Genomic DNA, 115,343 nt, shown 5'->3' on the forward strand with positions numbered 1-115,343 from the left:
ACGCTGCAGGTGACCAGCCAGAGCCAGGAAATTCGCCCTCTAGATATCGCTTTGCCGGCCGCAAGGCGAGCGGACATCCGCGTTCCCACCCAGCATGCCGAACCGGCTGCAGTCTCTGTTCTCGGCACCCCGCAAGGCTTGCACTACGCGGTGCGTAATGACTGGCTGGTGCTGGATAAAGGTGCCGAGGAGAAGCTGGTGGCCGGTCAACGTTTTGCACTGTTTCAGCGCGCGGCGCCGGGCGCGGACATTGCCACCGGCACCCTGATGACGGATTTGGCGGTTGGCAGTCTGGTGGTTGAGCAGGTGTACCCTCACTTGAGTCTGGCGCGGATAACCGCCAGCAGTCAGGTGATTGATAATAAAGTGGTACTGCGTGCGCTGGCTGACGACACCGACGCAGTGAGCGGGAGTGTGTTGAATGATTCACCATGAAGAGTGGAATGAGGAAGAGTTCAAAGCCTGGCTGGCCTTTGCTTGTGTGCCCGGCTTTGGTCTGCGTGCCGTGCAGCGTCTGGCGGCGCGTGATGCGCTCAGTGTTCAGCTGCGTGATATTCAAAAACGAGGGGTTGGTCCCGGCCTGAATGCCAGTCAGCTTGCTTATCTGCGCACTCAGGCCGCAAAGGATGTGGAGGCGTGCCTGCGCTGGCGTGGACAGTCATCGCAGCGCGCGATTATCACCGCCCGCTGCGCCACGTATCCGCCTTTGCTCAGTGAAATTGCGGCTGCGCCGCCGGTGCTGTTTGTCGAAGGTGATGCCGGTGTACTGCTGCAACCACAGATCGCCATTGTCGGCAGCCGTAATGCCAGCAGCAGCGGGCTGGAGATTGCGGCCCAGTTCGGTGCCCAACTGGCCGAGCAGGGGTTGGTGGTCACCAGCGGCCTGGCGCTCGGGATTGACGGCTATGCCCATGACGGCGCATTGAATGCCGGTGGCGACAGCGTGGCCGTACTGGGCTGCGGTTTAGAGCATATTTATCCGGCCCGCCATCGTCGCCTGGCCGGGCGAATTGCTGAACAAGGCGCCTTGGTCTCTGAGTTTCGGCCCTCTGCCCGGGCTCGGGCTGAACACTTTCCGCGTCGCAACCGGATTATCAGTGGTTTGTCGCTCGGGGTGCTGGTGGTGGAAGCGGCGGAAAAAAGCGGTTCCCTTATCACCGCGCGTTATGCCAGTGAGCAGAACCGCGATGTGTTTGTCATTCCCGGTTCAATTCACAACGCGCACAGTACCGGCAGTAATCAGTTGATTCGCCAGGGGGCTTGTCTGGTGCAGAATGTCGGGCAGATCCTCGATGAAGTCGCGAATTTGCTCGATTGGTCACTTAAGTCGCAGCAAACGGTGCAGTCTGAACTTTTTTCTCACCCAAATCAGCAAGAACAATTGCCATTTCCCGAGCTGTTAGCTAACGTAGGGGAAGAAGCTACACCAGTTGATATTCTTGCAAGCAGGACCCATATACCTGTCCAGGATGTCATGACGCAGCTCCTGGAGCTTGAACTTTCAGGGCATGTTGTTGCAGTTTCCGGTGGCTATATTCGAAAGGGGAGGGGCTAGCTATGATGATGGATATTTTGATGTATCTGTTTGAAACGTATATCCATAGCGATGCAGAGTTGCAAGTGGACCAAGACGAACTGGAAGAAGAACTGGTTCGGGCCGGATTTCACCAGAAAGACATCTATAAAGCCCTTCACTGGTTGGAAGAGCTGGCCGCGTTGCAACAGACTGATGCGCAATCGGCAATCGCAACCAGTTCGCCAACGTCGGTGCGTATTTATGCTGCGCAGGAGATGGAACGCCTCGATCGTGAATCACGCGGTTTTCTGATGTTTCTCGAGCAGCTTAAGGTGCTGACGCCTGAAACGCGCGAGATGGTGATTGATCGGGTCATGGGGCTGGAAACCAATGAGTTTGAGCTCGACGACCTTAAATGGATCATCCTCATGGTGCTGTTTAATGTACCGGGCAATGAGAATGCGTATACGCTGATGGAAGAGCTGCTGTACAGCAAAGAGCAGGGTATCCTGCATTAATCCACTCTGAACCCATCAGAGTTTCCACTGTAGCGCGGTTATGAGCAGTAAAATCGATCACCAGTTGTTCTCGGCCCATGAGCAGGCCCTGAATCAAGAACCTTGTCCTCAATGTGGCGGGGCGCTTGCGCTGCGCCATGGCAAACACGGCCCTTTTCTGGGCTGCAGCCAGTATCCGGCCTGCGACTATATCAAACCACTTCATCACAACGATGGTCACATCATCAAAGAGCTCGGTGTGCCTTGTCCGGAATGCGGGCATGAGCTGGTTTTACGCCAGGGACGCTACGGCATGTTTATCGGTTGCAGTCACTACCCGGCTTGTCACCATATTGAATCGCCGGATCAGCCGGCAGACGCCTCTCCGCAGCGGCAGGCTCTGGCTTGTCCTGAGTGTGCAACCGGACACCTGGTTGAACGCAAAACCCGATTTGGTAAAACCTTTTTTGCTTGTGATGCTTACCCTAAGTGTAAGTTTGCCGTTAACCAGCCACCGGTGGCCGGGCAGTGTGAAGTGTGTGGTTTTGGCTTGTTGATCGAGAAGAAGCTCGCCAGCGGTACCCGTTATCAGTGTGCGGACCGAAAATGCGGCCATACGCAGAGCAGTGATTCGTCACCGGCACAATAACCCGCAATCTGCACCATAAAAAACGGCGCCACAGGGCGCCGTTGCTGTTTGGGTTCAGCGGTAATTATTGTGGCTGAATCTGACGCGCCACTTCCTGCACGGCAGGGAAGGCATCGGCGTCGAGCACTGCGGCCAGTTCACACAGCTTGCGCTGCAGCTCACCGCTGTAGTCGGCCGTCACGTTGATATGGCCCATTTTACGGCCCGGACGTTTTTCTTTGCCGTACCAGTGAATATGGCAACCTTCCATCGCCAGCAATTGTGTTGGCAGAGTATCTTCACCCAGGATGTTGATCATGGCGGTTTCACGGATCAGTTTGGTGCTGCCCAAAGGCAGGCCGCATACCGCGCGCAGATGATTTTCAAACTGACAGGTTTCTGCACCCTGCTGGGTCCAGTGACCAGAGTTATGCACACGTGGTGCAATTTCATTGACCAGCAGTTCGCCCTGCACATCAAAGAACTCCAGTGCCAGTACGCCGACGTAATCCAGGCTGTCGGCCACCGCGCTGAACATCTGTTTCGCTTGTTCTTGCAATTGCGGCGCATCAATCGCGGTCGACAAGCTGAGTACGCCGTTAACATGGACGTTTTCGGCCAGCGGATACACCGCAATTTCGCCATTGCTGCCACGTGCACCTACCAGAGAAACCTCACGGTCAAACGGGACAAATTGCTCAGCGACTATCGCCTGGTTGTCTGACGCAGCGATACATTGTGCCATTTCAGTCCAGATTGCATCGGCATCAGCCGCTTGCTTAAGACGCCACTGGCCTTTGCCATCGTAACCACCCAGAGCACTTTTCAGTACCATAGGAATGCCGATTTTTTCGATCGCGGCATCAAAATCGGCCCGGCTGTTAATAACCGCGTATTTGGCGTTGCGGACACCGGCATTATCCAGCAGGGCTTTTTCTACCCGGCGATCGCCACCAGCTTTGATGGCTTGTGTGCTTGGCAGGAATTTCCCGCTGCGCTCGCATACGGCCAGTACGTCATGCGGAATATGTTCGAATTCTGCGGTGATCACATCCGCTTGTGCAATTGCCTGCTCCAGGCCGTGACCGACCACAGCCTGGGTGAGCGGATGCACCACATTACCGCTGGTTACATCAAAAGCGGTAATGGCAATATTGAGTGGCGCGCCTGCCAGCGACATCATGCGCGCCAGCTGGCCGGAACCTAATACCAGAAACGTGCATAGGATTACTCCTCAGCCGGATTCGGGTTAGCCAGAACCGTTTCGGTTTGCGCGGCACGGAACGCTTCCACCTTAGCCATGATGGTTTCATCATGAGTGCCGAGGATTTGCGCTGCCAGCAGACCGGCGTTCGCCGCACCGGCTTCACCGATGGCCAGTGTGCCTACTGCAACACCTTTTGGCATTTGTACGATAGAGTACAGTGAATCGATGCCCGACAGAGCACGCGACTGTACTGGTACGCCAAGGACCGGCAGGCTGGTAAAGGCTGCTGCCATACCTGGCAGGTGAGCCGCGCCGCCTGCGCCGGCAATAATGACTTTCAGGCCACGCTCTTTTGCGCTTGAGGCATAATCGGCCAGAAGTTGAGGGGTACGGTGCGCTGAAACCACTTTAGTTTCGTAAGGAACACCAAACTGATCCAGCATCTCTGCTGCTAGCTTCATGGTTGGCCAATCCGATTTTGATCCCATGATAATGCCGACTTTCATCTCAAACTCCTTCAAGCGTTTTAATTTGGGTGAGCGATCGTTGGCGCATTATACGAGGATTTTTCTCGCAAGCAAACGTTTGCGTCAACGGGGTGTTTCCCGACAGCTAAATTAGCAATAATTAGATTTAGCTGTCACGCCGGATAATTTGTACACTAAGCGGCAAATACAGAGCAGGTCAACAGAGCCTGGTAAGTACAAGTCAGCTAAATAGTAGGAATCTCAGGTGAATAATTTCGAACATACACTGCAGGCATTGCAGTCTGGTGAAGTGATTGCTTATCCGACCGAAGGCGTATTCGGGGTCGGTTGCGATCCGGATAACCCGCAGGCGATTGAAAAACTTTTGCAGCTTAAGCAGCGCCCGGTGGAAAAAGGTCTGATTCTGATTGCGGCTTCTTATCAGCAGCTGCTGCCTTATATTGACGAAGCGCAGCTGACCGCTGAACAGCTGAAGCGGGTTCAGTCAACCTGGCCTGGTCCGGTGACCTGGATCATGCCGGCCAGTGAGCGGGTCTCATCCTGGGTCAGCGGCCAGTTCGATACCATCGCGGTACGGGTGACCGATCATCCGCTGGTGCAGCAGCTGTGCCAGGCGTACGGTAAACCGCTGACGTCAACCAGTGCTAACTTGTCCGGGCTGCCACCATGTATGACGACGGCAGAAGTCGAGCAGCAACTTGGTGACAAGCTGGTGGCGATTCTGCACGGTGAAACCGGCGGACGTAACAAGCCAAGCGAAATTCGTGACGCGAAAACACTTCAGGTATTAAGACAGGGTTAACACAAGGACACCACCATGCCGAGTATAGATAAAGAAGCGGTCAAACAGTTCCTGCTCGAATTACAGGACTCTATCTGTCAGCAGCTGGAAGCCGTCGATGGCGCGGCCCGATTTGAAGAAGATGCCTGGCAGCGTGAGCCGGGTGAACGTCTGGGCGGTGGTGGCCGTACCCGGGTGATGCGCAATGGTCAGGTGTTTGAGCAGGGCGGCGTGAACTTTTCTCATGTTGCGGGTAAACAGATGCCGGCCTCTGCGACGGCGCATCGTCCTGAACTGGCCGGGCGTTGCTTTGAGGCCATGGGGGTGTCATTGGTGATGCATCCTAACAACCCTTATGTGCCGACTTCGCATGCTAATGTGCGTTTCTTTATCGCCGAGAAAGAGGGTGAAGCACCGATCTGGTGGTTTGGTGGTGGCTTTGACTTAACGCCGTTTTATCCGTTTGAACAAGACTGTCAGCACTGGCACCAGACGGCAAAGGATCTGTGTCAGCCATTTGGCCCGGATGTCTATCGTGAGCATAAAGCCTGGTGTGATGACTATTTCTACCTGCCGCACCGTGAAGAGACGCGTGGCATTGGCGGCCTGTTTTTTGATGATCTGAATCAGTGGAGTTTCGCGCAGTGCTTCGATTACATCAAAGCAGTGGGAGAAGGCTATACCCAGGCCTATCTGCCGATTGTTGAACGTCGTAAGCAGACACCTTACGGCGAGCGTGAGCGTGACTTCCAGCTCTATCGTCGCGGCCGTTACGTTGAATTCAATCTGGTCTTTGACCGCGGCACCTTGTTCGGCCTGCAGTCAGGTGGCCGTACTGAGTCGATTCTGATGTCGATGCCTCCCCTGGCTCGCTGGGAATATCGCTATCAGCCTCAAGAAGGCAGCGCCGAGGCACAACTGGGTGAGTTTTTAGTACCGCGCGAGTGGTGACAGAATTTCGTGTCGGTGGTAGGGTCGCATCAGCGACCCTATTTTCTATTCAGGATTCAGGCAAAAATACTTCAGGCATGGATATGGCTTTTCAAAACGATCATTATGCAGTGTTCGGCAACCCTATCGGGCACAGCAAATCCCCTTTTATACACACTCTGTTTGCCCGTCAGACCAATCAGTCAATGACGTACACGGCGCAGCTTGCACCGGTCGATGGTTTTGTTACGGCAGCCACACAGTTTTTCGCCACTGGCGGAAAAGGCTGTAATGTGACTGTCCCTTTTAAAGAAGAGGCATTTCAGTTTGCCACCCGGCTCACTGAGCGTGCCCGTCTGGCGGGCGCGGTCAATACGCTGAAAAAGCTCGACGACGGCATTATTCTCGGTGACAACACCGATGGTGAAGGTCTGGTTCAGGATCTGATGCTGCATCAGGTGGTCCTGCAGGGTGCCAACATTTTACTGATTGGTGCCGGCGGTGCCGCACGCGGGGTGATTAAACCTTTGCTGGATAAAAATCCTCGTTCTATTACTGTGACTAACCGGACGCTGAGTAAAGCTGAGCAGCTGGTGGCGAATTTTGCCGGTGATGAGCGGGTGCAGGCGGTAGCGATGGATCAGGTCGCCAGCGGTTACGATGTGGTCATCAACTCCACCTCGGCCAGTCTGGAAGGCAAACTGCCTGAGGTCAGTGGTGCGATCTTCGGTTCGCACAGCGTGGCGTATGACATGATGTATGGCAAAGGTCTGACCGTCTTTAACCAATGGGCGCTGGACAATAGTGCTGCTCATGTTTACGACGGGCTGGGTATGCTGGTTGGTCAGGCGGCGGAGAGCTTTATGTTGTGGCGCGGTTTACGTCCCGGCACAAAGCAAATTCTGCGCGAGTTACGTAACAACCTGGAAGCGTAAAATGAATCAGTCAATTTTATTTCCTGATATACAAAGTTGGGATGAAGCGCTGCAGGCGGTGGTTTTTCCGGCTCAGCAGTCCGGTGCCCTGATCCAATGTGTGGTGCCATTAACTGAACTGAGTCGTTTAAGCGGCCGGGTGGTCGAGGATAGCCAGCAAGCGCTGGATACTTTTGCCGAGTTGCGCTTTGATCTTGAAGAGAGTGCTGAGGCACTGATTGAAGATGAAGCCTTCAATCAGTACGGACAAATTGAAGTCGTCAGCTGACGACTTCGACTTCATTCATATAGTCATTTTTGTTCTGCACATAGTTTTGAGCAGATTTGACTAAAAAGGCTTTCTCTTTGTCGGTCAGTTTCGCGGGCTTGTTTAACCGGGCTGCCGACATACAAATAGCCACTTTGTAAGACTTTGCCTGGAGGGACAAGACTACCGGCCCCGATCATGACATCGCTTTCTACTACCACGCCGTCTAAGACAATCGCCCCCATGCCGACCAGTACCCGGTCGCCTATGGTGCAGCCGTGCAGCATCACTTTATGGCCGACAGTGACATCATCACCAATCAAAAGCGGATAGCCATCCGGGTTCTCCGCGTTTTTATGGGTCACATGCAATACGCTGCCGTCCTGAATATTGGATCGGGCGCCGATCTGTATATGGTTAACATCGCCGCGTGCTGCGACCAGTGGCCAGACACTGGCGTCGTCACCTAAGGTGATATCGCCGACAATGACGGCGCTGCTATCGACATAAACCCGCTCACCCAATTGGGGAATGATTCCTTTATAACTACGAATTGCGCTCATGACGCCTCCTTATTTAGGCTGTAAAGGCCAGTTTAGAAGTGAAAGAGTGTAAGAAATAGCCCTTTGTGAGCAAAAAAACGTCAAACGACAAAAAAAACGAAAAAAACGACAAAAAGCCCTTGCCAACGTGAACGCGATCTCTATAATGCCCCCTCGCTGACACGGCAAAGCTTCGAAAGAAACCAAGCGGTCAGTCAGGTTCATTTTAAAAGCTGAAAAGCTTGCGAAAATAAATTTAAAAAGTGTTTGACACGAAAATTTATCTCGCTAAAATGGCCGCCTCTTCCACGGTGACTCAGTCACTGCGGCCGGAAGAGAAGCTCTTTAACAATATAAACCTATCAATCTGTGTGGGCACTCGTTGATGATAATCGAAGATGATTCTAAAGAATCAACTTAGGTATCAATGAACTGAGTGACCAATCGATACTTCGGTATCGGCACAGTCAATTCATTATCGTTCTGTTGGAACGATAATAGCTTTGAATTACTAAGGTAATTTAAAGTCAGTATTCATTGAGCCGACAAAATCTTAAATTGAAGAGTTTGATCATGGCTCAGATTGAACGCTGGCGGCAGGCCTAACACATGCAAGTCGAGCGGCAGCGACTTAACTGAACCTTCGGGGAACGTTAAGGGCGGCGAGCGGCGGACGGGTGAGTAATGCCTGGGAAATTGCCCTGATGTGGGGGATAACCATTGGAAACGATGGCTAATACCGCATGATAGCTTCGGCTCAAAGAGGGGGACCTTCGGGCCTCTCGCGTCAGGATATGCCCAGGTGGGATTAGCTAGTTGGTGAGGTAAGGGCTCACCAAGGCGACGATCCCTAGCTGGTCTGAGAGGATGATCAGCCACACTGGAACTGAGACACGGTCCAGACTCCTACGGGAGGCAGCAGTGGGGAATATTGCACAATGGGCGCAAGCCTGATGCAGCCATGCCGCGTGTATGAAGAAGGCCTTCGGGTTGTAAAGTACTTTCAGCAGTGAGGAAGGCGGGTGTGTTAATAGCGCATTCGTTTGACGTTAGCTGCAGAAGAAGCACCGGCTAACTCCGTGCCAGCAGCCGCGGTAATACGGAGGGTGCGAGCGTTAATCGGAATTACTGGGCGTAAAGCGCATGCAGGTGGTTTGTTAAGTCAGATGTGAAAGCCCGGGGCTCAACCTCGGAATTGCATTTGAAACTGGCAGGCTAGAGTACTGTAGAGGGGGGTAGAATTTCAGGTGTAGCGGTGAAATGCGTAGAGATCTGAAGGAATACCGGTGGCGAAGGCGGCCCCCTGGACAGATACTGACACTCAGATGCGAAAGCGTGGGGAGCAAACAGGATTAGATACCCTGGTAGTCCACGCCGTCAACGATGTCTACTTGGAGGTTGTGGCCTTGAGCCGTGGCTTTCGGAGCTAACGCGTTAAGTAGACCGCCTGGGGAGTACGGTCGCAAGATTAAAACTCAAATGAATTGACGGGGGCCCGCACAAGCGGTGGAGCATGTGGTTTAATTCGATGCAACGCGAAGAACCTTACCTACTCTTGACATCCTCAGAAGAGACTGGAGACAGTCTTGTGCCTTCGGGAACTGAGAGACAGGTGCTGCATGGCTGTCGTCAGCTCGTGTTGTGAAATGTTGGGTTAAGTCCCGCAACGAGCGCAACCCTTATCCTTGTTTGCCAGCGAGTAATGTCGGGAACTCCAGGGAGACTGCCGGTGATAAACCGGAGGAAGGTGGGGACGACGTCAAGTCATCATGGCCCTTACGAGTAGGGCTACACACGTGCTACAATGGCGCATACAGAGGGCGGCCAACTTGCGAAAGTGAGCGAATCCCAAAAAGTGCGTCGTAGTCCGGATTGGAGTCTGCAACTCGACTCCATGAAGTCGGAATCGCTAGTAATCGTGGATCAGAATGCCACGGTGAATACGTTCCCGGGCCTTGTACACACCGCCCGTCACACCATGGGAGTGGGCTGCAAAAGAAGCAGGTAGTTTAACCTTCGGGAGGACGCTTGCCACTTTGTGGTTCATGACTGGGGTGAAGTCGTAACAAGGTAGCGCTAGGGGAACCTGGCGCTGGATCACCTCCTTATACGAATGATTATTGCGATGAGTGTTCACACAGATTGATACGGTTTAGATAAAGAAGAGTATCTTAGTGTCCCGTTCGTCTAGAGGCCTAGGACACCGCCCTTTCACGGCGGTAACAGGGGTTCGACTCCCCTACGGGATACCACGGGTCGTTAGCTCAGTTGGTAGAGCAGTTGACTTTTAATCAATTGGTCGCAGGTTCGAATCCTGCACGACCCACCATTCCTTCCATGGGAATTAAAATAAGATGGGCGATTAGCTCAGTTGGGAGAGCACCTGCCTTACAAGCAGGGGGTCACTGGTTCGAACCCGGTATCGCCCACCACTCTCTAAGTATTTTTGGATTTCAATTTCCAAACCACTTCAGTAAAACGTACGTGGTTCGGATTTCTGACGCTGAGAATCTTTAGAAAGTGCCAAACAGGTACTCTGTTTCGAAAGAAACAACGCTCTTTAACAATTTGGAAAGCTGACAAAATAATCTTTTAGATTATTTGTAAAGTTCTCAATGTATTCCTTAGTGGAATACACCAACAACACATTCAAGTGTGCTTGGTAGAAACTTGTTTACAAGTTTCAAAATTGAGTCCGGCAAAATCGAAATGTCTCTCGCTCATTCAAATAATGAGAGACAACTAAACCTTGGTTGTTTGCCATACGTAAAGACCCCTTCGGGTTGTATGGTTAAGTGACTAAGCGTACACGGTGGATGCCTTGGCAGTCAGAGGCGATGAAGGACGTACTAACTTGCGATAAGCCCAGATGAGACAGTAAGAGTCATTTGAGTCTGGGATTTCCGAATGGGGAAACCCACGTGCATAAGCACGTATCATTAACTGAATACATAGGTTAATGAAGCGAACCGGGGGAACTGAAACATCTAAGTACCCCGAGGAAAAGAAATCAATTGAGATTCCGAAAGTAGCGGCGAGCGAAATTGGATTAGCCCTTAAGCTTTATATGCGTCAGGTGAAGGTTCTGGAAAGGACCGCGAAACAGGGTGATAGCCCCGTAACCGGCAGCGTATGTTCAGTGAAATCGAGTAGGGCGGGACACGTGTTATCCTGTCTGAACATGGGGGGACCATCCTCCAAGGCTAAATACTCCTGACTGACCGATAGTGAACCAGTACCGTGAGGGAAAGGCGAAAAGAACCCCTGTGAGGGGAGTGAAATAGAACCTGAAACCGTGTACGTACAAGCAGTAGGAGCACCTTCGTGGTGTGACTGCGTACCTTTTGTATAATGGGTCAGCGACTTATATTCAGTGGCAAGGTTAACCATTTAGGGGAGCCGTAGGGAAACCGAGTCTTAACTGGGCGTTCAGTCTCTGGATATAGACCCGAAACCGGGTGATCTAGCCATGGGCAGGTTGAAGATTGAGTAACATCAATTGGAGGACCGAACCGACTAATGTTGAAAAATTAGCGGATGACTTGTGGCTAGGGGTGAAAGGCCAATCAAACTCGGAGATAGCTGGTTCTCCCCGAAAGCTATTTAGGTAGCGCCTCGGACGAATACTACTGGGGGTAGAGCACTGTTAAGGCTAGGGGGTCATCCCGACTTACCAACCCTTTGCAAACTCCGAATACCAGTAAGTACTATCCGGGAGACACACGGCGGGTGCTAACGTCCGTCGTGGAGAGGGAAACAACCCAGACCGCCAGCTAAGGTCCCAAATTACAGCTAAGTGGGAAACGATGTGGGAAGGCTCAGACAGCTAGGATGTTGGCTTAGAAGCAGCCATCATTTAAAGAAAGCGTAATAGCTCACTAGTCGAGTCGGCCTGCGCGGAAGATGTAACGGGGCTAAGCTGTAAACCGAAGCTGCGGCAATGCGATTTATCGCATTGGGTAGGGGAGCGTTCTGTAAGCCGTTGAAGGTGAACTGTAAGGTTTGCTGGAGGTATCAGAAGTGCGAATGCTGACATGAGTAACGATAAAGGGGGTGAAAAACCTCCTCGCCGGAAGACCAAGGGTTCCTGTCCAACGTTAATCGGGGCAGGGTAAGTCGACCCCTAAGGCGAGGCCGAAAGGCGTAGTCGATGGGAAACGGGTTAATATTCCCGTACTTCTTACAATTGCGATGGGGGGACGGAGAAGGCTAGGTGGGCCTGGCGACGGTTGTCCAGGTTCAAGTGCGTAGGCTTGAGAGTTAGGTAAATCCGGCTCTCTTTAAGGCTGAGACACGACGTCGAGTCACTACGGTGATGAAGTCATTGATGCCATGCTTCCAGGAAAAGCCTCTAAGCTTCAGATTGTAAGGAATCGTACCCCAAACCGACACAGGTGGTCGGGTAGAGAATACCAAGGCGCTTGAGAGAACTCGGGTGAAGGAACTAGGCAAAATGGTACCGTAACTTCGGGAGAAGGTACGCTCTTGACGGTGAAGTCCCTCGCGGATGGAGCTATTGAGAGTCGCAGATACCAGGTGGCTGCAACTGTTTATTAAAAACACAGCACTGTGCAAAATCGTAAGATGACGTATACGGTGTGACGCCTGCCCGGTGCCGGAAGGTTAATTGATGGGGTTAGACTTCGGTCGAAGCTCTTGATCGAAGCCCCGGTAAACGGCGGCCGTAACTATAACGGTCCTAAGGTAGCGAAATTCCTTGTCGGGTAAGTTCCGACCTGCACGAATGGCGTAATGATGGCCACGCTGTCTCCACCCGAGACTCAGTGAAATTGAAATCGCTGTGAAGATGCAGTGTACCCGCGGCTAGACGGAAAGACCCCGTGAACCTTTACTACAGCTTGGCACTGAACATTGAACCTACATGTGTAGGATAGGTGGGAGGCTTTGAAGACGTGACGCCAGTTGCGTTGGAGCCGTCCTTGAAATACCACCCTTGTATGTTTGATGTTCTAACTCTGGACCGTTATCCGGTTCGAGGACAGTGCCTGGTGGGTAGTTTGACTGGGGCGGTCTCCTCCCAAAGAGTAACGGAGGAGCACGAAGGTGGGCTAATCACGGTTGGACATCGTGAGGTTAGTGCAATGGCATAAGCCCGCTTGACTGCGAGAATGACAATTCGAGCAGGTGCGAAAGCAGGTCATAGTGATCCGGTGGTTCTGAATGGAAGGGCCATCGCTCAACGGATAAAAGGTACTCCGGGGATAACAGGCTGATACCGCCCAAGAGTTCATATCGACGGCGGTGTTTGGCACCTCGATGTCGGCTCATCACATCCTGGGGCTGAAGTCGGTCCCAAGGGTATGGCTGTTCGCCATTTAAAGTGGTACGCGAGCTGGGTTTAGAACGTCGTGAGACAGTTCGGTCCCTATCTGCCGTGGGCGTTGGAAGATTGAAGGGGGCTGCTCCTAGTACGAGAGGACCGGAGTGGACGAACCTCTGGTGTTCGGGTTGTGTCGCCAGACGCATTGCCCGGTAGCTAAGTTCGGAATCGATAACCGCTGAAAGCATCTAAGCGGGAAGCGAGCCCTGAGATGAGTCTTCCCTGACACTTTAAGTGTCCTAAAGGGTTGTTCGAGACTAGAACGTTGATAGGCAGGGTGTGTAAGCGTTGTGAGGCGTTGAGCTAACCTGTACTAATTGCCCGTGAGGCTTAACCATACAACACCCAAGGGGTTTTGATTGGACTCAATGCAAGTACATTGAATGTGTGTGAGAACTTAAACAGCTTTCCGAATTTTGGAATTGAATTTATTAACTACATCCCTGTAGTTAACCCTTCGGGCCGCACTAAAGTGCGTTAAATTTTGTTCCTGACAAAATTTTGCTTGGCGACCATAGCGTTTTGGACCCACCTGATTCCATTCCGAACTCAGAAGTGAAACGAAACAGCGTCGATGGTAGTGTGGGGCTTCCCCATGTGAGAGTAGAACATCGCCAGGCTTTAATATCGTTTCAGAACTCTCTTTTTTAAGAGAATACCCTGGAAACACAGCTAAATATCCAGCGTCGTAAGTGTAAGACTCGATTTTTAGTGACAATTTGCGGAGAGATGGCTGAGTGGTTGAAAGCACCGGTCTTGAAAACCGGCGTACGTTAATAGCGTACCTAGGGTTCAAATCCCTATCTCTCCGCCACTATTAAAGAAACCCGCTGAGCAATCAGCGGGTTTTTTGCGTTTGTAGGATCAAAGCGTAGAATTATAGACCCTAGACCCTAGACCCTAGACCCTAGACCCTAGACCCTAGACCCTAATCAACAATACTGCGTTTGGCCGATACTACGCGCCACAGCGCTCTGACCAGCGGATCATCCAGCTGCGAGCGTTTGCAACATACCCCGAGCTTGAACGGCTTAATCGGCGAGAAAGAGAGTCGTTGCACCTTTTCACGTACCGGACTGTTATTGATCACCACATCGGGAGCGATTCCCACCCCGCAGCCCAGCGCGACCATACTGACAATCGCCTCATGGCCGGCTATCTGAGCATAGATATTGGGTTTGATCTTCATACGTTTAAACCAGCTGTTGGCTCGGTCACGGGCCGTACCGACTTCCGGCACGATAAACGGGACCTGAGACCAGTCCGGATGTTCTTTCTGTACTTCTTCGACAAAGCTGCTGATCCCTATCGGTGCGATCACCGACAGCGGCAGTTCACTGATGGTGGTGAATTCCACCCGTGACGGCAGATGCTCCGGCATCGCGGAAATCGCAATGTCCGCTTCATCATTCAGTATTTTATCGATGGCCTGGGCCGGATCCCCGGTCAGCAGTTTAAATTCAATCGACGGGTGTTTAAGCCGGAATGCATTGAGCAGTTCCGGCAAATGACTGTAGCTGGCCGTGACCGAACAGAACAGACGAATTTCCCCTTTCAGCTCCGCTTCCTGCTCGTTGAGCTGGGTATGGAACTGGCGCCATTCACTGGTGATGCGCATGGCGACCGGCAACAGCTTACTGCCGGCCGGAGTCAGTTCGACACTGCGGTTGTCCCGCACGAACAGAGCATGACCGACTTCATCTTCCAGCTTTTGAATCTGCCGGCTCAATGCGGACGGACTGACATGCATTGCGGTCGCCGTTTTGCTGAAATTCATACTGTCGCAAAGATGGAGAAACAGTTGTAAGGTTTTAATGTTCATAAGCGGACTCTGTGTTGCATTAATTGCAATAACTAATTGTGAATATATCACTTTGAGCAACTGAATGTCTGTTTTAGTATGAATTCATTCGGTGCACAGCCACCGACCTGATGGAATAAATTAAAGGAGCACCCTGATGGCGAACTATTTCAATACCCTGAACCTGCGTGAGCAATTGGACCAACTAGGCCGCTGCCGTTTTATGGCACGTGAAGAATTTGCAACTGAAGCAGATTACCTGAAAGGCAAGAAAGTGGTCATCGTAGGTTGTGGTGCTCAAGGCCTGAACCAAGGTCTGAACATGCGTGATTCTGGTCTGGACGTATCTTACGCACTACGCCAGGCAGCGATTGACGAGAAGCGTCAGTCTTACAAAAACGCCAAAGACAACGGTTTTGTGGTAGGCAGCTACGAAGAGCTGATCCCACAAGCTGACCTGGTTGTTAACCTGACTCCGGATAAGCAGCACACTGACGTAGTTCAGACCGTAATGCCGCTGATGAAACAGGGTGCAGCTCTGGGTTACTCACACGGCTTCAACATTGTTGAAGAAGGCATGCAAATCCGTAAAGACCTGACGGTTGTTATGGTGGCACCTAAGTGTCCGGGTACTGAAGTACGTGAAGAGTACAAACGTGGCTTCGGTGTTCCGACTCTGATCGCTGTTCACCCAGAGAACGACCCGCAAGGCGACGGTCTGGAAATCGCCAAAGCATGGGCTGCGGCAACTGGTGGTCACCGTGCAGGTTGTCTTGAGTCTTCATTCGTTGCTGAAGTGAAATCTGACCTGATGGGCGAGCAGACTATCCTGTGTGGTATGCTGCAAGCGGGTTCTATCGTATGTTACGAGAAGATGATTGCTGACGGTATCGATGCGGGTTATGCAGGTAAACTGCTGCAGTTCGGTTGGGAAACCGTAACCGAAGCACTGAAATTCGGTGGCATCACCCATATGATGGATCGTCTGTCTAACCCGGCTAAAGTGAAAGCGTTTGAACTTTCTGAAGAGCTGAAAGATCTGATGCGTCCACTGTACAACAAGCACATGGATGACATCATCTCTGGTCACTTCTCAAGCACCATGATGGCTGACTGGGCGAACGACGACGTGAACCTGCTGGGTTGGCGTGCAGAGACTGCAGAAACTGCCTTTGAGAACTACCCAGAGTCAGATGTGAAGATTGCTGAGCAAGAGTACTTCGACAACGGTATCCTGATGATCGCTATGGTTCGCGCCGGGGTTGAACTGGCATTCGAAGCGATGACAGCATCAGGCATCATCGATGAGTCGGCTTACTACGAATCACTGCACGAAACTGCCACTGATCGCGAACACTATCGCACGTAAGCGCCTGTACGAAATGAACGTGGTTATCTCTGACACTGCAGAATACGGTAACTACCTGTTCGCAAACGTAGCGACTCCGCTACTGCGCGAGAAGTTCATGCCTAAAGTAGGTACTGACGTAATCGGTAAAGGCCTGGGCGAAACATCTAACCAGGTTGATAACGCAACTCTGATTGAAGTGAACAGCATCATCCGTAACCACCCGGTTGAGTTCATCGGTGAAGAGCTGCGTGGCTACATGAAAGACATGAAGCGCATCGCTGTAGGTGACTAATTAAGTCGGCTTAAAAAGCATAATAAAAGCAAACACAACACAACATAAAAACAAAAAGGGCTTAGTCGTAAGACTAAGCCCTTTATAATTGCTGCTGACCGGTGTTGCCTGCCAGTCCGGGGCACCCGGAGCAGGTTATTATTTGTCAGCCAGTTTGGCTTCCAGCTCAGCCAGCTTCTGTTCCATTTCAGTCAGCTTCTGACGTGTACGCAGCAGAACCTGAGTCTGCACATCAAACTCTTCACGGCTGACCACATCCAGCTTATTCAGCTGGCCCTGAATGACCTGACGAACTTTCTGTTCGACATCGGTACCCAGGTCTTTGACCGGTTGCGGCATGGATTCGTGAATCTGTTTCGCGATTTGCTCAAGTTTCTTTGGATCAAACATTGGTTATTCACTCCTGTATTTATGTCTTTCATTCTATGCAATTCAGTATCGAAAGTCGTTAATTGCGATGATAAAAAAGCGTGAAAGCATACTTTTGTCACTCAGATCAAAGGAGTAGCGAATCAGGCTCGTCACAGTAGCCGATGAACCTTGCCCCGGTTGTCTGCGCAGACTGAGCTGCGCTGATTGTCTGAGCGGATGATTTTTAGGTTCGTGCTCGCAGCGGAGTGGAAAGTGTCCGCTTGCGGCATTATCATGAGCGCCTTCAATACGCAGATCAGAGAGCACTATGAAGCTGAACCCAAGACAAGATGAAGCCGTGAAATACGTATCTGGCCCCTGCCTGGTACTGGCGGGTGCAGGCTCGGGCAAAACCCGGGTTATCACCAATAAGATTGCCTATTTGGTTCAGCAGTGCGGGTACAAAGCGCGTAATATCGCTGCCGTGACCTTTACCAATAAAGCCGCGCGTGAAATGAAGGAACGCGTAGGCCAGACCTTAGGTAAAGCCGAGTCCCGTGGTCTGATGGTATCGACCTTCCATACCCTCGGGCTGAATATTATTCGTCGTGAGTACAAGCAGCTCGGCCTCAAAGCAGGCTTCTCCCTGTTTGATGACCAGGATCAGCTCGCCCTGCTTAAAGAGCTGACCGAAAAGCAGCTCGACGGCGATAAAGATCTGCTGCGCCAGTTGATGAGCACTATCTCGAACTGGAAAAACGACATGTTGTCACCGGATCAGGCCAAAGCGCAGGCACAGGGTGAACAACAGCAGCTGTTTGCATTCTGCTACGAGATGTACCACACCCAGATGCGCGCCTATAACGCACTCGACTTTGATGACCTGATTCTGCTGCCGGTTCTGTTGTTACGTGGCCAGGAAGAGGTGCGACAGCGCTGGCAGAACCGGATTCGTTACCTGCTGGTCGATGAATATCAGGACACCAACTCAAGTCAGTATGAGCTGGTGAAATTGCTGGTTGGTGAACGCGGCCGTCTGACGGTGGTCGGTGACGATGACCAGTCGATCTACTCCTGGCGTGGCGCTAAACCACAAAACCTGGTGCTGCTGGGGCAGGATTTCCCCAATCTGCGCCTGATTAAGCTAGAGCAGAACTACCGCTCAACCAGTCGTATTCTGCGCGCGGCTAACATTTTGATTGCCAATAACCCGCACGTGTATGAGAAGTCGCTGTTTTCCGAGATCCCGGATGGTGAAAAACTCAAAGTGATCATGGCCAAGAATGACGACCATGAAGCTGAACGGGTGACAGCGGAAATCGTGGCGCATAAATTCCTTAACCGCACTCATTATCGTGATTATGCGATTCTGTATCGTGGTAACCATCAGTCGCGTCTGATTGAAAAATCCCTGATGCAGAACCGGGTGCCGTACAAAATTTCCGGGGGAACGTCATTTTTTGCCCGCGCGGAAATTAAAGACATCATGGCGTACCTGCGCGTGCTGGTGAACCCGGACGACGACAATGCGTTTCTGCGTATCGTTAACACGCCGAAACGGGAAATCGGCCCGGCGACCATGGAGAAACTGGGCAGTTACGCCAATATGCGTGGTAAGAGCCTGTTTGAGTCCAGTTTTGAGCTCGGGCTGGAACAGCATCTGTCCGGGCGTGGCCTGGAAAATCTGCGCCGTTTTACCCAGTGGCTGGTTGCGATTTCCGATAATGCCGAACGCGGCAACACCGTAGAAGCAGTGCGCTCTCTGGTTCGCGATATTCACTATGAAGACTGGCTGTACGAAACCTCATCCAGTGCGAAAGCGGCCGAGATGCGGATGAAGAACGTCTCTGAGCTCTATTCCTGGATTGTCTCTGACCTTGAGGGAGATAATTATGATCAGGAAGAGAAAACCCTCAAAGAGGTGGTACAGCGCCTGACGCTGCGAGACATGATGGAGCGTGGTGAAGATGAGGACGACAGTGATGCGGTGCAGCTGATGACGTTGCACGCATCTAAAGGCCTCGAGTTTCCCTACGTATACATGCTTGGTACGGAAGAGGGTATTCTGCCGCACCAGACCAGTATTGATGAAGACAATGTCGAAGAAGAGCGACGTCTGATGTATGTGGGGATTACCCGTGCCCAGCGTGAAATGACCTTTGTGATGTGCAAAGAGCGCCGTCAGTATGGTGAACTGCTCAAACCGACCCAGAGCCGTTTTCTGGATGAGCTACCTTACGATGATGTTGAATGGGAAGTAAAGAAGAAACCACTGTCGCAGGAAGAGCGAATGGCCAAAGGTCAGGCGCATATTGCCAACCTGAAGGCGATGTTTAAAAAATAGCGTGCGCGCTTGTACGCCTATTGCGACAGAGATGAAAAAGGCTTGGTTTATCCAAGCCTTTATTCTTATATTCGAATCTTAGGTTGCTTTATCAAAGCCTTGATTAAATTATCCAAGCTTTCACTGCATTCCGGGTCGATTACAGACCTTCTATCATATGCTCAATCGCGGCCATGATTTCATCGTCTGAACAGTCCATACAAGTACCACGTGGTGGCATCATATTCAGACCGTTAATAGCGTGCTGCTGCAGGACATCTTTACCCTGGGCAATGCGCGGAGCCCAATCAGCGGCATTGCCAATTTTGGGAGCGCCACTGACTCCGGATGCGTGACAAGCGATACAAAAGGTGCCGTAAACAGAGGCGCCATCACGCGGGCCGGTTGGTTCTGCAGCCACCGGTTCACTGCCTGCCAGATACACATTACCCACAGGTTTGATGCGTTCTGCAATGGCATCAGCATCGGCGGAACTGGTTGCGAAGGAGGCGGTAGAAAAGGTTAGTGCAGCGAACAATACGCTTAAGACTGATCGAGACATATCCATTTAACTCACTTTACATTCCAAAGGTAAGTGCTGCTTACCCAATTATTATTTAGCGTAGGGTGATTTATTGGCCGGACTGGCTGTTAAATCAATGTAAACTGTGGGTGATTATAGATCGATAACATGGTGCAATAAACAACAAGTTGCGATCTTCAGGGGGTGAGTCACATCCTTAAATAGGGTGAATTCGCCATATCTGATGAAAAAGGCACCAAACGAATAAAAAAAGTTGAAAAAGTACTAGACGACCCATGGCGATCTACGTATTATTCCCATCCGCCGATAGGGCATGCGCCCGTAGCTCAGCTGGATAGAGCGTTGGCCTCCGGAGCCAAAGGTCGAAGGTTCGAATCCTTTCGGGCGCGCCAATTCCCGGAAGCAATATCGGTAAAAATTTAGTGGTGGCTATAGCTCAGTTGGTAGAGTCCCGGATTGTGATTCCGGTTGTCGCGGGTTCGAATCCCGTTAGCCACCCCATTCGTCGGTGAATAGCGCAGTTTGGTAGCGCATCTGGTTTGGGACCAGAGGGTCGGGGGTTCGAATCCCTCTTCACCGACCACTTATTTAAGTGTCAGGCGTTAAGCGTGATACGAAGTAACGGCATACAAGCGGTTATTGCAAAATTCAGCGGTGGCTATAGCTCAGTTGGTAGAGTCCCGGATTGTGATTCCGGTTGTCGCGGGTTCGAATCCCGTTAGCCACCCCATTTGTCGGTGAATAGCGCAGTTTGGTAGCGCATCTGGTTTGGGACCAGAGGGTCGGGGGTTCGAATCCCTCTTCACCGACCACCATTCAAAGCCTCGTCAGCAATGACGGGGCTTTTTTACATCTGAATGATTGTGGAGGATGCTTCATAGCATCGCGGGTCGTGGGCTGGAGCGCCAGTCCGATCTAATCCCTCTTCACCGACCACCATTCAAAGCCTCGTCAGCAATGACGGGGCTTTTTTACATCTGAATGATTGTGGAGGATGCTTCATAGCATCGCGGGTCGTGGGCTGGAGCGCCAGTCCGATCTAATCCCTCTTCACCGACCACCATTCAAAGCCTCGTCAGCAATGACGGGGCTTTTTTACATCTGAATGATTGTGGAGGATGCTTCATAGCATCGCGGGTCGTGGGCTGGAGCGCCAGTCCGATCTAATCCCTCTTCACCGACCACCATTTGAAGCCTCGTCAGCAATGACGGGGCTTTTTTACATCTGAATGATTGTGGAGGATGCTTCATAGCATCGCGGGTCGTGGGCTGGAGCGCCAGTCCGATCGCATCCCTCTTCACCGACCACCATTTAAAGCCTCGTCAGCAATGACGGGGCTTTTTTACATCTGAATGATAGTGGAGGATGCTTCATAGCATCGCTGGTCGTGGGCTGGAGCGCCAGTCCGATCGAATCCCTCTTCACCGACCACCATTTAAAGCCTCGTCAGCAATGACGGGGCTTTTTTGCATCTGGATGATTGTTGGAGGATGCTTCATAGCATCGCTGGTCGTGGGCTGGAGCGCCAGTCCGATCGCATCCCTCTTCACCGACCACCATTTAAAGCCTCGTCAGCAATGACGGGGCTTTTTTGCATCTGGATGATTGTTGGAGGATGCTTCATAGCATCGCTGGTCGTGGGCTGGAGCGCCAGTCCGATCGCATCCCTCTTCACCGACCACCATTTAAAGCCTCGTCAGAAATGACGGGGCTTTTTTACGTTTGTAGGTTCTAGACCCTAGGACCCTAGGATCCTAGGGCTTGATTCTGTACCTGTTGTCTAAGACATTCTGCCAGAACCCAGAACCCAGAACCCAGAACCCAGAACCCAGAACCCAGAAGCTGTATTCCCTTTTCTCACCATTTGTGTGCGTACCATCACTTTTTTTATTTTTATGCGGATTGGTGGGCAATTCCTCTTCTAGTCTTTAAACAGACGTTTCGCACGCGAACCATTTATCTGCCCAGTGTCCGCTTGACGTTGAGTTGAGTCAGTTCACAAAAACGATAAGTTTAATATTCCACTTAATTTTACATTATTGGGTTTAATTTCTGGTTAATAGCTGAATGTCTGGTTTTTATGGTTTAGGTAATGGATTTCATGTGAGATTGTTTCTTTATTGTTAATATTTAGCTCGGCTTGACACTTGCTAAAATATTCATCTGCTCGTTTTTTACAATATCTGCAATATTTGCGCTATATCAGTGTTTAACGCTATGAATATGAGTTAATCTACCGAGTATGGCGAAACATCCGACCACGCTAATATCTAGTTTTAGTGCATATAAATTCGATTATGCTGCTTTAAAGTGGTGCATTATCGATTTTTTATCCTTTTAATGTTGCTTTTGTGTGAAGTTTTCGCCATATTGATGGCCTTATAAATTGCCAGAATATTATACTGGTTTGAATGGATTCACTTGGGCATGCGTTGGTCGACCGCTGATGGTATCGATCGCCGTGAGCCGCAGACAGGGCAGAAAACTGCCGCAGCAGTAGAGGTCTGGTTTAGATGTCACTTTTAGAAGTAAAAAACCTTCGTATTGAATATCCGTCACGCCACGGTGTGCATGCAGCGGTTAAATCGCTGTCTTTCAGCATTGAGCGCGGCGAGATTGTCGGCGTAGTCGGTGAGTCCGGTGCCGGTAAATCGACAGTGGGTAACGCGATTATTGATTTGCTGAGTCCTCCGGGCACTATAGCCGGCGGTGAAGTCTTCCTGGATGGCAAGAAGATCTCTGGCTTGTCTCCGGAAAAAATGCGTGCCGTGCGCGGGTCTAAAATTGGCTTTATCTTCCAGGACCCGATGACCTCACTCAATCCGCTGTTCACCGTAGAGCAGCAGTTGAAAGAAACCATCCATGCCAACATGAAGGTCAGTGATGATGAAGCCTACCAGCGTGCATTGTCACTGATGAAGCAGGTCGGTATCCCGCAACCGGAAAACCGCCTGAAACAGTATCCGCACCAGTTTCTCCGGTGGTATGCGTCAGCGTGTCGTGATTGCTATTGCTCTGGCGGGCGAACCGGATTTGATCATTGCCGATGAACCGACCACGGCACTGGATGTGTCCATTCAGGACCAGATCCTGAGTCTGATCCGCGAGCTGTGCATTAAAAACAATGTCGGCTGTATGCTGGTGACCCACGACATGGGCGTGGTTTCCAACGTGACGGATCGTGTCGCGGTGATGTACCGCGGCGATCTGGTTGAATTCGGTCCGACGGCGAAAGTGCTGGGTGACCCGGATCATCCGTATACCCGCAGCCTGATTTCCGCAGTACCGCGCTCCGACATCAAACTGGACCGCTTCCCGCTGGTCACTTATATCGAAGATGCCGCTGAGCACAAAACCCTGGATATCAAGAATCACTGGCTGGGTCAGAGTCAGGATCAGCGTGAGTACACCGGCCCGCTGCTTAACGTGGAAAACGTCAGCCTGCGCTTTGTGACCAAAGATTCACTGTTTGAAAGTCGCCGCGAGTACGTGCAGGCTTCCAATAATGTCAGTTTCGAGGTGCAGGAAGGAGAGACTTTCGGCCTGGTGGGCGAATCTGGTTCGGGTAAATCGACCATCGCACGCGTCATCGCTGGTTTGTACCAGCCGAATGAAGGCCGGGTGACGTTTGAAGGGCTCGATCTGACGGCGATGAAGTCAGAGAAAGAGCGCCGTCCGGTGCGTCGCCAGATGCAGATGGTGTTCCAGAACCCTTACACCTCAATGAACCCGCGGATGAAGGTCTTCGACATCATTGCTGAGCCGATTCGCTTTCATAAACTGACCAATGGTGAAGGGGAAACCCGCCAAATCGTCAACGACCTGCTCGATTATGTTGGCCTGGGTAAAATGGCCGGGGTGAAGTATCCGCATGAATTTTCCGGTGGTCAGCGTCAGCGTATTTCGATTGCGCGCGCGCTGGCAACCCGTCCGCGTCTGCTTATCTGTGATGAGCCGACTTCGGCGCTGGATGTCTCTGTTCAGGCGCAAATCCTTAACCTGCTTAAAGATCTGCAGGATGAATTAAGCCTGACCATGATGTTCATCAGTCATGATCTGCCGGTGATTCGTCAGATGTGTGACCGGGTCGGGGTCATGAAAATGGGTACCTTGCTGGAAGTGGCGCCGACAGAGCAACTGTTCACAGCGCCGCAGCATGAGTACAGCCAGCAACTGATTTCCTTGATGCCGGAGTTTACCGGCTTGAGAGACGGTGTAAGCGCGGCCTAGCCGCACAGATTGCCGGCCTTTCGGGGCCGGGTTTTGAAACAGAAGCAAATACAACAACTAGGGATTTGGATTCCCGCATAAGGAGTTATGCAATGAAAACCATGAAAAGCAAACTTGCAGTGGCTTTAATGGCAGCTGGCCTCAGCTTTGCCGCCAGCGCAGCTGATATTACTGTGGCTTACGACGCTGATCCGGTATCACTGGACCCGCATGAACAACTGTCAGGTGGTACGCTGCAACTGTCTCACATGGTGTTTGATCCGTTGGTTCGCTACACCCAGGATCTGGACTTTGAACCACGCCTGGCGAGCAGCTGGGAACGTCTGGATGACAAAACAGTCCGTTTCCACCTGCGTGAAGGCGTTAAGTTCCACTCTGGTAACATGATGACAGCAGACGATGTGGTCTGGACGTTTGACCGTCTGCAAAGCTCACCGGATTTCAAAGCGATTTTTGAACCATACGAGAAAATGGTCAAAGTCGACGACTACACGGTTGACCTGGTATCGAAGGGCGCTTACCCGCTGGTACTGCAAACCGCGACCTACATTTTCCCGATGGACAGCAAGTTCTATTCAGGCAAGACCGAAGACGGCAAAGATAAGAGTGAAGTAGTGAAACACGGTAACTCGTTTGCGTCTACCCACCTTTCCGGTACCGGTCCTTTTATCGTAACGCAACGTGAACAGGGCGTGAAAGTCGAATTCGAACGCTTCAAAGACTACTGGGACAAAGATTCGAAAGGTAATGTTGACCATCTGACTCTGGTGCCTATCAAAGAAGATGCGACCCGTGTTGCGGCTCTGCTGTCTGGTGACGTCGACATGATTGCACCGGTGGCGCCGAACGACCACAAACGTGTTGAAGAAGCTAAAGGTGTTGATCTGGTGACCCTGCCGGGTACCCGTATCATCTCTTTCCAGATGAACCAGTCGAGCAATGAAGCACTGAAAGATGTGCGCGTGCGTCAGGCGATTGTCTACGCGATCAATAACCAGGGTATCGTTGATAAAATCATGAAAGGTTTTGCAACGGCTGCCGGTCAGCAGAGCCCGAAAGGTTACGCGGGTTACAATCCTGAGCTGGTGCCGCGTTATGATCTGAAAAAAGCCAAAGAGCTAATGAAAGAAGCCGGTTATGAGAAGGGCTTTAACCTGACGATGATCGCACCGAACAACCGCTACGTTAACGATGCCAAAGTTGCCCAAGCTGCGGCGGCGATGTTGTCGAAGATCGGCATTAAAGTTGATCTGAAAACCATGCCAAAAGCGCAGTACTGGCCAGAGTTTGATAAATGTGCGGCAGACATGCTGATGATCGGCTGGCACTCAGATACAGAGGATTCAGCTAACTTCTCTGAATTCCTGACCATGACCCGCAATGAAGAAACCGGTAAAGGTCAGTACAACTGTGGTCACTACTCAAATCCGGAAGTGGATAAACTGGTGGAAGCGTCAAACGTCGAAACCGATCCGGCCAAACGTGCGCAAATGCTGCAGCAGGTCGAAGCAACATTGTACAACGATGCAGCGTTCGTTCCTCTGCACTGGCAGAACCTGGCCTGGGGCGCGAAATCAACTCTGGACATCAAACCAATCGTCAACCCGATGGAATTCCCATACTTCGGTGACCTGGTAGTCCAAGAGTAAGTTGCGCGTTAAATGGTAACAGGAGCCTCCGTAACCCGGTTGCGGGGGCTTTCTAACCTTAGGTCATTAATCTTGTTTCAGTCGGGTTAGTGGCTGTTTTAAAGGCTGAATAGGGTCCATCGCAGGGCATTAACCCGGATGGATTTAGCATGGAAAGTTAAGGGGCAAGGAATGTTTTCGTTTCTGGTCAAGCGCCTGTTTCAGGCACTGATAGTGATGTTTGTGATCAGTTTGGTGGCGTTTGCCATTCAGGATAACCTGGGCGACCCGCTGCGCGAGCTTGTCGGTCAGTCGGTTTCAGAGACGGAGCGCCAGGCGCTGCGTGATGAACTGGGCCTCAACGATCCCTTCGTAACTAAATACACCCGTTTTATCACTGCTGCGGTGCAGGGCGACCTGGGTTCCTCCTATTTCTTCAAGCGTCCTGCGGTTGAAGTGATTCTCGACAAGCTGGTCGCGACGCTGGAACTGGTGTTCGGTGCCTCGCTGATCATTATTGTCTGTTCAATTCCGCTTGGGGTGTATTCAGCGATACATCCGAAGAGTGTGTTTACTAAGCTGGTCATGGCCGGCAGTAGTATTGGTATTTCGATCCCGGTGTTTCTGACTGCGATTATGCTGATGTATGTGTTCTCGATAGAGCTCGGCTGGCTGCCATCCTATGGCCGCGGTGAAACCGCAAACTGGCTCGGCTGGGAGTCGGGGTTTCTTTACCCTTGATGGTCTCGCACACCTGATCCTGCCTTGTGTCTCGCTGGCCTCCATCATGCTGCCGCTGTTTATCCGCCTGGTCCGTGCCGAGATGCTTGAAGTGCTCAGCTCTGAATACATCAAGTTTGCCAAGGCGAAAGGCCTGGCGATGAACAAGATTTATTACCAGCATGCGCTGAAAAATACCATGCTGCCGGTGCTGACTGTCGGCGGTGTGCAAATCGGCACTATGGTGGCCTACACCATTTTGACGGAAACTGTGTTCCAGTGGCCGGGTACCGGCTTCCTGTTCCTTGAGGCGATTAACCGGGTGGATACGCCGCTTATCACGGCTTACGTGATTTTTGTCGGCCTGATTTTCGTGGTGACCAACACCATCGTGGACCTGATGTATGGTCTGATCAACCCAACCGTTAACCTGACCGGAAAAGGAGCATAATCATGAGCCAGGTAGTTGCAGCTCCTTCACGCTGGGAGCGTTTTAAGCAGTCGGATTTTCTTTACTATTTTCTGCGTGATAAAGTGGCGATGGTCAGCTTTGTCATCTTTATGGTGGTGCTGGTTACGTCTCTGGTGTCACCGTTGATTGCACCGACCAACCCGTACGATTTAACGTCAATCGATATTATGGATTCGGAATTACCGCCATCCTGGCTGGATGGCGGCGATGAGCGCTTCCTGCTCGGCACTGATAACCAGGGGCGCGATATTTTATCGACCATTTTATATGGCTCCCGTTTGTCACTGACGATTGGCTTTCTTGCCGTTGCTTTACAGCTGTTCTTCGGCATCGTGATCGGCTTGTCAGCCGGCTATTTCGGTGGCCGTATTGACAGCTTCCTGATGCGTTTTGCGGATGTACAGCTGTCGTTTTCGACCATGATGGTCGCGATCATTGTATCGGCCATCTTTAAAGCCAGTTTTGGCAGCGAGTTCTACAGTGAATACGCGGTCTTGATGCTGGTGGTGATCATCGGCGTGGCCGAGTGGCCGCAATATGCGCGTACCATTCGTGCCTCTGTGCTGGCTGAAAAGAAAAAAGAGTATGTTGAAGCGGCGCGGGTGATGGGCTTTAAATCACTGCGTATCATGTTTCGTCATATTCTGCCGAACTGTCTGTCGCCGATTCTGGTGATCTCAACTGTACAGGTGGCGAATGCCATCATGTCTGAGGCGGCACTTTCTTTCCTCGGTCTGGGTTTGCCGGTTGACCAGCCATCACTGGGTTCACTGATCAGTATCGGTTTTAACTACATCTTCTCCGGTTCGTGGTGGATTACCATTTTCCCTGGCCTGGTGCTGGTCACCCTGGTGTTGGTGATTAACCTGCTGGGCGACTGGTTACGCGATGTGTTTAACCCGAAAATCTACAAAGGTTGATCAGAGTCGATTGATTTTGTTCGAATAATGTACCTAAACTAAGAGCCGTAAGTGATTGCGGCTCTTTTTTTGCATCTGTAATCGAACGTTGAGCAGTAACCATTGTCACTATGAGTAGGATAACTATGGAGATGAGAGTGGTCGTGATGCCTAAAATCACCCATCGAGTTCTGTTAAGCCTGTCCTGCTGTGCTGTACCTTTGTTTTCTCTGCCGGTACATGCTCAGGAGTTTCTTTGTGATGCGACTCAGGCCGCCAGCAATCAGTTGCCGGTTCTGGATAAAGCGTGTCCGATAGGACAAGGCCTATGGGGTAACTCGGCCCCGAAAAGAAAGGATTCTGACTTCTGGATTCAGTGCGGCTTGTTGACCAAGCCTTTATCGTTGGCCCAGGCCCAGGGTTTGTATCAACATATCTCAACCCATGTCTGGATGAAACCGGAAGACAAAGGAACCCGTTGCCTGATCGGGCCTTACGATGATTTCGCCAAGGCGCGCAAAGATTTGCGTGGCGTGCGCACTGTGACCGGCTACAAGGAAGCTTTTATTCGTGAAGTCGCAAAAAGCACGGCGACGTCAGTGACAGCGGCTGCGCCGGTAAAGCGTGCTCCAGTCGCACCACAAGCTGCACCAAAGCCTGCTAAAGCTCAGACTCCAGCCTCGCAACCTAAACCTGCGGTGTCGCCTAAACCTGTTGTGGCAGCTGAGCCTGCGCAAGCCGCTGCGCTGACCGAAACCCGTGCTTTACCTGCGACTGTTGCGTCTCAGGGCGCCGATATCAGCTTTCGCCATCAGGCGTCACTCAACGGAGTGAGTTATGTTGTGCCTTACACTCTGGCCGACAATGTGCAGTTCTACATGGAGCACAACAAAGCCTGGAACCGGCTCAGCTATGACGGGGCGGAAAAAATGTGCCGCAGCCAGAATATGCGCTTGGCAACCGAGCAGGAGTGGAAGCAGTTACTTAATTCAAAAGTGATGGAACGTGAACAGTGGCCGGTGTACCTGCCGTACTGGGGTGAGGGGCGCAAAGGACTGTTTACCAATGGCAGAACGACCAACCTGAAAGGCACCTCACTGCTGAATGTACTGTGTGTGAAAGGATAGAAAATAACCCCGCATTGCGGGGTTATTGTTACCTAGCCTGATTTGACGTGTTATTAGTCGTTATTGCTCACGCCTGTCCATTGCATGTTGAACTTAACGGCTTCGACATAAGCGCCCTGGGATTCCTTCACCCGGCCGATAAAGCTGTACACGTTGCCAACGGTCAGTGACGGTAAATCAAAGTCGATATTGGCATGGATGATATTGTTTTCGGTATTGTTGTAACACTCGAAGTTATCGTCATAATTACCACCGGATGAGTATTCCCAGCTCAGATCGGCACCGGTAAACAGCATGTGACGGTACAGATTCTGCGCATCTTCACAGGTGAAATCCTCATCGGTGAATTCCAGTACCACGTTGGCATCCATGGCGCCCTCATCACCAATTGACGGCTCATCGTTGATTGACAGGCCAACCCGGCCGACCGCTTCACCACCGTTTCTGGGTTGGCAGAATCATCGGGAAGTAACGCGTGTCGCCATCATCATCGGATTTAAGCTGAATGCGCGCTTCTGCATCGTCGATATTCGAGAAGAAGGTGTAGCGTTCAGTCTCGGCTTCGCCATCTTCTTCCACTGTCCACAGCAAAGTCTGAGCTCCGCTTGAGATCGCACTGGCATCGCTGACACTTAAGGTGACTTCCACATTACCGCCTTCATCCGGATCATAGAAGGTCGCAACCAGGTTATCGCCGTCTACCACATAACTTGCACCACTGGCCAGTTGTGTAGCTTCACTACACTGGGTTAAATTATCCGAACTACGGACGTTTTCGTATATTAGGCCGTCTTCAAAGCGGAAGGTATCACACCATACACTGCTGTAGTTTTGCTCTGTTGAGCCATTCGATGAACCGTGCTCCAGGCGGTACCATGTTGTACCTTCCAGTGAGTGGGTTTCCACCTCAGTCTCTTGACCTTCTAGTACCTCCGGCAAGGTAAATTCGGCCGCTTGCGAGGCTGCACCGTCTTCATCGCGCGCGTTAATCTGGAATGTTACTCCAGCTGAGTAAGCCTGGGTTGGCGTACCAGAGATAGTGGCAATGGCCTGGCTCTGGTCGATAGTTAGGGTCAGGCCTTCGATATCAATTGAACCGGATTCATATTCAGTGATTTCGCCATCCACATCACTGAATAAGCTAGCCAGGCTCAGGGTTTGTTCAAACTGAGTACCTTGTTGTAATTGCCAGCCATCCACAATGGTTTGTAGGGTGGTTTGAGTGTCCGTCACTACAACTGGCGCTTGGTTGCTGGCGGTGATGGTCACCGTTAGAACGACAGACTTAGTACTGATAATATTTTTTTGACTATCAAGATCGCTGGCTTGCAGGGTAATGGTGAATTCACCGCTGTCAGCTACTGGGTTAACCGCACCCAGTACCAGGGTACCGCTTGAGGCCGTGAGCGTAATGCCACTGTCGCCCAGTTCCGTCTCGTTCACAGAAACGGTTGGCGAGGCATTATCTTCATCACTAAACAGGCTGCTGACATCCAGGCTCAATCCGGCAAAGTTATCGTCTTCGCTGATATTCAGGGCAGACAGCTGTTCTTGCAGGGCAGTGACCACTTCGCCATCGGCAGTCATTTGGTAGTTACTGGCGATGGTGGTTGTACCTTCGTCAATCGTCACGACTGGTACGTAATTGGTGGAAGCCAGTTCAGTCTCGTCCATGCTGTCGACAGTTGTTTTGGCTGCTTCGACAATGGTGTCTGCTAGTTCTTCATAGTCCTGGCTGGCGGCATCTGCAGCTGCTTTTGATTCGGTCAGCATCTGAGCCACTTTATGCAAACTGCTGTTCGCTTCGGCGCCAGAGACGAAGTCACTATAAACATCATCCACACTATCGCTCAGTCCCAGAGCTGCAGCGATGGCTGCTTTCGCTTCATCTTCGCTCAGGGTGCTGTCGCTGCTCATTTTGATCGCAACTAGGTCAGTTATTGGTGACACTACGGTAGAGGATGTTGGCGCGCGGAATACCACTTCGTGTGCCATTGCTTGACTTGGGCTGTCCATATCAATGGTGTATTTACCGGCATAAGTCTCGGCATCGTAATCGGCCAGAGCGCTTTGTGCGTTGCCGCCCGGAGTCAGTGTCTGTAGCGCCAGGGTGCCGGTTACGTCTTGAGTTAACTGGTATTGGCCGTTCGCGTCGGTCAGGCCAAATACGATGTCCGTTCCAACTGTCAGTACACCATCGTTGTTGACATCGTCAAACAACACGGCCTGTTTAAAGTAGCCATCAAAACCTGTGATAGTGGTACTTTGCGCGGTGGTTTGGCCGCTGCTATCTGAGCCGCCACCGCCGCCACAGCCAGTTAATGCCATAGCAACTGACACTGCTAGAAAAGTCATCTTTTTCATTATTATTTCCCTGTTGATTGCAAACGAGGACGTCGATGCCTCATTTTTTGCGCTGTTGCATGGTGTTAAGCGCAAAAATAAAAGTTAAAGCGTAAAAATATCGAATCTGAGCCACTTTCTACCTGCTGCAATACACGCTGGCAATATACGGAAAGCAGCATAAAACCCGTAAATTAATTTAATTTTTTTATCATTAGCGGCAGGAAACCAGTCATCATGCGGTTTATGGCGTGATGCTGGGATCGGGCTGGTGATAGATTAAATTGATTTTCAGAGTCTCCAGCCACTGGGTATATTCCGGACGCGGGCGCAGAATATAGGTATAAATTTCGCCTTCAAGCGGGATGTCATATTCGGAATACTCTAGGTCAGAAGAAAGGCTGACCGGCCGCTGATGGGAGTCAAATTCATAACAGGCCGGCGGATAGTTGCCATAATAATCGCCGGAAAATACCATCATGGTTTGCTGATACAGAGTCGGGCCGGTCAGAGAAGAAAAGGCAAAATAAGGCTCAAACTGACGACAGGAGAGATCGCCTTGATCGGATAAAATATTCAGGTCTGAGTCTGCCGGTTGATAATAATTGACGTTGTCGAAGCGGCGGTCGTAAATGTAGTTGCCCATACTGACCCAGTAATAGTTTCTGTTGCTCGTCCATCAGCAGATAATCAAAGGATCCCCCCTGATAGAGGTACTGGCCGGTATCACCGTTGAGGCGCGCTTCTGCTGCCTCGCGGGCATCGGACAGGGTGTCGGTTTGATATTCGTCGCCGTCATAGCTGGTGACTAGAAAATTGTTGCTGTTATAGATGCGTGACGGATAGCTTTGGCGAAAAATCCAGCTGTAGAACTGGTTGGAATCAAGACTGAAGTCGATTTGTTGCGTCTTGCGCTGATAGGTTCCGGCGCGTTGCAGCGCTGCGCTGTCGGGACAATCGAGGCGGGTTTGCCCCATAGCGTAATAGACCACCCCTTTACTGAGGTAGAATAGTTCACAATACAGCACATCATAATCATAGTGTTGGCCGTCCAGCTGGCGCGTGGTCTGGATACGGTATAGGTAGGTATCCTCCAGTTGCTGGGTATCCTGCTCGTTTTCAGTTGACTCGACTGGCAGGATAAAACTGGTGCTTGGCCAGGTCTCATCCGCATGGGCATCATCACTTGCTTCAATCAGCAGCGTCGGGGCGCCGCTATCCGGCTCCGGTGTGCCGCTTACAGTCAGCAGCTGAGCCAGGTTGAGTCGCAGGGCAGTACTGGTGACGGATACCCGGTAGGAGATCAGATCGCCTTCCGGGTCGGTGAACAGGTCACTGATATCGACCTGATAACGCACGGCATTCCCCGGGCTGAGTTGCCAGGTTGCAATTTCGTCACTGATGCGTTGATAGGCTTCGCTGTTCAGTTGCGGCGGCTGGTTATCTTCTTCGGCGCTGGCTGTATCACTCTCTGCCGTCGTGACGGTTTTCACCCCGGCGTCCGTGTTGTCAGGCGCTGTGTCCTCAGCGGGTTGTTCTGTCTCAGGTTCAAGCTCACTGTCACCGCTCTCAGCCTCATCTGTGGCGTCGGCTGGTGAGCGGCTTGCGTTGTTATCGGCGCTATGTGAGCCGGCAGAGAGGGGCTGTGCGGACGCGGCGGCGTGCAATGCGCTGTGACTGTCCGGCCACCAAGCATGGCCCGGTGTTAACCCGCGCTGGGCGGTTTCATCCGTAGCCAGTTGCTCGGTGCGTGAGTCGGCGGGCCACAGCAGCCAGGCACCTAACATGGCAGCACTGAGTGAAACAAAGACGCGCATCTTAACTCAGCCTCGACTGGAACCAGCACAAGGCGAATTTGAGATCTTTTTCGATTAGGCTGCGGCTGCACTCCAGCAATTCACTGATTTCGTCGACTTTCATGCCAATCAGGTATTTGAGCTTGAGTGCGTTGGACTGGCGCGGGTAGCGGGCACTGAAGGTATCCAGAGTTTTGTCCATGATGACGAGCTGTTCAAACGAGGCTGAAGAGTCACGATCGCCCTGTGTCAGCAGGGTGACCGGCTGACGTTTTTGTGCCTGCTTATGGCGGGCATGGTCGATCAGAATCTGGCGCATGATTTTGGCCGCTTTAAGATAAAAATCGCGCCGGTGCTGTACATCATCGAGATCCGTCTGCGACAAGCGCAGATACGCTTCATGCACCAGCGCGGTGGTGCTGTGAATGCTGTCATTGAGGATCGGGTTGCTGTCACCGTATTTACTTGCGTTGCGCGCCTGTTCCTGTTCGGCAAGGCGGCGCAGTTGGGCATAAGCAATATGATAAAGCTCACCTTCTGCAGATTTGTCACCCTGCTTCCAGTTGTGCAGCACTTGTGTAAAGGGTGAAGAGACCATTAGCTGTCCTTATGCTGTTTGGTAAATTCGTCGACATTCAGGGTTTGCATCGATTCCTGGCCATCCACCGCGCGCTGTTTGCGTTGCTGATAGCGATACAAAATCCCCTGATCCCAGTCGTGACCTGCCGGCAGATATTCCCAGCTGGTAAATTGCGGGCCGCGCTCCGGTTCAAACCAGGTCACGGTAATGTTGAGATCGCCCAGATTGACCGAATTGCCCGGTTTTTGCAGCCACCACATGTCGCGATACTGCGCCGTGACGTCCCGGGTGTAGTCTTGTGGTCCGGACGGACATTCACTGACAGATTCGGGGCCGAGCAGAACCTGGCTGGCGGTGATTCGCAGGCACTGATGCTGAATGCCTGAGGTGAGGTAGCGGGTGCGTAACCAGATGCCCTGCAACGGAATGTGGTCGCCCTTACCGTTCGGGTAGGTGAACCACATCATCTCACTGCGGTTGTTGTGGCTGACGCGGGCTTTATGGCCCAGTCCCTGCGATTTCTCCATGAACAGCTCGGTGAGCGGATCAAAATTCATTGCTATGGTGCGGTATTTCCAGTCGCCTTCGTCGTCAAAGTCCTCGACATAAAAGCCGTTGAGGTCGTTACGGGTACAGCCGTGCCGGGCGCAGCCAATCAGACCAGCCTCATGGGCAAACTGGCCCAGCGGATGCTCTACTGCCTCGGTTAGACCTTGCTCAGGTCTGAGCTGGCAGCCGTTAAAGTGATCTCCAATCGCCGGATACTCGGTCAGTGTTTCCGCTCCGACTGAAAAGCGCGTTTTACCTATCGGGGCAAAGTAATTGGGATGAGCGGCGCGATCGAGATTGTAAGCGCAGATTTTTCCCTGCCAGTCTTTTTTGGGGACCAGGCTGGTTTCGTACATCACACCTTTGGGCCGGTAAATAACCTCGTCGGAAACAAAATTCTGCTCAATATAGTGCTGGCTCTGATTGAGGTGTTCGACCGCTTGCTGAGTCGAGACCAGAGGCAGATTAAGTGCCGCAAGATGATCGTCAAGAAATGACAAGTCGAGCTGTTTAAGCTGCTGAATAAAATGCCGGTCAGTCAGTGCCTGGCTGAGCAGCGTGATCTCTTCGCGGTTTTGTGGGGTCGTATCGAGCGAAAGCAGTAAACGGGTCATGTTCACACTGCGGCTGACCTGAGTACTGGCCAGCGTCGGGGTCACCACTTCCTGACCGCTCAGGGTGGTGAGCAGATAGCCGTGTTCGTCCAGGCCGAGGTAAAAGCGGATCACATCGCCGGGATGATAGGAGAATTGCCCTTTTTGGGTCGTGCCGCTCAGCCCTGAACTGGTGCGATAAAACAAGCCGGTAACCGGCGCATCAATAAAATAGCCCTGCTGCGTATCGGGCGCAGCAGCCAGCGGGGTCGTTGCCAACAGGCTGGAGAGAAACAGGATCAGGTTAGTTTTGAGGTTCATGGTTACTTTGATGTCGCTGGCTGTGCTGTGGGTGAATTGTGCTGCTTTTGCGGCGTCGGGGTGAGCAGCGCCAGCAACATTTTCTGTTTGATGTGTTGCGGGATCTCGGGATTAGACAAAATCCGGCGCCGGGTGATCTCGAGCATGGCATCGATACTCAGAGGCTGATCGAGCGAGTTTTTACTGTGAAACAGTAACTGGGTCAGTTCGAACAGCATGTTGTCAGTGATCTTTTTTTCTGCCGACAGCTGGTGGTTTTTCTCGATCACTGCCGAGGTGAAACTGGCTCCGGATGCTAAGAGTAACGAGACTAATAAGCAGTAAAACGGCCGTCGTTGCACCAGGCGTTTGAGCAGGTAAAACGGCATATGCTGGCGCAGGGAGATAGGGCGCAGAGCCAGCAGGTGCTCTGAATCATGGCGCAAATCACCGACACTGAGGTAGCGCTGCTCGGTGTTGGTCTCGGTGGCCTTGCGGATGATATACGCCAGATCCGAATCTGCTTTCGGTGCCGGAAACAAGGTATGCAGGATTTTGCCCAGCGAATAGACGTCACTCTGCTGGGTGAGGTATTCGCCTTGCTTTTGCTCCGGACTGGCGTACTGGCTGCTGAATGCGAGCAGCGCTGAATCCTTGTCTCCGGCCGCGTGCTGTTTGAGCTTCTGGGTCAGGTTGAAATCGATCAGCTTGGGCTGGTTTCCCGTGGTGATAAGGATGTTAGCCGGTTTGAGATCAGCATGCAGAACCTGGTGATCATGGGCGTGCTCGACCGCCTGACAGATACGGATAAACAGCTGCAGTCTGTCCTGCCGGGTTAAATTCTGCTGCTGCAGATAGCTGTCCAGTGTCGGGCCGTGAATATATTCCATTACGATATAGACCTGATCGCGAAACAGGCCGCCGTCATACACTTTCGCGATTCCGGGATGGTTGAGGCGAGCGAGGATTTGCGCTTCGGTAAACAGTGCCCGCTGGCCAAGTTGCGCGATGATGTGTGGCTGGATGAGCTTGATGGCCAGTTGCTGTTCGTAAGTATTATCAGCGCGGGTGGCGGCAAAGACGACGCCGAGACCGCCGCGGCCGATTTCCTCATGCAGCTGATATTTGTCGATCAGTTGGTGTGAGTAATCCGCTTCGTCCTCGGCCCACTCTAAAGCGTGATGAGAAAGCACCTGATGCAAACTGGTTGTTGCTGAGGCGGTCAGCAGCAGCAGCACTTCCTGATAAAGATCAGGTTGCCCGACCCGTAAACGCTCGATGGCCTGCTGTTGCTCGGGCTCGCTGAGATCCAGCCAGTCGTAAAAAAATTGTGTTGAGGAGTCAGGTGCTTGCACGGATTTTTATCGTATGAATAACCACATCCGTAGTGTATCCAAAATATATGTATAAAGTGAAACATATTCTTAATACTGCTACAACCTGTTGCGATTTGGACCTGACAGTGGTGATTTGAGCCGCACATTACCAGACGCCGCGTATAAAAAATGCCCACCGACCTCAGGCCGATGGGCATTGTTACTTAGATTGAGTGTCAGATTGAACGATTAAGCGTCAGTCGGAATCTTATGCGGTTTGGTGCCGAACAGTTTCATCACCATCACAAAGAAGACCGGTACGAAGAAAATCGCCAGGATAGTTGCTGCCAGCATACCACCCACAACACCCCAACCGATCGCGTTACGGCTTGCCGCACCGGCACCGGTACTCAGAGCCAGTGGCAGTACGCCAAGAATAAACGCGAATGAGGTCATCATGATCGGACGCAGACGCATACGGCACGCTTCGACGGTCGCTTTGACCAGATCCATGCCATCGTCATACAGGTCTTTGGCGAATTCCACGATCAGGATGGCGTTTTTCGCTGATAGGCCAATGGTGGTCAGCAGGCCAACCTGGAAGTAGATATCGTTCGACAGCGACTTGGTGGTTGCTGCCAGAATCGCACCAAATACCCCCAGAGGGACGACCAGGATGATGGAGAAACGGGACACTCCAGCTTTCGTACAACGCAGCCAGGCTGAGGAATACGATTAAGATAGACAGAGCGTACAGGAACGGTGCTTGAGAACCGGTCTGGATTTCCTGGTACGAGGCACCAGTCCATTCCAGGCCAATGCCTTCCGGCAGTTGGTCAACAATTTCCAGAATCGCCTGCATTGCATCACCGGTACTCTTACCCGGCGCAGCTGAACCCTGAATGTTCACGGCCGGTACGCCGTTAAAGCGTTCCAGACGAGGTGAACCGAATGACCAGCGCGTGGTGGCAAAGGCATCGAACGGTACCATATCACCATCGGCGTTACGCACGTGCCACAGGCTGAGATCATCCGGAGTCATACGGTAAGGCGCATCGGCCTGAACGTAAACCCGTTTGACCCGGCCGTTATCGATGAAGTCGTTAACGTAACTCGAACCGAGAGCCGTTGACAGCGTTGTGTTGATATCCGATACCGTCACACCCATTGCCATCGCTTTTTCATAGTCGATATCAATGCGGAACTGCGGGGTATCTTCCATACCGTTCGGACGTACCTGGGTCAGGTTCGGGTTAGAACCGGCCATACCCAGCAGTTGGTTACGTGCTTCGATCAGTTTTTCGTGACCCAGGTTAGCGGTGTCAGTCAGGTAAGCATCAAAACCACTTGCACTACCCAGGCCTTGGATTGCCGGGATGTTGAACGAGAAGATTTGTGCTTCTTTGATTGGCGCAAACGCCGGGTACGAACGGCCGATTACCGCATCGACCGACTGGCCAGGCTCAGTCCGTTCATCCCAGTCTTTGAGACGCACAAACGCCATACCCATGTTCTGGCCCTGACCGGCGAAACTAAAGCCGGCGACGGTAAACACAGAAACCACCAGATCTTTTTCATCTTCCTGGAAGTGCTTACGCACTTTATCCATCACCGCCAGGGTTTGTTCCTGGGTGGAGCCTACCGGCAGCTGGACGATTGACAGGAAAATACCCTGGTCTTCTTCCGGTACAAACGAGGTTGGCAGACGTGTCCACAGTGTGGCCAGAATGCCGACAATCACGCCGTATACCAGCAGGTAACGCCAGCGACGGTTAACACCTTTGCCGACCGTGTTCTGATAGCCTTGGGTACCACGGTCAAACCACTTGTTGAACCAGGCCAGCGGGCCGGATTTAACATGGTGATCTTCGCCTTTTTTCACCGGCTTAAGCATGGTTGCACACAGTGCCGGAGTCAGGATCATCGCCACCAGCACGGACAGTACCATTGACGACACAATGGTCAGTGAGAACTGACGGTAGATCGCACCCGCCGCGCCACCAAAGAACGCCATCGGAATAAATACTGCACTCAGTACCATAGCGATACCGACCAGAGCGCCGGTGATCTGGCCCATCGATTTACGGGTTGCTTCACGTGGCGGCAAGCCGTCTTCGGTCATGACCCGCTCAACGTTTTCCACCACCACGATGGCATCATCCACCAGCAGGCCGATAGCGAGAACCAGACCAAACATGGTCAGGGTGTTGATTGAGAAGCCGAACGCTGCCATAACCCCGAAGGTACCAAGCAGAACCACGGGTACCGCGATGGTTGGGATCAGCGTGGCTCGGAAGTTTTGCAGGAATAGGTACATCACGAAGAATACCAGTACCACAGCCTCCAACAGGGTGTGGACTACTTCTTCAATCGAGATTTTCACGAACGGCGTGGTATCGTACGGATACACCACTTCGATGTTGTCCGGGAAGGTTGGCTGCAGCTCAGCCAGACGCGCACGGACTGCATCTGCAGTGTCCAGAGCGTTAGCACCGGTCGCCAGCGTGATCGCAATACCTGAGGCGTAGTTACCGTTGTAACGGGCCGCGGTCTGATAGTTTTCCGCACCAAGTTCAACACGGGCGACGTCTTTAAGACGAATCTGAGCGCCGTCGGTGTCTACTTTCAGCAGGATATTCTGGAACTCTTTGACCGTGGTAAAGCGGCTTTGTGCGGTAATGGTCGCGTTAAGCTGCTGACCTTCAATAGCTGGTGCCGCACCCAACTGACCGACCGATACCTGGGTGTTTTGCGCGCTAATCGCGCTGCTTACTTCCGCAGGTGTCAGCTGGTAGTTGCTGAGTTTGTTTGGATCAAGCCAGATACGCATTGCGTGCTGGGCACCGAACACACGAACTTCACCCACACCCTGAACACGGCTCAGCGGGTCTTTGACCTGCGATACCATGAAGTCAGAGATTTCGGTGTTGTTCATGCTGCCGTCTTTCGAGATAAAGCCGACAACCATCAGGAATGAACTGGAGGACTTGGCCACCGTCAGACCTTGCTGGGTTACTTCATTCGGCAGGGTCGCTTCCGCCAGCGATAACTTGTTCTGCACCTGAACCTGGGCGATATCCGGATCGGTACCGGAATCGAAGGTCAGGGTGATACTGAAGTTACCGGCAGAATCACTGGTCGCTGACATGTAGAGCAGGTTGTCGATACCATTCATGTTCTGTTCGACAATCTGGGTGACGCTGTTTTCTACCGTGTCCGCAGATGCGCCCGGATAAGAACCGGAAATCGATACCGCTGGAGGCGCGATATCCGGATATTGCGAGACGGGCAGTGTCAGTATCGACAACACACCCGCCAGCATGATGATGATGGCGATCACCCACGCAAATATTGGGCGATCTATGAAAAATCGTGCCATGTCTTATTGTTCCTTAGAAGCTTCCAGGACTTGAGGAGTGACAGCGCTGCCCGGGCGGATTTTCTGGATTCCGTTGACAACCACTTGTTCACCGGCTTTCAGGCCAGAGTCAATCAGCCACTGATTACCGATGGTGTTGCTGGTCACTACCATACGCGATTCAATCTTGTTGTCGGCTGTGACGACAAATACCGAGGCTTCACCACGGGCGTTACGGGTGACTGCTGCCTGAGGAACCAGGATGCCGTCATCACGATGCTCGGTCGGCACTGCGGCGCGTACGTACAGGCCCGGTAGCAGGAACTGATTCGGGTTATCGACGGTGGCGCGCACGTTGACCGTACCGGTATTTTCGTTAACAGAGACTTCAGCAAACTGCAGTGTCGCACGCTGGTCAATTGGCGTACCGTCATCGAGGAACAGCTTGATACCGCTCAGCTCTTTTCTTTCCATACCCGTGGCCTGACGCAGTTTTAGCAACTCATTACTTGGCTGAGACAGGTCGACATAAAGCGGATCCAGCTGTTGAATGGTGGCCAGAGCACTGGTCTGGTTAGCCGTTACCAATGCACCTTCGGTGATCAGAGTACGACCGATACGGCCGGAAATCGGCGCGGTAATCTTGGTGTAGTCGAGGTTGATTTCAGCCGAATTCACATTCGCTTTTGCTTCTTCAACCGATGCCAGCGCTTGCTTGTAGCTTGCCTGAGCATCTTCATAATCCTGTTGGCTGACTGAGTTTTTCTTCACCAGTTCACTGTAACGTTTGGCCTGAAACTGAGCCTGAACCAGGCTGGCTTCGGAACGGGCCAGGCTTGCTTTGGCACTCGCCAGTGCAGCTTGATAAGTGGACGCATCCAGTTCAAACAGCACGTCGCCTTTTTTGACCTGGCTGCCTTCCACAAACAGTCGTTTGGTGACAATACCGCTCACCTGAGGACGTACCTCAGCAATGCGGTAGGCGCTGGTGCGACCCGGCAGCGTGCTGGTGACATCGACCGGCTGAGGCGTGATGGTGACCACATCGACCGCTACTGGTGGTGGTGCACTGTCGCCACCAGCTTGTGGTGTGGCATCTGGCTGACAACCTGCCAGCGCAATTGCGGCTACAATTGCGGCTAGCCACTGTTTAGAAAAGGCTTTACCGTCGCCCATAATTTCTCTCTCCTTTACCACTTAGAACGCATTAAACTCAGTGATCCCTTTAGGTATACGTACAAACCACCGCTCAGATTCACCGGCTCAAATGTCTTTGTGAGAATGCTGATTAATTGCAAAGCCTCTCAACACCCGATGTCATCCTGATGAACCCAGGTAAAAAATCGCATGTCTGGCTGCTGGATAGAACTCTGTCATTTATTACACAATTGGACAAGTAAATTTTGCTGCACAGATGGACAATTAATAAAAAGACACAATTTTATCGGATTTTTCCCGTCGGAATTGTCGCATCTAATGCATTCTGATGCATGCGTAAATTTGTTGCTGGTCGTTTTTAAATCGGCAGTACGTTAAATAACTAAAGCAGAAGCTGTGCCAGACAGGGTAGCAAGAGGTAAATAAAGCGCCCTCAGGCAGGCGAGCTCTCAGGCCGCGTTGAAAGTGGTGACTGAGTTGGCTGAGTAAGCCGCCTCTGGGGCTGGTGAGGTGTCAGAACGCCCAATGCTCGTGCGACGAGGTCAGTTTGGTGCGGATGACGGGCAACATAACGCTTCCGCAGAGGTTGAGGGTGGATAGTCAGATGGCCGGGAGCTGAAATACAAAAAGGCCGAGAAACTCGGCCTTTATTCACTGGGATAAGGGGCAGGTGCGCCTTAGCGCATCGTGACGAAACTCTTCGCTGCCGGTCGGGTGGATCGCGACCACGGAATCGAAGTCCGCTTTGGTTGCGCCCATCTTCATTGCCACGGCAAAGCCCTGGATCATCTCATCGACCGTGAAACCGATGCCGTGCAGGCCAACCACGGTTTCTTCATCGCCGGCACACACTAGTTTCATTTTACATGGCTGACGGTGCTTGGTGACTGCGGTGTACATCGCGGTGAAGCCTGAAGTGTAGACTTTCACTTGGTCGGCGCCGTATTGTTCAACCGCTTCCTGCTCGGTCAGGCCGATGGTGCCGATTGGCGGGTGACTGAACACCACAGTCGGTACCAGGCTGTAGTCCATCTTGGCTTCCGGTTTGTTGTTGAACAGACGCTCAGACAGCTGACGGCCGGCTTTGACCGCGACCGGAGTCAGCTCGATACCGCCTTGCATAATATCGCCGACGCAGTAGATGCCCGGGACGTTGGTCGCCTGATAAGCGTCGACCTTGATGTAGCCTTTGTCATTGGTGGCAACACCAGTTGCGGCCAGGTTGATGGCATCAGTGGCCGGGTGACGGCCGATTGCCCAGATCAGGGTGTCAACATTGCAGCTTTCACCGTTTTCCAGATGCAGGGTCAGGCTGCCATCGGCTTCTTTAGTCACTTCTTTTGGCACGCTGTGGGTGTGCAGCTGCGGGCCTTCTGCAGCCATTACTTCAACCAAAGTATCAATGATCATCGGGTCGAAGCTGCGCAGCGGTGATTCTTTACGGCACAGCAGGTGGGTTTTGGTACCCAGAGCGTTAAGCACACCGGCAATTTCTACCGCGATGTAACCTGCGCCAACCACGGCAACGCGTTTTGGCTGTTCATTCAGGTCGAAGAAGCCGTTCGAGTCGATACCGTACTCAGCGCCCGGGATGTTGGGGATGCTCGGACGGCCGCCGACAGCGATCAGAATATGATCAGCAGTGTAGTGCTCGCCGTTCACTTCCACGGTTTTGGCGTCGACAAACTTAGCAAAGCCACGAATCACTTCAACTTTGTTGTTGCCCAGCACGCGGTCGTAAGACTGGTGGATACGGCCGATGTAAGCCTGACGGCTTTCAACCATTTTGCTCCAGTCGAAGTTTTTCACTTCAACATCGAATCCGTAATCTTCCGCGTACAGGTTCATGGCTTCTGCCACTTGCGCGCCGTGCCACATCACCTTTTTCGGTACACAGCCGACGTTGACACAGGTGCCGCCCAGATCTTTGGCTTCAATCAGAGCCACTTTGGCGCCGTACATGGCTGCGCGGTTGGCTGACGCGATGCCGCCACTGCCGCCACCGATACAGATATAGTCAAAATGTGTTGCCATTACTTTCTCCCGTCAGGCAGGGGCGAGTGGTGTCGCATGCCCTGCGTGTTTTTAATATGTATCATCAGTAGATGGAGGACAGAACGTCAGAACTCAATCCCTGAAGTTAACGTTTCTGGTTCCCGGGGTTCTCGCTCCCGGGAGCGGAGTCATTTACTCCGGCACAATCCATTCCACTTTGTAGTGGCCGGTAGCCGGCGCAATGGCCTGCTTGAGGAACGGCAGGATGGTTTCCATCTGACTTTCCAGTTTCCACGGCGGGTTAATCACTATCATGCCAGAGGCAGTCATGCCACGCTCGTTGGTATCCGGTGAAACCCCGAGTTCAACTTGTAAAATTTTGCTAATGCCGAGCCCCTGCAGGCCTTCAATCATATCTTCGATATCGCAGCGGTTGACCACCGGATACCAGATAGCATAGATGCCGGTCGCCCAGCGCTTGTAGCTCTGGGCAATCGCATTGACCACGTCACGGTACTCTTTGGCCAGTTCATACGGCGGGTCAATCAGCACCAGACCGCGGCGCTCTTTCGGCGGCAGGCTGGCTTTGAGGCGGGCGAAACCGTCCTCTTTAAAAATCGCTACCTGACGGTCGCGATGGAATTCCTGCTCCAGCAGCGGGTAGTCGCTCGGGTGCAGTTCGGTCAGTACCATGCGATCGTTGGCGCGCAGGTGAGCACGCGCCACGCGCGGCGAACCCGGGTAGTAGCGCAGCTCGTCACCCTGATTAAGCGCTTTAATTGACGTCAGGTAGCTCTGGATATCTTCCGGCACATCCGCCTGCTGCCACAAACGGGCGATGCCCTGTTTGTACTCGCCGGTTTTTTCCGACCACTCATGGGTCAGATCGTAGCGGCCGACGCCGGAGTGGGTGTCGTGATAAACAAATGGCTTATCCTTCTGCTGCAGGGACGTCAGGATTAAGCTTTGTACGATGTGTTTCACCACATCGGCGTGGTTTCCGGCATGGAAACTGTGTCGGTAACTTAACAATTTGCGCTCTCTCACCCGGTCGCGGGGTGCTGGTCAGTTCAAAAAACATTATCGCCGATTATACGCCAGTATTGAAAATTGCTGAACCTGGCTATATCTATTAACGTAATAGCCAGTGAATATCATTCACTTACCCTCTTTCGATCAAAAGGAACGTTCTATGTCTAATCCACTTCTGACCTTTACGGATTTGCCACCGTTTTCTGCTATCAAACCAGAACACGTCAAGCCTGCGCTTGAAAAGGCGATTGAAGATTGCCGTGCAAAGATCAACGCCGTACTGGAAGGAAATACCGAGCCTAGCTGGGATAATGTCATCGCTCCGATCGAAGAAGTGGATGATCATCTGAGCCGCATCTGGTCACCGGTCAGTCACATGAACTCGGTCACCAACAGTGAAGAGCTGCGTGAAGCGTACGAAAGTTGCCTGCCGCTGCTGTCGGAATACAGCACCTGGGTTGGTCAGCACAAAGGGCTGTTTAAAGCCTATCAGGCGATCAAAGCCAGCGAAGCGTTTGCCACGCTGAGCCGCGCGCAGCAGAAAACCGTGACCGACGCGCTGCGTGATTTCGAATTGTCCGGTATCGGCCTGCCTAGCGATGAGCAGAAACGCTATGGTGAAATCAGCAAGCGTATGTCTGAACTGGGCTCTAAATTCTCCAACAATGTGCTCGATGCCACTATGGGCTGGAGCAAACACGTGACGGACGTCAACGAGCTGTCCGGCATGCCGGAATCAGCGCTGGCAGCGGCGGAAGCGGCGGCGGAAGCCAAAGGCCTGACCGGTTACCTGCTGACACTGGATATCCCATCCTATCTGCCGGTGATGACCTACTGTGACAACCAGGCGCTGCGTCAGGAGTTGTACGAAGCTTATGTGACCCGCGCTTCGGACCGTGGCCCGAATGCCGGTAAATGGGACAACAGCGAAATCATCGCTGAGCAGCTCAAGCTGCGCTATGAAATTTCGCGTATGCTCGGTTTTAACACCTACAGCGAAAAATCACTGGCGACCAAAATGGCGGAATCGCCACAGCAGGTGATGGATTTCCTCAATAATCTGGCCACCAAAGCCAAGCCGCAGGGCGAGCGCGAAGTAGAAGAGCTGCGCCAGTTTGCCGAGCAGGAGTTTGGCGTCACCGAACTGAAACTTTGGGATATCGCTTACTACAGTGAAAAACAGAAACAGCACCTGTTCCAGATCTCGGATGAAGAGCTGCGCCCTTACTTCCCGGAACACAAGGTGGTGAACGGCCTGTTTGAAGTGCTGAGCCGCGTGTTCGGTATGCAGGTCAAAGAGCGTGAAGGCGTGGATACCTGGCATGAGTCAGTGCGCTTTTTCGATATTTTCGACAGCAATGGCGCGCTGCGTGGCAGCTTCTACCTGGATCTGTATGCGCGTGAACACAAACGTGGCGGTGCCTGGATGGACGAATGCCGTGTGCGCCGTATTAATGCCGCTGGTGAACTGCAAACTCCGGTGGCGTACCTGACTTGTAACTTCAATCGTCCGGTCGGTGATAAACCGGCGCTGTTTACCCATGATGAAGTGGTGACCCTGTTCCACGAAACCGGCCACGGCATTCACCATATGCTGACTCAGGTTGAAGTGGGCGCGGTATCGGGCATCAATGGTGTGCCTTGGGATGCGGTTGAGCTGCCAAGCCAGTTCCTTGAGAACTGGTGCTGGGAAGAAGAGGCGCTGGCGTTTATCTCCGGCCATTACCAGACCGGTGAGCCGCTGCCAAAAGCGATGCTGGAAAAAATGCTGGCGGCGAAAAACTTCCAGTCGGCGATGTTTATCCTGCGTCAGCTTGAATTTGGCCTGTTCGATTTCACTCTGCACACCACTTACGATCCGGATCAGGGACCGAAAGTGCTGGAAACGCTGGCGGAAGTGAAGAAAAAAGTGGCAGTGCTGCCAAGCCTGGAGTGGAACCGCTTCTCGCACAGCTTCAGCCATATTTTTGCCGGTGGTTACAGCGCCGGTTACTACAGCTATCTGTGGGCGGAAGTGTTGTCGGCCGATGCGTTCTCCCGCTTCGAAGAAGACGGTATTTTCAACCGCGAGACCGGCCTGAGCTTCCTGAATAACATTCTGGAAATGGGCGGCAGTGAAGAGCCGATGGAGCTGTTCAAACGCTTCCGTGGCCGCGAGCCGCAAATTGATGCGCTGCTGCGTCACGCCGGAATTGCCGCGTAAGTACGCAACCCAAGCCGCGAAAATCAAAGGCCAGCCTCCCGAGGCTGGCCTTTTGCTGTTAAACGCTGCGGTTAGTGGCTTGGTTTGGGGTTGTGCGCATGGCACCAGCGGCTTCTGATCCAGTGATCGAGTGACCATTTGCCCGCTCCCCATACCACGACCATCAGCAGCAGCGCGCCCCACAGCTGGTGGTCATAGAAACCGCGCTCCCACAGCAGCGGATACGAGATGACGGCAATGATATTGAAGCCGAACAGCGCCAGAGCGGTAAGGCGGCCAAGCAAGCCCGGGATCAGCAGCAGCGGCAGGAGCAGTTCGGTCCCGGTGCCCAGGTAAGCCGCCCATTGCCACGGCAGCAGCGGCACCTGATATTCAAATTCAAACAGATACAGGGTGCTGTCCCAACTGCTGATTTTGACCAGACCGGACTGCAGGAAGACCCAGCCGGCCCACAGCCGCGCCAGGAGTAATACCAGCGGTGCCAGCGTGCTTTGCAGCCAGCCGCAGCACTGTTGATAGCAAGCCATCAGGGTGTTCATATCCGTCTCCTAGTTCGCGCTGGGCAGGGTAAAACCGGCCACAATATCTAACCGGGTCAGTGCCGGCAACGTGGCCAGCAAGTGAGGTGTTATTGCCCCGATCGGGGTGGCAGCGTTAAGCGCGTGCAGCAGCTGATATTCAGCCTCGCTGCAGGCTCGGCTCCAGGGCTGGCCGTCGCCATCACAGGCGATCAGGCCGCGCTGTGGCTCATCCAGTTGCAGCGCAGAAAAGTCCTCACTGAGGATAGCTGCGCGCAGATCAAATAAGGCATACGGTGCACTGAACAAACTGACCCAGGGCGACAATTGCAGCCGGACTTGCGCCTGCTGTGCTGCGCTGAGTGCCGCTAAGCGGGTCAGCGGCTGGCAGTCCGGACGGGGCGCAGTTGCATAGCTTTGCTGCACCGCATCCAGTTGCCACTCAAAACGTGCCAGATCCGCGGCGTAAGGCACGGTCTGCAGCAGGTGCGGCAGCGCGGCGATACTGCTCTCAAGTCCGGCGCCGTAGGCGCTGACATCGGCGCTGGCCAACGGATGGTGCATGACATAGTGGCGCGCCAGCGCAGAGAAGCACTCTTCACCGATCACGGCTCTGAGCAGCGGATAACCGGCGGCGAGCACCTCACTAAGGCTAATCACATAGTTATTGCGATAAATCTGCAGCCGCTGTCCGGCGCTGAACCCGGCGCTGATGATGTCGGCCAGCACCGCGTCATCTGCGTGGTTGAGTGCCTGGCTGAAGCGGGCTTGCAGCCGGGCCAGATCACAGCTCATCAGCGCCTCCTTGTGCCATCAGACTGGCGGGCTGGTGACGGTGGTATTGGTATTGGTACTGCGCCGCGGTGACCTGCTGCAGAATTTGCGCAGCGCGGCCGGCTTCTGCCAGCAGGACCTGTGCTTCAGGCAGGTCGCTATCCCACTCTATCAGAGTGCGGCGCGCGCCATGGCGCGCCGTCCAGTCGCGAAACAGTTGCCATAACGCGCGACTGACCGGACGATTGTGGCTGTCGATGCGGATCTCACCTTGCGGTAACTGACGCACGCTGTAGCCGGCGAGATGAATTTCATCCACCGCATCGGCCGGAATGGCCGCGAGGTAGGTCGCGATATCAAAGCCGTGGTTAAAGGCTGAGACCTGAATATTGTTGAGATCGAGCAGCAGGCGGCAGTCAGTGCGGCACTGCACTTCGGCCAGAAAAGTCCATTCATCAAGCGTGGAATGGCTGAAGCGCAGATAGCTGGACGGGTTTTCAATCAGCAGTGGCCGCTTCAGGGCATCTTGCACCTGCAGCACATTACGGCAAAACACATTCAGCGCTTCCTCTGTGTAGGGCAGTGGCAGCAGGTCGTTAAAATAGTGGCCGCCATGCTCGCTCCAGCTGAGATGGTCCGACACCATGATAGGCTCAATGTCATTTACCAGCGCCTGCAACCGGCGTACATGGTCAGGATTCATGCTGGTGGCAGAACCTAAAGAGAGGCCAATACCGTGACAGCTGATGTCGTAGTCGGCACGGATATGCTGCAGAGTGCGGCGCGCCGGTGAAAATGGCGCCAAGTAGTTTTCGCTGTGGATCTCGAGCCAGCTGAGCGGCGTCGGCTGGTGGCGGAAAAAATCGAGATGGGCGGGGCGCAGACCGACACCGACCAAGGGGTGAGAAATCGCAGGCTTCATGGTGGTATCCTTATCCTTGAACGTCATTCGACACGTGCTGCTGAAGGTGCATAAAGAGCGGTCGATGAGTCGTCCGGGCAGAACGTACGGCGCTGCCGTACGTTCGCTCAGGCATAGTGCAGTGCAGGCTTATTTCGGCTCCATGGTGCTGCCGCCGGCCAGTTTGTCGCACAGTCCTTTTGGCATCACCACAAAGGCATCTTTCTGATGGTCCATTTTGGACGTACCGGCGCAGGAGCTGGATTTGGTCGCGCAGTCATTGTGGCCCGCTTTAGCCACGCCATAGCATTTCTCTTTCTCAGCGGCCATTGCCGGTGTTGCGCTCAGCAGAGTACCACCCATGGCCAGCAGGCCGGTAATTGCGGCGGTGACCGCCAGATTTGATTTGCTCATTGTTTTATCCTCTTAACTGTTCCATGTGTAACAAACGGCCGTTGTAACTGAATGGAGTAGCGCGCTTGCTTAGAGAAAAAGAGAGGATGGCGGACAGAAAACTTTCACCCTGCGCGCAAATTTTGTGCTTTTATTTATAATTTTAATGATTAAGTGAATGATTTATAGGTAATAAAAATTTGCTGATTTTTTTGTCATTTTACTCTGCGGGCCGGTCAGCATGCTGGATAAATCTGCAGCAAATCCATGCCCGACCATGCTTGGGTCTGACTGCGTTTACAGGTATAATCGTTCAAATTATGTATAAATAACCAGTAGCTTAGCCATGATAGATCCCTCTCTCTTAATTGACGGTTTGAACGACAAACAACGCGAAGCGGTGGCTGCACCGCTTGAAAACCTGTTAGTGCTGGCGGGGGCAGGCAGTGGTAAAACCCGGGTGCTGGTGCATCGCATTGCGTGGCTGATGTCGGTCGAGCAGGCATCGCCGTTTTCGATCATGTCGGTGACCTTCACCAACAAAGCCGCCGCGGAAATGCGCGGCCGGATTGAAGAGCTGATGATGGGCAGCGCGTCGGGGATGTGGAACGGCACTTTCCACGGCATTTGTCATCGTATTCTGCGTGCCCACTATCTTGATGCTAAGCTGCCGGAAGATTTTCAGATCATCGATGGTGATGATCAGCAGCGTCTGCTGAAACGTCTGATCAAAGCGCAGAATCTGGATGACAAACAGTGGCCGGCGCGCCAGGTTTCGTGGTGGATCAACGGTAAGAAAGACGAAGGGCTGCGCCCGGCGCACATCGATGCGTACCGCGATCCGGTCACTCAGACTTATTTGCAGATTTACTCGGCGTATCAGGAAGCGTGTGATCGCGCAGGTCTGGTCGACTTTGCCGAAATCCTGCTGCGTGCGCTCGAGCTGCTGCGCGATAACAAGCATATTCGCGAGCACTATCAGGCGCGCTTCAAACATATTCTGGTCGACGAATTTCAGGATACCAACAACATCCAGTACGCCTGGCTGCGCATGATGGCCGGCCCGGATGCCCATGTGATGATCGTTGGTGATGATGACCAGTCGATTTACGGCTGGCGCGGCGCCAAAGTCGAGAATATCGAAAAGTTTACCCTCGAATTTCCGAGCGTGAACACCATCCGCCTCGAGCAGAACTACCGCTCGACCAAAACCATTCTTGAAGCGTCCAACACCCTGATTGCCAATAACACCGAGCGGATGGGGAAAGAAACTGTGGACCGAAGGCCAGGTAGGCGATCCGATTTCGGTCTATTCGGCGTATAACGAGCTGGATGAAGCGCGCTTTGTGGTCGGTAAAATCAAAGAGTGGCACGACAACGGCGATATCCTCAATGATTGCGCGATCCTGTACCGTAACAACGCCCAGTCACGGGTGCTGGAAGAGGCGCTGATTCAGGCCGGTCTGGCGTACCGCATTTATGGCGGCATGCGCTTCTTCGAGCGGCAGGAAATCAAAGATGCGCTCAGCTATCTGCGCCTGATGAATAACCGTTTTGATGACACCGCGTTCGAGCGGGTGGTCAATACACCAACTCGTGGCCTGGGCGATAAAACCCTGGATACGATACGTTTTGCGGCCCGTGACCGCGGTTGTACCCTGTGGCAGGCCAGTGTGGCCCTGCTGGAAGAAAAAGTCCTGGCCGGGCGCGCGGCATCGGCACTGAGCCGTTTTGTTGAGCTGATTAACGCGCTGGAAGATGACAGCGCGGAAATGCCGTTGCATGAGCAGACCGACCATGTGATCAAAACCTCCGGCCTGTTTGAGATGTACCAGCAGGAAAAAGGCGAGAAGTCCAAAGCACGGATTGAGAACCTGGAAGAGCTGGTCACCGCGACCCGTCAGTTTGAAAAGCCGGAAGAAGCGGACGAAATGACCATGCTGACTGCGTTTCTGACCCATGCGGCACTGGAAGCCGGCGAAGGTCAGGCGGATGAATTTGACGATGCGGTGCAGCTGATGACGCTGCACAGTGCCAAAGGGCTGGAATTCCCGCTGGTGTTTATGGTCGGGGTGGAAGAGGGCATGTTCCCGAGCCAGATGTCCGCCGAGGAAGCCGGACGTCTCGAAGAAGAGCGCCGTTTGTGCTACGTCGGTATGACCCGGGCGATGAAGAAACTCTACATCACCTACGCCGAGATGCGCCGTTTGTACGGGCAGGACAAATACCACAAGCCGTCGCGTTTTATTCGGGAGCTGCCGGAAACCTGCCTGGACGAAGTACGCATGAAAGCCCAGGTCAGCCGTCCGGCCAGCAGTGGCCGTTTCAGCCAGACCGTGGTGAAAGAGACCTTTAACGAAACCGGCTTCAACTTAGGTTCGCGGGTGATGCACCCGAAATTTGGTGAAGGCACCATTATCAACTTTGAAGGCAGCGGCGCGCAGAGCCGGGTCCAGGTGGCGTTCAATGGTGAAGGTATCAAGTGGCTGGTGACTGCTTATGCCAAACTGGAAAAACTGTAACTGGCATAGTGTTGCTGTAACAGAACCGGTCTGATGGCCGGTTTTTTTATGCATCGTGGCTGGCGTGGTTCGTGACTTGTTTGTCCGGCGCAGAAAAAGAAAAACCCCGAGGGGCCTGAGCCCTTCGGGGTTATAGTCTTACTCGCAGCAATCCGGCTACTAAAAGGTGCTCCCTGCATCTTTTCCCTGATAAGTGTGCTGTAATCCTTCAGCGCAATCCGTTCATCGCCATCCTAGCGGTGTCCTTGATCATCCTGATCTGCTAACCATCCACGTTAGCTCACATCACTTGTTCCCTGAGCGGTGTCCCTGACATCATCCTGATGTTAAGTCCTTTCCTCGTCCAGAGGAGTCCATCGTCTTTCCCTTGTCGTCGCCATCCTGGTAACGATTGAGTCCGTTCAATGTCCTGTTTGCTATCCTTGCCGATCATTCATCCTGAACAACCGCATCTTCATCCTGAAGATCACCAATCCTTAGTGATTCCCTATTCCGTGTCAGCATCCTTCCGACACCGTTCATATTACTGATTACACGCTTTTCAGCAACGTAGTGAAATCGATTTCTTGAATAATTATTTCACTTTTATTACATGCGATCCATTTAAATCAATGGTTTAGCTTGGTTGTCTACCCGTTTTTCCTAATAAAAAGCGAAATTTACCTACCGGCTTGTGAGAGATCTCTTACAAGCCGGCGGGCTGATCGGCCAGAACGTAACTAGGCACCGAATGGCTAATTACCGATCGCCACCCCTTCGCGGCGCGGATCCGCCGCGCCCTGCAGGCCCTGTTCGCTGATGCGAATGGCGTGCAGCCCCGAGTTGAGATCACGTATCGTCACCTTGACGCCGAGTTTCTCCAGCTCCGGAGCCAGTTTTTCAGCGGCCGTGCCCTGCTCCAGATCGGTGTCGGCGAAGCGGCTCAGTACGTGTGGTTGATTGATAGCGGACTGAATATCCATGCCCCATTGCAGATGGGCGATCAGTGCTTGAGCCACATAGCCGATGATGCGGCTGCCGCCGGGTGAGCCGATCGCCAGATAAGGTTTATCCCCCTGCATCACCACCGTGGGTGACATGGAAGAACGCGGCCGTTTGCCCGGCTCGAGCCGGTTGGCAATCGGACGGCCGTTGTTGTGGGTGGCAAAGGAAAAGTCGGTCAGCTCGTTGTTGAGCAGAAAACCGCGTACAAACAGACGTGAGCCGAACACATTCTCTATCGACGTGGTCATTGAGACCACATTGCCGTCTTTGTCAACGATATTGAAGTGGCTGGTGGAAGGCAGTTCAAGCGACTGATCGTCGCTGAGCAGCATGGCATGCTGCCAGTGCGGATTGCCAGCTTTGACCTCACTCAGCGCCTTGCCCGGAGTGATCAGTTTGGCGCGCCGGCCGAGATAGGCTTTGTCGAGCAGACCTTCGCTCGGCATCGGCACATAATCCTGGTCGGCCATGTACAGGCCGCGGTCGGCAAAGGCCAGGCGCGAAGCGTCGCCAATTACCTGCCAGGACAGGGCACTGTCCTGGCCCCAGCCTTTGAGGTCGTATTTCTCACTGATGGCGAGGATTTGACCCAGTGTCAGGGCGCCGGAGCTGGGTGGCCCCATGCCGCATACCTGATAGCTTTGGTATGGCGCGCACACCGCATCACGCTGCTTAATTTGGTAGGCATCAAAATCAGCCTGCGCAAGCACTCCCGGGTTGCCGGGCGCCTGTTGTACCGTGCGCACGATGTCGCGGGCAATCTCGCCCTGATAGAAAGCTTTGGCACCGTGTTGCGCGATCTGCTCTAACGTATCGGCATACATGGGATTTTTGAGATTGTGACCCGCCTGCAGTGGCTGGCCCTTGGCGTCAAAGAAGTAGGCTTCTGCACCGGCAAAGCGGCTCAGCCGGTCGGCATCTTCGGCAATCAGGGTCGCAAGACGCGGGCTGACTTCAAATCCTTGCCGGGCGAGTGCAATAACCGGCTCAATCAGGCGCGCCCATTGCAGCTGACCATATTTTTGATGGGTATCCCACAGCAGTTTGACTGTGCCGGGAGTGCCGACCGAGCGTCCGCCGACTACGGCATCATAGAACTCTAGCGGCTGGCCGCTTGCGTCCTGAAACAGAGTTGGCGTCGCGGCCAGCGGCGCGGTTTCACGCCCGTCATAGGTGGTCAGCTCCTGATTTTCGGCGTCAAAATAGACCAGAAATGCCCCGCCGCCGATGCCGGACGACTGCGGCTCGACCAGGCCGAGCATCAGTTGCACCGCCACCATGGCATCAATCGCATTACCACCGGCGCGCAGTACCTTAGCTCCTGCCTCGGCCGCCAGCGGGTTGGCCGCTGTGACCATCCAGTGCTGGGCGCTGACCAGGTTCTTCTCCTGATAGCCGCTGCTCTGCTCCGGCGCGACACTGTCGGTCACCTGGCCTGAGAGGGTCGAATCGGCGCCGTGCGCGCCTAACGATAATAACAGCCCGGATAAGGCCAGTGCGCGTGTCGCGCTGGTACTGTGGTGCATCCCTGTCTCCCTGATTAGTGTCCATTCACTTGTTCAGAGTGGCAGCCGGGGCGGTATTTTTCCAGCCCAGACAGGAAAATATGCAACCGTGTTAGCGGTTTAGCGCGTGTTTATTATTTTTCAATATGTGTATTATTTTTTAACGGGCGATACCGCTTTAGCTCAGTAAGCCGCTCAGTGACTGGTACAGGATCATCACGCCGATGGCAGTGAAAATCACCCCGCACAGCAGATCGATATAGCGGCTGGCGGCCTGCAGCTTTTGTTGCAGGCGGCGGGTTGACAGCATCCAGGCCAGCGCGGCAAACCAGGCCAGCGCCAGTCCCCACAGAATCAGCAGCGCGATGCCTTTGCCGCCGAATGACATTCCGGCCGGGACCAGCGTCGACATCAGGCTGACAAAAAATACCAGCGCTTTCGGGTTGAGAATATTGGTCATAAAGCCGCGCGAAAAGGCCTGGCGTTTGTTACTCAGCAGCAGCTCCGGTTTGTGGCTCAGCTCGCCCGGAGCCTGTGACCAGTTCGTCAGGGTGGCGCGCAGCGCACCATAGCCCAGATAGAGCAGATAGCTGCCGCCGCACAGTTGCAGCAGGGCAAACAGCACCGGCTGCTGGTGGACCAGATAACTGACTCCGGTCAGGCTGAGCAGAGAGTGCATCAGAATACCGAACGATAAGCCGAGGGCAATATACAGTCCGGTCTGGCGGCCATAACGGCTGGCATTTTGCACCACCAGGGCGACATCAGGACCGGGGCTCATCAGGGCGATAAAATGGACGGTGGCAAGGGTAACAAGAATACTGACTTCATTCATAACAACACATCTCCTGCGATCAGGGTGCTATTGTGCCAGTTGGCGCAGGTTGTCGCTTGTAAATTACTGGCAGGTTGTCGCTCGTAAATTACTAACAGTGGCCGACCGCGGAAGGTGAGACACCATAAGTGTGTTTGAACGCTTTGGTGAAGTGGGCCTGATCGTAGAAACCGACCTGCTGCGCCACTTCCGTACCGGAAATGCCGGCTTTGATCAGCTTCATGCCCTGCTCCAGTCGCAGCCGGCTCAGCCAGGCGTAAGGCGTCATGCCGGTGCGGGCTTTAAAATGGCGCTGCAACTGGGTCGGTGTCAGGTCGCACAGTGCGGCCAGTTGCTCCAGGCGCACGGCCTGATCCAGGTGGGCCAGCAGGTACTCTTTCAGAGTGGCCAGCGACTGGCGGCCGAGTGCGACCGGGGCGCGTTCCTTACTGGCGCCGTAGCGTTGCACCAGACCGGAAAAGCCTTCGTAGGGCAGGCAGTCTTTGGCTAACTGGCTCAGGCTTGGCTCTGCCAGGGCCTGATGCAGATGACATAACCGGCTGAACAGCTGCGGGTCGCTGACAATCAGGCGGTCAAAGCTCATCATCTGCTGCGGTTGACTCAGTTCGAGATGCTGGTTAAACCAATCCGGCTCAATCGCAAACACCCGGACCTGATAACCGGATGCAGCCAGCGAGCGGCCGTCGTGCAGTTCATCCGGCGGCATGATCACCAGTTCGCCGTGACCGACCTGATGCTGGGTGCCCTGATGGGCAAAGCGCTGCTGGCCCTGAGTGATCAGTCCGAGGTGGAAATCGAGATGATAATGACGCTGAAAGGCGAATTCATGGTAGTCGCCTTCAATCAGGCTGATGGCAGAATCGGGCGTGGTGCGGTAGCGAACTTTATCCATGTGGAACCGGTGAAAATAGCAACAATCTCATTCAGCTTAACGGGCCGGAATGAGATTGTCTTGTAAAAAACGATCAGGGTTTTACTTGAGTGCCGCCTGCTGTGCGCTGCGCACCATGGCGTTCTGGCGGCGGCGCTGGCCGAGCCCGTCCCAGGTGAAAATCAGCAGCGCGCTCCAGATAAAGGCGAAGGTAATCGCTTTATCGGCACTGAACGCTTCGCCATAGATAAGCACTGCCAGCACAAACATCAGGCTCGGACCAATGTACTGGAAGAACCCCAGGGTGGAGAGTTTGAGCCGGGTTGCCGCACCGGTAAAACAGAGCAGCGGCAGGGTGGTGATCACCCCGGCGGCGATGAGCAGGGTATTGATGTGCCAGTCGTTGAGCAGCATCGAACTGGTCGGTGAATCGGCAAACCAGGCCAGATAAAGCAGCGCCACCGGCACCAGCAGCAGGGTTTCGATAAACAGGCCGCTCAGCGCATCGACGCCGACTTTTTTGCGCAGCAGGCCGTACACGGCAAAAGTGATGGCCAGCACGAACGCCACGATTGGCAGAGAGCCGAATACCACCAGCTGAATCGCTACCCCAATCACCGCCAGCAGCACGGCAAACCACTGCAGTTTGCGCAGTCGTTCACCCAGAAACAGCATACCGAGCACGATATTAATCAGCGGGTTAATGTAGTAACCCAGGCTGGCATCCAGCATGTGGTTGGCGTTAATCGCCCAGATAAAGGTTAGCCAGTTGGCGCCGATCAGCAGCGCGGTGACCAGCAGGAAAGCAACTTTTTTCGGCGTGCGCAGTACACTGAGCACGCCGCGCCATTGCTTGCTGAAGTGGAGCAGGGCGGCGAGCAGAAAGAACGACCATACCACCCGGTGACTCAGTACTTCCAGAGCCGCCACAGAACTCACAGTTTTAAAGTAGATCGGCGCAATTCCCCACATAATGTAGGCAGCCAGCGCCAGGAAGACGCCTTTGCGGACTTCCTGTTGTTGTTCAAATGTCATTGTAATATCTCGTTTAACATCGCCATCCCGGCCGGGCGCGACACCACCCCGCTACAAGAGGTGATTTACCAGCCAGTATACCGTGTAAACCATGTCGATGTGCAATCAAGCTTGGCGGTGCAACGCAATTACTTTGCCGATAGCGGTTTAATTCACCGCCAAAGGTCACTACAATATCCGGCTGCTTACTGCCTCGCTCAGCGCTGGCAGTCATCTTTATTGCTAATTCATCTGTTCATCATCGAGAGCCTGCATGACCGCCACTTTAATCGCTGAACAATCCGACGCCTTGCCAGAGCCGCAGCAGATCCTGCGCGATGTGTTCGGCTACCAGACTTTCCGCGTTGGCCAGCAGGAAGTGATCGACGCGGCAGTGGCCGGCGAAGACTCACTGGTGATCATGCCGACCGGTGGTGGTAAATCCTTGTGCTACCAGATCCCGGCCCTGGCACGGGAAGGGGTGACGGTGGTGATTTCACCGCTGATTTCGCTGATGAAAGACCAGGTCGACCAGCTCAAGGCCAACGGTGTGTCGGCGGAGTGTGTCAACTCGACCCAGACCCGCGATGCGCTGATCTCTATTTATAACCGGGTACATGCCGGGCAGATTAAACTGCTGTATGTTTCTCCGGAGCGGGTCCTGACCCAGGACTTTATCGAACGGCTGCATAACCTGCCGCTGGCGATGATTGCGGTCGATGAGGCGCACTGTATTTCCCAGTGGGGACACGATTTCCGCCCGGAATACGCGGCGCTCGGCCAGCTCAAGCAGCAGTTTCCGCACGTGCCGTTTATGGCTCTGACCGCGACCGCGGATGATGCGACGCGCAGTGACATTCTGCACCGCCTTAATCTGACTGATCCGCACGTTTATCTGGGCAGTTTCGACCGGCCGAACATTCGCTATACCCTGATGGAAAAGCACAAGCCGGTGTCGCAGGTGATCCGTTATCTCGGCACACAAAAAGGCCAGTGCGGCATTATCTATTGCGGCAGTCGTAAAAAAGTCGAAATGCTGACCGAGAAGCTGTGCAGCAACCACATCCGCGCCGCCGGTTATCATGCCGGGATGGACGTGGACGAGCGCGTCTATGTGCAGGATGCGTTTCAAAAGGATGACATCCAGATCGTGGTCGCCACCGTGGCGTTTCGGTATGGGCATCAACAAACCCAACGTGCGCTTTGTGGTTCACTTTGATATTCCGCGCAACATCGAATCCTACTATCAGGAAACCGGTCGCGCCGGGCGTGATGGCCTGCCGGCAGAAGCCGTGATGCTGTATGACCCGGCCGATATCGCCTGGCTGCGCCGCATGCTGGATGAAAAGCCGGACGGTGCGCAGAAACAGGTCGAAACCCATAAGCTGACGGCCATGAGCAGTTTTGCCGAAGCGCAGACCTGCCGCCGTCAGGTACTGCTCAACTACTTTGGCGAATATCGCGATAAGCCATGCGGCAACTGCGACGTGTGCCTCGATCCGCCCAAGCATTTCGATGCCACCGAAGAGGCGCGTAAAGCGTTGTCGTGTGTGTACCGGGTCAATCAGAGCTTTGGTATCGGCTATGTGGTTGAAGTGCTGCGTGGAATGCAGAATATCCGTATCCGCGAGCAGGGCCACGATAAACTGTCGACCTACGGCCTGGGGCGCGATCACAGCCACGATTACTGGGTGAGTATTTTCCGTCAGCTGATCCATAAAGGGCTGCTGCATCAGAATATTACCCGTAATTCGACCCTGCAGCTGACCGAAGAGGCGCGTCCGCTGCTGCGCGGCGATATGTCGATTGAGCTGGCAGTGCCGCGTCTGGATACGGCGGTACGCGCCGCTAAAGCAGATAAACTGTCGAGCAAGAATTACGATAAGGCGCTGTTTGCCAAACTGCGCAAGTTGCGTAAATCCATCGCTGATGAAGAAGGCCTGCCACCGTACGTGGTGTTCAGTGATGCCACGCTGATTGATATGGCGGAAATCCTGCCGACCTCGTACGGAGAAATGCTGGCGGTCAACGGCGTGGGGCAGCGTAAACTGGATAAATACGCCGACCCGTTTTTGGACTTAATTCAGGAGCATCTGACTTATCATGGCTGAGTTTGGCTTAACGGAATACCTTGCCGCACAAGGGCGCATTATTGTTGCCGCGCCAGCGTTTGATTATGACTCGTTTCCGCCGCTGGGCGAGCGTCTGGTGGCCGGACTGTCGGCGCGCATCATCGAAAAACAGAGCGATGCCGACCTGCACTCCTGGCTGATTGATTTTGAAGGGTGTCAGCTGATGCTGCGCGCAGAACACTACAGTGAAAGTGTGTGGCTGGAAGCGCTGGGTCAGGGGCTGGCGGATGAAGAGCTGGCCTTTATCGCCACGCTGCTGCAACGCGGCATCTGAATGACTTATTTTTGATAGACGAGCCGTTGTTAATAAACGAACTGTTTTTAATCAACTAAATTTTTTTAATCAACGGATTGTTTCAAGCAATGAGCTGTTTTCAAGCAATGACAGCCCCCTGCGTTCATCGGCCGGGCCCCAAAAAAGCCCCTTGCGGGGCTGTTTGCGTTTTGGTGTGCTGATATGGGCTTACACTTCGCCGATAAAACCGCCGGTCTGGTGCGCCCACAACTGGGCATAGACGCCGTTTTTCTCCAGCAGTTCCTGATGCGAACCCTGTTCGATAATCCGGCCTTTATCCATCACGATCAGGCGATCCATGGCGGCAATGGTCGACAGGCGGTGCGCAATCGCAATCACCGTCTTGTTGTCCATCAGTTGATCCAGATTATCCTGAATCGCCGCTTCCGCTTCTGAGTCAAGTGCTGAAGTGGCTTCATCCATAATAAGGATCGGCGCGTCCTTGAGCAGCACGCGCGCAATCGCGATGCGCTGGCGCTGACCGCCGGACAGTTTCACGCCGCGCTCACCCACCTGTACGTCATAGCCGCTGTGGCCGCTTTCATCTTTCAGCAGTTCGATAAAATCGTGCGCTTCGGCCTGGCGGCTGGCATGCATCAGCGCGTCTTCATTGGCGTGCGGATTGCCGTACAGGATGTTTTCCCGAATCGAGCGGTGCAGCAGCGAGGTATCCTGCGTGATCATGCCAATCTGCTGGCGCAGCGACTGCTGGGTGACCTGACTGATATCCTGACCGTCAATTTCAATCTTGCCCGCATTGAGTTCATAAAAACGCAGCAGCAGATTGACCAGCGTGGATTTGCCCGCGCCGGAGCGGCCGACGATCCCGACTTTTTCGCCCGGTTTCAGGTGCAGATCGAGCGCTTCAAATACTGCTTCCTGCTCGTTGTAGCGAAAATCGACCTGGCGGAAGCGAATTTCGCCCTGAGAAACGGTCAGTGGCTTGGCCTGATGGCTGTCCTCGATTTCGATGTCGTTGGCGATGGTGTTCATGCTGTCGATCACCATGCCGATGCTTTCAAACATGCCGCGGATTTCCCACATGATCCACTTCGACATGCCCTGCAAGCGCAGCGCAATACTGATGCCAATCGCAATCACACCCACTGTCACACTTTCGGCCAGCCAGAGGTGAATGGCCAGTGCTGCCATGGAGAAACAGCAGCAGGTAGTTAATCAGATCCACGCTGTAGAGCAGGCTGGTCAGGGTACGCATCTGCTGGTACACGGTGGCGAGATACGCTTTCATGCCCTGTTTGGCGTACTCGGTTTCCCGCTCGGAATGTGAGAACAATTTCACGGTCGTGATGTTGGTGTAGGTATCGACAATGCCACCGGTCATCGAAGACTGGGCGTTGGCCTGCTCGGTGGAGATGCGTTTCAGGCGCGGAATAAACAGCACCTGAATCAGGACGTACAGACACAGCCAGGCCAGGATCGGCAGCACCAAGACGTCGTCGGCGCTGGCAATCATCACCAGCATCGAGACGAAATAGACCGAAATATACACCGACAGATCGACCAGCTTCATCACCACTTCGCGCACCGACTGCGCGCTCTGCATCACCTTGGTCGCGACCCGGCCGGCAAAATCACGCTGGAAAAAACCGACGCTCTGCTTGAGCAGGTAACGGTGCACCAGCCAGCGAATCGACATCGGATAATTGCCGAGGATGGCCTGATGGAGCAGGTTGGAGTGGACGAAAGCCAGGATCGGCATCACCACCACGACCAGCAACGCCATCGACAGCAGAGTGTCGCCGTTGTCGGCCCAGAAGTTGGCGCGCGAGCTGTTGCTGAGCATATCAACCAGTTCGCCCATGTAGCGCACCAGCGTCACCTCAGCGATCGCCACGCAGGCGCTGAGCAGCGACATGATTAACAGCGGTTTTTCAAAGCCGCGGGTGTAGTAACGGCAGAAGCCAAACAGAGTTTTGGGCGGCTTCTGCGGATCGTGATCCGGAAACGCGTCGGTAAGATTTTCAAACCAGTGAAACATGAGGTTGACCTTGCTTGTCGGCAGTAGTTGCAATTTGAATGGGGTTACTGACTTTTCATCGAGTGAATAATCAGTAAAATGGCGGAGTGGTATAGTAATGATAATTAAAATGGTTCTCAATAACCTTTGGGTGTATCCGAGAGCCGGGAGGTAACCCAATGTTCACCCTATCTGGCGTGGAGATGGTACGCGGCGGCCGCACGATTCTTGCGATTGATCAGTTACGTATCCCCACCAATGAGCTGACGGTGGTGCTGGGCCACAACGGTTCCGGTAAATCTACTCTGGTCAGTTTACTGTCCGGACAGCAGTCGCCTGACACCGGAACGGTGCAGCTTGATGATGTGTCTCTGGCTTCGCTGGGCAGTAAAGATCTGGCCAAAAAGGTCGCTTTTCTGCCGCAGAAACTACCGGCCAGTGCCGGCCTGACGGTGCGTGAGCTGGTGCGTCTCGGCCGTTTTCCATGGCGTGGCGCACTGGGATTCTGGCGTCAGCAGGATAATGACATGATTGCCGCGGCGATGGAAAAAACCGGCGTGACGGCCTTTGCTGACAGCTATGTGGATGAACTGTCCGGCGGTGAGCGCCAGCGTGCGTGGGTGGCGATGCTGCTGGCGCAGGAATCTCCGGTTTTGATCCTGGATGAACCGACCTCGGCGCTCGATGTGCAGCATCAGTACCAGCTGATGGCGTTACTGGCTGAGCTCAATCAGCAACAGGGCTGCGGCATTATCGTCATTCTGCATGATCTCAATCTGGCGCTGCGCTATGCCACCCATATTGTTGCCCTCAAACAGGGGCGTATCGCTTTTGACGGACCGGCTGTCGGTCTGGCTGATGAGCAGCGTCTGTCTGATCTGTACCAAACTCCGATTCGTCTGATTGATCACCCGGGTGATACCGATCAGGCCACTACCAATAAGGTCGCTATCGTATGTGCCTGATGTCGAAATTTAAGCAAGCGCTTGTGGTGCTGGGCCTGCTGGTCAGTGCGTCTTCCTCTGCCTGGGCTGAGATTCAGGTCAGCGATTCACTCGGTGAACATACGTTACCTGCTGTGCCACAGCGTGCAGCGGTGCTGAACTGGGATGTGCTGGAGCAGGTGATCGAACTCGGTATCACCCCGATTGCGGTCACCGATGCTGACGCTTATCGTGACTGGGTGGTGAAACCGGCTATTCCGGACTCGGCGCAGAATGTCGGTACCCGCGGTGAGCCGAAACCTAGAAAAAATTGCCGCGCTCAAGCCGGATATTATTTTGATCAGCGACGCGCAGCGTGACCTCAAACCGCGTCTGGAGCAGATTGCTCCGGTGCTGCTGTACACCAACTTCAGTAAAGATGACAAGCAGGCGGAAGTGGCGATCAAACAGTTTCGCCAGCTGGCGCAGCTGTTTGCTAAGCAAGAGCTGGCGGAACAAAAGCTGACCAGGATGCAGCAACGCTTTCAGCAACTGAGTGATCAACTCAAAGCGCACTTTGGCGGCTCGTTGCCGCAGGCTCTGGTGATGCGGTTTGCCGACACCAAATCGACCTTTATCTATACCGAAGATTCGATGATCGACTATGTGCTGCATCAGCTCGGTATGAAGCAGGCGCTGGTTGAGCCGCCGGCGCAGTGGGGCATAGTACAAAAGCCGATCACCGATTTACGCGTGATACAGCAAGGTTATGTGCTGTACATCAAGCCGTTTAATGAAGAGAAAAAACTCAAAAACTCTGTGCTGTGGAAAGCGCTGCCGTTTGTGCGCACCCACCGAGTGAATTCGGTTGAATCGGTGTGGAGTTACGGCGGTGCGATGTCGTTGCTGTATGCCGGAGAAGCGATTGCAGACAGCCTGCTGGAAATGGCGCCGCAGTCATGACCTGGAGACATCTGACCCCGATCATGGCCCTGCTGCTGCTCGGCGCAGCGGCCAGCCTGCAGTTCAACCAAACGCTCGGCTTTGCGATGCAATGGCGTTTGATCGGCGACCCGCAACTGGCGCAGTCGTTTGATGATTTCAATTTTGCCTATGCACAGTTGCCGCGTCTGGTGATCACCCTGCTGGTGGGAGCGGTTCTGGGCCTGGTGGGCAGCCTGATGCAGCAACTGACCCAGAACTCACTCACTTCTCCGCTGACCATGGGCACCTCTTCCGGTGCGTGGCTGGCGCTGATCATTCTTAATATTTGGTGGCCGCAGGCGATTGCTGATTACAGCGCGTTGGCGGCTATGGCCGGGGCTCTGCTGGCATTTGGTCTTATTGTTCTCATCGCCGGGCTGGACAACATGACCGGGTTGCCGATGGTGATCTCCGGGATGGTCATTAATATCCTGCTGGGTGCGGTTGCCGGCGCTATCATTCTGCTGCATCAGGATTATGCCCAGAATGTGTTTATGTGGGGCGCAGGCGATTTGGCGCAGAACGGCTGGGAGCAGATTGCATGGCTGTTGCCGCGCTTAAGCCCGCTGCTGCTGCTTTTGCTGGTGGCACCACGGATTCTGACCCTGCTGCGCCTTGGTCATCAGGGTGCGCAGGCGCGTGGTCTGCCTGTCATTCCGGCATTCTTCCTGTTGATGGCACTTGGGATCTGGCTGGTGTCGGCCTCAATTACGGTGGTTGGTCTGATCGGTTTTATCGGCCTGCTGACCCCGAATATTGTGCGCGCGCTTGGGGCGCGTACGCCGCGTATCGAACTGGTGGCCAGCCTGGTGTGTGGCGCGCTGCTCTTGTTGGCGACCGATGTGCTGGCGCAGTGGCTTAGTGTCTGGGCCGGCCAGGTAGTACCAAGCGGTGTGACGGCGGCGGCCATCGGTGCGCCGGCGCTGATCTGGTTCAGCCGTCGTAAGCTCACAGCCCAGGATGGTATTGCAGTCGCGCTGCCCGGTTCACGGCCGCGGATCTCATCGCCTTTGACCGTGTCGATTGCCCTGCTGATGCTGCTCGGCATCGCTTTGTATATCGGTTATCAGCCGCAGCAGAGTGGGCTGACACTGGCCTGGCCGAACGAGTTCCAGTGGGCCCTGCGCTGGCCGCGCATGGTGACCGCGCTGTTTACCGGCATTGGTCTGGCGCTGGCCGGTACCATACTGCAGCGCCTGATTTATAACCCGCTCGCCAGCCCGGATATTCTCGGTGTGTCGTCCGGGGCGACATTTGCACTGGTCTTCTCCAGCCTGTTTCTCGGACAGTCGCTGCTGTCGACTCAATGGGGCACCGCACTGGTCGGCAGTCTGGCGGTGTTGTTGATTCTGATTATGCTGGGACGCAAACACCAGTTTGCGCCATCGAGCGTGATTCTGACCGGTATTGCCATGACTGCGCTGCTGCAGGCATTCGTGCAGTTTTGTCTCGCCAAAGGCAATCAGGACAGCTACAAAATTCTGCAATGGCTGGCCGGGTCTACGTATCGGGTGACCGCAGAGCAGGCATTGTTACTGGCCGCGCTGGTGGTGGCTATGCTGGGGCTGAGTCTGATGAGCAGTCGCGCGCTGACGCTTATCTCCATCAGCCGTTTCTTTCGCCCAGGCACGCGGACTGAGCAGTTCACTGACCTCGCTCAGCCTGTTGGTGCTGGTCGCTATGTTGTGTGCGGTAGTGACCGCCACCATGGGGCCGGTATCCTTTGTCGGCCTGATTGCACCGCATTTGGCACGCATGCTGGGTGCCCAGCAGTCCAAAGCACAGCTGCTGCTCGCCAGCCTGATTGGCGGTACCACCATGTTATGGTCAGACTGGCTGGGCCAGGTGGTGCTGTACCCAAACCAAATTGCCGCGGGGACTTTGGTCGCCATTCTCGGCGCACTCTATTTCCTCGCCTTGCTGGTGTTCAACCGTCTGTCCCGCCGTTAATCCGCTCTGCGTGACGGTTGCATCTCATCGGGCATTTCCTGCAAATGCCCGATTTTTCCTGACATTTTTCTCACTTTTTACCGCTTGATTATTTTATTGCCATTGCAAATCGTTCTCATTGGCAATATCATTCATTGAAAATTACTGATTAGTCTATAAGTTACAGCAGGGGTATTTATGAAATCGTTCCGTCTCTCTCCGGTCGGACTTGGCGTGATTGCCGCGTTAACCATAGGACAAGCCGGCTACGCTCTGGCAGATGACACAGCTGTCGAGGACACACACCTTAGCCAAGCCGCTACTTCTAACGAGGACACACACCCTGACGAAGTGGTCACCATTGTTGGTTCACAAGTTGATCTGGGTGGTGAGTACCAGGGTGGTCAGGTCGCGCGTTCGGGCCGGGCGGGTATTCTCGGTAACCAGGATTTCATGGATACGCCTTTTTCTTCCAGCAACTACACCTCCCAACTGATCGCCGATCAGCAGGCTAAGAGTGTCGGTGATGTACTGAAAAATGACCCGACGGTTCGTCAGTCGGTCGGCTTTGGTAACTTCCAGGAACTGTACATGATTCGCGGTTTCCCGGTTTATTCCGACGACATGACCCTGAACGGTGTGTACGGCATTCTGCCGCGTCAGTATGTGGCAGCCGAAATGCTGGAACGGGTCGAAGTGTTCCGTGGTGCCAACACTTTTGTGAATGGTGCGGCGCCGGGCGGCAGTGCGATTGGCGGTTCGATTAACCTGGTACCGAAACGCGCCGGCAGTGAACCGCTGACCCGCGTCACGGTCGGCACTCAGTCCGGTGGTCAGGGTTATGGTGCGCTGGATCTGGGCCGCCGTTTTGGTGATAACCAGGAAAATGGCCTGCGTGTTAACCTGGTTGCCCGTGGTGGCGATGATGCCGTCGATGATCAGGATACCCAGCTTGGCGTGCTGAGCCTGGGCTTTGATCACCAAGGCGAGAACTTCCGCATGTCGGCAGATGTCGGCTATCAGGATCATCATATTGATTCACCGCGTCCGAGTGTGACGCCGGGCAGTGCAATCCCATCCCTGCCAAGCAGTGATGCTAACTATGCTCAGGACTGGACCTATACCGATGAGAAGCAGCTGTTTGGTGTGGTGCGGGCAGAATACGACTTCAGCAGCCAGACCACTGGCTGGATGGCAGCGGGCATGCGCCGCGGAAAAGAGCATAACCTGCTGGCCAACCCGACTGCTGACGGTAATGGCAATCTGACCGCCTATCTGTTTGAAAACGTGCGTGAAGATACCGTGATGTCAGCAGACAGCGGGGTAAGACACGAATTCTCAACCGGCAGCATTGGTCATACAGTTGTTGTGTCCGGCTCTCTTTACCAGTCACGCTCGAAAAATGCGTATGTGATGTCAGCGACTACTAGCGTGGGCTCCTTGGACGATTACACACAGATCAGCCAGCTAGATGGATCATGGTTTGGTGGTAGTTTAAGTGACCCGATTGAAACAGAGCGAGTGACTTACAGCAGTGCAGCATTAGCCGATACCCTGTCGATGTTCGATGATCAGGTCAAACTGATGCTTGGTGCGCGTCTGCAGCGGGTTGAGACCAAGAGCTTTGACTACAATACCGGTGAATCTAATGGTAATTATAGTAAAACAGCCCTGACGCCGTCGCTGGGTGTGGTGTATCAGCCGACGCTGGATGTTTCTTTGTATGCCAATTACTCTGAGGCTTTGTTGCCGGGAGAAACAGCACCTGAAGATAGCAGTCACCCGGGGGAAGTGTTAAAACCTAACCGCTCGGAGCAGTATGAAGTCGGTGCCAAGTATGACACCGGCAGCTACGGCGCAGTGGTCAGCCTGTTTGAAATCAGTAAGCCGACGTACATGTACGACAGCAACAATATCTACACCGACAACGGTGAACAGCGTCACCGCGGTATCGAGTTGTCGGCGTTTGGCGAACCGATTGAACGCGTCAAAGTGCTGGGTGGCGTGACCCTGATTGATGCCGACATTGTGAAAAGTGCCACGGCCGAAGCAGAAGGGAAGAACGCGATCGGTGTGCCGAAAGTTCAGGCTAACCTGAACCTGGAATGGGCGACTCCGTTTGTGGAAGGCCTGACGCTGGAAGGTCGCACGGTATACACCGGCTCGCAATATGCCAGCTCGGATAACTCACTCGAAACTGCCGTCATGGACCCGTTTTGATCTGGGCGCCCGCTACGGCATGAAAGTCGGTGATAACGCGCTGACTCTGCGCGCCCGCGTCGATAACGTAACCGACAAAAACTACTGGGCATCAGCCGGCGGTTACCCGGGCAGCAACTACCTGGTACAGGGCTCACCGCGTACGGTCGTACTGTCCGCCAGCTACGATTTCTAATCACAGAAAAACAAAAAACCAGCTTCGGCTGGTTTTTTATAACGAGGACACACACTCTAAATGCAGTCGCCTTTCTCTTTGAAGAATTCTCTTCGAAGGACACACACCTTAACCGTTACTTTTTGGTGATTTTATCCAGATAGCCCATCGCAAACGCTGAGACAACAAAGGTGACATGCAGCAGCAGGTACCATTTGATTTTTTCACCGTCAATCTGTTCGGTATTCATAAATACTTTAAGCAGATGGATCGATGAAATCGCGACAATAGACGCAGATACCTTGTTTTTTAGCGAACTTGTGTCGAGTTTCCCCAGCCAGCCGAGTTTGTCATCGTTCTCATCCAGATCGATTTTAGAGACGAAGTTTTCGTAACCGGAAAACATCACCATTACGATTAATCCACCCACCAGAGAGATATCGATCAGCGACAAGGAAATCAAAATCAGATCGACTTCCTTAATGGTGAAAATGACCGGGATCAGGTGAAAGACCTCCTGAAAAAATTTGATACCCAGAGCCGCCAGGACCAAACTCAGGCCGAGATAAATTGGCGCCATAATCCAGCGCGACGAATAAAGAAGTTTTTCGACAATATTTTCCATGATAACAAGCTGCTTATTAGATTAACGAGGGCAGAGCCGCATTGCTCCGCTGCCGGATATTACTCTGCTTTTCAGTTGCTTGGCTATAATCATCGCTTATGAAAACAGGGTTAAATTGTGTCAAAACCACAGATGGGCTCTCACGAGGACGCTCGCCTATGCAGCATTTTTTAGTTTGTTGTGCTCGATAGCTATGTAGTGTCTCATCCGGTCCAACTGCTGTTTAGTTTTTTTAATACTAAGTAGAGATATCTTATCTCTTAAAAAGTATTTCAAGTTTTGGTTTCTTACTCCAAATCCATCAACCAGTATTGGTTGTAATGAACCATGAACGGTTTTTCTCAAAATTATGTTTTTTAGATTTCCATCGTGGATCAGTACTTTCTTTTTCAGTAGCTCATGGGATATATAATCAATATGTTTATGGGCGTCTTCAGCAGAAATTCTTCTGCTGGAAATATAATCGTGTAAAGACTTTGATACGTTACCATCAAAGTCACGGATTAATTCAACCACGAGCCCTTTTCCAAGGTTGGTTTGCACGCTGCCTGAATATTTGGGTAAAATTCGAACGTTATTATGTGTTTTGAAAAACCTTTCTTCATTTAAATTTTGGTTATCTTCTACCTTTTGAATTTTTATACAAAGGGTGTTGTCTTCAGGGTGAATATAGACATCCCTTTTGCTCCCAGATGCAAAATATAAGGCATCACTAAGTACAACGTGCATACCTGAAATCACTCCATAATTGTCATGTAATTGTCATAATTTTAAGATATTAATTTAATGTCACTGTGAATTGCAATTGTATTTAGAGCAATTATTCAAACTGACGAATTGATAGAAGTGGTAATAGTCTTTTGCGTTGTGATCATGATTAAAAATAAATCAGTAATGAATTATTTTTTAACGATATAAATATTAGTTTTGGGGATGTTATTTGGTGGACTGGTTTTTAGTCAGATAGGTATTATTTTTTGGTATGGTTTGTTAACACTTGTCTGAAACTTGCACAATGTTGTTTTCTCTTATCTAGCTCATTATTTTGCAAACAACATCGGTTTCGCTTTTATAAAAAAACCCTGCGAAGCAGGGTTTGGGAATATGAAATTTATCGTTAACGCATTATTCAATATTCTGGATCTGCTCGCAGAATAGCATTGGTCATGCCCTGTGAGACCAGTGCTTTCAAGCGATTGTGGTGAGTAACTGTATCACGTTACTCACCGATATACTCACCAAAACAATTTTGGTTAACTTACTGATGTTGCATCCACAGCAGCAGATCGGAGAGTAACCAAGACTTGGTTGTACCAACTTGCTTGGCTGCCGGAACTTGACCTTTTCGGCTTAGTCGCCACCATGTGGTATTGCTGACTGAGGTGATCTGCTTGCGCTCAGCTTCTCTTACCAAGCGCTCTGACTCACCATAGGCGTTCAAGATCTCTGCTCTTTGTGTCAAAGTCGGTTCAGTATAAGGCATTTACTTTTTCTCCTCTACCCGGTGAGACATCAACCAAGCATCGAGATCATCGCGCTTGAAGTATAGTTTGCGGTTAGGTTTGTAGTGCGGGATTTGCTTGGTATGCGTGAGCTTATAAATGTACTTAACAGACAAGTTTGCATACTGTGCAGCTTCCTCTGCGCTTAAGAACTGTTTTTGCGATGTTATTAGAGTGCGAAGCTCTTCGGTTGCCGCTTTGATATCTGCCAACAGAGCTCTGGCTTCCGTTCGGTCTTTTTGGGAAATGGGAAAGTGGGAAATCATGCTTCGCCTCCTTGTTGAAAGCGGCTGAAATCAATGTTGATGTTTAAGTCTTTAGCGATTTGGTTGGGAAGTAGTTTGAAGTGCCTTTCTGCCTTCCCTGAAATGCTACTTTTAAATGTGCCTCGTGACGGTTCGTTAGTCTGAAGCCAGCCTTGCTTTTTTAATATCATGGCGGCTTGAATAACTTGATGATCAAATTCGAGTTTTAGGCCAGTTTTAAAAGCATCACGGCGGACATGCCAACTCAATTCATGACTATTCAATTTCCACCATCCGACCTCAGTTACTGCGCCTGTAGGCTTGATAGTGTATTGGCATTTGGGTAGGAAGTTGCGTAATTGCTCGCGAATATGTCGTTCTTCGTAATCAAACTCTTCGCTATAGTTGGCCATCCAGGCTTCAAAAACTTTGCCAATCTCATGCTGGGCGGAACCTTTTTCCCAAGGAAGGGCATCCAGATCGATAGCGAGTTCGCCAACGGCAGCGATAAAAGCAAATCTATCGGCTGCAAACAACACCTGATTGCTTGGAGCGATTTTCAGGCTTGTAATCCAAGACTGTGAGATTTTATTTATCTGTTTGTTCAGCACATTTTTTAGTTCGGTTATTGCTGCTACCTGATTTAAAAATGGTTGCAAGGAAGTTCCGTATTGTTTAGACGTAGCATCGGCAATTCGTTCCGCAAACACTTTTGCTGATTCAGAGTCATGTAGGTTTTCAAATACACCAAATGTTTGGAAAAGAGGGATTTCAAAAAAGCGCATTAGTTGTCCTGCGTGTGGCTTTTTATTTGACTCAGAAAGTTTTTGTTCAAGGCTAACTTCACCGGTTGATAGGCCAATTAAGCTCCAATAATCTTGGGATCTTGCGCCGCCATCTATCTTTCCTCGTAGCTTTGAAACACCATTACCGATCTGGTAGATCACTTTAGTTACTTCATCTGCCTCTGCTTGGTGGAACTCATCGAGTAAAATAAGCATACAGTTTCTACTTTTAGCACGGCCCTCTATGCCGTTTGCTGTGCTGCTCCATGTGTCTCGATACTGATAGTCAGAATATACAGATGCGGCTAAACGTATTAGGGTTGTTTTGCCATTTTTTGATGCACCCAAAAAATGGATCAAGAATGAGTCCCAATCGAGTTTTTCGAGTAAGGGCGCTGCAAAAGCTGTGCACAAAGTAAAGATCATCAAAGCATTACCTTGGCAAAGCATAGCAACGTCATCTTGCCACTCTAAGAAATTGCCGCTTGAGTTTAATTGTTCAGGTGTATCTCCAGTGTACATAACCTCCTGTTCTCCAAACCCCGCCACCCAGCTTGGTGTGACAAATTGATCAAAAAACCAACCGGTTTTTTCAACGGTTACTACAGTTTTATCTGGATTCTCACTCATCAGGTAGTCGAGAATAAAATGCCAATACTTTGATTTGTGGTGAATGAATAAGCCACTGTCAGCTACTGCTTGAAGCATGCTTTTTCCGCTATCAGCCAAAATATCTCTCATTTTGAAAACGCGCTCGTGAGCATTTCCTGAGCGAGAGGTCCACTGCAAGAGCACACCGAAACCTTTCATAAAAGTAGGGTCATAGGTGAACGCTTTCACATATACTGGCCCAGCGATTTGTAGTGGCGCTTTGTCTTCTTGCTCCAATATCAAGCCAACGTTTCTTGGCTATAACGGTTTGATTCATAATTAGTCCCTATTACAACAAATAGGCCGCGGCGCTATGGTTTTCAGTTGATTTCATCGACGTTGGATATGATATCTGTGCGTGCTGGATAACAGGCTCTCTGGAACTGTCCAAATCGGGCTATTTGGCGGTGAAATTGAGTGCGTGATAGGGTGGTGTTGACGAAAAGGCTATTGCAGCATCATAAAGTGATACCCTTTCACATGTGAAAGGGTATAGAGAGGTGTTGAATTCATATACGAATTTAATGAAAATACCGGTTCTTGATACGCGATTGGTTTTTGATTTAATTGATGTCACACATGGTTCTTTTTGAACTGCTGTGCCCGCATGTCTCCTATGTTACTGCCTAGACCAGCCTGAAGAAGTGCCAACTTTTCAAACTTTTCTCTGAGCGAGAACACGATATCTAGTTGACGCACTTTGTCTTTTTGCCATCTAAGCGTAGACTTTTTTAGGTTGGGAGTTACCGCTCTAGAGAGCTTGGTGCCTGATTTAGTCTCGGAAATCATCATTCAAACAATAAATATTCAGTTGGCAGGGTAAGGTTTTGAATTACAAGATATCTTTAAGGTTTTGGTTATGACGATGCCAGATTCTACATTGGTCTATGATGTTAGTTCTCATCCTGTGGTGGCTCATGGCTTTTCCTTTAGCAATCAGCAGCTAGAGCAAATTTTAGCTGGTCCAGTAAAAGATATCTTATGTGATATATCAGGCAAGCAAGAACTCAATGAACTTCTAGCTGGTTTAGTGACCACTGACTTCGAGCAGATCGAATTAGCTGAAGTGCTTGCTGAAGAGTATGAGTTTGAAGATTGGCTGGTTGGTGAGGCTATTGCAGAAGCATTTGTCGCAAAGCGTGGTAGATGTGAATATCCTTGGCCGACATCACGAGACCTCAAGAACTCCAATGCAAGCCCCGCAGGCTGTGACCTGACTGGGCTTCAACTACTTGATGATCAAGAATTACCTTATAGATTTAGTTTTGGAGAGGTAAAAACATCCTATGATCAAAATTCTCCCCCTAGCGTCATGACGAGCCTTGGTAATCAACTATTTGGTCTACGTGATGATAAGGGTGTTAAGAATGATTTGGTGAAGTATCTTGGCCTACATGCTACCGGCAAACCTTGGCAATTCAAATTTCAAAGTGCAGCTAAGCGGTATGTTCAGTCACAAGGTACTGATATTGCTGTATATGGCGTATTAGTGCGTGACACTGAGCCTCGTGAAGCTGATATTCGGGGTAGAGCTCGCGCCCTATCAGTGGACTGTCCTCCAGAGACAGACATTGAGTTGCATGCAATTCATATCCCTACTGGTGAAATTACAAACTTGCCAGCGCGTGCACAATCAGCAATGAATGATGAGGGGGAAGCATGACCTTATCATTTGAGCAACTGCAATCAGTCGACAATCACTGGGCTGTGCAGGCAATTGATTCTGCGACTCGCGATAGCGCTTTTGATGCAGCAAAAGACGGCTTAGTACATAGTGCGCTAGGTAGCTTGTTTACCGGTGCGAATATCGAAGTTGATTATGCTTCTATCGAGCAAGTTGCTTCGGCCTACGAGCTGGCAGCCATTGAAGGTATTGCAACATTACTGAGCCCTTCGTCTGCTGAGCAACAAACAAAAAATCTCGCTATAGCTGGTGCGAATAAAGCCTTTGGGCTGATGCGAGTATTACCAATACCAGAAGATACAGATCAGCGAGTTTTCCATGTACTGCACATGGCAGGGTTAGCTTATGCAGGTGATCGTTGGACAGATTTAAGACGCTGGTTCGAAGAACATGAACAACAGCTTCAGGTTCCTTCTGTAGCTGATGTTGCCTGGAATAAACGTGTCGTTTTCCGTTTATTTGATGCTTGGGTGCGCTTGCTCCGCAAACGTTTCTTGGGACGATTTAGATCAAATCGCAGAAATCATTGTTGGTCTTCGTCACGATCAAGCTAGCCATGAAAGAGACTTCTTAGATCAGGCTCAAGGTGTAGCCAGACAAAGTGAAGCTATTCGCTTGGTCTCTCTATATCACTGGGCGAAAGCGACAGAGCGCCTTGCAACCTACATGCTTCAAGGCGAGCCTTTAGCAATCGAATCAGAGCTTGATCAGCACTTTGAGGCTGCGCTTAAGGCTGCTCAATTATCTTGTGATACAAAGCTAGAAATGTTGCTGCGTTGGTTGCATGTATCCAGCCGAAAAATGGTTGAAGGTTCGGTTTGGTGGGTTGCTCATAGCGTTAACTCTAGAGTGACTCGGTTTGTTGGCCACGTAACTCGCCACAAGAGTATGTTTGAGTTGTTACCGCCACAGAGAGCAGCGCTGCAAGAGCAAAACCTGCTTGATCCGGCGAGCCGAGCTGTTGTGATTGATATGCCTACGTCTGGCGGCAAAACTCAGTTAGCGCAATTTAGAATGCTCCAAGCACTCAACCAATTTGCTGATGATGGTGGCTGGATCGCATACGTTGCGCCGACCAGAGCGCTTGTCTCACAGATCACTAGAAGATTGCGTTCTGACTTCGGACCACTCGGCATCAAGGTCGAGCAACTTACCGGGGCGATTGAAGTTGATGCGTTTGAAGATGCTCTTTTAGGTGAGCAAGAAGCCTTCCAAGTGTTAGTTGCAACGCCGGAGAAATTGCAGCTTGTTATGCGCAACAAGAAGGTTCAGCGTCCATTGGCGTTATTGGTAATGGACGAGGCGCACAACATAGAAGATAACGAGCGTGGTCTGCGTATTGAACTACTGCTGGCGACAATTAAGCAGGAAGCTTCGCGAGCCAACTTCTTATTGCTGATGCCATTTGTTCCAAATGCTAATGAATTAGCCCAGTGGCTTGGTTCAGGTAGAGGTAAGAGCATTAGCCTTAGTACATCTGCTTGGCAACCAAACGAGAGGATTGTTGGCCTATTCGATGCTGAGCAAGCAGAAGGCCGTGGCAATTGGAAATTAACCTTTGAAACTCTAACAACCACTCAACGAACAATCCATCTGCGTGGTAAGCATGATGTGGATGGCATAAGGCCTATTCGTAACTTGAGTTATAGCTCTGCTAGATCTTTGTCTAAGCAGGCTGCTGCAATGGCAAAAGTGTTCTCGAAACGTGGAACAAGTATCGCTGTTGCACAGAAGATACCGGATGCTTGGAGTATCGCTCGCTTAATAGCTAATGAACTTGAACCCCTAGATCGAATCCCCGAAGAGATTGCGTTGGTGCAGCGCTTCTTGAGCACAGAAATCAGTCCTGATTTTGAGCTCATAGGAATGCTGGAAAAAGGTGTAGTAGTGCATCATGCAGGCTTGCCAGCTGAGGCCCTGGCTTTGATTGAATGGCTTACGGAAGAAGGTCATATCAAGGTTATGTGCGCTACTACAACGATTGCACAAGGTTTGAACTTCCCTGTTTCATCTGTATTCCTGGCGAGCCCGAAATACCCTTACGGGATACAGATGTCCCCTCGTGAGTTCTGGAACCTTGCAGGTCGAGCTGGACGGATTGGCCATGATAGCGTTGGCGTGGTGGGCATTGCAGCGGGAGCTAATCCTAATGAAATCAGACAATTTGTTAGTGATGCTACAGGTGACCTTCTATCTCGCCTGGTAAGTATGCTCGAAGAAATAGACTCAGTGGGTGGGTTGAATGATCTTTCGGCGGTAATTCATCAGGAGCAGTGGGCTGATTTTCGTAGCTATATTGCACACCTATGGAACGAGAAGCGGAACCTTGATGAGGTTATTGCTGAGGCTGAGCAACTTCTGAGGAACACCTATGGCTTCAGCTCATTACGGGCTAAGCCAGATAGGCACTCTCAGCAACAGGCAGACGCTTTACTCGAAGCAACAAGGGGCTATGTAAGACAAATAGCAGAGCACCCTGAAAACGCAGCGTTGGCAGATTCAACCGGCTTTTCACCGGAAGGTGTGAGAACTGCGCTGTTGGAACTCAATAGACTTGAGAACAAGCTAACCACAGAAGATTGGCAGCCAAGTAGCCTCTTTGGAAGCGAAACGGGGCGTTCAGCCTTACCTGATTTAATGGGCGTGATGATGCGTGTTCCGCAACTCCAGAAGAGTCTTACCGAGCTCGGTGGAGATGGTATAGGCCATCAACGGCTTGCTGACATTACTCAGGCTTGGGTTGATGGATCTTCCCTTGAAGATATTGCTAACCGTTTCTTTGATGAAGGCGATCTAACGAACAACTTATCTAAAGCGTGTAAAGCAGTATACAGGGACTTAGCGAACAATGGTGCTTGGGGCTTGTCTGCTCTAAGTAAGATGCCAACAGCTGGTATTGATTTTGACAGCCTGTCAGAGGAAGAGCTACGAACCTTGAATAATCTTCCGGCGATGCTTTATCACGGTGTCAGATCTGAAGAAGGTGTGCTGATGCGGATGAACTCTGTTCCCCGCAGTATCGCTGAAAGCTTGGGTGCAGACTTTAAGCTACTGCATCGAGACACTGATACTGCGTCTGCACCATCTCTTGCCACCGGTTATGTTAGTGCGTTGAGCGCTGATGATTGGTCGAGGCTTCGCCCTGAAGGTGCTGCGATGTCTGGGGATGATTACCGTAAAGTCTGGAAGCAACTGTCTGGGGTATAGTTCATTTAAAGCAGTGTCAAAGTAAGACTCGCTCCAATTACGGCCACATCGGGTGGCCGTTTTTGATCAATTAGTTAGTTCATGATCACATGGCTGATCTTTGCGGTTGAAAGTCAGTAAGGGAAGCCCCAGATAATATGTGGATACTTAGGAGAGGGAAGCAGCTGTGAATATAGAGACAATAGTTCTACACAATTTTAGAAGCTTTGGACCAGAGGGTCAGAGTATAGCTGTTGATCCGGATCTAACCACTCTTGTTGGGGCTAATGGCTCCGGAAAAACAGCCTTGATGCAGGCCTTACAGCGCATGTTCGGCATCTCAAATGAACAACGGACGATTCGCCGTCAGGATTTTCACATTCCCTCTTCTGAAGAAGATAGCCCCAGTAAGCGGACTCTAACGCTTGAAGCCATTGTCGCCTTTCCTGAACTGGATGATGAAGACGGAGACCACTCCGTGATACCAGACTTCTTTCACCATATGAGCGTGACTGATGAGGGCGGCAAGCTGAAATGCCGTTTGCGTTTGGACGCGGAATGGGAAGATGATGGTTCAATAGATGGGTACATTACGAGCCAGTTTCCGCGCGGTTACGACATGGGGTGAGCCAGAAGATGCTGATTTTCACAATGTGCGCCCAGCGGATCGCTCTCGAATCCAATTGATCTACGTACCAGCCACACGATGCGCAGTTTCCCAGGTATCAGCCTTTCTGAAAGGTCGGCTTTGGAAAGCTATTAACTGGTCAGAACAAGTTCGGTCATCTTTTACTCAAAAGGCTACAGAGCTGAATGAATCCTTTGAGGGTGAAAATGCGATTAGTACCGTGACTGGAAAGCTCACAGACCGTTGGCAGGAGCTGCATTCTGCTGGAACTGATAGTACACCGAAGTTTCGTCCGGTCGACCTACGTTTTGAAGAGTTTGTTCGTAAGGTAGAGGTACTGCTGCACCCAGATGAAAGTGGTCGCGATCGAAGCATTGATGAGCTAAGTGATGGCCAAAGTTCGTTGTTTCACATAGCCATGACTTCAGCCACTCTCGATGTTGAAACTGAGATCTTAGCCCAACCAGAGAGTAACGATTTTCTTGGTGCAGACTTGCCCTTGCCCTCATTGACTATATTGGCACTTGAGGAGCCGGAGAATAACCTAGCCCCATACTATCTATCTCGAATCATAAGCCAGATCAGCAGCCTAGTGCATGGCTTAAGAGCTCAAGCAGTACTATCTAGTCATTCGCCGAGCATTCTCGCCAGGATCCAACCAACGCAAGTAAGGCACTTCAGGCTAGCAACAGAATCAAACACCACTGTTGTTCGTCAACTGACTTTACCCGATGAAGAGAATGAAGCTGCAAAGTACATCCAGCAAGCGGTGAGAGCCTATCCAGAGTTGTATTTCGCTAAGGTCGTGGTTCTCGGGGAGGGGGCTTCCGAGGAGGTAATTCTTCCCGCTATATCAGAAGCGATGGGAATACCAATTGATAAGTCTTTTGTCGCCATGGTTCCATTAGGGGGCCGACATGTAAACCACATGTGGCGTTTGCTAACAGATTTACAGATCCCCTTTATCACATTACTCGATCTTGATTGGGGGCGGCACGGCGGTGGCTGGGGAAGGATTAAGAACGCAGTCGCCAAGTTAATAGAATATGGAATACCGGCTGAAAGTATTTTTACTCATGGAGTGCATGCTGACGGGGTATCTGTAAATCTGGCTGAGTTTGATACCTTCAGGCGTGATGATTATGAATTTATGAGTCGTTGGGTTAGCTATCTTCGTCAACCCCGTTTTAACGTATACTTCTCCAGCCCATTAGACATTGATTATTCGATGCTAAAAGCATTTCCCGAACAATATCGGATTGCACCCGACGAAAGCTCTACCGGTCCATCTAGTCGTGGGGAGCCTGGTGATGCCGTCATGGGCGACGAGGGAAACCCTGAATTTTATGCTGACGACCTACTTAATCTGCGCTGGTACAGATACCTGTTCTTAGGAAGAGGTAAGCCTAGCACGCACATCCGAGTGCTTGGATCTATTCCGCCAGAACAGTTGGCCCAGAAACGCGCCAGAAGAACTGCGAGCGTTAGTTCAGTCTATTCACGCAGCTCTTCAAAGCTAGGGGGCTAGGTGAAGTTTATTCAACCCGATCATTGGCAGCCCAAAGGGATCGACGAGCTTGAGCCAAATGCTTGGCAAGCACTATGGCGACGAGAGTCCACAAGCGTTATCGCTGGCCCAGGTGCAGGAAAGACAGAGTTTTTAGCGCAAAAAGCTGCATATTTGCTTGAGACTGGCCTATGTCCACCAAACCAAAAAATTCTAGCCATTTCATTTAAGACCGATGCTGCAAAAAATCTCGCAGATAGGGTGGAAGAACGGTGTCCAGAAGAGCTAGGTAGTCGATTTGTTTCGATGACCTTCGACGCTTTTTCTAAAAATATAGTTGACCGTTTTCGTATGGCGTTGCCACCACAGTGGAGACCAACAAAACCATATGATGTCACTTTTGCAACTCGCCAGCAGATAACCCGTTTTTTAGGTCGAGAGCGGCAAAAAAATAGTCATATCTCTGGATTGTTGAATGCTATAGCCAGAATAAACCCAATAACTTTTGAGTCTACATTTGTTGGCTCAAGGAGACTTGGTCTAGCTTCGAACGACATAGGGGAACGGACTCTTTATGATAATTGGTTAGCCGAACAAGTAAGTTGCGGAGATGAAGAGCCATCACAGCTGACATTTATGACAATAAATCGGCTGGCTGAATATATAATTCGTACCAATGTCCATGTGCGACGAGCTCTGAGAGCAACGTATCCATATGTCTTTGTGGATGAATTCCAAGATACGACTTATGGTCAGTATGATTTCCTGTTGTCAGCCTTCGGTTATAGTGAAACAACGGTAACGGTAGTGGGGGATTATAAGCAGAGGATCATGGGTTGGGCCGGAGCCCGAGGTGATGCGTTTCATCAGTTTGAGGCCGATTTTTCGGCACAACGATATCCGCTGTTGCTTAATCACCGCTCTTCTCCAGAACTGGTCAGGATACAACATGTTATTGCACAAGCTATTGACCATGAGGCGAGAGAGGTTCAAACAAGTAACTACAGTCAGGTATCTGGTGATGCTGCTTGGATTTGTTTTAGCTGTAACGTAGATCAAGAGGCCAGTTACTTGGCGCAGTGGATTGCGAATGACATGCGAAGCAGGTCATTGAACCCAAGGGACTATTCCGTTTCTGGTGCGCCAAAGACCTGAGGATTACGAAGAGCAGCTATCTTCGTATTTAACTCAGTACGGGCTTAGCTTGCGAAATGAAAGTGTGAAAATAGGTAAAACTACTCTTCAGGATTTACTTGCTGAGGAGTTGACTATTTTGTTCTCTAATCTTCTAAGGCTAGGACTTGGGCATCGAAATGCGCAAGTTTGGAATCAGTTATCAGCAGATGTACAGCTGCTTCGTAACACAACCCAAGAAGATGAAAAAGCACTGAGACAGGTTGAACGCCGGTTAGCATTATTTATTTCTGAACTCAAGGAGTTGATGCGACAATCGTTTACACCAGACAATGCTCGCCTCGTTTTTGAAAGAATTATTGCCTTTATTGATTTGAATGATCTTCGGAAAACATTTGCTCGTTACGCTACTGGTGATCTACTTGAAATAAACCTGGCAGCACTTGAAGAGTTTTTTACAAACTGTGTTGATACCCAGAGTTGCTGGGGAAATTTCCTGGAAGAATTTGAAGGTACAAATCAGATTCCGCTAATGACAATTCATAAAAGCAAGGGGCTGGAATTCGATACAACTATTTTCATGGGGATCGATGATAATGCTTGGTGGTCCTATCGACCTGGCGATTCCGAAGGGTTATCGACATTTTTTGTTGCACTGTCTCGTGCGAAACAAAGGGCGATATTTTCCTATTGTCAGCAAAGAGGACAAAGAATCAAGGTCGCAGATTTTTATGCGTTGCTGACGACTGCTGGTGTACAGGAGTATGTGATCCCACCTAGCTAATTATTTTTTGCTAAGGTATCCAAATGCGACCGTATGGTCGCCTTTGGATATCTTGTTTGTATGATACAAAGTCCGCGTAATCCAAAGAGCATCAAACGTTAGCTTTCTGATTTTTTGGGCTGAAAGCCCCTTCAGGGACTTTCACATGTGAAAGTCAGAAGCGCTATAGAAAACTTGCAGACAAAGCCCCACATAATTATGGAAATTGCCAGTCGGTGTTCCATCCGCTTTGGATTTTATTTCCTAGGTCCCACATAACTTTGGAAATAACAGCTAGCTGCCCCAGTGCGTTGCGATTACTTTTGGAGAAAGCTGTCGTCAAGGCCCCACATTAGATAGTTAATTGGAAAGTGATTGGCTAGGTCCCGGTGAGGATATGCTATCGACGCGCCGCATTATTACTGGGGCAATGAAAGCAAAAAAACTCTCAAACTGTCCTGATTGGGCATTTTCGCAGTGTAATCAAATTAGTAAGCCTCGATAGACTGTAACCCTTAGCGGTCGTAAAAAAGGAGGCTTAATTATGCAAGACTACTCAAAGTTAGATCAGCTGGCGTCTAATTGGCACCAGTTAGCCCACTATCGTGAGGAGTTTAATGAATCAGAGTATTTTGAAAAAGCTCTGGCCCAATCGGAGTTACTCCTCGAAGAAATAACTAAAATCACACATCAAGAGCCATTTCGGCTCGAATTCATGGCTAGTTGCTTCGCTAATAATTTTTGGCGTTTCAATCGACATCATCGCTCACCTGAAACTTCAGAAGTGCCGGGTAGATTTGGGTGTCGTGTGAGAGTCAAAGACAATAAATTTGAAGCTTCATGGTACATCAATGTTTTCCTCGATGAAGAAGATATGAAACGCCGAAAAATTAAACACCAAAAAGTTAGGTCAGTACATATTCAGAAAGGATCTGGCAGCCGTTATCGTTCGAGCTCTTTCTCCAAAGCCCAAGGGTGGGAAAAGGTTCAGATTGATTATTGTGAAGATGCTTTTCAGCTACTTCGGGAAATCCGGCATGAGATGGATAACATCAGAAAAAAAGTTGAAATGTGTCAGCGTCGTTTTATCAAGCTGCGAGCTCACTTTGAGTTGATGGAGGAACCCAAATGAGTTTGGAAGAACCACTAGTTGGTATTTTTGATAGAGATATCCAAGTTGATTTAACTAATCTGACGATCAATATCTATGATTCTGGATTGTTATCTGCGTACATTTCAAAGATGAAAGATGAGTTAATCGCACAGCGACGTGATTTAAAACGCTCAGCTTTCGCTCTGGAAGAGTCATTCAACAAGTACAGGGAGAAATTAAAGAAAGAGCACACCGGACAGGAACCTTTTCGGTTTGTCTTTACCGTGTATATCGAGGATAACCTACCTAACTTTCAATGGTTTAAAGTTATAGTTTTTAACAGGGACAAACCAGCAAAGCTAGAAATGTTAACAGGGAGCATTCTGAAACACAAAAGAATGAGTAACGTCGCTGATTGGGAGCGGCAAATGTATTACCACATATGCCTACAAATAGAGGAAATGAAAGTGCGTTCAGACTTTATTTCAGACTTTGAGAAGAAGCTATTACAGCTTGTAGCTCCTGTAGATAAGATTGAAATGTTCGTTCGAAACAAAGTTAATTAAATCATAATCTTGGTTGATATTTTATTAAGCCTTGCCAGACTTGTTGGTAAGGCTTTTTTGTTGCTTTCAGCTTGGGGGTTGCATTTTAAAATTCGATGATACGCTGGTAGTAAAAAGGAGGATATGCCAGTGATGAAGTTAAAAGTTCAGTCAGTATCTGCCAGCCATAACGCAGTCAGCGTTGCTTGGTTCGTTGGGTTGTCGAGATATGGGATAGTTGATGTTGGAATTGGGCGTTTTGAGAGCCGTATAGCAGTTGCAGAGCTTACTGTAGCGCGCTACTTGCTGTGGGACTGTAAAATATTCGGGCATCGCCCAGGTAGCGGTAAAGGTGTCGAACTAGGTTTACCGTACACGACTCTTCATTCTCTTAGTCTGAACTCTTGCGTTGAGTTGCAGCGAGCTAGTCAGTATTTGAAGACGTGGCTGAATGGTGTGCAACTCAATCCTGAAGAAATTGTCGGTGTTGCTGCTTCTACTGACCAGATACCAGTGATCCAGCCATATCGATTACCTCAACCCGTGTTTGATTCTCCAGTATTGGGGCCTGTTGCAATCAGTCGCCATGCAATACAGCGTTACCAAGAGCGCTTTCGTCACGGGTATACGAAGTCTCCCTGGTTGAGCCTGCAACGTCAGCTTTGTAACCCCGAACTTCGCCAAGCGAGACTCTCAGCTCGTACACGATTTCAGAAACTGCTGAAGCACGGAGACGATGGTAGCCAAGTTTGGCACCACCCGACGGGAGATCTATATTTCTTGCTAGTGCCACAGGAGACTCACTGGCTGGTCGTCACTATTTTTTCCCAGTTGAGTCGATCTATGGCTGAGGAGGTAGCATGATTCTTAAGATGCATACCGTTTCTGCTGAAGTGTCTGTAAGGCATCCTGGCAGCGCTAGTATTGAACCCCATGCTTTCACAGAAAAAGACGCGAAGACAACAGTTCACCGTGATTGGTTCTGGCCGCTAAAAGCCATGGTGAAATTAGTTCTTTTTTTAGTGCTGTTGTTTACTTTGCCCAGCCCAATTTCATTTTTGACTGTTTTGTTCACTGCATCTTATTACGTGAACAAGCTACATCGACGTTATGGCAGGTCAAGAAGGGGGCGAAGGTTTCGCTGGACATGGACAAATGTCGATGCGAGATGGTTCGTTATCTGGGTTATCAAGTTCAGGAGTATACCGAGCTGGATTGGTCAGTGCAGCGAGTGCAGAATTGATGTCTGATATCGCAGATTCCAGTTCTGATTCGAGCCCATCATTTTGGTGTGGTTATATCAATCCAGCAAGCGGTCTTCCCATGGTGGAAAACTCCTGCATTGATATCGGCGGCAATGTGTTTGGGGATGACAGCATGACTAGCATTGATACTGGTTTTGACTGTGGTGGTATTAGCTGCGATCCCTTTGATTGAACGATTTAAGGAGGTTGTATGGATTTGCTTTGGTATTGGCTCGCGGGGCTGATGTTGACAATAGCTGCTGTTGGATGTGTCTACTGGTATGCCGCATATCAGGCAAAGCGGGGTGGGAGGAACAAGGAGGGGTAGTTTTCTAGATTTCCCACGTTTCCCAATTTCCCTATGAATTTAGGATTTACTTGAGGTGTGTGGCTGGTTGCTAGCTAACTTTTGAATTAGTGTACTTTTTTCTTCTTCTGAGAGATTTTCTATAAGGCATAGAAGTTCAGCTGTCTTTGATGAATCACAGAAAAAGAACGCAATGGGTACGTTTAGTTCTTCTGCCATTTTTCTTAACGTGTTGATATCAGGCGTATGGCGGCCTTTCTCATAATGGTTCATGCGTCCACTCGCCACGCTTGGGTCCATACCAATACGAATACCGAGCGTTTTTTGGCTGATGCCTGCTCGCGTTCTTGCCTCTTTAAGGCGTGTTGGTAGGGGGCTTGGGGTTGGCAAATCACATTCATCGATAATCTCTAGATACTTAGATCTTCTAAGTTTTTTATGATTCTGTATACTTAGGATATCTAAGTTTTGTGGTTGATGGAATAGTCATGGAGAGCAAAAATGCCTAGTAAGTTTGCACTTAAAAGAGAAACGAGAAGTGGTGTACCGTTGAAAGTCCTCAGTGTATGTTTATCGGTAGGTTTATCTGCCCAAGCATATGCTGTGCCTAGTTATGAGCTCACATATGGTGACTGGAAGCAGATGTGTGGTCAGCCTAACCAAGCGTGCAACTTTTTCCTAAAAGGTTTTTTGCAATCAGCTTCTTTTTGGACTCAGTGGGTTGAAGATGCGGCGTTACTTCGCCCTGATCTTAAAAGAGCAAATGATGTCGTGCGTTGGGTCAGTATGCCTCAAGATAATGGTCAGCTTTGCTTACCAAGAAACATTCAGTTTGAATCAATAAGATCTAATGTCGATCGATCTCTTGAGCTGTTGTATCGAGAACAGTCAGATTTTACTCCAGGGCCCAGTACATTGCTGACAGGGCCTGGTTTAAGGGTAAATTTGTATGATGCATTTAAGAATGCGTACCCTTGTCAATCACAGTAAGTGGCATATACGATCTGCAACTTTCTGGTGCGCTTCTCGTCGCTCCTCCAGAAAATCGTGACGGTTGTAGATGCCTTCAACACCTTTGAGTTTGTGATTTAAACACCTTTCAGCCACTTGACCATCAATGCGCTCAGCAGAAGCCAGTGTTCTGAAGGTACGACGGAGGTCATGGACAACAAAATAGTCAACCCCATCCATTTTATTTTTGGTTGGCCTCTCTTTGTCACGACCAAACAAATATTTAATAGCGGTGGTTATTGTATCTGAGCCCATGTATGGATTTTTGCTCCTCCTTCTACTTGGAAATACATAATCGGACTCAAGCGCTCTGATTTTGAGTTCTTGCAGCCATTCCACAGCTTGGCGAGGAAGTGGGATAGTTAATGGTATGCCATTTTTGGTTCTCTCTTTGGGGAGCTCCCAGAGCGCATTATCTAAATCAAACTCAGCCCAAGGCGCTTGGCATAGCTCGCTATTTCTGACGCCTAGCACTAGATATAAGCAGCAAGCTAGATAGTTTTCTCGTGTAAAGCTTACATTGTTCTCTCTGAACACTCGAAACACAGTTGCTATCTCGTCTTCGGTCAAAACACGCTCTCGACTTTTTTCAACACCTCCTGCGTCGTTGACACGAAAAGCTGCTGCCGGGTTGAACTGTGTGAGATCGAGTTTGTTGGCATGTCGAAAAAGCTGTTTCATGTACATCAAGGTGTCATTTGCGATGCTTTTTCGGCCACTATCTACGACGCGCTTGATTACTTCTCTTACATCCAGAGCAGTGACTTGATCGATTCTTATTTTGCCCATAACTGGGTGGATTTCTTTGGTGTAGATACGCTTGGGGATGTTGGCGTGTTGCAGTCTTACTTGAAGATCGTTTTTATACCAATCATCGAACAGTTGTTCGACGGTTTCTATACCTGACCATTGGCGGCGTTGGCGTTTCTGCCAGTGGATTGATACCTTGTTGGATCAGCTTTCGTTGTTGAAAGGCGGCATCGCGTGCATCTGCAAGGGATAGTTCTGGATAGGACCCAAGTGTCATTTCTGGACGACTGCCGTTGATTGAAAATCGCAAGATCCAAAAAGGTTCTCCAGAGGCGGGTACAACGAAGTAGAGGCCATTACCATCTGCGGTTTTGCGTGGTTCATCTTTGGCTAAAGCGGCGACTTTTCGTGCGTTGAGTTTGCCCATATAGTTCTCCTTATCATGGAAAGTTACTCACCATTTAAGGGCATACTAGATCAATCTTACTCACCACTAAACTCACCAGTTGGTTGAAAACAGTGGAAAGGTTTTGAAATCCACTGAAAACAAAAAAGCCCCTATTTACAGGGGCTTAGTAAGATTAAGTCAGCTTGGAGAGACTCAAAAAACCTTATTCGATGTTTTGGATCTGCTCACGCATCTGCTCGATAAGCACTTTCAGTTCCACGCCGGAGGCGGTGATGTCGGTGCTGATCGATTTTGATGCCAGTGTGTTCGACTCACGGTTGAACTCTTGCATCATAAAGTCGAGGCGGCGGCCGCACGAGCCACCTTTTTTGAGGATGTTGTGCGTCTCTTTGACGTGAGAATCGAGGCGATCCAGCTCTTCGGCGACATCGGACTTTTGTGCCAGCAGGATCAGTTCCTGCTCAACGCGGGTCGGTTCGAGTTCCACTTTGGCTTCTTCGAACTTGGTGATCAGACGCTCACGTTGCCAGTCGAGGATTTCCGGCATACGCGCGCGAACTTTGACGACTTCGGCGCTAATCGCATCCAAACGCTGCACAATCAGCGCTTTCATGTTATCGCCTTCACGGCCGCGCGCTTCGATAAATTCGCTCAGTGCGTCTTCAAAGCCGTTTAGCAGCGCCTGGTTGACTTCATCCATGTCCTGCTCCGGCGTTTCCATCACGCCCGGCCACTGCATGACCTGAAACGGATTGATACGGCTTAGTTCACCGGTCATGTGCATCACTTGGTTGGCTGCTTTAATCACCTGATTGGCCAGGTCTTCGTTGATGCTCAGCTCGCTTTGGGCGGCATGGTTGGCTTCATAACGCAGATGACATTCGACTTTACCGCGCGCCAGACGCTTACGGAAACGCTCACGCAGCACTGGCTCCAGGCCACGGAACTGTTCCGGCAGGCGGAAGTAGGTCTCCAGATAGCGTTGGTTGACCGAGCGGATTTCCCACACGGCACTGCCCCAATCGCCTTTGACTTCTTTGCGTGAGTACGCCGTCATGCTGTAAATCATCGAAATGTCCTTGGTTTATATTCAAAAATGAATTGGCGATAATACTAGCATAGAAAAGTTGCCGAGTGGGTGTAGAGACTCTGTGATTAGGCAAGGATTTCCGCTATAATTTTGCCCCATTAAATTCGACCATTCGGCTGCGGTTTTGTTCAGCTGTCGTTTCGTCCAGTTGTCGTTGCAACCAAGCGTCGTTTCGCAGCCATGAGTGTTGTGTAAAACCATTAAACGTCGTTCACACAAACAAGGTAGAGGCTTTATGCGTCCAAATAACCGCGCTGCGGATCAGGTTCGTCCGATCAAGATTACCCGTCATTACACCGCCTATGCAGAAGGCTCTGTACTGGTTGAGTTTGGTAATACCAAAGTGCTGTGTAACGCTACGGTAGAAGAAGGCGTGCCACGTTGGCTGAAAGGTCAGGGTAAAGGCTGGGTAACCGCTGAATACGGTATGCTGCCACGTGCCACACACTCACGTACCCGTCGTGAAGCGGCGAGCGGTAAGCAGGGCGGTCGTACCATGGAAATCCAGCGTCTGATAGCCCGCAGCCTGCGTGCTGTGGTGGATCTGAAAGCCATGGGTGAGCTGATGATTACCGTTGACTGTGACGTGATTCAGGCTGACGGCGGTACCCGCACGGCATCGATTTCTGGTGCAAGTGTCGCACTGGCGGATGCGTTCGATAAGCTGGTCGAAAGCGGTAAGCTGAAGAAGAAACCCGATGAAAGGCCACGTTGCTGCGGTATCTGTGGGTATCCTCGGCCAAGATGTGCTTTGTGATCTGGAATATGTCGAAGACTCAGCGGCCGACACCGACATGAACGTGGTGATGACCGAAGAAGGCAAGATGATCGAAATCCAGGGCACGGCCGAAGGCGAACCGTTCAGCCATGAACAGCTGCTGGATTTGCTGGCGGTGGCCAAGAAAGGCATTGCAGACATTGTCTCGGCGCAGAAGGCGTCGTTAGAAAATAATTGATTGATAGCTCCCGATATGGGGGCTATTTTTTTGTGTTTTTTTTCGTTGTCCTTGCTGCGATTACTGCGTTAGCTGCGGGTTCTCACTCAGGTCAGTTACTGGAGTAAGCTCCCTGAGATTTGCGCCCTTGCTGCCTTGTACTCACAGCAATGACTTAGAAAAAGTATTATGAGTTCTAAAAAGATTGAGTAGGTGGTTTAGCCTCTAATCTTGATACGGCCAAGATAATTAACCACCCTGGGGTGTGCCCCCCGGGACCTAAAGTAAAAGAGAGAAAGTAATGAAAGCGTACCAGCGTGAATTTATTGAGTTTGCACTAGAAAAGGAAGTTCTGAAATTTGGTGAGTTTACTTTGAAGTCAGGCCGCAAAAGCCCTTATTTCTTTAACGCTGGTCTGTTCAATACTGGCCGCGATTTAGCGCGCCTGGGCCGTTTTTATGCGGCGGCGCTGATGGACTCGGCTATTGATTACGATGTGCTGTTTGGCCCGGCCTACAAAGGCATCCCGATTGCGACCACGACGGCAGTTGCGCTGGCGGATCACCACGATGTGGATACGCCGTACTGTTTTAACCGTAAAGAAGCCAAAGACCACGGTGAAGGCGGCAGTCTGGTCGGCAGCCCGCTGCAGGGTCGTATTATGCTGGTGGACGACGTGATTACCGCCGGTACTGCGATTCGTGAATCGATGGAAATCATCAAGAACAACGGCGCGGATCTGGCCGGTGTACTGGTGGCGATTGACCGTCAGGAAAAAGGCAAAGGCGAGCTGTCTGCGATTCAGGAAGTGGAACGTGATTTCGGCTGTGCTGTGGTATCGATTGTCAGCCTGACTGACCTGATTACTTACCTGGAAGAGAAGGGCGGTAACAGCGAGCACCTGGAAGCGGTCAAAGCGTACCGCGCGCAATATGGTATCTGATGTTTGAGGTTCTCAGGAACTAGATTCCTGGTTCCTAGAGTAAAAAGCTCCGGCGCTGATGATTCAGGCCGGAGCTTTATTTTTAGCGTATCAAGCTGAGATCAAAAGTTTTCATCGCCGCAGTGAAGCTATTCACCGCTATTAAAACGTTCTCTTCCAGAACTCAGAATCTAGGTCCTAAAGCCTAAATCCTTACTTATAGCGAATCCCTTTTTCCACGTCTGGATCCTGCATGGTCTTAAAGCGTTTGTGCAGCCACATCCACTGGGTTGGCGCGCGCAGGATCAGCTGCTCGACGAATTGGTTCATGTAAGCGGCCGAGGCGGTTTCATCGTCATACGGGAAGTTATCTTCAACGGACAGGTCTGCAAAGATTTCATATTTACCCTCCGCGTTGCGGAATCCCGATCCCATGACGATCGCGCACTTACTGGCTTTGGCCAGCAGGTAGGTACCAGTGGTGGTACAGGCATCTTCAACCGCAAAGAAAGGTACAAACGCGGACTTATTGCGGCCGTAATCGTGGTCCGGCAGATAAAACAGCAGTTCACCCTGGCGCATAACGCGTATCATCTGTTTGACGTCTTTGCGGTCAACCAGCTTATTGCCGTTGTGCGTACGACCCCAGTACTGAATAAAGTTATACGCCGGGTTGTTGTGCGGGCGAAATACCCCATAACCGGACAAGCCGAGTGCGCCACACGCCCGAGCGGTGATTTCCAGATTCAGTGCATGCACACAGCACATCAGCACGCCTTGTTTGTTACGTAAGTGCCCGGCCAGTGCGCTGGTGTCTTTATTAATCAGGCGGCGTTTGAAGCGCCAGGTCGGCCAGAACCAGGCGATGCCGGTTTCAATCAGCGCCGCGCCGGTGTTTTTGAAGTTCTCTTCCACCATGCGCTCGATGTCATCGGCGGTTTTATCCGGAAAGGCCAGTTCCAGGTTGCGCTTGGCGACATGGACGCGTTTTTTACCAAAGCGCATCCCCAGTTTACCTATGCTTTGTCCCAGTTTGAGCAGCAGGGAATAGGGCAGCAGGTTAACCAGCAAGGCCAGTAAACCAAAGCCGAGCCACACGCCCCAGTTTTTCGGGTGCAGCAGTGACAAGGTAAATTCGGGTTTGGCGTATTTGTTTTGACTCATAATGTGGTCTGTCTGATTAAGAGTAAAAGTAGATTTATGATTCAGGTTTACTGAATCTGCGCACTGAGCAGTGACCAGTACTCTTCAAAGTTCGCGGTTGGCTGGTATTTGAAATCTGAACGTACAAAGCGGTTCAGACTGCCTTCCACCTGGCCGAGTAACTGCGCTGCCAGAATGCTTTCATCGACCGGGAACGATTTGCCTTCCCGAATCTTACGCTCGCGCAGGATCTGACGCAGCGAGGTTTCAATGCGTTCAAATAACTGGTTGATGCGTTCACGCAGGCGCTCATTTTCAAACATTAGAGCATGTCCGGACAAAATTCTTGTCAGGCCCGGGTTACGTTCAGAGAAGGCCAGCAGCAGTTGCATTACCATCCGAATCCGGTTCAGCGTATCTTTTTCTTCATCCAGAATCCGGTTGATGCGAGACATCAGGGACTCTTCGATAAATTCAATCAGTCCTTCAAACATACGTGCTTTGCTCGGGAAATGACGATACAAAGCGGCTTCAGACACACCCACCTGCTTGGCCAGTTTGGCGGTGGTGATGCGTGAGGCGCCTTCATGGGATTCGAGCATCTCTGCTAAGGCTTGCAGTATTTCTTCACGTCGATTGCTTTTCTTAGTGCCGGCCATAACCGTCTTTCCTTTTCAAAACGTAAGCTTTTTAAAATTAAAGTTATTGAAACTCAAGCTTTTCAGTACCACTACAGTTTTATGCGACGACAGACTTGGCTGCCGGTCGTCGCGCGCACCGCAGCACCGCGCAGGCGGCAGCTGTCTCTGAGTGGTGATATCGGCGAGTCAACACAAATAGACAAGAGGAAAGTGTTAACTCGTGACACGCATTCCGCAGCGGGATGCGCACTCAGCGGCGTTTAGCTTATTTTGTCGTTGATCAACAGCATCAGGGCGTGCGCCAGCTCGGCTTTGGAGGCCAGTGGCAACTGCTGTTTGCCTTCGGGACGGGTTGCATCCCCGGCAAAGTAGACCGTCAGCGCGTTGTCGTTACTATTGAACCCCTGACCTGCGACCGAAACATCATTGGCGCAAATCATGTCGAGGTTTTTCTTCACCAGTTTACCGCGGGCGTATTTCTCTACGTCCTGAGTTTCGGCGGCAAAGCCAACAGTAAATGGTCGGTTTTGCGCCATGGCGGCCACACTGGCGACGATATCCGGATTTTTGACCATGGTGATGGTCAGCGTATCGCTGTCATCGGTCTTTTTCATTTTCTGGGCAGCGACTTGTTCCGGGCGGTAATCCGCTACGGCCGCACAGCCGATAAAGATATCGTGTGCGCCGGCCTGGTTCATTACCTCAGCATGCATATCCACGGCACTGCTGACATTAATACGCGACACATTGGCCGGGGTAGTTAAATGAACCGGACCGCTGACCAGGGTCACTTCTGCACCCAGTTTCGCTGCCGCTTCGGCAATCGCAAAGCCCATTTTACCGGAACTGTGATTGGTGATGTAACGCACCGGATCGAGCGCTTCGCGCGTCGGACCCGCGGTGAGCAGCACTCGTTTACCGCGCAGCGGCTTTGGGCCGAAGTGATCCTCACAGCGCTGGACTAAATCCATCGGCTCGAGCATACGGCCCGGCCCCACATCGCCACACGCCTGTTCACCGGCGCCCGGCCCCCAGATCTGCATGCCGCGCCGAGTCAGAGTTGCGATATTTTCCTGCGTCGCCAGGTTGCGGTACATCTGCTGGTTCATGGCCGGAGAAACCACAACCGGGGCATCCGTTGCCAGCACCAGCGTGGTCAGCAAATCATTGCCCATGCCTGCCGCCATACGCGCAATCAGGTCGGCGGTAGCCGGTGCCAGCAGCACCAGGTCGGCCCATTTTGCCAGTTCAATGTGCCCCATTGACGCTTCCGCAGCCGGATCAAGCAGGCTGTCAGAAACCGGATGACCGGACACCGCCTGCATAGTCAATGGCGTAATAAATTCTTTGGCCGACTTGGTCATAACGACCCGGACCTCGGCCCCGCGCTCAATCAGGCGACGGGTGAGTTCTGCACATTTGTACGCAGCGATACCGCCGCTGATACCAAGCAGAATCTTTTTTCCTGCCAACGTTTGCATACTGGATTCCTCAAAAATTCTGCGCGCTATGTTAGCACAAACGCAGAAAGATGTCGGAGCTGCGTCAAGTATCGTCGAAAGTGGTCGATATAGGGCTAAGTATCTTGGTATGAAACTTATCTCAACTCACAGAACTTTTCTGCCAATGAGGCAAGATACCCCCAGGTAGTTTGTATACCAACCGAATAAAGCAACAATTATAAAAGCAACAGGAACCGCACATGACCTCTTTTAGAAGCCGAACCAAACTGCTACTGCTGACCTTAGTCCCCCTGATAGTGATTACTGCCATCGTGACCGTGGTCAATTACTGGAGTGGGATGAACTCGTTACAGCAGGAACTGACCCAATACCGCGCCCAACTGGTCGAAAGCCGCAAAGCAGAGCTGAAAGCGTATCTGATGATGGGCGTGACGGCGATTCAGGATCTGTACAATGCAGACCGCAACGGTGAAAACAAGGTGCAGGCGAAAGCCATCCTCAAAGCGATGCGCTTTGAAAGCGACGGCTACTTCTTTGCGTACGACTCGCAGGGGGTTAATACCCTGCACGCTATTAATCCGGCACTGGAAGGCAAGAACCTCTATGATCTGAAAGATAAAAATGGTGTCCCGGTGATCGCCGGATTGATCCAGGCCTCGAAAAGTGGCGATGGCTTCTTATATTTCTCCTGGCACAAGCCTTCGCTTGATGCTCAGGCACCAAAACTCGGTTATGCCGAGTACTTGCCAAAATGGGATTGGGTACTGGGCACCGGTATTTATATCGACGATATTGACACTCAGGTCGCGCAGTTCGAGGCGCAGCGTCAGGCTCAGCTTCGAGAGCAGACCTGGTCTGCGGTCGGTTTGTCCCTGGCTGGGCTGGTACTGACGATTGTGATTGTCAGCGTGCTGGTTTCGCGCGGTGTCGCGCCGTTGCAGCATGTCGTGGACTCATTAAAAGCGGTGGCAGCCGGTGGTGGTGACCTGACCGCGCGTCTGAAAGTGGAAAGTCGTGACGAAGTCGGTGAAGTGGCCAAGGCTTTTAACGACTTTATGGACAAACTGCATCCGTTAATTGTCGATCTGCGCAGTTCGGCGCAGGAAGTGCAATCGGCGGCGTCGGATCTCGATGTGCAGACCAGTCAGTCGAGCCAGCAGATGGGCGATCACAGCCTGGAAACCGATAAAGTGGTAACCGCGGTAACCGAAATGAGCGCCACCTCGCGTGAAGTGGCCAATAATACTCATTCCACCGCGCAGGCGATTGATTCGGCCAACCGCCAGATCTCAGATGCGCAGCAGGAAGTGAACCTAGCCATTGAAGGTATTGGCGAACTGGTCAACGAAGTCAACCTCACTTCAGAGGCCATTTCTGAACTGAGCCAGCAAACCGAGCAGATCACTAAAGTGCTGAATGTGATTGGTGAAATCGCCGAGCAGACCAACCTGCTGGCACTCAACGCAGCGATTGAAGCCGCGCGGGCCGGTGAACAGGGACGCGGCTTTGCCGTGGTGGCGGATGAAGTACGCTCGCTGGCCAGCCGCACTCAAAACAGCACCCAGGAAATCGGCGACATGCTGCAGCAGCTGCATCAGGGTGTCAGCAAAGCGGTACGCAGTATGGCGCTTAGTCAGGAAACGCGGTGAGAAAACGGCGCTGGAGTCGGTGCAGATTAAAGACAGCCTGTCCGGCATTTCTGATGCGGTCAGTCTGATTCATGACATGGGCATCCAGACTGCATCTGCTGCTGAGCAGCAGAGCGCGGTGGCGGAAGACATTAACCAGAACCTGGTGGCGATTCAGCATATCGTGAATGATCTGACGCAGAATCTGCAGCGCTCTGAATCGATCAGCAGTCGTCTAGCGCAGTCGGGCCAGCAGATGAACAGCCTGGTCGGCCATTTCAAACTGTAAGCGCTGCTGCGGCGTCAATCGCCGATTCGCCGTCCTGAGCAACAGGGCCGTTACAGCAAAGATTGAAGTGCGACCAAAGATCCCGTTTTGCGTTTGCATCGCACAGCGAAGATCGGTTTGAGTAAATACAGAGCCTGCTGAGCATTAGGATCGGCAGGCTTTTTTACAGGAGCCGATATGAGTCTCAAGTTTCTGCCCAGCGAGTCGATGCCGCGTGAAAAGCTGCTTGCCCGCGGGCCGCAATCCTTATCTGATGCTGAACTGCTGGCGATATTTCTGCGTACCGGCACGCGGGGCATGAATGTGCTTGAGCTGGCCGATTTTCTGCTCAGGGAGTTTGGATCGCTGCGCGCGCTGTTTTCTGCCCGCAAAGATCACTTTTGCTGTCATAAAGGGCTGGGTGAGGCCAAATATGTCCAGTTGCAGGCGGTGCTGGAGATGACGCAGCGTTATCTGGGCGAAGCGCTGAGGCGCGGCGAAGCCCTGACCAGCCCGCAGCATACCAAGCTGTATCTTTCCAGCGTGTTGCGCGATCGCCAGCGCGAAGCCTTCTATATTCTGTTTCTTGATAATCAGAACCGGGTCATTCAGGATGAAATCTTATTTGAAGGCACCATCGATGCCGCCAGTGTCTATCCGCGTGAGGTGGTGAAACGGGCGCTGCACCATAACGCTGCGGCGCTGATTCTGGCGCATAACCATCCTTCCGGCGTGGCTGAGCCGAGTCAGGCTGACCGAAGGATCACGCGCCGCCTGGCCGATGCACTGGCGCTGGTGGATATCCGCGTGCTGGATCACTTCGTCGTCGGCGACGGTGAGGTGGTTTCCTTTGCTGAACGCGGCTGGCTGTAGATGATTAAGTATTCTTTTTTTGCTATAGGCGAGTGTGAGGCAGCCTGGTGGTAAAGTGCAAACAAGCCAAGTAATACAAAGGACTAGCGACGAATTGGACATTTTGCCGCGAGCAATAAAAGCGGGCCTTATCGGCATTTGAGCGGAATGTACAAAAAATGCTTAGCTTTCTGTTGTTTTCTGGTATGATTCGCACACATTTTTTAACCTCAATCAGCTCAACAGAGAAAAAGATCAGGTAATTCTGTAAAAAGGATCTGTTCGGGTCTTGAGCAACGCGTGTCAAGTTAGTATAATGCGCGACCTTTGATAGCCTTGTATGGATTTTCCATAACGGTTTTTAACCTCAACTTCTTAAGTGAAAGAGAGAGGTTCGGCCACCAAGGTTGATATCGAGCTGAAACGATTTGGAGAAGACATTCATGTCCCGAGTATGCCAAGTAACTGGTAAGCGTCCAGTAACGGGTAACAACCGTTCACACGCACGAAATGCTACTAAGCGTCGTTTTCTGCCGAACCTACAAACTCATCGTTTCTGGGTAGAGAGCGAAAAACGTTTTGTTAAACTACGTCTAACTGCTAAAGGCATGCGTATCATTGATAAGAAAGGCATCGATGCTGTTCTTGTTGATATCCGTGCACGTGGCGAAAACGTTTAAGAGGAATTAAACAATGGCTAAAGGCATTCGTGAGAAAATCCGTCTGGTATCTTCAGCAGGTACTGGTCACTTCTACACAACTGACAAGAACAAACGCAACATGCCAGGCAAATTCGAGATCAAGAAATTTGATCCAGTAGTACGCCAGCACGTTGTATACAAAGAAGCGAAAATCAAGTAATTGATCGCTTGCTTTGGTGTTAGTAGAAAAACCCAGCCTTTTGGTTGGGTTTTTTGTTTTCTGCAATCCCGTTCTCAATTCTCTTACTAAGTTTCCTCACTGAGCTCACCAAGTTCTTCCTTTGCAGCCAACCCGGCTAACTTCTGCTCCCGCTCTGCACATTTTCCTCGTCTTGTCGTTTGATCACCTGACACACCTGTCTTCGGCACGCTAGGATCCCGCTGCGCACTCTGCTAATCTGGCTTAAGATTCAATCAACTAAGGACTGCGGTTATGCGCGTTTCGCCCCGGCGACGTCGCCGCTGGAATAATCTTCTGATTCTGGCGGTGATTCTGTTTATCGGCATCATCAACCTGCCGTCGATCATTAAAAGCTATTTAATCGAGCCGCCCGTCAGCCCGTATCCGGCATTACTCAATCCGCAGGCTGAACTGCAGGCGATGCACTTTACCCGCTTATCGCTGCAGAAGAGCCACGGAGAGTGGCAGGCCAACCCGCCGATCAATATCGAACCTCAGGAGCTGATTGAGCGCTGGCAGCAACTGGCCGGCACCCGCGTCGATGAACAAACCTATCAGTCGTTGCAGTCTAAACTAGGTAACCCGCACAGCATTGAAGTCTGGTATCAGGACCAGGAAGAGCCCCAAAGGGTCACCTACTATCAGGCGCCGCAGTTCTGGCTGTTTAAAAACTGGCAGAACGAGTGGATAGCGGTCTCGGCGGAAGCGGGATATTTGTTTCCTTAAACAAGCTCGCCAGCGCGGCCTGACTTCCGTTAAACTAAGTCCTACTAACCGCAAAGACCCTTGAGCCAAGGATCTCCAGAGGAGAAAACATGCCCGAATTACCTGAAGTTGAAGTCAGCCGCATGGGGATATCACCGCATCTGGTGGGGCAGACCGTACGCGCGCTGACCTTTCGAACCCCTAAGCTGCGCTGGGATATCCCGCATGAGCTGAAACGGATGGAAGGCCAGGTGATTACCGCGATTACGCGCCGGGCCAAGTATCTGCTGCTGGAAACCACGGCAGGTACGGCGATTGTGCATCTGGGCATGTCCGGTTCGCTGCGGGTTTTGGATGGCGACTTTACGCCGGGTAAACACGATCACGTCGATCTGGCGCTGACGAACGGCAAAGTGCTGCGTTATAACGATCCGCGCCGCTTTGGTGCCTGGTTGTGGTGTGAACCGGGTGAGAGCCATAGCGTGCTCGATCATATGGGGCCGGAGCCGCTGACTGATGAATTCAATCCGCAATACATGCTGGATAAAGCGCGTAATAAACGGGTGGCGATCAAAACCTTCATCATGGATAACAAAATCGTGGTTGGTGTGGGTAATATTTACGCCAACGAATCGCTGTTCAGTTCACGAATTCATCCGCTGCGCCCGGCGCATTCAATCAGTGAGGCAGAGTGGATCTCTCTGGTTGCGGATATCAAAACTGTGCTGGCGACGGCGATTAAACAGGGCGGCACCACGCTGAAAGATTTTGCCCAGGCAGACGGCAAACCGGGCTATTTTGCCCAGGAATTGCAGGTATACGGCAAAAAAGGCGGCCAGTGCCCGCGTTGTGAGACCCCGATTGAAGAGCTCAAAATCGGTCAGCGCAACTCGTTTTTCTGTCCGTCCTGCCAGCTAGTTACAGCGGAAAAAACACACTCAATGTGATATAAACAACAGATAGTTTCTGTGTAAGAGAGAAATCAGATGAAATACTTGGTGACCGGTGCGGCCGGTTTTATCGGTTCTGCAGTAGTCGAGCGTTTGTGTGCGGAAGGGCATGAGGTTATCGGTATCGATAACCTGAATGACTACTACGATGTGGCGTTGAAAGATGCCCGCCTTGAGCGTGCGGCGCACGATAATTTCACCTTTATCGAAATGGACATCGCAGATCGTGAAGGGATTGCCGGCCTGTTTGAAGCTGAGCAGTTTGATAAAGTGATTCACCTCGCAGCTCAGGCCGGAGTGCGTTATTCGATCGATAACCCGATGGCTTATGCCGACAGCAACCTGGTCGGCCATTTGACGATTCTGGAAGGTTGTCGCCACCACAAGATTAAGCATCTGGTGTATGCATCTTCGAGCTCTGTTTACGGTCTGAACCGTAAAACGCCGTTTCACACCTCAGACAGTGTTGATCATCCGGTTTCTCTGTACGCGGCGACCAAGAAATCGAATGAGCTGATGGCGCATACTTATTCGCACCTGTACGGCGTGCCGACCACCGGCCTGCGCTTCTTTACCGTGTATGGTCCTTGGGGGCGCCCGGATATGGCGCTGTTCAAGTTTACTAAAGCTATTATCAATGGTGATGCGATTGACGTTTACAACAACGGCGATATGCAGCGTGATTTCACTTACATCGACGACATTGTGGAAGGCATTGTGCGCATTAAAGATGTGGTGCCACAAGCCAATGCTGAGTGGACGGTTGAAGAGGGCACTCCCGCGACCAGTTCAGCCCCTTACCGGGTCTACAATATTGGTCACGGCAGTCCGGTTAAACTGATGGACTACATCAAGGCGCTGGAAAATGCGCTGGGCATTGAAGCTAAGAAGAACATGCTGCCGATGCAGCCGGGTGACGTGTATGCCACATACGCGGATACCGAAGACCTGTTCTCGGCAACCCAGTACAAGCCGCAGATGGGCGTTGAACAGGGCGTGGCGAATTTTGTGAACTGGTACAAAGAATTCTATTCGGTATAGCGACTTCTCCCACACTCCTGACAGGCAGGGCTTGGTGCTCTGCCTGCTTATCGTTATCCTCCCGCGCGCTGTCATCATTCCTTCATATTTATAAAATCAGCGGTCAGTTCACTAATTAATATTAATGTCTGAACCTTTTTACATTTACAACGTCAATTAATATCTATTGTTTTTATAATGAGTCAGGTCAGCCCCTCAGAGGTCGCCGCTCGTTATTTGTTGTAGTTGTCTATCTCATGAATTATCAGTCACATTTGCGTCAGCTCTGTCTCGTGCTGCTGCAGTTTTTTGTATTTTCATTCAGTCTCCTGCTGATTGCGCGTGGTTTTTTCTTTCATCATATTCAGGACGTGCTGATTCAGCCCGGTGTGACAGAGGATATCTGGCGCGCCTTCCGGGTCGGCGCACGCTTCGATGCCAAAGTCACCGCGATTGCTTATGCCCCTTTGTTGCTGGCAGGCCTTATTGTGGCCGTTTTCCGGCGTGGTTACGCCCGCTGGTGTCGTGTTGCTCCGGTTTATCATGCGGGGATAGCGCTGCTGTATGTGCTGGGCTGCATCGGTAACTATTACTACTACCTGACTTATGGCACCCACATCGATCTGTTTATGTTTGGCTTGTGGGAGGATGACTCCAAAGCCGTGTTGGTTAACATCTGGCAGGACTATCCTATTCTGCGCGCTTTGCTGCTGGCACTGAGTGTTTCTCTGCTGGCTTATGTCACCGCGCGCTGGTTTATGCGCAGCTCATTCGGCCGCCTCAAGTTGAAACGCAGCTGGCACTGGAGCGTGACATCGCTGGCGGTATTGTGTGTGGTGCTGGTGACCTTCGCGGTGGCACGTGGCTCGCTCAGCAGCCACCCGCTCAAGCGTTACCATGCGGCCGTGTCACCGTATAAGCCGTTGAATATGATTACGCCGAACGTATTTATGGCGCTAGACTGGGCGATTACCGATTACAAAGAGCAGAGCCATTTTTCTCCGGTCAGTCAGGCTGACCTGGCGGCCCAGATGAAGAAGGTTCTTGGTCGGGCGACTCCGGAATATCACACCCCGCCCAATGCGTATCTACAGCAGAACCCGCCGCACGTGGTGGTGGCTATGATGGAAAGCATGGGCATGAACATCCTGGTGGAAGATAACGCGCAAACCAACGATCTGCTCGGCAGTTTTCGTCAGTATCGTGACCAGGGCTTCTGGTTTGAGCGCTTTATGGCCGGAACGTCCGCGACGATCGACAGTATCGTTATGACGCTGTTCCACAGTCCGGTGGCGACCATCAGCCATTCTGAAGTGCAGAATATTCCGCTGCCGAGTTTCCGCTGCGCTGCCGTATAAACGCGCCGGATATGAGGTGGTGTTCCTGTATGGGGGGAATGGCATGTGGCGCAACCTGGCCAACTACCTGCCGGTGCAGGGCTTTGACCGGGTGTATGATGAAAATGACATAATGGAAGCGTTTCCGGAAGCTGAGCAGTATGCCGGCCCGTGGGGTGTGCCGGATGGTTATCTGTTCAAGTTCGCTAACCAGGTACTGGAGCAGGCCAAAAAACCGACCATGATGTTTATCATGACAGTGACTAACCACTCACCGTATCAGGTACCGGAGTACTATCAGCCAGCGCCGACCAGAATGAGTGATCGCCTGGCGAATCTGATTGGCTATCAGGGCGATCAGGCCAATGTCCTGCTGCAGACTTTCCAGTACGCCACTGATGCGCTGGGCCAGTTTATCGGCCGCATTAAACAGTCAGACAAACTAAAAGACAACACAGTCATCGCGGTCACCGGCGATCACCGCATGCGCTACAGTAGTACTGATGAACCGGAAGAGTTTGCCATGACCTATGCGGTGCCGTTTTATCTCAACGTACCGGATAAAATTCTGGCCTCAACTCAGTATGAGTATGATGCGCAGCGAGTTGGTTCGCACCGCGATCTGTTCCCGACCTTGTACCATTTCAGTTTGTCGGATCAGAGCTACATTTCTCTCGGCGGTGAAAATATGCTGGCCGAGCAGGATGTCAGCCGCTTTGGCTACAATGCGACGCGCAGTATCAGCCAGTATGGCGCGTTCAGTACCCAGGGTAACGGCTTGTACTATCCGTGGCAGGAGTCATCAACCCTGCTTAATCAGGCGATGCCGGTCAATGAAGTCCCGTTTGATGCCCAGTGGGCGCAAGAGTATCACCTACTGCAGGATTATTATCTGCGCTCACAGGTGGTGCCGATGGTGCAGTAAGTACAAATTAAGGGCCTGGCTCTAAATTCTGGGCCCTTGATGTATTACTTTACGATCTTTTTGTCATGCAGCGCATCGGCGACCAGTTTAGGGACGAATTCATCGACGTTACCGCCGTGAATGGCAACTTCCCGCACCAAAGAAGACGAGATAAAGGCGTACTGCTCTGAAGGCGTCAGGAACACACTTTCCAGCCCAGGCATCAGGCGGCGATACATATTGGTCAGACCGAATTCATATTCGAAATCGACTGTAGTACGCAGGCCACGCACCAGAACGGTCGCGCCTTCGGACTTAGCGAAATCGACCATCAGGCCGGAGAAACCTTTCGCGGTCACATTATCCAGATGACCGGTCACGGCTTTGGCAAACTCGACCCGCTCTTCAAGCGTGAACAGGGTATTTTTACTTGGGCTGGCGGCCACGGCGATAATCACTTCATCAAACATGCTGGCAGCACGCTCAATCAGGTCAAGGTGGCCGTTGGTAATCGGATCAAAGGTGCCCGGATAAATCACACGGGAGATACTTTTTGAAGTCACGTTGTTTTACTCAGGTTGTGCGCTTTCTTTCATGCTAAACAAAAACCGCAGCGGAGACCAATAATTGTTACCCATCTCCGCAGGGCTGAGTTTACAGAGAAGCAAAAAATTGCAGATGCTGCTTAGCGCTTTCGCGGCATGAGAAATCATCAATCATACGCTGCTGTGCCTTGCCGCCCATTTGGGCGCGGTTCTGTTCTGAAGCATACAGCCACTCGATTTTATCGGCGATGGCTTTTGCATCGTTGACCGGTACCACAAAGCCGGTTTCACCGTCCAGCAGCAGCTCTTTGCCGCCACCTGTGGTGGTGACGACTGACGGAATCCCCATCGCCATGGCTTCAATAATGGTTTTCGGCAGGCCTTCGCCGCTGATGGACGGCTGAACCTGTATCTTGCTTGCCGCCAGCAGTTCCGGCACATCTTTACGATAGCCAAGAAAATGGATGCGCTCCTGCATACCACTTTGCTCCGCCAGAGCCAGGTTCTGTTCTGTGTCCATATCACGACCGGCCAGCAGCAGGTGCAGATTGGGTAATTTGGCCAGTTGCTTAGCGCTTTCCAGCAATACGTGTACGCCTTTACTTGGGCGGGCGTTGGCAATACAGATCACGCTGAACGCATCCCGGGGCAGGCCAAGGCTGATCAGGTCAGCTGGCTGGGCCTGATACCAGGCGATATCGTGGCCTTTATAAATCGTGGTCACCTTATCGGCGTTTCTCCATACGTGTTTACGCACATCGTCGGTCACTGCCTGAGCCACGCAGCTGATGCCGTTGACCCGCGGGTGCAGGTGAGTCAGGTAGGCGCTCGGGTCATGACGATACAGGCCGCCCACGGTGCCGCGATAAGTGACTAGCTTAGTATTTTTAAAACCGATACAGGCAAACGCGGCATTGGGGATGGTTTTCGAGTTCATTGCATACACAACGTCGTACTGGTTTTCGCGCAGCGCCTGACGCAGAGTTTTGATGGTCTCGAGACAGATTTTCTTGGTCGGATAGCAATCAATGATCTTAACGCCGTTTTCTCGAAAGCGCGGTACATACTCGGCATGGCCCTGGGTCATAATCGTTACGTCATGACCCATCTTGGCCATTTCAATAAACATTTCCGCTTCCGGACGCACACTGTTCCAGGCATCTTTATATGAGCTGAAAATTAAAACCTTCATGGAACCTTCTTAAATTTGGTCGTAATGTAAACTTATCGGAGTAGTAAGTGTGTTTTGAGGGAACCTATTATTACTCTCCTAGAACAATACTTTTTATCTGATGGAAGATTTTGGTGTTATCAAATTTATCTTCAACCATCTTACGGCTGTTTTGTCCCAGTATATGTCTTTGTTTTTGGTCTTTGAGCAAGGATTCTAATTGCAGACGAAAATCATCATGGTCCTCATAAGTTGCCAGTCGACCGGTCTGATTATGGATAACCATTTCGGGCATACTACTGACATCAAATGATACAACAGGTAAACCCATAGCCATTGCTTCTACGATTGCATTGGCGGAGCCTTCATAGTGGGAGGGGAAAACAAAAATATCGGCAGCGGCTAGCAAAGGTCTGGTATCCGATACAAAACCCAGTGGGATGATGTTATTTTTTAGGTCATTTTGCTCAATTTTATCAACCATCTCGTCCAAAAGTGGTCCGGTTTCCCGCGATATAAAGTTTAATCTTGTACCCTTGTTCGAGCAGAATTTTGACACAGTCTACCAGCATGAGTTGGTTTTTTTGTGTAACGCAGCGGCCCGTTGTGACAAGTATTATTTCACCATCTTCTTTTTCAATAGTTGGCGTGATATTTGGACTGTAATCGGTCAGGTTAACACCATTATAAACGATGTGAATTTTTGATCTTTCGATCATGGCCGGATTGTTACTGGTAATTGAACGTCCAATTTCCTCTGAATTAACAATTACTTCTGTTACTACATGTTTAAAAAGATAACGATTAATGACTGTGTTTTTTATGGGATGTGGCATTCCCCTGCGGTAAATGATTTTTTTTATTCCTGCGAACTTTGCCGCAAGTCCAGCACATTTCGCATCAGCGGGTAAATTAAGCACTACGGCATCGTATTGCTGCTGTTTAAAATGACGATAAAGCTTAAACAGCTTAAATGGATTGAGAAAGCTTGCGTTAGATATTTTAGTCGCGAAAACCTGAATGCCTTTTGAAATGACTTGATCTCCGAGCTTACTACCCGGTTTTGTAATAACGATAACATCAGCGGAGGAGTGGCATAACTGCGCTGCGACTGAATGCCATTTTTCTCCTCCTCCCCACGACATGGAAGTGTTAACAAAGCAAACTTTTTTCACTATTTTTTCTCTTTTCGTTTGAGTTCATTACGCAGCCACAGATCCGCGTAGCGGGTGAAGGTGGTATTAGCGCTCAGCAGAGCCAGCAGCAGTCCGTGGCGACCATCAAGGAAGCCAAGTTTAATCACATACATCTTAAAGAAGCGGAAAAAGCCGTGCAGAATGGCGCCGCCCAGCGAGGACTTTTTGCGTCCTTCGCGCTGGTCAGCCCAGGCTTTCATGTAGCGCTGGGTTTTCTCAACATAATTAGGCAGATTATCGATGGTGTAATGGTACAGATCGCCCTTGAGCGATTTGAGCTGATAACCGTCCGGAATAATCACCGATTCATGCACCAGTACATCGTTGTATTGGGTACTTTCTCGGCGGTAGAGGCGGGTCACCCAGTCTGGGTACCAGCCTGAATGGCGGATAAACTTGCCAAAAGCTTCGGTCAGGCGGTTGATCTGATACACAGAGCAGCCGTCGTCGGTGGCAATCGCATTGAGGATCGCCACTTTCAGTTCGTTAGACACTTCTTCATCCGAGTCAAGCGGCAGCACCCAGTCGGCACTCATATAACTTTGTGCTTTCTGGCGCTGCAGGCCGAAACCAAGCCAGTCCTGATGGTAAACCTTGTCGGTATAACGGGCGGCGATCGTCAGCGTGCTGTCGCTGCTGCCGGAGTCGACAATCACAATTTCGTCTACCCAGCCATGCACGGAGCGCAGGGTGGTTTCCAGATGTTGTTCGGCGTTTTTGACAATCATCAGCACGCCGAGAGTCGGCTTACGCTCAGTCATTTTGGTTTCCTGTTAACACGGCATCAGTTAAAAAAGCATTGGTTAAAAACGGTTGCAGCAGCTCAGTCACTTCTTCGACCTGAATATTACTCATCAGGTCATCGCCTTTAAGGCGGGTGCCCCAGGCCAGTTCGCTGACCGGACGGCCGAAACTGCTGCTCAGCCAGGCGCTGGTAAGCGTTTACTGTTGTTGCCAGGCTGTTATAAGGGCCGGTACGCAGCGGATTACTGTGCGCATAAAGGCCAATCACCGGCGTGTCCTGCGTGGTGGCCAGATGAGCCGGGCCGGAATCGGGAGCCAGCACGACGTGTGCCTGTTTCAGCACCGCAGTGAGCTGCTTGAGCGAGGTCTGGCCGATAAGATTGATCACTGGCTGGCGGCACAGTTCGGCAATGTTCTGGCCCAATCTGACTTCGCGCTCGGCCGGTGAGCCGCACAGCACCACCTGCAGGCCATTATCGGCGGCAAAGTCGGCGACAGTGGCGTAGCGTTCGCTCAGCCAGTTACGGCTGTCTTTACTTGCCGCCGGGCAGATTACCAGAGAAGGTTTACCCTGCAGCGCTTGGGTTGCAAACGCGGTATCGTCAGCGCTGAGCGGAATATTCCACTGCGGCTGGTTAAACGGCACGCCGAGATAACGGGCAAATTCGGCAAAGTTGTCCAGCACATGGAATGCTTGAGTCTCCGGCAGATGACGGTTAGTGAACCACCACTGACCTTCGCGGGTGCGGTTTTTACCAAAACCGACTTTATAGCGCGCTTTAATGCCCCAAGACAGCAGGCTGGCACGCAGCGCGGCCTGCATATGCAGCAGCACATCAAAACGTTGCTGTTTCAGCTCTGTCCACAGGGCACGCATACCGGCCATGCCCTGCTTCTTATCAAACACCACCACCTGGATACCGGGCAGATCGCCCATCAGCTGAGCCTCGATTTTTCCGCAAATCCAGGTGATCTTGGTTTCAGGCCAGTGGGCCTGAATGGCTTGTACGACAGAAATGGCATGGCACACATCACCAATAGCGGACAGACGTAGCACACACAATGATTTTGGCGGAGAGCTCAGTAGAGTCATAACTCATCTATAACGAGGAAAATTACGCCAATTATGCGTATCGAAGGAATGAATGTAAAATGTCGTCGACTACTTTGACAGATAAAGCACTGATTATGTCCGATATTCGTAATATTACCCTTTCAGACCAGCATATCTGGTACGACGCGGAGCTGCTTTCCAGCCCGCCTGAGCACAGTTTTGACCCGGATTTCTGGCAGCGCAGCGGCAACATTACCGGCAGCGCTCAGGGGCGAGGTACCACCTGGTTTGTGCAGCTGGATACGTGTCAGGGCGCGCTGCGTCATTATCGCCGCGGCGGTTTGTTCGGTAAGCTGGTGAGCGATCACTATCTGTTTACCGGCTGGCACAGAACGCGCAGCGCGCAGGAATTCGAACTGCTGCGCCATCTGGCTGAAGCCGGGGTGAATGTACCGCGCCCGATTGCCGCCCGCGCGCAGCGCAGCGGTTTGACCTACCAGGCTGATATTCTGGTAGAAAAAGTGCCCAATGCCAGTGATTTGGTCGATGTGCTTCAGAAACAGGCGCTTAGCGATGACATGTATCAGGCCATCGGGCGGATGATCCGCGCCATGCACAATGCCGGGGTCAATCATACCGATCTCAATATCCACAACATCTTGCTCGATAACGCAGGTAAGGTGTGGCTGATTGATTTTGATAAATGCGCGCGTCAGACAGGAGAGAGCTGGAAAGAGGCGAATCTGAACCGTTTACTGCGTTCGTTCCACAAGGAAGTCAACAAACGGGCTATCCACTGGTCTGAGATTGATTTTGAGGCTTTGCAAGCAGGTTACCAGCAGTAGATCCTGCCTGAACGTGAGTTATCGCGTTCAGGCGTAGACAGGAGGTCAGTTTTGGGCGGAATTTAATCGCTCAGTGGCTGTTCGATTGAGATTAATTGTCACCGCCGCCAAAATTGCGGTTCCAAAAGAATACATAAGAATGCCCGAGTGATGTATGAGGTAGTGTTGGGTCATACAAAACCCGCACACCATCAGAATATGCGCACAGCCGAGCATCGCGCTGAAGAACAATGCTGGTGAAGCTTTCGCTTGTGGTGAAAACAGCCGGCTGACAAATAACCAAAATGGCAGGGCAAACACCAGAATCAGGCCAAGCAAACCAATTATGCCCTTAGTTTGCAACTCTTCCAGAAACTGGTTGTGAGCGCGGGAGAAACTTAGGGTGACTTTATCGACTAATCCTTGTTGCACTTGCTGTTGTTTGAGTAGAGGTAGCTGGCTGTGACCAATACCAGTCAGCGGATGCTCAGCGGCCGCATAGAGTGCGGATTTCCAAAGTTCCAGCCGTATCCCGGTTGAAGAGCCCGAGTTCTGCTGCTCATATTTCGTCAGGTCAGACGCAACGGCGTCAATGCGGTTATCGATTTTAGGTTTGACAGCTACAAAGGTGACACACCATACCGCCAGTAAACTGAAAACCATGCGTTTATTAACATAATGACGGGCAAACCAAATGATCATTCCCAGTACAAACGGGGTTGGTACCCAAGAGCCTCTGGCACCGGAAAGTAAACTGGCCGCCAGGGCTAAGCCTGTTGCTGCCAGCGCGATATACATACGGTAACGCAGCGAATAGTGATGAAAATAGATAAAGCTGATCGCGCTGAATGCGGCCAGCCAGGCACAGATACCACCAATCTGAATCACCATGTAGCCGTTATGATTAAATGCACGGTTATCAAAGCCATAGGCTTGCACCAGAGCAATGATGCCGGAAATTACCGAGCCGATTACCATCCCGCTCATGATCCAAGAGAGACGTGGCGGATAGGTCAGAAAAAACCATAAGCTGAACATGGCCAGTAAGGTGCGGCTTGGTAGGTCAATACTGCTAATAGGTTCACCATGATAGGTAAAAGTAAATAAATAGAGTAACCAGTATAATAATAGACTCAGGCTGACTAAACGGGCGTATGGTTGGTATAGAGCCCGGTAGGTTTTTGGCAACAGCAGCAGGCTTACAAAAGCTATAATAACTGCAGCGAAGGAGTAAGAGCTCGGAGCAACGGTTAGAGTCGCGAAAAATGCCGCTGGTAGTAAGGCGGCCAGTAAACTTAATTTCGACAAAGATTGCATCATGTTACGTCTTAGTTATGTCAGAAAGCCTGGGGTCAGGAGTCCTGTGTACTATAAAGTCTGATCACGTTTTTACAATGCTATAGGGCTAGACAAACAGTCATTTTGTGCGTGATCTTGCGAAGCTATGTGCCATGTTGATTATCATTCAGCTATGATGCTGTGCACAGTCCGGTAAATGGCTCCTCGGTTGTGATTCACCACTTGTCGGGCTTGTTCGCCTTGGTGCTGCATCATCACCGGTTCGGCGAGAAGTTGATTCAATGCGTTTGTGATGGCCTGACTGTCAGCACAAATGGTCACGCAGTGTTTTGCCTGAAGCATGGCCATAATCTCATTAAAATTAAAGAAACTCGGACCATTGAGCAGGGGTTTACCTAACGCCGCCGGCTCGAGTAGGTTATGCCCACCCACTTTATCGCCGACCAAACTGCCGGCCATAAAGCAGATATCTGCCGCGCTGATAAGAGTCAGCATTTCACCCATGGTATCGCCGAGATACACCTGACATTCTTCTGCGTTTGAGACTTCAGCCGTGCGGCGCTGAGTTGCAAAGCCTTGTTGCTGACACAGCTCAAATACGGCATTGAAACGTTCCGGATGACGCGGCACCAGAATCAGCAGCGCCTCGGAATACTGCTCCAGCAGTTGGCGGTGCGCAGCAAGCAGGATGGCGTCTTCACCTTCGTGAGTACTGGCCGCAATCCATACCGGGCGTGATGTACCCAGTTGTTGGCGCAGATCTGCACCCGCTTTCTCCACCTGAGGGGCGATCTCGATATCAAACTTAACTGAGCCGGTTACCGCAACCTGATTCGTGCTGAATCCCAGCCGCTGAAAGCGCTCGGCATCGCTGGCGTACTGGCACAGGATGCGATCCACATGCGGTCGAATCAAGTTAAACAGAGCAGAGAATTTTTGATAGCGCAGGCAAGAGCGTTCCGATAAACGCGCGTTGATAACCGTTACCGGAATGCCGTTTTGATGCACGGTTTTGAGTGTGTTAGGCCACAGTTCGGTTTCGACAATCAGCAGCTGAGCCGGCTGTACTGCTTGAATAAAGCGGCGTACACACCAAGCAAAATCAAGCGGCATGTAGCGGTGCTCAACCAGATCGCCGAGTTTAGCGATCTGCTCGGCACCGGTGCTGGTGGTGGTGGTCACGACAATTGCCTGATCAGGCTGTGCCTGTTTGAGCGCCTTAATTACAGGAACTGCCGCGATGGATTCTCCGACTGACACCGCATGAATCCAAATTGGCTGCTGCGCTTTGACTTTCGGCGTAAAACCCCAGTGCTCTTTCCAGCGTGAACCAAATGTCGGTTTGCCAGGCTTGTTTTTATACAGCGAGTATAAAAACAGCGGGCTGAGCAGAGCGAGTAACAGTGTGTATATCAGGCGCATAGGGCTCTTATTATCTAAAATCAGTTTAAAGCGACTCAGTCGGCAACGTGTTCTCTAACACCAGTTTTTCGCGCGGCGTAAAGCTCTTCAGTCTTAAAGTATTGCGTTATTAACCTTAACTGGCATCAAACTGAGTCAGGGCATCAATCACCCGCTGCGGAGCGAGATCTTTCAGGCATTTAAGGTGGCCCAAAGGACACTCACGTTTAAAGCACGGGCGGCACTCGATATCAGTGTGCACAATCGCCTTTTTTACCGCCAGTGGTGGTGTATAGGTCGGAGAGGTTGAACCATAAACACCCACCACCTGGCAACCGACAGCAGCAGCGACGTGCATCAGGCCGGAGTCGTTACTCACCACGCTTTCACAACAGGCCAGCATATCCACCGCTTCAATTAGGCTGGTTTTACCGGCCAGGTCAGCGACATGTTCGCGCTGAGCTTCACTAAGATGTTCGATAATGCTTTGTGTGGTCTGGCTGTCTTTGGCTGAACCAAACAGCCATACCTGTTTGCCCTGATCGATCATGGCGCCGGCAACCGCGGCATAATGCTCAGTCGGCCACTGCTTGGCCGGGCCAAATTCTGCACCGGGACACAGGCCAATCACGGCGCGCGATGAGTTCAGAGCGAACTTATTGCGGGTTTGCTGCTGAACTTCAGCGTCAATCGATAAGCTTGGGCGAGGTAAAGTTTCCAGACCACCCAGAGATGATGAATCGACCATCTCAGCTTTTGGTTGCGACAAGGCGACATAACGCTCCGTCATGTACTGAAACGATTTTTTGTTCGGGCGCAGATCATTGAGCAGGCCATAACGCATTTCACCTTTCCAGCCGGTACGAACCGGAATACCGGCAAACCAGGGAATCAGGGCCGACTTGGCTGAGTTAGGTAGAATGTAGGCATGGTCATACTGGCCACGCATCGATTTACCGATAGACCGTCGGGCGAAAAAGTTAAATTCACCATGACCAATCGGCATATCAATCGCCTGATTGACTTCCGGCATTCGCTCCAGGATAGGTTTACACCAGGCCGGAGCCATCACGTCGATGATGGCATCGGGATGTTGCTGTTTAATGCTTGTGTACAAGCACTGAGACATCACCATGTCTCCGACCCAGGAAGGGCCGATAATTAAATATTTCATGTTCTGTTATTTAAGCCATAGTGAACGTTTGAATTATGACTGCTCGGTTTATTTTACTGTTTAACCGTATAAGGGTTAACATCTGAATCTGGTCGTGTTTTAAGCAGTCGCAAAATCCACATGTATTGCTCCGGGCGTTGAGTCACGTAGTTTTCAATGCATTCATTCATCATACGTGCGTCCTGATGTTCATCTCCGGTCGGAAACGGCAGTTCAGGATAAAAGTCGAGCTCATACTCGCCGCTGGTGCTGTTATACATAGCAAATAGCGGGACGATTTTTGCTTTGCTTAGTGTAGAAAGGCGACCTAAACCGGCAATGGTTGCTTTTTGGGTAGCAAAAAAGTCGACAAATACACTGTGGTCACGGCCAAGGTCCTCATCTGGCAGGTAATAACCCAGGTAACCATCTTTACGCACTGATTTAATAAACGGTTTAATGCCGACACTACGGTCGTACACCCGGCCGCCGTACTGCACGCGTTGCTTATGCATCAGCCAGTCTGACACTTTATTCTTCTGACTTTTCGCCATAGCTGAAACCGGCAGTCCACGAGACGCGAGCAAAATTGCAGGGATATCAATCGCCCAGGTGTGTGGTACCAGCAGAATAACGTTCTCACCACGATCCAGCACTTGCTGCACATGTTCAAAGCCACGAATGGTGGTGTTGTTTTCCAGCCAGTTTTTACTGCGTATGGACGTCGAGGCAAAGCCCATCAAGAACATGGTGGAGGTGATGTACATCTGCTTAAGAATGGCTTCACGCTCCGCATCTGACTGGTGCGGAAAGCACATCTTTAAGTTAACCCGCGCACGGGTATTGGCTTTGCTTTTGACTTTCAATGCAAGCTTAGCCAGTGATTCGGCAATCGCCCGCTTGGCTGCCGCCGGTAAAAAGCTCAATAGACAGGCAATGGCAACAGCAAACCAGGTTCCCCAGTAGCGGGGATGAAGGAAACTCCAGTGAAACTGGGGATTGTAGGCATATTCATCAAAGTCATCGCGCGGCGATGAAGAGAGACGAGAAGTCGACATAGTTTGCTCAGATTGTTTGTTTTTTGAGTAAAATTATCGTGGAGTATAACAGGAGTAAAGGATATAGGGAAAAGGTCCTAGAATCCTAGGTCCTAGAGGGCGGGTGCTTTCAGTTTGGTTTTCACTGATTGGATTGTTTTGTGTTTTCGGTACGTCGTCGTCCGTCCCTAAACCTTAGAAACTACGAATAAGGCCCAGCGACCACATCTAGGACCTAGTTCCTAGGCCCCTAGAACCTAATAAAAGACCTCCCCAAACTCTGCAGCTCAGGAAGGCCTTTAACAATACGAATAAATTCCAGCGATCACACCTAGGAGCTAATCCCTAGGATCCTAGAACCTTAAAACCTAATCACTCCCAAACAGATCGCGGGTATACACTTTCTCTTCCACATCTTTCAGCTCTTCAGCCAGACGGTTGGAGACGATAACGTCCGCTTCTTGTTTAAACGCTTCCAGGTCGTTGATGACACGTGAGTTAAAGAAGTGTTCATCTTTCAATACCGGCTCATACACGACCACTTCAATCCCCTTGGCTTTGATGCGTTTCATGATGCCCTGGATTGAAGAGGCGCGGAAGTTATCAGAGCCGGACTTCATGATCAGGCGGTAAATACCAACTACTTTTGGCTGGCGCTTGATAATAGAGTCAGCGATAAAATCTTTGCGGGTGCGGTTGGCATCGACGATAGCACCGATAATATTGTTTGGCACTTCATCATAGTTAGCCAGCAGCTGTTTGGTGTCTTTCGGTAGACAGTAACCACCGTAACCAAACGACGGGTTGTTGTAGTGATTGCCGATGCGCGGATCCAGGCCGACACCTTCAATAATCTGGCGGCTGTCCAGACCGTGGACTTCAGCGTAGGAATCCAGCTCATTAAAGTAAGCCACGCGCATCGCCAGGTAGGTATTGGAGAACAGCTTGACCGCTTCCGCTTCAGTGGAGTTGGTAAACAGCATCGGAATATCTTGCTTGATGGCGCCCTGTGCCAACAGGCTTGCAAAGGTTTGTGCGCGCTCACTCTGTTCGCCGACAATAATACGTGACGGATACAGGTTGTCGTACAGAGCTTTACCTTCACGCAGGAATTCTGGTGAGAAGATTAGGTTGTCACACTGCATTTCTTGTTTAAGCTTTTCGGTATAACCAACCGGAATGGTGGACTTGATCACCATGGTGGCATCCGGATTAATGGCCATCACATCTCGAATCACTGACTCAACCGATGACGTGTTGAAGTAGTTAGTATTTGGATCGTAGTCGGTTGGAGTAGCGATAATCACAAACTGAGCGCCAGCGTAAGCCTGTTCTTTGTCTGCAGTCGCGGTAAAGTTCAGCGATTTTTCACTCAGGAATTGCTCAATTTCTTTATCGACGATAGGTGACTGCCCGCGATTGAGCATGTCGATTTTTTCCTGCACGATGTCTAAAGCGACAACTTCGTTGTGCTGCGCGAGCAGCAAGGCATTGGACAGGCCGACGTAACCTGTCCCAGCTACGGCTATTTTCATTTTAATTTTCCGGTTTTTTAGTGTCTAAACTCCCAGAGGTTTCCCCGGGATTCTTGTCACTCTGTCAGTTTATAATGGCTAAATATTCTGCCACGCCTTCGGCAACGGTTTTGAACTCAATATCACAGCCTGCGGCGCGCAATTTGGTCAGATCGGCCTGGGTGTATTCCTGATAAGCACCTTTGAGGTGATCCGGGAACGGAATGGTTTCCACTTCACCTTTACCGTGGTGCGCGATGACCGCTTTGGCGACTTCGTTAAAGGATTCTGCTGTACCAGTACCGCAGTTAAAGATGCCAGATACTCCGTGGTCCATAAACCACAGGTTAACCGCAGCCACATCGCCAACGTAGACGAAATCACGTTTAAAGTCTTCACTTCCAGCAAACAGCTTCGGGTTTTCACCAGCATTCATCTGGTTATTAAGGTGGAAAGCAACCGATGCCATAGAAACCTTTGTGCTGCTCGCGCGGGCCATAAACATTAAAGTAACGGAAGCCAGTAACCTGAGGCAGTTTTTCACCATGTTCTGCGGCATCTTGCCACAGGCGACGTACGTAGTTGTCAAACTGCTGTTTGGAGTAACCATATACATTCAGCGCACCTTCATATTGTGGCTCTTCGATAAAGGTATCGGTTTCACCGTAAGTCGCGGCCGATGAGGCGTACAGGAACGGGATTTCACGATCGAGGCAAAAATGCAGCAGCTCTTTTGAATAGTCATAGTTGTTGAGCATCATGTACTTGCCATCCCATTCTGTGGTCGCAGAGCACGCACCTTCATGGAATACGGCTTCAATCGGGCCGAAGTCATCACCAGCCATTACCTGAGTCAGAAAGTCATCACGGTCCATGTAATCAGTGATTTGCAAATCAACTAGGTTCTTAAATTTACGGCCATTCTTAAGATGGTCGACCACCAGAATATCCGTGATGCCACGGTCATTCAGAGCTTTGACAATATTGCTGCCAATCATGCCAGCACCACCAGTTACGATGAACATAATTACTTTCCACTTAAGCTTAAATTATGTGTCGAATAGTAGCAGGGAAGGCAAGGAGGTTCTAGTCGAGCTGTTTATCGGCTCGAACAGCCGTCTAAACATATCTTGGGAGGCAAGGCCAGGATAGAATGCCTTGTGTTTTAATCCTGGAAGTAGCTTAGATTCTCCCTCAAGAAAAGGTGGTAGTTTGCTACCTTTTGTTTATATTGAACGCATAACAAAATATTTTTGCCAGTAACCTTAATGAAAGTAATTCTCGTTATCATTTTTGTCTTGGTGATGTGTACGCTCGCATTGCTCTATTTAAGAAGACTTGCCATTAAGGTTAGTTTTGTTGATGTGCCTAATGGCAGAAAATCACATAACGGCCACATACCTGTCATTGGCGGGTTGTCTACTTTGCTGGGGATTTGGCTCGTCCACTTGTTAATGCCTGATCTCTTGCAATATCAATCGGAATATATGTGTTTAGCTACGCTGTTAGTTACCGTGGGGCTTATTGATGACAAGCTTGATATTAGTGCAACATCACGTCTGGTTGTGCTCGGTATATTGTCAGTGTGGTTAGTTTACGTTGAACACATATCGTTATCTTACCTGGGTAATCTGTTTGGTTACGGTGATGTCTACCTAGGGAATTGGTCAATCATTATTACTATGGCTGCGGTTATTGGTTGTATCACAGCATTTAATATGGTTGATGGTATTGATGGTCTGCTTGGTTCGTTAGCTTCTATTTCTTTGTTTGGTATTGGTATTTTGTTTCTGTATGCCGGCAACGTCCAGGTAAGTACTTTCTGCTTAATGTTTACGGTTGCAATGCTCCCCTATGTTTTCTTTAACTTAGGCTTGAAGGTAAAATCTAACTATAAAGTTTTTATGGGGGATTCTGGCAGTTTTCTTGTCGGTTTCACGGTCATTTGGCTTCTGGTCTTTTCTACTCAAGAAGTCGACTCATCTGTTTCCTGTGATGAATCCGGTCACCTCACTTTGGATGATAGCGGTACCATTAATGGATATGGTGCTTGTTATGCTGAGACGGTTAGTGAGAAGAAAGTCCCCGTTTAATGCTGATAGAACACATATACATCATATTTTACAGGAGTATGGCTTTACTCCAAAACAGGTACTATTAAGAGTTAGTGCTTTATCTATTGTCATGGTCTTGGCTGGTTTTATATTTGAAGTTATTAATATTGATGAGAACATTTCATTTTATTTGTTTTTAACTTTCTTTGTGTTTTATGCAATTTTCATACGTTCTATTGAGTTTCGAATGAGATATAAAAGTATTGGTGGTTTTAGAGATTCAGCGCTATAGAAATATTTAAGTGGTGAGATTGGTCTTTGGTGTTTCACGATATGTATGGCTCATTGTTTATTAATCGTTCTTCGTTCTTCTGCTTTTCTGGCATGGAGTGACTATCTGATACGCACCTGGGTGATTACCTAATATTTTCTGGTTGTGGCAACTCCCGTTCTAACTGCAGCTGTCTTTATCCGTATCAGTGCTAAATCCAGGCGAGTGGAGACAAACCAGTATGATACTGGCGGGCACAATACAAAGATAATATTGAGGTAACCGTGAGCTGTTGATAGCGTTTGCCTGTGTGCTGCACATGATGATGCGTTGGATGAGTTGCCTATTTCACCCGGTAGTACTCAACATCGATGAAATGGATGCTTGCTTGTAAACCGCCCATCAAAATCATGTTAGACTAGATACCTTCTGGATGCAGGTACGCCAGTACCGGTCAACAATGACTGATAGATAAAGTAAACATTCGTGACACAAACTACCTCAACGAAAAAAGCGTTTAAGAATATTGCTTGGTTACTCGGCGAAAAAGGCATCACCATGGGGCTGAGCCTTGGGGTGTCGATTGTCTTGGCCCGTTATTTAGGCTCAGCCGAGTTCGGCCAGCTCAACTATTTGACCTCATTTATCGCTTTGCTCGTCCCCTTTTCCTCTCTTGGGTTGAATGGATTAGTGGTCCGCGAGTTGGTGAATGGTGACAGAAGTGAAGCGACGATTGTCGGCACCGCTCTGACGTTGAGGGTAGTGGGTGGGGTTGTGGCGATATTATTGACCACTGTCATGTGCTTATTCATTTACACCAATACGTTAGTGCCGATGCAATGGATGATACTGGCCTCGATTGGCAGTATGTTTACCTCATTGTATCTATTTGATTTCTACTTTCAGTCTATTGTTGAATCCAAATATGCCGTTAAGTCAAAAGTGTTGACGCTTTTGATTGCTTCCGGACTAAAAGTATTAGCGGTTTACTACGATCTGCCGTTGCAATATTTCTTGATGTTAATCGTGTTAGAGCCGGCGCTCAATGGCCTATTATTAGCAATGTTTTTTGTCAGGAGAAAGCAGTTCACTGAACGAATGGCTTATCATCCTCAGTATTCCAAGGATCTGATTTCACAGTCTAAGTGGTTGATATTTTCTGGTTTTATGTCGGTAATTTATTTGAAAATAGATCAGTTGATGATTGGGGATATGCTGGGTGATAGTTTCCTCGGGGATTACTCGATTGCAGTCCGGATCTCGGA

General features: G+C 51.2%; 84 protein-coding genes, 9 tRNA genes, 3 rRNA genes and 16 pseudogenes (2 of these 112 cut by a window edge). 63 read left to right on the plus strand and 49 right to left on the minus strand.

The features are described from left to right. The 4 genes in view from ABDK09_07585 to ABDK09_07600 are tightly spaced (at most 40 nt apart) and all read left to right on the plus strand, a layout consistent with a single transcriptional unit that may run on beyond the window. Nucleotides 1-435: the 3' portion of a hypothetical protein gene (locus tag ABDK09_07585; GenBank protein ID XAW89577.1), read on the plus strand. 348 nt of this gene lie to the left of the window's left edge; only the last 435 of its 783 coding nucleotides appear in the window; its start codon lies off the left edge, out of view; the stop codon is at nucleotides 433-435. Continuing rightward, nucleotides 422-1,555, plus strand: coding sequence for a DNA-processing protein DprA (dprA, locus tag ABDK09_07590; protein XAW89578.1), 1,134 nt, complete (start codon nucleotides 422-424; stop codon nucleotides 1,553-1,555). Before ABDK09_07585 ends, dprA begins: the two co-directional genes overlap by 14 nt. A gap of 2 nt (nucleotides 1,556-1,557) precedes the next feature. Beyond that, nucleotides 1,558-2,034 carry a DUF494 family protein gene (locus ABDK09_07595; protein XAW89579.1) on the plus strand — a complete coding sequence of 159 codons (477 nt, stop codon included), beginning with the start codon at nucleotides 1,558-1,560 and terminating at the stop codon, nucleotides 2,032-2,034. A gap of 40 nt (nucleotides 2,035-2,074) precedes the next feature. After that, nucleotides 2,075-2,662 carry a topoisomerase DNA-binding C4 zinc finger domain-containing protein gene (locus ABDK09_07600; protein XAW89580.1) on the plus strand — a complete coding sequence of 196 codons (588 nt, stop codon included), beginning with the start codon at nucleotides 2,075-2,077 and terminating at the stop codon, nucleotides 2,660-2,662. Between the two features lie 64 nt (nucleotides 2,663-2,726). Here the strand turns inward: ABDK09_07600 and ABDK09_07605 are convergent, their stop codons facing one another. Beyond that, complete coding sequence (locus ABDK09_07605; GenBank protein XAW89581.1) at nucleotides 2,727-3,824, minus strand: 5-(carboxyamino)imidazole ribonucleotide synthase; 1,098 nt, start codon at nucleotides 3,822-3,824, stop codon at nucleotides 2,727-2,729. 44 nt (nucleotides 3,825-3,868) lie between these two features. Continuing rightward, the gene (gene purE, locus ABDK09_07610; GenBank protein XAW89582.1) at nucleotides 3,869-4,354 is read right to left on the minus strand and encodes a 5-(carboxyamino)imidazole ribonucleotide mutase; all 486 of its coding nucleotides are present in this window, start codon (nucleotides 4,352-4,354) and stop codon (nucleotides 3,869-3,871) included. 226 nt (nucleotides 4,355-4,580) lie between these two features. Here purE and ABDK09_07615 point away from each other — a divergent pair, with 226 nt between their 5' ends. The 4 genes from ABDK09_07615 (at nucleotide 4,581) to ABDK09_07630 (ending at nucleotide 7,250) form a co-directional block, all read left to right on the plus strand. Next, entirely contained in the window at nucleotides 4,581-5,138 is a 558-nt protein-coding gene (locus tag ABDK09_07615; GenBank protein XAW89583.1) for an L-threonylcarbamoyladenylate synthase, read from the plus strand. A 15-nt stretch (nucleotides 5,139-5,153) separates the two neighbouring features. Continuing rightward, the gene (gene hemF / locus ABDK09_07620) at nucleotides 5,154-6,068 is read left to right on the plus strand and encodes an oxygen-dependent coproporphyrinogen oxidase (protein XAW89584.1); all 915 of its coding nucleotides are present in this window, start codon (nucleotides 5,154-5,156) and stop codon (nucleotides 6,066-6,068) included. An 83-nt stretch (nucleotides 6,069-6,151) separates the two neighbouring features. Beyond that, entirely contained in the window at nucleotides 6,152-6,982 is an 831-nt protein-coding gene (aroE, locus tag ABDK09_07625) for a shikimate dehydrogenase (GenBank protein XAW90811.1), read from the plus strand. Between the two features lies 1 nt (nucleotide 6,983). Beyond that, nucleotides 6,984-7,250, plus strand: a complete 267-nt coding sequence (locus ABDK09_07630; protein ID XAW89585.1) for a DUF1488 domain-containing protein — start codon at nucleotides 6,984-6,986, stop codon at nucleotides 7,248-7,250. Here the strand turns inward: ABDK09_07630 and ABDK09_07635 are convergent. Beyond that, a pseudogene (locus ABDK09_07635) lies at nucleotides 7,243-7,792 on the minus strand (gamma carbonic anhydrase family protein). The gene ABDK09_07630 and the pseudogene ABDK09_07635 overlap by 8 nt on opposite strands. 534 nt (nucleotides 7,793-8,326) lie before the next feature. Between ABDK09_07635 and ABDK09_07640 the strand changes: the two are divergent. From ABDK09_07640 to ABDK09_07670, 7 genes are all read left to right on the plus strand, one after another. Next, nucleotides 8,327-9,879 (plus strand): 16S ribosomal RNA (locus ABDK09_07640). A 68-nt stretch (nucleotides 9,880-9,947) separates the two neighbouring features. Further along, nucleotides 9,948-10,023, plus strand: a tRNA-Glu gene (locus ABDK09_07645). A 1-nt stretch (nucleotide 10,024) separates the two neighbouring features. After that, nucleotides 10,025-10,100 (plus strand) — tRNA-Lys (locus ABDK09_07650). 27 nt (nucleotides 10,101-10,127) lie between these two features. Continuing rightward, nucleotides 10,128-10,203, plus strand: a tRNA-Val gene (locus tag ABDK09_07655). Between the two features lie 357 nt (nucleotides 10,204-10,560). Beyond that, nucleotides 10,561-13,450: ribosomal RNA gene (locus tag ABDK09_07660) — 23S ribosomal RNA — on the plus strand. Nucleotides 13,451-13,616: 166 nt separating this feature from the next. Next, nucleotides 13,617-13,732: ribosomal RNA gene (rrf, locus tag ABDK09_07665) — 5S ribosomal RNA — on the plus strand. The 16S, 23S and 5S rRNA genes sit together here with 4 tRNA genes alongside, the layout of an rRNA operon. 103 nt (nucleotides 13,733-13,835) lie before the next feature. Next, nucleotides 13,836-13,926, plus strand: a tRNA-Ser gene (locus ABDK09_07670). Nucleotides 13,927-14,040: 114 nt separating this feature from the next. Here the strand turns inward: ABDK09_07670 and ilvY are convergent. After that, nucleotides 14,041-14,934, minus strand: a complete 894-nt coding sequence (ilvY, locus tag ABDK09_07675) for an HTH-type transcriptional activator IlvY (protein ID XAW89586.1) — start codon at nucleotides 14,932-14,934, stop codon at nucleotides 14,041-14,043. Between the two features lie 136 nt (nucleotides 14,935-15,070). On the opposite strand from ilvY, the pseudogene ilvC reads away from it, so the two are divergent. Next, a pseudogene (gene ilvC, locus ABDK09_07680) lies at nucleotides 15,071-16,556 on the plus strand (ketol-acid reductoisomerase). A 138-nt stretch (nucleotides 16,557-16,694) separates the two neighbouring features. Here ilvC and ABDK09_07685 read toward each other — a convergent pair. Continuing rightward, complete coding sequence (locus ABDK09_07685; protein ID XAW89587.1) at nucleotides 16,695-16,946, minus strand: accessory factor UbiK family protein; 252 nt, start codon at nucleotides 16,944-16,946, stop codon at nucleotides 16,695-16,697. 289 nt (nucleotides 16,947-17,235) lie between these two features. On the opposite strand from ABDK09_07685, the gene rep reads away from it, so the two are divergent. Then, complete coding sequence (gene rep, locus ABDK09_07690; GenBank protein ID XAW89588.1) at nucleotides 17,236-19,251, plus strand: DNA helicase Rep; 2,016 nt, start codon at nucleotides 17,236-17,238, stop codon at nucleotides 19,249-19,251. A 139-nt stretch (nucleotides 19,252-19,390) separates the two neighbouring features. Here the strand turns inward: rep and ABDK09_07695 are convergent, their stop codons facing one another. Then, nucleotides 19,391-19,798: a cytochrome c5 family protein gene (locus ABDK09_07695; protein XAW89589.1), complete on the minus strand. Its 408-nt coding sequence runs from the start codon at nucleotides 19,796-19,798 to the stop codon at nucleotides 19,391-19,393. 291 nt (nucleotides 19,799-20,089) lie between these two features. On the opposite strand from ABDK09_07695, the gene ABDK09_07700 reads away from it, so the two are divergent. From ABDK09_07700 to ABDK09_07745, 10 genes and pseudogenes are all read left to right on the plus strand, one after another. Beyond that, nucleotides 20,090-20,166 (plus strand) — tRNA-Arg (locus ABDK09_07700). A gap of 33 nt (nucleotides 20,167-20,199) precedes the next feature. Further along, nucleotides 20,200-20,275: transfer RNA gene (locus tag ABDK09_07705), tRNA-His, on the plus strand. Between the two features lie 5 nt (nucleotides 20,276-20,280). Next, nucleotides 20,281-20,357, plus strand: a tRNA-Pro gene (locus ABDK09_07710). A gap of 71 nt (nucleotides 20,358-20,428) precedes the next feature. Beyond that, nucleotides 20,429-20,504 (plus strand) — tRNA-His (locus tag ABDK09_07715). A 5-nt stretch (nucleotides 20,505-20,509) separates the two neighbouring features. Beyond that, nucleotides 20,510-20,586: transfer RNA gene (locus tag ABDK09_07720), tRNA-Pro, on the plus strand. 1,702 nt (nucleotides 20,587-22,288) lie between these two features. Continuing rightward, nucleotides 22,289-24,005, plus strand: a pseudogene (locus tag ABDK09_07725) (ABC transporter ATP-binding protein). A gap of 92 nt (nucleotides 24,006-24,097) precedes the next feature. Continuing rightward, the gene (locus ABDK09_07730) at nucleotides 24,098-25,654 is read left to right on the plus strand and encodes an ABC transporter substrate-binding protein (GenBank protein XAW89590.1); all 1,557 of its coding nucleotides are present in this window, start codon (nucleotides 24,098-24,100) and stop codon (nucleotides 25,652-25,654) included. 171 nt (nucleotides 25,655-25,825) lie between these two features. Further along, nucleotides 25,826-26,804 (plus strand): annotated as a pseudogene (locus ABDK09_07735) (ABC transporter permease). A gap of 2 nt (nucleotides 26,805-26,806) precedes the next feature. Beyond that, nucleotides 26,807-27,745, plus strand: a complete 939-nt coding sequence (locus tag ABDK09_07740; protein ID XAW89591.1) for an ABC transporter permease — start codon at nucleotides 26,807-26,809, stop codon at nucleotides 27,743-27,745. Between the two features lie 131 nt (nucleotides 27,746-27,876). After that, nucleotides 27,877-28,851: an SPOR domain-containing protein gene (locus tag ABDK09_07745; protein XAW90698.1), complete on the plus strand. Its 975-nt coding sequence runs from the start codon at nucleotides 27,877-27,879 to the stop codon at nucleotides 28,849-28,851. A 53-nt stretch (nucleotides 28,852-28,904) separates the two neighbouring features. Here ABDK09_07745 and ABDK09_07750 read toward each other — a convergent pair whose 3' ends face one another. The 11 genes and pseudogenes from ABDK09_07750 to ABDK09_07800 form a co-directional block, all read right to left on the minus strand. Further along, nucleotides 28,905-29,222, minus strand: coding sequence for a hypothetical protein (locus tag ABDK09_07750; protein ID XAW89592.1), 318 nt, complete (start codon nucleotides 29,220-29,222; stop codon nucleotides 28,905-28,907). Nucleotides 29,223-29,283: 61 nt separating this feature from the next. After that, nucleotides 29,284-31,215: an Ig-like domain-containing protein gene (locus tag ABDK09_07755; GenBank protein XAW89593.1), complete on the minus strand. Its 1,932-nt coding sequence runs from the start codon at nucleotides 31,213-31,215 to the stop codon at nucleotides 29,284-29,286. 223 nt (nucleotides 31,216-31,438) lie between these two features. Then, nucleotides 31,439-31,675, minus strand: coding sequence for a hypothetical protein (locus tag ABDK09_07760; protein XAW89594.1), 237 nt, complete (start codon nucleotides 31,673-31,675; stop codon nucleotides 31,439-31,441). 52 nt (nucleotides 31,676-31,727) lie between these two features. Beyond that, nucleotides 31,728-33,011, minus strand: a complete 1,284-nt coding sequence (locus ABDK09_07765; protein ID XAW89595.1) for a hypothetical protein — start codon at nucleotides 33,009-33,011, stop codon at nucleotides 31,728-31,730. Between the two features lies 1 nt (nucleotide 33,012). Further along, nucleotides 33,013-33,588 carry an ECF-type sigma factor gene (locus ABDK09_07770; protein XAW89596.1) on the minus strand — a complete coding sequence of 192 codons (576 nt, stop codon included), beginning with the start codon at nucleotides 33,586-33,588 and terminating at the stop codon, nucleotides 33,013-33,015. Further along, a complete protein-coding gene (locus ABDK09_07775; GenBank protein XAW89597.1) occupies nucleotides 33,588-35,033 on the minus strand; it encodes a chromosome partitioning protein ParA in 1,446 nt (481 codons plus the stop codon). Before ABDK09_07775 ends, ABDK09_07770 begins: the two co-directional genes overlap by 1 nt. Nucleotides 35,034-35,035: 2 nt before the next feature. Then, nucleotides 35,036-36,367, minus strand: a complete 1,332-nt coding sequence (locus ABDK09_07780) for a serine/threonine-protein kinase (GenBank protein ID XAW89598.1) — start codon at nucleotides 36,365-36,367, stop codon at nucleotides 35,036-35,038. A 210-nt stretch (nucleotides 36,368-36,577) separates the two neighbouring features. Beyond that, nucleotides 36,578-39,707 (minus strand): annotated as a pseudogene (locus ABDK09_07785) (efflux RND transporter permease subunit). Nucleotides 39,708-39,710: 3 nt separating this feature from the next. Further along, on the minus strand, nucleotides 39,711-40,862 hold the full coding sequence (locus ABDK09_07790; GenBank protein ID XAW89599.1) for an efflux RND transporter periplasmic adaptor subunit: 1,152 nt from the start codon (nucleotides 40,860-40,862) through the stop codon (nucleotides 39,711-39,713). 633 nt (nucleotides 40,863-41,495) lie between these two features. Further along, nucleotides 41,496-42,878: a glutathione-disulfide reductase gene (gene gorA, locus ABDK09_07795; protein XAW89600.1), complete on the minus strand. Its 1,383-nt coding sequence runs from the start codon at nucleotides 42,876-42,878 to the stop codon at nucleotides 41,496-41,498. A 153-nt stretch (nucleotides 42,879-43,031) separates the two neighbouring features. Then, the gene (locus ABDK09_07800; GenBank protein ID XAW89601.1) at nucleotides 43,032-43,871 is read right to left on the minus strand and encodes a 23S rRNA (adenine(2030)-N(6))-methyltransferase RlmJ; all 840 of its coding nucleotides are present in this window, start codon (nucleotides 43,869-43,871) and stop codon (nucleotides 43,032-43,034) included. A gap of 160 nt (nucleotides 43,872-44,031) precedes the next feature. Between ABDK09_07800 and prlC the strand changes: the two genes are divergently transcribed. Next, nucleotides 44,032-46,074, plus strand: coding sequence for an oligopeptidase A (gene prlC, locus ABDK09_07805; protein ID XAW89602.1), 2,043 nt, complete (start codon nucleotides 44,032-44,034; stop codon nucleotides 46,072-46,074). Between the two features lie 71 nt (nucleotides 46,075-46,145). Here the strand turns inward: prlC and ABDK09_07810 are convergent, their stop codons facing one another. The 4 genes from ABDK09_07810 to ABDK09_07825 all read right to left on the minus strand — a co-directional run bounded on the left by ABDK09_07810 (nucleotide 46,146) and on the right by ABDK09_07825 (nucleotide 48,681). Continuing rightward, on the minus strand, nucleotides 46,146-46,613 hold the full coding sequence (locus tag ABDK09_07810; protein ID XAW89603.1) for a DoxX family protein: 468 nt from the start codon (nucleotides 46,611-46,613) through the stop codon (nucleotides 46,146-46,148). A 9-nt stretch (nucleotides 46,614-46,622) separates the two neighbouring features. Beyond that, on the minus strand, nucleotides 46,623-47,387 hold the full coding sequence (locus tag ABDK09_07815; protein ID XAW89604.1) for a DNA-binding domain-containing protein: 765 nt from the start codon (nucleotides 47,385-47,387) through the stop codon (nucleotides 46,623-46,625). Next, nucleotides 47,377-48,288: a DUF692 domain-containing protein gene (locus tag ABDK09_07820; GenBank protein ID XAW89605.1), complete on the minus strand. Its 912-nt coding sequence runs from the start codon at nucleotides 48,286-48,288 to the stop codon at nucleotides 47,377-47,379. Before ABDK09_07820 ends, ABDK09_07815 begins: the two co-directional genes overlap by 11 nt. A 129-nt stretch (nucleotides 48,289-48,417) precedes the next feature. Further along, nucleotides 48,418-48,681, minus strand: coding sequence for a DUF2282 domain-containing protein (locus ABDK09_07825; GenBank protein XAW89606.1), 264 nt, complete (start codon nucleotides 48,679-48,681; stop codon nucleotides 48,418-48,420). Between the two features lie 325 nt (nucleotides 48,682-49,006). Here ABDK09_07825 and uvrD point away from each other — a divergent pair. Continuing rightward, nucleotides 49,007-51,182, plus strand: a pseudogene (uvrD, locus tag ABDK09_07830) (DNA helicase II). Nucleotides 51,183-51,916: 734 nt separating this feature from the next. Here uvrD and ggt read toward each other — a convergent pair. The 4 genes and pseudogenes from ggt to rarD form a co-directional block, all read right to left on the minus strand. Further along, nucleotides 51,917-53,593: pseudogene (gene ggt, locus ABDK09_07835) on the minus strand (gamma-glutamyltransferase). A gap of 256 nt (nucleotides 53,594-53,849) precedes the next feature. Then, nucleotides 53,850-54,506: a LysE family translocator gene (locus ABDK09_07840; GenBank protein ID XAW89607.1), complete on the minus strand. Its 657-nt coding sequence runs from the start codon at nucleotides 54,504-54,506 to the stop codon at nucleotides 53,850-53,852. 91 nt (nucleotides 54,507-54,597) lie between these two features. Then, on the minus strand, nucleotides 54,598-55,398 hold the full coding sequence (locus ABDK09_07845; protein XAW89608.1) for an AraC family transcriptional regulator: 801 nt from the start codon (nucleotides 55,396-55,398) through the stop codon (nucleotides 54,598-54,600). Between the two features lie 81 nt (nucleotides 55,399-55,479). Then, on the minus strand, nucleotides 55,480-56,412 hold the full coding sequence (gene rarD / locus ABDK09_07850) for an EamA family transporter RarD (GenBank protein XAW89609.1): 933 nt from the start codon (nucleotides 56,410-56,412) through the stop codon (nucleotides 55,480-55,482). On the opposite strand from rarD, the gene ABDK09_07855 reads away from it, so the two are divergent. The 3 genes and pseudogenes from ABDK09_07855 (at nucleotide 56,395) to ABDK09_07865 (ending at nucleotide 58,797) form a co-directional block, all read left to right on the plus strand. Continuing rightward, nucleotides 56,395-56,688, plus strand: coding sequence for a hypothetical protein (locus ABDK09_07855; GenBank protein XAW89610.1), 294 nt, complete (start codon nucleotides 56,395-56,397; stop codon nucleotides 56,686-56,688). The genes rarD and ABDK09_07855 overlap by 18 nt on opposite strands. Next, nucleotides 56,666-58,502, plus strand: a pseudogene (recQ, locus tag ABDK09_07860) (ATP-dependent DNA helicase RecQ). Before ABDK09_07855 ends, recQ begins: the two are co-directional and overlap by 23 nt. Next, nucleotides 58,495-58,797 (plus strand): DUF3630 family protein, encoded by a 303-nt coding sequence (locus ABDK09_07865; GenBank protein ID XAW89611.1) that lies wholly within the window; start codon nucleotides 58,495-58,497, stop codon nucleotides 58,795-58,797. Before recQ ends, ABDK09_07865 begins: the two are co-directional and overlap by 8 nt. Nucleotides 58,798-58,986: 189 nt before the next feature. On the opposite strand, the pseudogene ABDK09_07870 reads toward ABDK09_07865, so the two are convergent. Beyond that, nucleotides 58,987-60,817, minus strand: a pseudogene (locus ABDK09_07870) (ABC transporter ATP-binding protein). Nucleotides 60,818-60,975: 158 nt separating this feature from the next. Here ABDK09_07870 and ABDK09_07875 point away from each other — a divergent pair. The 5 genes and pseudogenes from ABDK09_07875 to ABDK09_07895 all read left to right on the plus strand — a co-directional run bounded on the left by ABDK09_07875 (nucleotide 60,976) and on the right by ABDK09_07895 (nucleotide 67,027). Further along, complete coding sequence (locus ABDK09_07875; GenBank protein ID XAW89612.1) at nucleotides 60,976-61,761, plus strand: ABC transporter ATP-binding protein; 786 nt, start codon at nucleotides 60,976-60,978, stop codon at nucleotides 61,759-61,761. After that, a pseudogene (locus ABDK09_07880) lies at nucleotides 61,761-62,682 on the plus strand (iron-siderophore ABC transporter substrate-binding protein). Before ABDK09_07875 ends, ABDK09_07880 begins: the two are co-directional and overlap by 1 nt. Then, a pseudogene (gene fhuB, locus ABDK09_07885) lies at nucleotides 62,679-64,653 on the plus strand (Fe(3+)-hydroxamate ABC transporter permease FhuB). The pseudogenes ABDK09_07880 and fhuB overlap by 4 nt, the downstream one beginning before the upstream one ends. A gap of 177 nt (nucleotides 64,654-64,830) precedes the next feature. Continuing rightward, complete coding sequence (locus ABDK09_07890) at nucleotides 64,831-66,852, plus strand: TonB-dependent siderophore receptor (GenBank protein ID XAW89613.1); 2,022 nt, start codon at nucleotides 64,831-64,833, stop codon at nucleotides 66,850-66,852. After that, nucleotides 66,803-67,027 (plus strand): hypothetical protein, encoded by a 225-nt coding sequence (locus ABDK09_07895; protein ID XAW89614.1) that lies wholly within the window; start codon nucleotides 66,803-66,805, stop codon nucleotides 67,025-67,027. Before ABDK09_07890 ends, ABDK09_07895 begins: the two co-directional genes overlap by 50 nt. A gap of 115 nt (nucleotides 67,028-67,142) precedes the next feature. Here ABDK09_07895 and ABDK09_07900 read toward each other — a convergent pair whose 3' ends face one another. The 5 genes from ABDK09_07900 to ABDK09_07920 form a co-directional block, all read right to left on the minus strand. Further along, nucleotides 67,143-67,631, minus strand: a complete 489-nt coding sequence (locus ABDK09_07900) for a TIGR00645 family protein (GenBank protein ID XAW89615.1) — start codon at nucleotides 67,629-67,631, stop codon at nucleotides 67,143-67,145. 156 nt (nucleotides 67,632-67,787) lie between these two features. Then, nucleotides 67,788-68,360 (minus strand): YrbL family protein, encoded by a 573-nt coding sequence (locus ABDK09_07905; protein ID XAW89616.1) that lies wholly within the window; start codon nucleotides 68,358-68,360, stop codon nucleotides 67,788-67,790. A gap of 529 nt (nucleotides 68,361-68,889) precedes the next feature. Next, nucleotides 68,890-69,114: a hypothetical protein gene (locus ABDK09_07910; GenBank protein XAW89617.1), complete on the minus strand. Its 225-nt coding sequence runs from the start codon at nucleotides 69,112-69,114 to the stop codon at nucleotides 68,890-68,892. After that, the gene (locus ABDK09_07915; GenBank protein ID XAW89618.1) at nucleotides 69,115-69,399 is read right to left on the minus strand and encodes a helix-turn-helix domain-containing protein; all 285 of its coding nucleotides are present in this window, start codon (nucleotides 69,397-69,399) and stop codon (nucleotides 69,115-69,117) included. It abuts the gene before it with no gap. Further along, nucleotides 69,396-71,051: a DUF927 domain-containing protein gene (locus ABDK09_07920; protein XAW89619.1), complete on the minus strand. Its 1,656-nt coding sequence runs from the start codon at nucleotides 71,049-71,051 to the stop codon at nucleotides 69,396-69,398. The genes ABDK09_07915 and ABDK09_07920 overlap by 4 nt, the downstream gene beginning before the upstream one ends. Nucleotides 71,052-71,673: 622 nt before the next feature. On the opposite strand from ABDK09_07920, the gene ABDK09_07925 reads away from it, so the two are divergent. The 11 genes from ABDK09_07925 (at nucleotide 71,674) to ABDK09_07975 (ending at nucleotide 82,791) form a co-directional block, all read left to right on the plus strand. Continuing rightward, nucleotides 71,674-72,477 carry a hypothetical protein gene (locus ABDK09_07925; GenBank protein ID XAW89620.1) on the plus strand — a complete coding sequence of 268 codons (804 nt, stop codon included), beginning with the start codon at nucleotides 71,674-71,676 and terminating at the stop codon, nucleotides 72,475-72,477. Then, entirely contained in the window at nucleotides 72,474-73,052 is a 579-nt protein-coding gene (locus tag ABDK09_07930) for a hypothetical protein (protein XAW89621.1), read from the plus strand. Before ABDK09_07925 ends, ABDK09_07930 begins: the two co-directional genes overlap by 4 nt. After that, nucleotides 72,940-75,705 carry a DEAD/DEAH box helicase gene (locus tag ABDK09_07935; GenBank protein ID XAW89622.1) on the plus strand — a complete coding sequence of 922 codons (2,766 nt, stop codon included), beginning with the start codon at nucleotides 72,940-72,942 and terminating at the stop codon, nucleotides 75,703-75,705. Before ABDK09_07930 ends, ABDK09_07935 begins: the two co-directional genes overlap by 113 nt. 166 nt (nucleotides 75,706-75,871) lie before the next feature. Continuing rightward, nucleotides 75,872-76,312: an AAA family ATPase gene (locus ABDK09_07940; GenBank protein ID XAW89623.1), complete on the plus strand. Its 441-nt coding sequence runs from the start codon at nucleotides 75,872-75,874 to the stop codon at nucleotides 76,310-76,312. Further along, nucleotides 76,266-77,840 (plus strand): TOPRIM nucleotidyl transferase/hydrolase domain-containing protein, encoded by a 1,575-nt coding sequence (locus ABDK09_07945; protein XAW89624.1) that lies wholly within the window; start codon nucleotides 76,266-76,268, stop codon nucleotides 77,838-77,840. Before ABDK09_07940 ends, ABDK09_07945 begins: the two co-directional genes overlap by 47 nt. Further along, a complete protein-coding gene (locus ABDK09_07950) occupies nucleotides 77,841-78,974 on the plus strand; it encodes a UvrD-helicase domain-containing protein (protein ID XAW89625.1) in 1,134 nt (377 codons plus the stop codon). It abuts the gene before it with no gap. 64 nt (nucleotides 78,975-79,038) lie between these two features. Then, nucleotides 79,039-79,737, plus strand: a complete 699-nt coding sequence (locus ABDK09_07955; protein XAW89626.1) for a 3'-5' exonuclease — start codon at nucleotides 79,039-79,041, stop codon at nucleotides 79,735-79,737. 523 nt (nucleotides 79,738-80,260) lie between these two features. After that, a complete protein-coding gene (gene mobI / locus ABDK09_07960) occupies nucleotides 80,261-80,848 on the plus strand; it encodes a conjugative transfer protein MobI(A/C) (GenBank protein XAW89627.1) in 588 nt (195 codons plus the stop codon). After that, nucleotides 80,845-81,375 carry a hypothetical protein gene (locus ABDK09_07965; protein XAW89628.1) on the plus strand — a complete coding sequence of 177 codons (531 nt, stop codon included), beginning with the start codon at nucleotides 80,845-80,847 and terminating at the stop codon, nucleotides 81,373-81,375. Before mobI ends, ABDK09_07965 begins: the two co-directional genes overlap by 4 nt. Before the next feature lie 132 nt (nucleotides 81,376-81,507). After that, nucleotides 81,508-82,218 (plus strand): hypothetical protein, encoded by a 711-nt coding sequence (locus ABDK09_07970; protein XAW90699.1) that lies wholly within the window; start codon nucleotides 81,508-81,510, stop codon nucleotides 82,216-82,218. Nucleotides 82,219-82,464: 246 nt separating this feature from the next. Next, complete coding sequence (locus ABDK09_07975; protein XAW89629.1) at nucleotides 82,465-82,791, plus strand: hypothetical protein; 327 nt, start codon at nucleotides 82,465-82,467, stop codon at nucleotides 82,789-82,791. A gap of 174 nt (nucleotides 82,792-82,965) precedes the next feature. Here the strand turns inward: ABDK09_07975 and ABDK09_07980 are convergent, their stop codons facing one another. Then, nucleotides 82,966-83,295 (minus strand): helix-turn-helix transcriptional regulator, encoded by a 330-nt coding sequence (locus ABDK09_07980; GenBank protein XAW89630.1) that lies wholly within the window; start codon nucleotides 83,293-83,295, stop codon nucleotides 82,966-82,968. A 111-nt stretch (nucleotides 83,296-83,406) separates the two neighbouring features. Between ABDK09_07980 and ABDK09_07985 the strand changes: the two genes are divergently transcribed. Continuing rightward, on the plus strand, nucleotides 83,407-83,895 hold the full coding sequence (locus ABDK09_07985) for a hypothetical protein (GenBank protein ID XAW89631.1): 489 nt from the start codon (nucleotides 83,407-83,409) through the stop codon (nucleotides 83,893-83,895). Here ABDK09_07985 and ABDK09_07990 read toward each other — a convergent pair. Continuing rightward, nucleotides 83,887-85,093 (minus strand): annotated as a pseudogene (locus ABDK09_07990) (integrase arm-type DNA-binding domain-containing protein). The gene ABDK09_07985 and the pseudogene ABDK09_07990 sit on opposite strands and share 9 nt — an antisense overlap. Before the next feature lie 184 nt (nucleotides 85,094-85,277). Then, nucleotides 85,278-86,144 carry a YicC/YloC family endoribonuclease gene (locus ABDK09_07995; GenBank protein XAW89632.1) on the minus strand — a complete coding sequence of 289 codons (867 nt, stop codon included), beginning with the start codon at nucleotides 86,142-86,144 and terminating at the stop codon, nucleotides 85,278-85,280. A 256-nt stretch (nucleotides 86,145-86,400) separates the two neighbouring features. Here ABDK09_07995 and rph point away from each other — a divergent pair. Next, nucleotides 86,401-87,121, plus strand: a pseudogene (gene rph, locus ABDK09_08000) (ribonuclease PH). Between the two features lie 280 nt (nucleotides 87,122-87,401). Beyond that, nucleotides 87,402-88,043 (plus strand): orotate phosphoribosyltransferase, encoded by a 642-nt coding sequence (gene pyrE, locus ABDK09_08005; GenBank protein XAW89633.1) that lies wholly within the window; start codon nucleotides 87,402-87,404, stop codon nucleotides 88,041-88,043. A 192-nt stretch (nucleotides 88,044-88,235) separates the two neighbouring features. On the opposite strand, the gene lpxL is transcribed toward pyrE, so the two are convergent. The 3 genes from lpxL to coaBC form a co-directional block, all read right to left on the minus strand. Beyond that, complete coding sequence (lpxL, locus tag ABDK09_08010) at nucleotides 88,236-89,186, minus strand: LpxL/LpxP family Kdo(2)-lipid IV(A) lauroyl/palmitoleoyl acyltransferase (protein ID XAW89634.1); 951 nt, start codon at nucleotides 89,184-89,186, stop codon at nucleotides 88,236-88,238. 47 nt (nucleotides 89,187-89,233) lie between these two features. Further along, the gene (slmA, locus tag ABDK09_08015) at nucleotides 89,234-89,824 is read right to left on the minus strand and encodes a nucleoid occlusion factor SlmA (protein ID XAW89635.1); all 591 of its coding nucleotides are present in this window, start codon (nucleotides 89,822-89,824) and stop codon (nucleotides 89,234-89,236) included. Nucleotides 89,825-90,066: 242 nt separating this feature from the next. Continuing rightward, nucleotides 90,067-91,287 carry a bifunctional phosphopantothenoylcysteine decarboxylase/phosphopantothenate--cysteine ligase CoaBC gene (gene coaBC / locus ABDK09_08020; protein XAW89636.1) on the minus strand — a complete coding sequence of 407 codons (1,221 nt, stop codon included), beginning with the start codon at nucleotides 91,285-91,287 and terminating at the stop codon, nucleotides 90,067-90,069. A gap of 221 nt (nucleotides 91,288-91,508) precedes the next feature. Here coaBC and ABDK09_08025 point away from each other — a divergent pair. The 9 genes and pseudogenes from ABDK09_08025 (at nucleotide 91,509) to ABDK09_08065 (ending at nucleotide 99,836) form a co-directional block, all read left to right on the plus strand. Further along, nucleotides 91,509-93,186 (plus strand): annotated as a pseudogene (locus tag ABDK09_08025) (methyl-accepting chemotaxis protein). A 177-nt stretch (nucleotides 93,187-93,363) separates the two neighbouring features. After that, nucleotides 93,364-94,038: a DNA repair protein RadC gene (radC, locus tag ABDK09_08030; protein XAW89637.1), complete on the plus strand. Its 675-nt coding sequence runs from the start codon at nucleotides 93,364-93,366 to the stop codon at nucleotides 94,036-94,038. 422 nt (nucleotides 94,039-94,460) lie between these two features. Then, nucleotides 94,461-94,697: a 50S ribosomal protein L28 gene (gene rpmB, locus ABDK09_08035; protein ID XAW89638.1), complete on the plus strand. Its 237-nt coding sequence runs from the start codon at nucleotides 94,461-94,463 to the stop codon at nucleotides 94,695-94,697. A 13-nt stretch (nucleotides 94,698-94,710) separates the two neighbouring features. Then, nucleotides 94,711-94,878 carry a 50S ribosomal protein L33 gene (rpmG, locus tag ABDK09_08040; GenBank protein XAW89639.1) on the plus strand — a complete coding sequence of 56 codons (168 nt, stop codon included), beginning with the start codon at nucleotides 94,711-94,713 and terminating at the stop codon, nucleotides 94,876-94,878. Between the two features lie 273 nt (nucleotides 94,879-95,151). Further along, the gene (locus ABDK09_08045; protein XAW89640.1) at nucleotides 95,152-95,625 is read left to right on the plus strand and encodes a hypothetical protein; all 474 of its coding nucleotides are present in this window, start codon (nucleotides 95,152-95,154) and stop codon (nucleotides 95,623-95,625) included. Nucleotides 95,626-95,714: 89 nt separating this feature from the next. After that, nucleotides 95,715-96,551, plus strand: coding sequence for a bifunctional DNA-formamidopyrimidine glycosylase/DNA-(apurinic or apyrimidinic site) lyase (gene mutM / locus ABDK09_08050; GenBank protein ID XAW89641.1), 837 nt, complete (start codon nucleotides 95,715-95,717; stop codon nucleotides 96,549-96,551). 39 nt (nucleotides 96,552-96,590) lie between these two features. Beyond that, complete coding sequence (locus tag ABDK09_08055; protein ID XAW89642.1) at nucleotides 96,591-97,595, plus strand: NAD-dependent epimerase; 1,005 nt, start codon at nucleotides 96,591-96,593, stop codon at nucleotides 97,593-97,595. Nucleotides 97,596-97,831: 236 nt separating this feature from the next. Next, the gene (locus ABDK09_08060) at nucleotides 97,832-98,932 is read left to right on the plus strand and encodes a hypothetical protein (protein ID XAW89643.1); all 1,101 of its coding nucleotides are present in this window, start codon (nucleotides 97,832-97,834) and stop codon (nucleotides 98,930-98,932) included. A 43-nt stretch (nucleotides 98,933-98,975) separates the two neighbouring features. After that, nucleotides 98,976-99,836, plus strand: a complete 861-nt coding sequence (locus tag ABDK09_08065; protein ID XAW89644.1) for an LTA synthase family protein — start codon at nucleotides 98,976-98,978, stop codon at nucleotides 99,834-99,836. 44 nt (nucleotides 99,837-99,880) lie between these two features. On the opposite strand, the gene coaD is transcribed toward ABDK09_08065, so the two are convergent. The 6 genes and pseudogenes from coaD to ABDK09_08095 form a co-directional block, all read right to left on the minus strand. Beyond that, a complete protein-coding gene (gene coaD / locus ABDK09_08070; GenBank protein ID XAW89645.1) occupies nucleotides 99,881-100,378 on the minus strand; it encodes a pantetheine-phosphate adenylyltransferase in 498 nt (165 codons plus the stop codon). Nucleotides 100,379-100,469: 91 nt separating this feature from the next. Continuing rightward, entirely contained in the window at nucleotides 100,470-101,552 is a 1,083-nt protein-coding gene (locus ABDK09_08075; protein XAW89646.1) for a glycosyltransferase family 4 protein, read from the minus strand. 70 nt (nucleotides 101,553-101,622) lie between these two features. Further along, nucleotides 101,623-102,015, minus strand: coding sequence for a glycosyltransferase (locus ABDK09_08080; protein XAW90700.1), 393 nt, complete (start codon nucleotides 102,013-102,015; stop codon nucleotides 101,623-101,625). Continuing rightward, on the minus strand, nucleotides 102,008-102,706 hold the full coding sequence (locus ABDK09_08085; protein ID XAW89647.1) for a glycosyltransferase: 699 nt from the start codon (nucleotides 102,704-102,706) through the stop codon (nucleotides 102,008-102,010). The genes ABDK09_08080 and ABDK09_08085 overlap by 8 nt, the downstream gene beginning before the upstream one ends. Continuing rightward, nucleotides 102,706-103,488 (minus strand): glycosyltransferase family 2 protein, encoded by a 783-nt coding sequence (locus tag ABDK09_08090; protein ID XAW89648.1) that lies wholly within the window; start codon nucleotides 103,486-103,488, stop codon nucleotides 102,706-102,708. The genes ABDK09_08085 and ABDK09_08090 overlap by 1 nt, the downstream gene beginning before the upstream one ends. Continuing rightward, nucleotides 103,481-104,564, minus strand: a pseudogene (locus ABDK09_08095) (glycosyltransferase family 9 protein). The gene ABDK09_08090 and the pseudogene ABDK09_08095 overlap by 8 nt, the downstream one beginning before the upstream one ends. 95 nt (nucleotides 104,565-104,659) lie before the next feature. Between ABDK09_08095 and ABDK09_08100 the strand changes: the two are divergent. Continuing rightward, a complete protein-coding gene (locus tag ABDK09_08100; GenBank protein XAW90701.1) occupies nucleotides 104,660-105,370 on the plus strand; it encodes a 3-deoxy-D-manno-octulosonic acid kinase in 711 nt (236 codons plus the stop codon). Between the two features lie 45 nt (nucleotides 105,371-105,415). On the opposite strand, the gene ABDK09_08105 is transcribed toward ABDK09_08100, so the two are convergent. From ABDK09_08105 to rfaD, 6 genes and pseudogenes are all read right to left on the minus strand, one after another. After that, nucleotides 105,416-106,657, minus strand: a complete 1,242-nt coding sequence (locus ABDK09_08105) for an O-antigen ligase family protein (GenBank protein XAW89649.1) — start codon at nucleotides 106,655-106,657, stop codon at nucleotides 105,416-105,418. 153 nt (nucleotides 106,658-106,810) lie between these two features. Beyond that, entirely contained in the window at nucleotides 106,811-108,070 is a 1,260-nt protein-coding gene (gene waaA / locus ABDK09_08110) for a lipid IV(A) 3-deoxy-D-manno-octulosonic acid transferase (GenBank protein ID XAW89650.1), read from the minus strand. A gap of 115 nt (nucleotides 108,071-108,185) precedes the next feature. Further along, nucleotides 108,186-109,223 carry a lipopolysaccharide heptosyltransferase II gene (gene waaF, locus ABDK09_08115; protein ID XAW89651.1) on the minus strand — a complete coding sequence of 346 codons (1,038 nt, stop codon included), beginning with the start codon at nucleotides 109,221-109,223 and terminating at the stop codon, nucleotides 108,186-108,188. 53 nt (nucleotides 109,224-109,276) lie between these two features. Beyond that, nucleotides 109,277-110,260 carry a lauroyl-Kdo(2)-lipid IV(A) myristoyltransferase gene (lpxM, locus tag ABDK09_08120; protein ID XAW89652.1) on the minus strand — a complete coding sequence of 328 codons (984 nt, stop codon included), beginning with the start codon at nucleotides 110,258-110,260 and terminating at the stop codon, nucleotides 109,277-109,279. Nucleotides 110,261-110,607: 347 nt separating this feature from the next. Continuing rightward, entirely contained in the window at nucleotides 110,608-111,774 is a 1,167-nt protein-coding gene (locus tag ABDK09_08125) for a nucleotide sugar dehydrogenase (GenBank protein XAW89653.1), read from the minus strand. 64 nt (nucleotides 111,775-111,838) lie between these two features. Next, nucleotides 111,839-112,778, minus strand: a pseudogene (gene rfaD / locus ABDK09_08130) (ADP-glyceromanno-heptose 6-epimerase). Nucleotides 112,779-113,021: 243 nt separating this feature from the next. Between rfaD and ABDK09_08135 the strand changes: the two are divergent. Together ABDK09_08135 and ABDK09_08140 are read left to right on the plus strand one after the other, a co-directional pair. Then, nucleotides 113,022-113,846, plus strand: a complete 825-nt coding sequence (locus ABDK09_08135) for a hypothetical protein (protein ID XAW89654.1) — start codon at nucleotides 113,022-113,024, stop codon at nucleotides 113,844-113,846. A 718-nt stretch (nucleotides 113,847-114,564) separates the two neighbouring features. Beyond that, a protein-coding gene (locus tag ABDK09_08140; GenBank protein XAW89655.1) for a flippase crosses the window boundary here: on the plus strand, nucleotides 114,565-115,343 show its 5' portion. Its footprint extends 544 nt past the window's final position; 779 of the gene's 1,323 nt are visible here — the first part of the coding sequence; it begins with the start codon at nucleotides 114,565-114,567; its stop codon lies off the right edge, out of view.

Source organism: Vibrio sp. CDRSL-10 TSBA (genome assembly GCA_039696685.1).
Classification (GTDB): Bacteria; Pseudomonadota; Gammaproteobacteria; order Enterobacterales; family Vibrionaceae; genus Vibrio.

Bases quoted from the DNA above. Each gene is read 5' to 3' on its own strand.
- dprA (XAW89578.1), top strand. From the start codon at position 422: ATGATTCACCATGAAGAGTGGAATGAGGAAGAGTTCAAAGCCTGGCTG.
- ABDK09_07595 (XAW89579.1), top strand. From the start codon at position 1,558: ATGATGATGGATATTTTGATGTATCTGTTTGAAACGTATATCCATAGC.
- ABDK09_07600 (XAW89580.1), top strand. From the start codon at position 2,075: ATGAGCAGTAAAATCGATCACCAGTTGTTCTCGGCCCATGAGCAGGCC.
- ABDK09_07605 (XAW89581.1), bottom strand. From the start codon at position 3,824: ATGATGTCGCTGGCAGGCGCGCCACTCAATATTGCCATTACCGCTTTT.
- purE (XAW89582.1), bottom strand. From the start codon at position 4,354: ATGAAAGTCGGCATTATCATGGGATCAAAATCGGATTGGCCAACCATG.
- hemF (XAW89584.1), top strand. From the start codon at position 5,154: ATGCCGAGTATAGATAAAGAAGCGGTCAAACAGTTCCTGCTCGAATTA.
- aroE (XAW90811.1), top strand. From the start codon at position 6,152: ATGGCTTTTCAAAACGATCATTATGCAGTGTTCGGCAACCCTATCGGG.
- ABDK09_07630 (XAW89585.1), top strand. From the start codon at position 6,984: ATGAATCAGTCAATTTTATTTCCTGATATACAAAGTTGGGATGAAGCG.
- ilvY (XAW89586.1), bottom strand. From the start codon at position 14,934: ATGAACATTAAAACCTTACAACTGTTTCTCCATCTTTGCGACAGTATG.
- ABDK09_07685 (XAW89587.1), bottom strand. From the start codon at position 16,946: ATGTTTGATCCAAAGAAACTTGAGCAAATCGCGAAACAGATTCACGAA.
- rep (XAW89588.1), top strand. From the start codon at position 17,236: ATGAAGCTGAACCCAAGACAAGATGAAGCCGTGAAATACGTATCTGGC.
- ABDK09_07695 (XAW89589.1), bottom strand. From the start codon at position 19,798: ATGGATATGTCTCGATCAGTCTTAAGCGTATTGTTCGCTGCACTAACC.
- ABDK09_07730 (XAW89590.1), top strand. From the start codon at position 24,098: ATGAAAACCATGAAAAGCAAACTTGCAGTGGCTTTAATGGCAGCTGGC.
- ABDK09_07740 (XAW89591.1), top strand. From the start codon at position 26,807: ATGAGCCAGGTAGTTGCAGCTCCTTCACGCTGGGAGCGTTTTAAGCAG.
- ABDK09_07745 (XAW90698.1), top strand. From the start codon at position 27,877: ATGAGAGTGGTCGTGATGCCTAAAATCACCCATCGAGTTCTGTTAAGC.
- ABDK09_07750 (XAW89592.1), bottom strand. From the start codon at position 29,222: ATGGATGCCAACGTGGTACTGGAATTCACCGATGAGGATTTCACCTGT.
- ABDK09_07755 (XAW89593.1), bottom strand. From the start codon at position 31,215: ATGAAAAAGATGACTTTTCTAGCAGTGTCAGTTGCTATGGCATTAACT.
- ABDK09_07760 (XAW89594.1), bottom strand. From the start codon at position 31,675: ATGATGGTATTTTCCGGCGATTATTATGGCAACTATCCGCCGGCCTGT.
- ABDK09_07765 (XAW89595.1), bottom strand. From the start codon at position 33,011: ATGCGCGTCTTTGTTTCACTCAGTGCTGCCATGTTAGGTGCCTGGCTG.
- ABDK09_07770 (XAW89596.1), bottom strand. From the start codon at position 33,588: ATGGTCTCTTCACCCTTTACACAAGTGCTGCACAACTGGAAGCAGGGT.
- ABDK09_07775 (XAW89597.1), bottom strand. From the start codon at position 35,033: ATGAACCTCAAAACTAACCTGATCCTGTTTCTCTCCAGCCTGTTGGCA.
- ABDK09_07790 (XAW89599.1), bottom strand. From the start codon at position 40,862: ATGGGCGACGGTAAAGCCTTTTCTAAACAGTGGCTAGCCGCAATTGTA.
- gorA (XAW89600.1), bottom strand. From the start codon at position 42,878: ATGGCAACACATTTTGACTATATCTGTATCGGTGGCGGCAGTGGCGGC.
- prlC (XAW89602.1), top strand. From the start codon at position 44,032: ATGTCTAATCCACTTCTGACCTTTACGGATTTGCCACCGTTTTCTGCT.
- ABDK09_07810 (XAW89603.1), bottom strand. From the start codon at position 46,613: ATGAACACCCTGATGGCTTGCTATCAACAGTGCTGCGGCTGGCTGCAA.
- ABDK09_07815 (XAW89604.1), bottom strand. From the start codon at position 47,387: ATGAGCTGTGATCTGGCCCGGCTGCAAGCCCGCTTCAGCCAGGCACTC.
- ABDK09_07820 (XAW89605.1), bottom strand. From the start codon at position 48,288: ATGAAGCCTGCGATTTCTCACCCCTTGGTCGGTGTCGGTCTGCGCCCC.
- ABDK09_07825 (XAW89606.1), bottom strand. From the start codon at position 48,681: ATGAGCAAATCAAATCTGGCGGTCACCGCCGCAATTACCGGCCTGCTG.
- ABDK09_07840 (XAW89607.1), bottom strand. From the start codon at position 54,506: ATGAATGAAGTCAGTATTCTTGTTACCCTTGCCACCGTCCATTTTATC.
- ABDK09_07845 (XAW89608.1), bottom strand. From the start codon at position 55,398: ATGGATAAAGTTCGCTACCGCACCACGCCCGATTCTGCCATCAGCCTG.
- rarD (XAW89609.1), bottom strand. From the start codon at position 56,412: ATGACATTTGAACAACAACAGGAAGTCCGCAAAGGCGTCTTCCTGGCG.
- ABDK09_07865 (XAW89611.1), top strand. From the start codon at position 58,495: ATGGCTGAGTTTGGCTTAACGGAATACCTTGCCGCACAAGGGCGCATT.
- ABDK09_07875 (XAW89612.1), top strand. From the start codon at position 60,976: ATGTTCACCCTATCTGGCGTGGAGATGGTACGCGGCGGCCGCACGATT.
- ABDK09_07890 (XAW89613.1), top strand. From the start codon at position 64,831: ATGAAATCGTTCCGTCTCTCTCCGGTCGGACTTGGCGTGATTGCCGCG.
- ABDK09_07895 (XAW89614.1), top strand. From the start codon at position 66,803: ATGCCAGCTCGGATAACTCACTCGAAACTGCCGTCATGGACCCGTTTT.
- ABDK09_07900 (XAW89615.1), bottom strand. From the start codon at position 67,631: ATGGAAAATATTGTCGAAAAACTTCTTTATTCGTCGCGCTGGATTATG.
- ABDK09_07905 (XAW89616.1), bottom strand. From the start codon at position 68,360: ATGCACGTTGTACTTAGTGATGCCTTATATTTTGCATCTGGGAGCAAA.
- ABDK09_07910 (XAW89617.1), bottom strand. From the start codon at position 69,114: ATGCCTTATACTGAACCGACTTTGACACAAAGAGCAGAGATCTTGAAC.
- ABDK09_07915 (XAW89618.1), bottom strand. From the start codon at position 69,399: ATGATTTCCCACTTTCCCATTTCCCAAAAAGACCGAACGGAAGCCAGA.
- ABDK09_07925 (XAW89620.1), top strand. From the start codon at position 71,674: ATGACGATGCCAGATTCTACATTGGTCTATGATGTTAGTTCTCATCCT.
- ABDK09_07930 (XAW89621.1), top strand. From the start codon at position 72,474: ATGACCTTATCATTTGAGCAACTGCAATCAGTCGACAATCACTGGGCT.
- ABDK09_07945 (XAW89624.1), top strand. From the start codon at position 76,266: ATGGGTACATTACGAGCCAGTTTCCGCGCGGTTACGACATGGGGTGAG.
- mobI (XAW89627.1), top strand. From the start codon at position 80,261: ATGCAAGACTACTCAAAGTTAGATCAGCTGGCGTCTAATTGGCACCAG.
- ABDK09_07965 (XAW89628.1), top strand. From the start codon at position 80,845: ATGAGTTTGGAAGAACCACTAGTTGGTATTTTTGATAGAGATATCCAA.
- ABDK09_07970 (XAW90699.1), top strand. From the start codon at position 81,508: ATGAAGTTAAAAGTTCAGTCAGTATCTGCCAGCCATAACGCAGTCAGC.
- ABDK09_07975 (XAW89629.1), top strand. From the start codon at position 82,465: ATGGCAGGTCAAGAAGGGGGCGAAGGTTTCGCTGGACATGGACAAATG.
- ABDK09_07985 (XAW89631.1), top strand. From the start codon at position 83,407: ATGCCTAGTAAGTTTGCACTTAAAAGAGAAACGAGAAGTGGTGTACCG.
- ABDK09_07995 (XAW89632.1), bottom strand. From the start codon at position 86,144: ATGATTTACAGCATGACGGCGTACTCACGCAAAGAAGTCAAAGGCGAT.
- pyrE (XAW89633.1), top strand. From the start codon at position 87,402: ATGAAAGCGTACCAGCGTGAATTTATTGAGTTTGCACTAGAAAAGGAA.
- lpxL (XAW89634.1), bottom strand. From the start codon at position 89,186: ATGAGTCAAAACAAATACGCCAAACCCGAATTTACCTTGTCACTGCTG.
- slmA (XAW89635.1), bottom strand. From the start codon at position 89,824: ATGGCCGGCACTAAGAAAAGCAATCGACGTGAAGAAATACTGCAAGCC.
- coaBC (XAW89636.1), bottom strand. From the start codon at position 91,287: ATGCAAACGTTGGCAGGAAAAAAGATTCTGCTTGGTATCAGCGGCGGT.
- radC (XAW89637.1), top strand. From the start codon at position 93,364: ATGAGTCTCAAGTTTCTGCCCAGCGAGTCGATGCCGCGTGAAAAGCTG.
- rpmB (XAW89638.1), top strand. From the start codon at position 94,461: ATGTCCCGAGTATGCCAAGTAACTGGTAAGCGTCCAGTAACGGGTAAC.
- rpmG (XAW89639.1), top strand. From the start codon at position 94,711: ATGGCTAAAGGCATTCGTGAGAAAATCCGTCTGGTATCTTCAGCAGGT.
- ABDK09_08045 (XAW89640.1), top strand. From the start codon at position 95,152: ATGCGCGTTTCGCCCCGGCGACGTCGCCGCTGGAATAATCTTCTGATT.
- mutM (XAW89641.1), top strand. From the start codon at position 95,715: ATGCCCGAATTACCTGAAGTTGAAGTCAGCCGCATGGGGATATCACCG.
- ABDK09_08055 (XAW89642.1), top strand. From the start codon at position 96,591: ATGAAATACTTGGTGACCGGTGCGGCCGGTTTTATCGGTTCTGCAGTA.
- ABDK09_08060 (XAW89643.1), top strand. From the start codon at position 97,832: ATGAATTATCAGTCACATTTGCGTCAGCTCTGTCTCGTGCTGCTGCAG.
- ABDK09_08065 (XAW89644.1), top strand. From the start codon at position 98,976: ATGTGGCGCAACCTGGCCAACTACCTGCCGGTGCAGGGCTTTGACCGG.
- ABDK09_08075 (XAW89646.1), bottom strand. From the start codon at position 101,552: ATGAAGGTTTTAATTTTCAGCTCATATAAAGATGCCTGGAACAGTGTG.
- ABDK09_08080 (XAW90700.1), bottom strand. From the start codon at position 102,015: ATGGTTGATAAAATTGAGCAAAATGACCTAAAAAATAACATCATCCCA.
- ABDK09_08090 (XAW89648.1), bottom strand. From the start codon at position 103,488: ATGACTGAGCGTAAGCCGACTCTCGGCGTGCTGATGATTGTCAAAAAC.
- ABDK09_08100 (XAW90701.1), top strand. From the start codon at position 104,660: ATGTCCGATATTCGTAATATTACCCTTTCAGACCAGCATATCTGGTAC.
- waaA (XAW89650.1), bottom strand. From the start codon at position 108,070: ATGCGCCTGATATACACACTGTTACTCGCTCTGCTCAGCCCGCTGTTT.
- waaF (XAW89651.1), bottom strand. From the start codon at position 109,223: ATGAAATATTTAATTATCGGCCCTTCCTGGGTCGGAGACATGGTGATG.
- lpxM (XAW89652.1), bottom strand. From the start codon at position 110,260: ATGTCGACTTCTCGTCTCTCTTCATCGCCGCGCGATGACTTTGATGAA.
- ABDK09_08125 (XAW89653.1), bottom strand. From the start codon at position 111,774: ATGAAAATAGCCGTAGCTGGGACAGGTTACGTCGGCCTGTCCAATGCC.
- ABDK09_08135 (XAW89654.1), top strand. From the start codon at position 113,022: ATGAAAGTAATTCTCGTTATCATTTTTGTCTTGGTGATGTGTACGCTC.